General features: G+C 72.6%; 117 protein-coding genes, 1 other RNA gene and 1 pseudogene (1 of these 119 cut by a window edge). 70 read left to right on the forward strand and 49 right to left on the reverse strand.

The features are described from left to right. Positions 1-13 precede the first annotated feature (13 nt). The 3 genes from Q7A36_RS05055 (at position 14) to glyA (ending at position 2,725) form a co-directional block, all read left to right on the forward strand. Entirely contained in the window at positions 14-850 is an 837-nt protein-coding gene (locus tag Q7A36_RS05055) for a dienelactone hydrolase family protein (RefSeq protein ID WP_305102579.1), read from the forward strand. Positions 851-946: 96 nt separating this feature from the next. Beyond that, positions 947-1,399: a ribose 5-phosphate isomerase B gene (rpiB, locus tag Q7A36_RS05060; RefSeq protein ID WP_305102580.1), complete on the forward strand. Its 453-nt coding sequence runs from the start codon at positions 947-949 to the stop codon at positions 1,397-1,399. Positions 1,400-1,426: 27 nt separating this feature from the next. Further along, entirely contained in the window at positions 1,427-2,725 is a 1,299-nt protein-coding gene (gene glyA, locus Q7A36_RS05065) for a serine hydroxymethyltransferase (RefSeq protein WP_305102581.1), read from the forward strand. Between the two features lie 6 nt (positions 2,726-2,731). On the opposite strand, the gene Q7A36_RS05070 is transcribed toward glyA, so the two are convergent. Further along, entirely contained in the window at positions 2,732-3,220 is a 489-nt protein-coding gene (locus Q7A36_RS05070) for a GNAT family N-acetyltransferase (protein ID WP_305102582.1), read from the reverse strand. A gap of 74 nt (positions 3,221-3,294) precedes the next feature. Between Q7A36_RS05070 and nrdR the strand changes: the two genes are divergently transcribed. After that, positions 3,295-3,747 carry a transcriptional regulator NrdR gene (gene nrdR, locus Q7A36_RS05075; RefSeq protein ID WP_305102583.1) on the forward strand — a complete coding sequence of 151 codons (453 nt, stop codon included), beginning with the start codon at positions 3,295-3,297 and terminating at the stop codon, positions 3,745-3,747. Positions 3,748-3,799: 52 nt separating this feature from the next. Continuing rightward, positions 3,800-4,828 carry an alpha/beta fold hydrolase gene (locus tag Q7A36_RS05080; protein ID WP_305102584.1) on the forward strand — a complete coding sequence of 343 codons (1,029 nt, stop codon included), beginning with the start codon at positions 3,800-3,802 and terminating at the stop codon, positions 4,826-4,828. Positions 4,829-5,108: 280 nt separating this feature from the next. On the opposite strand, the gene tnpC is transcribed toward Q7A36_RS05080, so the two are convergent. Next, positions 5,109-6,386 carry an IS66 family transposase gene (gene tnpC / locus Q7A36_RS05085; protein WP_305102585.1) on the reverse strand — a complete coding sequence of 426 codons (1,278 nt, stop codon included), beginning with the start codon at positions 6,384-6,386 and terminating at the stop codon, positions 5,109-5,111. Between the two features lie 76 nt (positions 6,387-6,462). Here tnpC and Q7A36_RS05090 point away from each other — a divergent pair, with 76 nt between their 5' ends. Further along, positions 6,463-6,609, forward strand: coding sequence for a hypothetical protein (locus Q7A36_RS05090; RefSeq protein WP_305102586.1), 147 nt, complete (start codon positions 6,463-6,465; stop codon positions 6,607-6,609). A gap of 163 nt (positions 6,610-6,772) precedes the next feature. Here the strand turns inward: Q7A36_RS05090 and Q7A36_RS05095 are convergent, their stop codons facing one another. Then, on the reverse strand, positions 6,773-7,633 hold the full coding sequence (locus Q7A36_RS05095; protein ID WP_305102587.1) for a hypothetical protein: 861 nt from the start codon (positions 7,631-7,633) through the stop codon (positions 6,773-6,775). 507 nt (positions 7,634-8,140) lie between these two features. Between Q7A36_RS05095 and Q7A36_RS05100 the strand changes: the two genes are divergently transcribed. From Q7A36_RS05100 to thiL, 7 genes are all read left to right on the forward strand, one after another. Continuing rightward, positions 8,141-9,136, forward strand: a complete 996-nt coding sequence (locus tag Q7A36_RS05100; RefSeq protein ID WP_305102588.1) for a Bug family tripartite tricarboxylate transporter substrate binding protein — start codon at positions 8,141-8,143, stop codon at positions 9,134-9,136. Between the two features lie 71 nt (positions 9,137-9,207). Then, the gene (gene ribD / locus Q7A36_RS05105; RefSeq protein WP_305102589.1) at positions 9,208-10,320 is read left to right on the forward strand and encodes a bifunctional diaminohydroxyphosphoribosylaminopyrimidine deaminase/5-amino-6-(5-phosphoribosylamino)uracil reductase RibD; all 1,113 of its coding nucleotides are present in this window, start codon (positions 9,208-9,210) and stop codon (positions 10,318-10,320) included. A 2-nt stretch (positions 10,321-10,322) separates the two neighbouring features. Then, the gene (locus Q7A36_RS05110) at positions 10,323-10,955 is read left to right on the forward strand and encodes a riboflavin synthase (RefSeq protein WP_305102590.1); all 633 of its coding nucleotides are present in this window, start codon (positions 10,323-10,325) and stop codon (positions 10,953-10,955) included. Between the two features lie 15 nt (positions 10,956-10,970). After that, a complete protein-coding gene (gene ribB / locus Q7A36_RS05115) occupies positions 10,971-12,110 on the forward strand; it encodes a 3,4-dihydroxy-2-butanone-4-phosphate synthase (protein ID WP_305102591.1) in 1,140 nt (379 codons plus the stop codon). Next, the gene (ribH, locus tag Q7A36_RS05120) at positions 12,107-12,589 is read left to right on the forward strand and encodes a 6,7-dimethyl-8-ribityllumazine synthase (RefSeq protein ID WP_305102592.1); all 483 of its coding nucleotides are present in this window, start codon (positions 12,107-12,109) and stop codon (positions 12,587-12,589) included. The genes ribB and ribH overlap by 4 nt, the downstream gene beginning before the upstream one ends. Next, positions 12,589-13,233 (forward strand): transcription antitermination factor NusB, encoded by a 645-nt coding sequence (gene nusB / locus Q7A36_RS05125; RefSeq protein ID WP_305102593.1) that lies wholly within the window; start codon positions 12,589-12,591, stop codon positions 13,231-13,233. The genes ribH and nusB overlap by 1 nt, the downstream gene beginning before the upstream one ends. Further along, the gene (thiL, locus tag Q7A36_RS05130; protein WP_305102594.1) at positions 13,169-14,197 is read left to right on the forward strand and encodes a thiamine-phosphate kinase; all 1,029 of its coding nucleotides are present in this window, start codon (positions 13,169-13,171) and stop codon (positions 14,195-14,197) included. Before nusB ends, thiL begins: the two co-directional genes overlap by 65 nt. A 63-nt stretch (positions 14,198-14,260) precedes the next feature. Here the strand turns inward: thiL and Q7A36_RS05135 are convergent, their stop codons facing one another. After that, positions 14,261-14,803 (reverse strand): outer membrane protein assembly factor BamE, encoded by a 543-nt coding sequence (locus Q7A36_RS05135; RefSeq protein WP_305102595.1) that lies wholly within the window; start codon positions 14,801-14,803, stop codon positions 14,261-14,263. A 75-nt stretch (positions 14,804-14,878) separates the two neighbouring features. Here Q7A36_RS05135 and Q7A36_RS05140 point away from each other — a divergent pair, with 75 nt between their 5' ends. From Q7A36_RS05140 to Q7A36_RS05160, 5 genes are all read left to right on the forward strand, one after another. After that, entirely contained in the window at positions 14,879-15,436 is a 558-nt protein-coding gene (locus tag Q7A36_RS05140; protein ID WP_305102596.1) for a ubiquinol-cytochrome C chaperone family protein, read from the forward strand. Then, the gene (locus Q7A36_RS05145; RefSeq protein ID WP_305102597.1) at positions 15,426-15,926 is read left to right on the forward strand and encodes a YceD family protein; all 501 of its coding nucleotides are present in this window, start codon (positions 15,426-15,428) and stop codon (positions 15,924-15,926) included. Before Q7A36_RS05140 ends, Q7A36_RS05145 begins: the two co-directional genes overlap by 11 nt. Before the next feature lie 118 nt (positions 15,927-16,044). Further along, positions 16,045-16,245 carry a 50S ribosomal protein L32 gene (rpmF, locus tag Q7A36_RS05150; RefSeq protein WP_305102598.1) on the forward strand — a complete coding sequence of 67 codons (201 nt, stop codon included), beginning with the start codon at positions 16,045-16,047 and terminating at the stop codon, positions 16,243-16,245. Between the two features lie 68 nt (positions 16,246-16,313). Beyond that, on the forward strand, positions 16,314-17,327 hold the full coding sequence (gene plsX / locus Q7A36_RS05155; RefSeq protein WP_305102841.1) for a phosphate acyltransferase PlsX: 1,014 nt from the start codon (positions 16,314-16,316) through the stop codon (positions 17,325-17,327). A 13-nt stretch (positions 17,328-17,340) separates the two neighbouring features. Beyond that, the gene (locus tag Q7A36_RS05160; RefSeq protein ID WP_305102599.1) at positions 17,341-18,321 is read left to right on the forward strand and encodes a beta-ketoacyl-ACP synthase III; all 981 of its coding nucleotides are present in this window, start codon (positions 17,341-17,343) and stop codon (positions 18,319-18,321) included. 217 nt (positions 18,322-18,538) lie between these two features. Here the strand turns inward: Q7A36_RS05160 and Q7A36_RS05165 are convergent, their stop codons facing one another. Then, complete coding sequence (locus tag Q7A36_RS05165) at positions 18,539-20,437, reverse strand: putative bifunctional diguanylate cyclase/phosphodiesterase (RefSeq protein ID WP_305102600.1); 1,899 nt, start codon at positions 20,435-20,437, stop codon at positions 18,539-18,541. 303 nt (positions 20,438-20,740) lie between these two features. Between Q7A36_RS05165 and Q7A36_RS05170 the strand changes: the two genes are divergently transcribed. The 5 genes and pseudogenes from Q7A36_RS05170 to folE all read left to right on the forward strand — a co-directional run bounded on the left by Q7A36_RS05170 (position 20,741) and on the right by folE (position 22,787). Next, positions 20,741-21,055, forward strand: a complete 315-nt coding sequence (locus Q7A36_RS05170) for an integration host factor subunit alpha (protein WP_305102601.1) — start codon at positions 20,741-20,743, stop codon at positions 21,053-21,055. Between the two features lie 34 nt (positions 21,056-21,089). Further along, positions 21,090-21,366 (forward strand): annotated as a pseudogene (locus Q7A36_RS05175) (MerR family transcriptional regulator); the annotation flags it as partial. Positions 21,367-21,539: 173 nt separating this feature from the next. Beyond that, a complete protein-coding gene (locus Q7A36_RS05180; protein ID WP_305102603.1) occupies positions 21,540-21,791 on the forward strand; it encodes a CopG family ribbon-helix-helix protein in 252 nt (83 codons plus the stop codon). After that, complete coding sequence (locus Q7A36_RS05185; RefSeq protein WP_305102604.1) at positions 21,788-22,114, forward strand: type II toxin-antitoxin system RelE/ParE family toxin; 327 nt, start codon at positions 21,788-21,790, stop codon at positions 22,112-22,114. The genes Q7A36_RS05180 and Q7A36_RS05185 overlap by 4 nt, the downstream gene beginning before the upstream one ends. A gap of 64 nt (positions 22,115-22,178) precedes the next feature. Beyond that, on the forward strand, positions 22,179-22,787 hold the full coding sequence (gene folE, locus Q7A36_RS05190) for a GTP cyclohydrolase I FolE (protein WP_305102605.1): 609 nt from the start codon (positions 22,179-22,181) through the stop codon (positions 22,785-22,787). A 274-nt stretch (positions 22,788-23,061) separates the two neighbouring features. Here folE and Q7A36_RS05195 read toward each other — a convergent pair whose 3' ends face one another. Next, positions 23,062-24,330, reverse strand: a complete 1,269-nt coding sequence (locus tag Q7A36_RS05195; protein ID WP_305102606.1) for a family 1 glycosylhydrolase — start codon at positions 24,328-24,330, stop codon at positions 23,062-23,064. A gap of 163 nt (positions 24,331-24,493) precedes the next feature. Here Q7A36_RS05195 and hpxZ point away from each other — a divergent pair, with 163 nt between their 5' ends. The 3 genes from hpxZ to Q7A36_RS05210 all read left to right on the forward strand — a co-directional run bounded on the left by hpxZ (position 24,494) and on the right by Q7A36_RS05210 (position 27,033). Further along, a complete protein-coding gene (gene hpxZ, locus Q7A36_RS05200; RefSeq protein ID WP_305102607.1) occupies positions 24,494-24,898 on the forward strand; it encodes an oxalurate catabolism protein HpxZ in 405 nt (134 codons plus the stop codon). Further along, the gene (locus Q7A36_RS05205; protein ID WP_305102608.1) at positions 24,895-26,157 is read left to right on the forward strand and encodes an NAD(P)/FAD-dependent oxidoreductase; all 1,263 of its coding nucleotides are present in this window, start codon (positions 24,895-24,897) and stop codon (positions 26,155-26,157) included. The genes hpxZ and Q7A36_RS05205 overlap by 4 nt, the downstream gene beginning before the upstream one ends. A gap of 117 nt (positions 26,158-26,274) precedes the next feature. Beyond that, a complete protein-coding gene (locus tag Q7A36_RS05210; protein WP_305102609.1) occupies positions 26,275-27,033 on the forward strand; it encodes a cold-shock protein in 759 nt (252 codons plus the stop codon). A gap of 95 nt (positions 27,034-27,128) precedes the next feature. Here Q7A36_RS05210 and Q7A36_RS05215 read toward each other — a convergent pair whose 3' ends face one another. Further along, positions 27,129-27,872, reverse strand: coding sequence for an aspartate/glutamate racemase family protein (locus tag Q7A36_RS05215; RefSeq protein WP_305102610.1), 744 nt, complete (start codon positions 27,870-27,872; stop codon positions 27,129-27,131). Between the two features lie 259 nt (positions 27,873-28,131). Here Q7A36_RS05215 and Q7A36_RS05220 point away from each other — a divergent pair, with 259 nt between their 5' ends. From Q7A36_RS05220 to Q7A36_RS05230, 3 genes are all read left to right on the forward strand, one after another. Further along, complete coding sequence (locus Q7A36_RS05220; RefSeq protein ID WP_305102611.1) at positions 28,132-28,524, forward strand: DUF2231 domain-containing protein; 393 nt, start codon at positions 28,132-28,134, stop codon at positions 28,522-28,524. Then, positions 28,524-29,909, forward strand: a complete 1,386-nt coding sequence (locus Q7A36_RS05225) for a PQQ-dependent sugar dehydrogenase (RefSeq protein WP_305102612.1) — start codon at positions 28,524-28,526, stop codon at positions 29,907-29,909. The genes Q7A36_RS05220 and Q7A36_RS05225 overlap by 1 nt, the downstream gene beginning before the upstream one ends. Before the next feature lie 341 nt (positions 29,910-30,250). Beyond that, on the forward strand, positions 30,251-31,237 hold the full coding sequence (locus Q7A36_RS05230) for a Bug family tripartite tricarboxylate transporter substrate binding protein (RefSeq protein ID WP_305102613.1): 987 nt from the start codon (positions 30,251-30,253) through the stop codon (positions 31,235-31,237). Positions 31,238-31,295: 58 nt separating this feature from the next. Here Q7A36_RS05230 and Q7A36_RS05235 read toward each other — a convergent pair whose 3' ends face one another. From Q7A36_RS05235 to hutU, 6 genes are all read right to left on the reverse strand, one after another. Continuing rightward, positions 31,296-31,910, reverse strand: a complete 615-nt coding sequence (locus Q7A36_RS05235) for a TetR/AcrR family transcriptional regulator (protein ID WP_305102614.1) — start codon at positions 31,908-31,910, stop codon at positions 31,296-31,298. 175 nt (positions 31,911-32,085) lie between these two features. Continuing rightward, positions 32,086-32,826, reverse strand: coding sequence for a hypothetical protein (locus Q7A36_RS05240; RefSeq protein ID WP_305102615.1), 741 nt, complete (start codon positions 32,824-32,826; stop codon positions 32,086-32,088). Between the two features lie 46 nt (positions 32,827-32,872). Continuing rightward, positions 32,873-33,298, reverse strand: coding sequence for a PaaI family thioesterase (locus Q7A36_RS05245; RefSeq protein WP_305102616.1), 426 nt, complete (start codon positions 33,296-33,298; stop codon positions 32,873-32,875). Then, positions 33,298-34,488 (reverse strand): imidazolonepropionase, encoded by a 1,191-nt coding sequence (gene hutI, locus Q7A36_RS05250; protein WP_305102617.1) that lies wholly within the window; start codon positions 34,486-34,488, stop codon positions 33,298-33,300. Before hutI ends, Q7A36_RS05245 begins: the two co-directional genes overlap by 1 nt. Then, entirely contained in the window at positions 34,489-35,985 is a 1,497-nt protein-coding gene (hutH, locus tag Q7A36_RS05255; RefSeq protein WP_305102618.1) for a histidine ammonia-lyase, read from the reverse strand. It abuts the gene before it with no gap. Continuing rightward, positions 35,982-37,652, reverse strand: coding sequence for a urocanate hydratase (hutU, locus tag Q7A36_RS05260; RefSeq protein ID WP_305102619.1), 1,671 nt, complete (start codon positions 37,650-37,652; stop codon positions 35,982-35,984). Before hutU ends, hutH begins: the two co-directional genes overlap by 4 nt. Positions 37,653-38,130: 478 nt before the next feature. Between hutU and Q7A36_RS05265 the strand changes: the two genes are divergently transcribed. The 4 genes from Q7A36_RS05265 to Q7A36_RS05280 are packed head-to-tail and all read left to right on the forward strand — an operon-like array spanning position 38,131 to position 40,304. Beyond that, the gene (locus Q7A36_RS05265; protein WP_305102620.1) at positions 38,131-38,673 is read left to right on the forward strand and encodes a metallophosphoesterase family protein; all 543 of its coding nucleotides are present in this window, start codon (positions 38,131-38,133) and stop codon (positions 38,671-38,673) included. A gap of 3 nt (positions 38,674-38,676) precedes the next feature. Next, a complete protein-coding gene (locus Q7A36_RS05270) occupies positions 38,677-38,991 on the forward strand; it encodes a cupredoxin domain-containing protein (RefSeq protein ID WP_305102621.1) in 315 nt (104 codons plus the stop codon). A gap of 3 nt (positions 38,992-38,994) precedes the next feature. Next, positions 38,995-39,543, forward strand: a complete 549-nt coding sequence (locus Q7A36_RS05275) for a sigma-70 family RNA polymerase sigma factor (RefSeq protein WP_305102622.1) — start codon at positions 38,995-38,997, stop codon at positions 39,541-39,543. After that, positions 39,540-40,304, forward strand: a complete 765-nt coding sequence (locus Q7A36_RS05280; protein ID WP_305102623.1) for an anti-sigma factor family protein — start codon at positions 39,540-39,542, stop codon at positions 40,302-40,304. The genes Q7A36_RS05275 and Q7A36_RS05280 overlap by 4 nt, the downstream gene beginning before the upstream one ends. Here the strand turns inward: Q7A36_RS05280 and Q7A36_RS05285 are convergent. Further along, positions 40,286-40,987 (reverse strand): phosphatase PAP2 family protein, encoded by a 702-nt coding sequence (locus Q7A36_RS05285; RefSeq protein WP_305102624.1) that lies wholly within the window; start codon positions 40,985-40,987, stop codon positions 40,286-40,288. The two genes, Q7A36_RS05280 and Q7A36_RS05285, sit on opposite strands and share 19 nt — an antisense overlap. On the opposite strand from Q7A36_RS05285, the gene Q7A36_RS05290 reads away from it, so the two are divergent. Further along, positions 40,986-41,957 carry a lipid kinase gene (locus Q7A36_RS05290; protein ID WP_305102625.1) on the forward strand — a complete coding sequence of 324 codons (972 nt, stop codon included), beginning with the start codon at positions 40,986-40,988 and terminating at the stop codon, positions 41,955-41,957. The genes Q7A36_RS05285 and Q7A36_RS05290 overlap by 2 nt on opposite strands. On the opposite strand, the gene Q7A36_RS05295 is transcribed toward Q7A36_RS05290, so the two are convergent. From Q7A36_RS05295 to Q7A36_RS05305, 3 genes are all read right to left on the reverse strand, one after another. Then, a complete protein-coding gene (locus Q7A36_RS05295; protein WP_305102626.1) occupies positions 41,923-42,828 on the reverse strand; it encodes a sigma-70 family RNA polymerase sigma factor in 906 nt (301 codons plus the stop codon). The genes Q7A36_RS05290 and Q7A36_RS05295 overlap by 35 nt on opposite strands. Continuing rightward, a complete protein-coding gene (locus Q7A36_RS05300) occupies positions 42,828-43,289 on the reverse strand; it encodes a carboxymuconolactone decarboxylase family protein (protein ID WP_305102627.1) in 462 nt (153 codons plus the stop codon). Before Q7A36_RS05300 ends, Q7A36_RS05295 begins: the two co-directional genes overlap by 1 nt. A 79-nt stretch (positions 43,290-43,368) precedes the next feature. Next, positions 43,369-43,869: an MOSC domain-containing protein gene (locus Q7A36_RS05305; protein ID WP_305102628.1), complete on the reverse strand. Its 501-nt coding sequence runs from the start codon at positions 43,867-43,869 to the stop codon at positions 43,369-43,371. Positions 43,870-44,096: 227 nt separating this feature from the next. Here Q7A36_RS05305 and Q7A36_RS05310 point away from each other — a divergent pair, with 227 nt between their 5' ends. Together Q7A36_RS05310 and Q7A36_RS05315 are read left to right on the forward strand one after the other, a co-directional pair. Further along, positions 44,097-45,455, forward strand: coding sequence for a formimidoylglutamate deiminase (locus Q7A36_RS05310; RefSeq protein WP_305102629.1), 1,359 nt, complete (start codon positions 44,097-44,099; stop codon positions 45,453-45,455). Beyond that, on the forward strand, positions 45,452-46,210 hold the full coding sequence (locus tag Q7A36_RS05315) for an SDR family NAD(P)-dependent oxidoreductase (RefSeq protein WP_305102630.1): 759 nt from the start codon (positions 45,452-45,454) through the stop codon (positions 46,208-46,210). Before Q7A36_RS05310 ends, Q7A36_RS05315 begins: the two co-directional genes overlap by 4 nt. Positions 46,211-46,217: 7 nt before the next feature. Here Q7A36_RS05315 and Q7A36_RS05320 read toward each other — a convergent pair whose 3' ends face one another. Continuing rightward, entirely contained in the window at positions 46,218-46,955 is a 738-nt protein-coding gene (locus Q7A36_RS05320; RefSeq protein WP_305102631.1) for a transposase, read from the reverse strand. A 219-nt stretch (positions 46,956-47,174) separates the two neighbouring features. On the opposite strand from Q7A36_RS05320, the gene Q7A36_RS05325 reads away from it, so the two are divergent. From Q7A36_RS05325 to Q7A36_RS05335, 3 genes are all read left to right on the forward strand, one after another. Then, entirely contained in the window at positions 47,175-47,801 is a 627-nt protein-coding gene (locus Q7A36_RS05325) for an MlaA family lipoprotein (RefSeq protein ID WP_305102632.1), read from the forward strand. Positions 47,802-48,143: 342 nt separating this feature from the next. Then, positions 48,144-48,686, forward strand: coding sequence for a response regulator (locus tag Q7A36_RS05330; protein ID WP_305102633.1), 543 nt, complete (start codon positions 48,144-48,146; stop codon positions 48,684-48,686). A 289-nt stretch (positions 48,687-48,975) separates the two neighbouring features. Further along, positions 48,976-49,953: a TRAP transporter substrate-binding protein gene (locus tag Q7A36_RS05335; protein WP_305102634.1), complete on the forward strand. Its 978-nt coding sequence runs from the start codon at positions 48,976-48,978 to the stop codon at positions 49,951-49,953. Positions 49,954-50,049: 96 nt separating this feature from the next. Here Q7A36_RS05335 and Q7A36_RS05340 read toward each other — a convergent pair whose 3' ends face one another. Next, entirely contained in the window at positions 50,050-50,553 is a 504-nt protein-coding gene (locus Q7A36_RS05340; RefSeq protein ID WP_305102635.1) for a hypothetical protein, read from the reverse strand. Next, on the reverse strand, positions 50,553-51,113 hold the full coding sequence (locus Q7A36_RS05345) for a hypothetical protein (RefSeq protein WP_305102636.1): 561 nt from the start codon (positions 51,111-51,113) through the stop codon (positions 50,553-50,555). Before Q7A36_RS05345 ends, Q7A36_RS05340 begins: the two co-directional genes overlap by 1 nt. Positions 51,114-51,471: 358 nt before the next feature. Between Q7A36_RS05345 and Q7A36_RS05350 the strand changes: the two genes are divergently transcribed. Beyond that, positions 51,472-51,942 (forward strand): CHAP domain-containing protein, encoded by a 471-nt coding sequence (locus Q7A36_RS05350; RefSeq protein ID WP_305102637.1) that lies wholly within the window; start codon positions 51,472-51,474, stop codon positions 51,940-51,942. Between the two features lie 166 nt (positions 51,943-52,108). Here the strand turns inward: Q7A36_RS05350 and Q7A36_RS05355 are convergent, their stop codons facing one another. Further along, positions 52,109-54,199 (reverse strand): methyl-accepting chemotaxis protein, encoded by a 2,091-nt coding sequence (locus tag Q7A36_RS05355; protein WP_305102638.1) that lies wholly within the window; start codon positions 54,197-54,199, stop codon positions 52,109-52,111. A 406-nt stretch (positions 54,200-54,605) separates the two neighbouring features. After that, on the reverse strand, positions 54,606-55,190 hold the full coding sequence (locus tag Q7A36_RS05360; protein ID WP_305102639.1) for an OmpA family protein: 585 nt from the start codon (positions 55,188-55,190) through the stop codon (positions 54,606-54,608). Between the two features lie 183 nt (positions 55,191-55,373). Between Q7A36_RS05360 and Q7A36_RS05365 the strand changes: the two genes are divergently transcribed. Then, a complete protein-coding gene (locus Q7A36_RS05365; protein WP_305102640.1) occupies positions 55,374-56,837 on the forward strand; it encodes an NADP-dependent isocitrate dehydrogenase in 1,464 nt (487 codons plus the stop codon). Between the two features lie 427 nt (positions 56,838-57,264). Here Q7A36_RS05365 and Q7A36_RS05370 read toward each other — a convergent pair whose 3' ends face one another. After that, positions 57,265-58,263: a lysine-2,3-aminomutase-like protein gene (locus Q7A36_RS05370; RefSeq protein ID WP_305102641.1), complete on the reverse strand. Its 999-nt coding sequence runs from the start codon at positions 58,261-58,263 to the stop codon at positions 57,265-57,267. Between the two features lie 288 nt (positions 58,264-58,551). Between Q7A36_RS05370 and epmA the strand changes: the two genes are divergently transcribed. Next, positions 58,552-59,607 carry an EF-P lysine aminoacylase EpmA gene (gene epmA / locus Q7A36_RS05375; RefSeq protein WP_305102642.1) on the forward strand — a complete coding sequence of 352 codons (1,056 nt, stop codon included), beginning with the start codon at positions 58,552-58,554 and terminating at the stop codon, positions 59,605-59,607. Between the two features lie 3 nt (positions 59,608-59,610). Here epmA and Q7A36_RS05380 read toward each other — a convergent pair whose 3' ends face one another. From Q7A36_RS05380 to Q7A36_RS05420, 9 genes are all read right to left on the reverse strand, one after another. After that, positions 59,611-60,069 carry a DUF2171 domain-containing protein gene (locus tag Q7A36_RS05380; protein WP_305102643.1) on the reverse strand — a complete coding sequence of 153 codons (459 nt, stop codon included), beginning with the start codon at positions 60,067-60,069 and terminating at the stop codon, positions 59,611-59,613. 47 nt (positions 60,070-60,116) lie between these two features. Further along, complete coding sequence (locus Q7A36_RS05385; RefSeq protein ID WP_305102644.1) at positions 60,117-60,839, reverse strand: FkbM family methyltransferase; 723 nt, start codon at positions 60,837-60,839, stop codon at positions 60,117-60,119. A 119-nt stretch (positions 60,840-60,958) separates the two neighbouring features. Beyond that, positions 60,959-61,843, reverse strand: a complete 885-nt coding sequence (locus Q7A36_RS05390; protein WP_305102645.1) for a PhzF family phenazine biosynthesis protein — start codon at positions 61,841-61,843, stop codon at positions 60,959-60,961. Continuing rightward, a complete protein-coding gene (locus Q7A36_RS05395) occupies positions 61,833-62,255 on the reverse strand; it encodes a bleomycin resistance protein (RefSeq protein ID WP_305102646.1) in 423 nt (140 codons plus the stop codon). The genes Q7A36_RS05390 and Q7A36_RS05395 overlap by 11 nt, the downstream gene beginning before the upstream one ends. Next, on the reverse strand, positions 62,255-62,881 hold the full coding sequence (gene thiE / locus Q7A36_RS05400) for a thiamine phosphate synthase (RefSeq protein ID WP_305102647.1): 627 nt from the start codon (positions 62,879-62,881) through the stop codon (positions 62,255-62,257). Before thiE ends, Q7A36_RS05395 begins: the two co-directional genes overlap by 1 nt. Positions 62,882-63,256: 375 nt before the next feature. Then, complete coding sequence (locus Q7A36_RS05405) at positions 63,257-63,601, reverse strand: HepT-like ribonuclease domain-containing protein (RefSeq protein ID WP_305102648.1); 345 nt, start codon at positions 63,599-63,601, stop codon at positions 63,257-63,259. Next, on the reverse strand, positions 63,591-63,887 hold the full coding sequence (locus tag Q7A36_RS05410) for a nucleotidyltransferase family protein (protein WP_305102649.1): 297 nt from the start codon (positions 63,885-63,887) through the stop codon (positions 63,591-63,593). The genes Q7A36_RS05405 and Q7A36_RS05410 overlap by 11 nt, the downstream gene beginning before the upstream one ends. A 101-nt stretch (positions 63,888-63,988) precedes the next feature. Next, positions 63,989-64,906 carry a class I fructose-bisphosphate aldolase gene (locus tag Q7A36_RS05415; protein WP_305102650.1) on the reverse strand — a complete coding sequence of 306 codons (918 nt, stop codon included), beginning with the start codon at positions 64,904-64,906 and terminating at the stop codon, positions 63,989-63,991. Between the two features lie 61 nt (positions 64,907-64,967). Beyond that, entirely contained in the window at positions 64,968-65,369 is a 402-nt protein-coding gene (locus Q7A36_RS05420; RefSeq protein WP_305102651.1) for a hypothetical protein, read from the reverse strand. 140 nt (positions 65,370-65,509) lie between these two features. Between Q7A36_RS05420 and Q7A36_RS05425 the strand changes: the two genes are divergently transcribed. The 6 genes from Q7A36_RS05425 (at position 65,510) to Q7A36_RS05450 (ending at position 68,243) form a co-directional block, all read left to right on the forward strand. Then, positions 65,510-65,737, forward strand: a complete 228-nt coding sequence (locus Q7A36_RS05425) for a hypothetical protein (protein WP_305102652.1) — start codon at positions 65,510-65,512, stop codon at positions 65,735-65,737. A gap of 3 nt (positions 65,738-65,740) precedes the next feature. Then, a complete protein-coding gene (locus tag Q7A36_RS05430) occupies positions 65,741-66,073 on the forward strand; it encodes a cell division protein ZapA (protein WP_305102653.1) in 333 nt (110 codons plus the stop codon). Positions 66,074-66,173: 100 nt separating this feature from the next. Continuing rightward, a non-coding RNA gene (gene ssrS / locus Q7A36_RS05435) (6S RNA) lies at positions 66,174-66,328 on the forward strand. After that, positions 66,315-66,905, forward strand: a complete 591-nt coding sequence (locus Q7A36_RS05440) for a 5-formyltetrahydrofolate cyclo-ligase (RefSeq protein WP_305102654.1) — start codon at positions 66,315-66,317, stop codon at positions 66,903-66,905. Before ssrS ends, Q7A36_RS05440 begins: the two co-directional genes overlap by 14 nt. A gap of 166 nt (positions 66,906-67,071) precedes the next feature. Continuing rightward, positions 67,072-67,902: a TIGR00282 family metallophosphoesterase gene (locus Q7A36_RS05445; protein ID WP_305102655.1), complete on the forward strand. Its 831-nt coding sequence runs from the start codon at positions 67,072-67,074 to the stop codon at positions 67,900-67,902. Between the two features lie 119 nt (positions 67,903-68,021). Further along, positions 68,022-68,243 carry a hypothetical protein gene (locus Q7A36_RS05450; protein ID WP_305102656.1) on the forward strand — a complete coding sequence of 74 codons (222 nt, stop codon included), beginning with the start codon at positions 68,022-68,024 and terminating at the stop codon, positions 68,241-68,243. 55 nt (positions 68,244-68,298) lie between these two features. Here Q7A36_RS05450 and Q7A36_RS05455 read toward each other — a convergent pair whose 3' ends face one another. After that, positions 68,299-68,928, reverse strand: a complete 630-nt coding sequence (locus tag Q7A36_RS05455; protein ID WP_305102657.1) for a pyridoxamine 5'-phosphate oxidase family protein — start codon at positions 68,926-68,928, stop codon at positions 68,299-68,301. 117 nt (positions 68,929-69,045) lie between these two features. Here Q7A36_RS05455 and Q7A36_RS05460 point away from each other — a divergent pair, with 117 nt between their 5' ends. The 17 genes from Q7A36_RS05460 (at position 69,046) to Q7A36_RS05540 (ending at position 86,210) form a co-directional block, all read left to right on the forward strand. Further along, on the forward strand, positions 69,046-69,795 hold the full coding sequence (locus tag Q7A36_RS05460; RefSeq protein WP_305102658.1) for a YebC/PmpR family DNA-binding transcriptional regulator: 750 nt from the start codon (positions 69,046-69,048) through the stop codon (positions 69,793-69,795). 94 nt (positions 69,796-69,889) lie between these two features. Continuing rightward, complete coding sequence (gene ruvC, locus Q7A36_RS05465; protein ID WP_305102659.1) at positions 69,890-70,417, forward strand: crossover junction endodeoxyribonuclease RuvC; 528 nt, start codon at positions 69,890-69,892, stop codon at positions 70,415-70,417. Between the two features lie 49 nt (positions 70,418-70,466). Further along, positions 70,467-71,081, forward strand: coding sequence for a Holliday junction branch migration protein RuvA (gene ruvA / locus Q7A36_RS05470; protein ID WP_305102660.1), 615 nt, complete (start codon positions 70,467-70,469; stop codon positions 71,079-71,081). A 53-nt stretch (positions 71,082-71,134) separates the two neighbouring features. Beyond that, entirely contained in the window at positions 71,135-72,160 is a 1,026-nt protein-coding gene (gene ruvB / locus Q7A36_RS05475; protein WP_305102842.1) for a Holliday junction branch migration DNA helicase RuvB, read from the forward strand. Further along, positions 72,157-72,663 carry a YbgC/FadM family acyl-CoA thioesterase gene (locus Q7A36_RS05480; RefSeq protein ID WP_305102661.1) on the forward strand — a complete coding sequence of 169 codons (507 nt, stop codon included), beginning with the start codon at positions 72,157-72,159 and terminating at the stop codon, positions 72,661-72,663. Before ruvB ends, Q7A36_RS05480 begins: the two co-directional genes overlap by 4 nt. A gap of 88 nt (positions 72,664-72,751) precedes the next feature. After that, entirely contained in the window at positions 72,752-73,468 is a 717-nt protein-coding gene (tolQ, locus tag Q7A36_RS05485) for a protein TolQ (RefSeq protein ID WP_305102843.1), read from the forward strand. Between the two features lie 4 nt (positions 73,469-73,472). Next, positions 73,473-74,012, forward strand: coding sequence for a protein TolR (gene tolR, locus Q7A36_RS05490; protein WP_305102662.1), 540 nt, complete (start codon positions 73,473-73,475; stop codon positions 74,010-74,012). Positions 74,013-74,135: 123 nt separating this feature from the next. After that, the gene (locus Q7A36_RS05495) at positions 74,136-75,221 is read left to right on the forward strand and encodes a hypothetical protein (RefSeq protein WP_305102663.1); all 1,086 of its coding nucleotides are present in this window, start codon (positions 74,136-74,138) and stop codon (positions 75,219-75,221) included. A 40-nt stretch (positions 75,222-75,261) separates the two neighbouring features. Continuing rightward, positions 75,262-76,665 (forward strand): Tol-Pal system beta propeller repeat protein TolB, encoded by a 1,404-nt coding sequence (gene tolB / locus Q7A36_RS05500; protein WP_456306776.1) that lies wholly within the window; start codon positions 75,262-75,264, stop codon positions 76,663-76,665. Between the two features lie 150 nt (positions 76,666-76,815). Next, positions 76,816-77,295 carry a peptidoglycan-associated lipoprotein Pal gene (gene pal / locus Q7A36_RS05505; RefSeq protein ID WP_305102664.1) on the forward strand — a complete coding sequence of 160 codons (480 nt, stop codon included), beginning with the start codon at positions 76,816-76,818 and terminating at the stop codon, positions 77,293-77,295. A 128-nt stretch (positions 77,296-77,423) separates the two neighbouring features. Further along, positions 77,424-78,308 carry a tol-pal system YbgF family protein gene (locus Q7A36_RS05510; RefSeq protein ID WP_305102665.1) on the forward strand — a complete coding sequence of 295 codons (885 nt, stop codon included), beginning with the start codon at positions 77,424-77,426 and terminating at the stop codon, positions 78,306-78,308. Between the two features lie 317 nt (positions 78,309-78,625). After that, complete coding sequence (tilS, locus tag Q7A36_RS05515) at positions 78,626-79,882, forward strand: tRNA lysidine(34) synthetase TilS (protein WP_305102666.1); 1,257 nt, start codon at positions 78,626-78,628, stop codon at positions 79,880-79,882. A 106-nt stretch (positions 79,883-79,988) separates the two neighbouring features. Continuing rightward, a complete protein-coding gene (gene ftsH / locus Q7A36_RS05520; RefSeq protein WP_305102667.1) occupies positions 79,989-81,911 on the forward strand; it encodes an ATP-dependent zinc metalloprotease FtsH in 1,923 nt (640 codons plus the stop codon). A gap of 64 nt (positions 81,912-81,975) precedes the next feature. Next, positions 81,976-83,040, forward strand: a complete 1,065-nt coding sequence (gene folP / locus Q7A36_RS05525; protein ID WP_305102668.1) for a dihydropteroate synthase — start codon at positions 81,976-81,978, stop codon at positions 83,038-83,040. Between the two features lie 58 nt (positions 83,041-83,098). After that, positions 83,099-84,466, forward strand: coding sequence for a phosphoglucosamine mutase (glmM, locus tag Q7A36_RS05530; protein ID WP_370655632.1), 1,368 nt, complete (start codon positions 83,099-83,101; stop codon positions 84,464-84,466). Between the two features lie 44 nt (positions 84,467-84,510). Further along, positions 84,511-85,320 (forward strand): bifunctional hydroxymethylpyrimidine kinase/phosphomethylpyrimidine kinase, encoded by an 810-nt coding sequence (gene thiD, locus Q7A36_RS05535; RefSeq protein ID WP_305102846.1) that lies wholly within the window; start codon positions 84,511-84,513, stop codon positions 85,318-85,320. Beyond that, entirely contained in the window at positions 85,320-86,210 is an 891-nt protein-coding gene (locus Q7A36_RS05540) for a PhzF family phenazine biosynthesis protein (protein WP_305102669.1), read from the forward strand. The genes thiD and Q7A36_RS05540 overlap by 1 nt, the downstream gene beginning before the upstream one ends. Before the next feature lies 1 nt (position 86,211). Here the strand turns inward: Q7A36_RS05540 and Q7A36_RS05545 are convergent, their stop codons facing one another. Genes Q7A36_RS05545 through atzD form a run of 5 tightly spaced genes read right to left on the reverse strand, consistent with a single transcriptional unit; the run spans position 86,212 to position 91,258 of the window. Then, positions 86,212-87,222, reverse strand: a complete 1,011-nt coding sequence (locus tag Q7A36_RS05545) for an AI-2E family transporter (RefSeq protein ID WP_305102670.1) — start codon at positions 87,220-87,222, stop codon at positions 86,212-86,214. Then, entirely contained in the window at positions 87,219-88,271 is a 1,053-nt protein-coding gene (locus Q7A36_RS05550) for a glutathione S-transferase family protein (protein WP_370655633.1), read from the reverse strand. Before Q7A36_RS05550 ends, Q7A36_RS05545 begins: the two co-directional genes overlap by 4 nt. Before the next feature lie 20 nt (positions 88,272-88,291). Continuing rightward, positions 88,292-89,236: a Bug family tripartite tricarboxylate transporter substrate binding protein gene (locus Q7A36_RS05555; protein WP_305102671.1), complete on the reverse strand. Its 945-nt coding sequence runs from the start codon at positions 89,234-89,236 to the stop codon at positions 88,292-88,294. Position 89,237: 1 nt separating this feature from the next. After that, positions 89,238-90,116 (reverse strand): MBL fold metallo-hydrolase, encoded by an 879-nt coding sequence (locus tag Q7A36_RS05560; protein ID WP_305102672.1) that lies wholly within the window; start codon positions 90,114-90,116, stop codon positions 89,238-89,240. 35 nt (positions 90,117-90,151) lie between these two features. Further along, positions 90,152-91,258 carry a cyanuric acid amidohydrolase gene (gene atzD / locus Q7A36_RS05565; protein WP_305102673.1) on the reverse strand — a complete coding sequence of 369 codons (1,107 nt, stop codon included), beginning with the start codon at positions 91,256-91,258 and terminating at the stop codon, positions 90,152-90,154. A gap of 59 nt (positions 91,259-91,317) precedes the next feature. On the opposite strand from atzD, the gene cnbZ reads away from it, so the two are divergent. Beyond that, positions 91,318-92,073: a 2-amino-5-chloromuconate deaminase CnbZ gene (cnbZ, locus tag Q7A36_RS05570; protein WP_305102674.1), complete on the forward strand. Its 756-nt coding sequence runs from the start codon at positions 91,318-91,320 to the stop codon at positions 92,071-92,073. On the opposite strand, the gene Q7A36_RS05575 is transcribed toward cnbZ, so the two are convergent. The 8 genes from Q7A36_RS05575 to Q7A36_RS05610 form a co-directional block, all read right to left on the reverse strand. Continuing rightward, the gene (locus tag Q7A36_RS05575) at positions 92,070-92,621 is read right to left on the reverse strand and encodes a LemA family protein (RefSeq protein ID WP_305102675.1); all 552 of its coding nucleotides are present in this window, start codon (positions 92,619-92,621) and stop codon (positions 92,070-92,072) included. The genes cnbZ and Q7A36_RS05575 overlap by 4 nt on opposite strands. An 11-nt stretch (positions 92,622-92,632) precedes the next feature. Next, the gene (locus Q7A36_RS05580) at positions 92,633-94,150 is read right to left on the reverse strand and encodes a M48 family metalloprotease (protein WP_305102676.1); all 1,518 of its coding nucleotides are present in this window, start codon (positions 94,148-94,150) and stop codon (positions 92,633-92,635) included. Between the two features lie 61 nt (positions 94,151-94,211). After that, the gene (gene cysG / locus Q7A36_RS05585) at positions 94,212-95,531 is read right to left on the reverse strand and encodes a siroheme synthase CysG (protein ID WP_305102677.1); all 1,320 of its coding nucleotides are present in this window, start codon (positions 95,529-95,531) and stop codon (positions 94,212-94,214) included. A gap of 203 nt (positions 95,532-95,734) precedes the next feature. Then, a complete protein-coding gene (locus Q7A36_RS05590; RefSeq protein WP_305102678.1) occupies positions 95,735-96,529 on the reverse strand; it encodes an ABC transporter ATP-binding protein in 795 nt (264 codons plus the stop codon). 14 nt (positions 96,530-96,543) lie between these two features. Then, positions 96,544-97,407, reverse strand: coding sequence for a nitrate ABC transporter permease (gene ntrB, locus Q7A36_RS05595; RefSeq protein WP_305102679.1), 864 nt, complete (start codon positions 97,405-97,407; stop codon positions 96,544-96,546). Between the two features lies 1 nt (position 97,408). Continuing rightward, a complete protein-coding gene (locus Q7A36_RS05600) occupies positions 97,409-98,680 on the reverse strand; it encodes a CmpA/NrtA family ABC transporter substrate-binding protein (protein ID WP_305102680.1) in 1,272 nt (423 codons plus the stop codon). Beyond that, positions 98,677-99,804: a CmpA/NrtA family ABC transporter substrate-binding protein gene (locus tag Q7A36_RS05605; protein WP_305102681.1), complete on the reverse strand. Its 1,128-nt coding sequence runs from the start codon at positions 99,802-99,804 to the stop codon at positions 98,677-98,679. The genes Q7A36_RS05600 and Q7A36_RS05605 overlap by 4 nt, the downstream gene beginning before the upstream one ends. A 230-nt stretch (positions 99,805-100,034) precedes the next feature. Beyond that, on the reverse strand, positions 100,035-100,580 hold the full coding sequence (locus Q7A36_RS05610; protein WP_305102682.1) for an ANTAR domain-containing response regulator: 546 nt from the start codon (positions 100,578-100,580) through the stop codon (positions 100,035-100,037). A 173-nt stretch (positions 100,581-100,753) separates the two neighbouring features. Between Q7A36_RS05610 and Q7A36_RS05615 the strand changes: the two genes are divergently transcribed. From Q7A36_RS05615 to Q7A36_RS05630, 4 genes are read left to right on the forward strand one after another with little or no spacing between them, the layout of a single operon-like run. Next, positions 100,754-101,728, forward strand: a complete 975-nt coding sequence (locus tag Q7A36_RS05615) for a Bug family tripartite tricarboxylate transporter substrate binding protein (RefSeq protein WP_305102683.1) — start codon at positions 100,754-100,756, stop codon at positions 101,726-101,728. 51 nt (positions 101,729-101,779) lie between these two features. After that, positions 101,780-103,033 (forward strand): flavin-dependent oxidoreductase, encoded by a 1,254-nt coding sequence (locus Q7A36_RS05620; RefSeq protein ID WP_305102684.1) that lies wholly within the window; start codon positions 101,780-101,782, stop codon positions 103,031-103,033. Between the two features lie 14 nt (positions 103,034-103,047). Further along, positions 103,048-104,475 (forward strand): M20 family metallopeptidase, encoded by a 1,428-nt coding sequence (locus Q7A36_RS05625; RefSeq protein ID WP_305102685.1) that lies wholly within the window; start codon positions 103,048-103,050, stop codon positions 104,473-104,475. Further along, a complete protein-coding gene (locus Q7A36_RS05630; RefSeq protein WP_370655634.1) occupies positions 104,475-105,128 on the forward strand; it encodes a DapH/DapD/GlmU-related protein in 654 nt (217 codons plus the stop codon). Before Q7A36_RS05625 ends, Q7A36_RS05630 begins: the two co-directional genes overlap by 1 nt. A gap of 84 nt (positions 105,129-105,212) precedes the next feature. Here the strand turns inward: Q7A36_RS05630 and Q7A36_RS05635 are convergent, their stop codons facing one another. The 3 genes in view from Q7A36_RS05635 to Q7A36_RS05645 are tightly spaced (at most 57 nt apart) and all read right to left on the reverse strand, a layout consistent with a single transcriptional unit that may run on beyond the window. Then, positions 105,213-105,938, reverse strand: coding sequence for an SOS response-associated peptidase (locus Q7A36_RS05635; protein ID WP_305102686.1), 726 nt, complete (start codon positions 105,936-105,938; stop codon positions 105,213-105,215). A gap of 50 nt (positions 105,939-105,988) precedes the next feature. After that, on the reverse strand, positions 105,989-106,576 hold the full coding sequence (locus Q7A36_RS05640; RefSeq protein ID WP_305102687.1) for an HD domain-containing protein: 588 nt from the start codon (positions 106,574-106,576) through the stop codon (positions 105,989-105,991). Between the two features lie 57 nt (positions 106,577-106,633). Beyond that, a protein-coding gene (locus Q7A36_RS05645; protein WP_305102688.1) for a tripartite tricarboxylate transporter substrate-binding protein crosses the window boundary here: on the reverse strand, positions 106,634-107,611 show its 3' portion. The gene runs 9 nt beyond the window's last position; only the last 978 of its 987 coding nucleotides appear in the window; its start codon lies beyond the right edge, outside the window; its stop codon occupies positions 106,634-106,636.

Below are 107,611 nucleotides of genomic sequence, written 5' to 3' on the forward strand. Positions count from 1 at the left end.
CTAGGCTGTGCGCATGCAACGGCTCCTCCTGCCGATCCTCGTGCTGCTCGCGCCCTGCGCCGCGGCGCAGGGCGTGCCTGCACCCTCGCCGGTCGCGGCCGAGCCGGTGACCATCCCGGGCCCGGAGGGCGTGCCGCTGCGCGCCCTTCTGGTCCGTCGCGCGGGCACCGCGCCCGGCATCCCCGTCATCGCGCTGCATGGCTGCAACGGCATGGGCGGGCCGGAGCGGCCGCAGCGCCTGTCCCCGCGGGAGGCCGACTGGGCCGCACGGCTCTCGGCCGCCGGCCATCCCGTGCTCTTCCCCGACAGCTTCGCCAGCCGCGGCCTCGGCGAGGCCTGCGGCGTCAGGGGCTTCCCGGCCGGCCCGCGGGTCCGCCGTGCCGATGCCCATGCCGCCGCCGCCTGGGCGCAAGAGCAGCCCTGGGCCGCGAAGGGCGGGGCGCTGCTGCTGGGCTGGTCGCATGGCGGCTCCACCGTGCTGGCGGCGGTGGCCGAGCCGCTGCCGCCCGGCCTGCTGCGCGCCGCCATCGCCTTCTATCCCGGCTGCGGCGAGAGCCGGCGGGAGGCCGGCTGGACGCCGGGCGCGCCGCTGCTGATGCAACTCGGCGCCAGCGACGACTGGACGCCGCCCGCCTCCTGCCTCGCCCTGGCCGCCGCGCATCCCGGGCGGATCGAGGCGGACCTCTATCCCGGCGCGAACCATGGCTTCGATGCCCCGGCGCTGGTCCTTCGCACGCGCAGCCTGCCGGATGGCCGGGTGGTGACGTTCGGCACCGAGCCTCTGGCGCGCGACGCGGCGCGGTCGCGCGTCGCCGCCTTCCTCGCCGCGCATGGCGGGGCTGCGCCCTGACGGCTGGCCATTCCGCGGGTGGCGCGCCATCTGTCCCGCCACGAACCCTTGGGCTTTGGCATCGCCCGAACCCACAGCGCATGGTAGGTGTCCGCCATGACTTCCGCCCCCCTCATCATCGCCATCGGTGGCGACCATGCCGGCCTGCCGCTGAAGGCCATCCTGCAGGAGGCGCTGGCCGCCGCCGGCCATAGCCTGATCGATGTCGGCACCAATGCCTCCGCCAGCGTCGACTACCCGGACTATGCCCACCAGGTCGCGACCGCGGTGGAGCAGGGCAGGGCGCGCTTCGGCGTGCTGGTCTGCGGTAGCGGCATCGGCATGCAGATCGCGGCCAACCGCCATGCCGGCATCCGCGCCACCGTGCTGCACTCGACCACCGAGGCGCGGCTGTCCCGCCAGCACAACGACGCCAACATCGCCTGCTTCGGCGCCCGGCTGACCGGGCCGGAGGTGGCGCTGGATGCCCTGCAGGTCTTCCTCGCCACGGCCTTCGAGGGCGGGCGCCACCAGCGCCGCATCGACAAGATCAACCCGACTGCCGCCTGACCGCCGCACCTCTCCAGGGCCGAACCGATGAACGAGACGACCGCCTACCGCATCCCCGAGCGCTTCTTCTCCGCCCCGGTGGCGGAGGCCGATCCGGAGCTCGCCGCCGCCATCGGCCAGGAGCTCGGCCGGCAGCAGGACGGCATCGAGCTCATCGCCTCGGAGAACATCGTCTCCCGCGCGGTGCTGGAGGCGCAGGGCTCGGTCCTGACCAACAAGTATGCGGAAGGCTATCCCGGCCGCCGCTACTACGGCGGCTGCGAGTTCGTCGACGTCGCCGAGACCCTGGCGATCGAGCGGGCGACGAAGCTCTTCGGCTGCGGCTTCGCCAATGTGCAGCCGCACAGTGGCGCGCAGGCCAACCAGGCGGTCTTCCTGGCGCTGCTCCAGCCGGGCGATGCCTTCATGGGTCTCGACCTCGCCGCCGGCGGCCACCTGACGCATGGCTCGCCCGCCAATCTCTCGGGCAAGTGGTTCCGGCCCGTGCCCTATACGGTGCGGCGGGAGGACCAGCGGATCGACATGGCGGAGGTCCGCCGGATCGCGCTGGAGAACAAGCCGAAGCTGATCATCGCCGGCGGCTCGGCCTATGCCCGGGTCTGGGATTTCGCGGCGTTCCGCGCCATCGCGGACGAGGTCGGCGCCTATTTCATGGTGGACATGGCGCATTTCGCCGGGCTGGTCGCCGGCGGCGCGCATCCGTCGCCCTTCCCGCATGCGCATGTGGCGACGACGACGACGCACAAGACGCTGCGCGGCCCGCGCGGCGGCATGATCCTGACCAACGACGAGGCGCTGGCCAAGAAGTTCAACAGCGCCGTCTTTCCCGGCCTGCAGGGCGGCCCGCTGATGCATGTGATCGCCGCCAAGGCGGTCGCCTTCGGCGAGGCACTGAAGCCGGAATTCCGCGCCTATGCCCGCGCCGTCGTGGCGAATGCCGCGGCGCTCGCCGAGGAGTTGAAGGGCCAGGGCCTCGACCTCGTCACCGACGGCACCGACAACCACCTGCTGCTGGTGGACCTGCGGCCGAAGAAGTTGACGGGCAAGGCGGCCGAGGGCGCGCTGAACCGCGCCCACCTCACCTGCAACAAGAACGCCATCCCCTTCGATCCGGAGAAGCCGATGGTCACCTCCGGCGTCCGCCTCGGCACGCCGGCCGGCACGACGCGCGGCTTCGGCGAGGCGGAGTTCCGCGAGGTCGGCCGGCTGATCGGCGAGGTGCTGGACGGCCTCGCCCGCGCCAACGACGCCGCGGCGAACTCGGCGGTGGAGGAGAGCGTGAAGCAGCGCGTCCTCGCCCTCTGCCAGCGCTTCCCAATCTACTGACCGGGCCTACTGACCGAGCGGCTTGGCCATCGGGATGCCGGTGGCTCCCATCTGGCGCTGCGGCGGGCCGGTCTCGGCATAGCCGCGCGCCAGGTAGAAGCGGCGGGCGGTCGCCGTGCTCTCCAGCGAGCAATGCGTGAGGCCGCGGGCCCGCGCCCAGGCCTCGAGCGAGGCCAGCAGCGCGCTGCTGACGCCACGGAAGCGTGCCTCCGGCGCCACGTAGTTCAGCCCGATCCGCCCGCCGGGGCCGATCGACCCGACCCCGCAGACCGCGCCGCTGATCTCCGCGACCAGGACACAGCCCTTCGGCGCGGCGATCCAGCCCGCCACCTGCGCCGGCGTCTTGTTGGCGAGCCAGGCAGCCAGCACCGCGGGGTCGTCCCCGTGGTCCTCGCGGCAGAGATCGAGGATCGAGCGGCGCAGCACCGCGCAGGCGGCGGCGGCGTCCTCTGGCCCGGCCGGTCGGACGGTGATGCTCGATTCCGTGTCCCGCATACCCAGCGCTGGCGTTCCGTCAAGCGGCCTGCCACCATATATGGTGGTGCCCGGGCGGAGAAAGGATATCACGCATGCGCTGCCCCTTTTGCGGGAGCGAGGACACGCAGGTGAAGGACAGCCGGCCGGCGGAGGACAATGCCGCCATCCGCCGGCGCCGCTCCTGCCCCGCCTGCGGCAGCCGCTTCACCACCTTCGAGCGGGTGCAGCTCCGCGAGATCACGGTCCTCAAGGCCGATGGCCGCCGGGTGCCCTTCGACCGGGAGAAGCTGGCGCGCTCGATCCGCGTCGCGCTGCGCAAGCGCCCGGTGGACGAGGACCGGATCGAGCGCATCGTCAACGGCATCCAGCGCAAGCTGGAGACGGAGGCGGAGTCCGAGGTCACCTCCCGCCAGATCGGCGAGATCGTTATGGACGCGCTGAAGGAGGTGGACCAGGTCGCCTATGTCCGCTTCGCCAGCGTCTACCGGAATTTCGGCGAGGCGAAGGACTTCCGCGAGTTCCTCGGCAAGATGGACGCGGGCTAGGCTCCACGTGCGGCCGGGCACCAAGGTCCGGCCCGGACCCGGGGAGACGTCCATGACCCTCGAACTGCGGGAGGGGGTGGTGCGCAGTTCGCGCCACACCACCGCCTACCTGGAATGCGGCCCGGCGGACGGCCCGCTGCTGATCTTCCTGCATGGCTGGCCGGAGCTGGCGATCTCCTGGCGCCACCAGTTGCCCTGCTTCGCCGCCACGGGCTTCCGCTGCGTCGCCCCCGACATGCGCGGCTATGGCCGCTCCACCGTCCACCCCTCGCCCGGCGACTATGCGCTGGAGGCGATCACGGCCGACATGCTGGAGCTGCTCGCCGGCCTCGGGCGGGAGAGGGCGGTCTGGATCGGGCATGACTGGGGCAGCCCGGTCGCCTGGAGCCTCGCCGCGCACCATGCCGGGCGGTGCCTCGCCGTCGCCAACCTCTGCGTGCCCTACATCCCGGAGGGTTTCACGCTGCCCAACCTGCTCCCACTGGTGGACCGCCGCACCTATCCCGAGGCTGAGTACCCCGCGGGGCAATGGGACTACCAGTTCTTCTACCTGGAGAAGCCGGAGGCGGCACGGGCAGCCTTCGAGGCGGATGTGGATGCCACCGTCCGCGCCCTGTTCCGCCGCGGCAACCCGGCGGCGCGCGGCAAGCCGGGCCGCACCGCGACCATCCGCCGCGACGGCGGCTGGTTCGGCGGCGCCGGCCGCGCGCCGGATGTCCCGCTGGACGAGGCGGTGCTGACCCCCGCCGACCACAGCCGCTACGTCGCGGCGCTGACCAGAACCGGCTTCGCCGGGCCGGATTCCTGGTACCTGAATCACGAGGCCAATGCCGCCTATGCCGCCCGCGCGCCCGATGGCGGGCGGCTCGCCATGCCGGTGCTGTTCCTGCACGCGGCCCATGACACGACCTGCGAGACGATGGACAGCGCGCTCGCCACGCCCATGCGCAAGGCCTGCGCCGACCTGACGGAGGCAGTGGTCCCCTCGGGCCACTGGATGGCGCAGGAGCGGCCGGCCGAGGTGAACGCGGCCTTGGCGCGCTGGCTGGCCCAGCGGGTGCCGGGGGCCTGGCCTGGCTAGGGCAGCGTCGGGTTGAATAGTGTCGTCATGTCGTATCTACCCTGCTAGGGTCCCGCGAACCGCTTCGGAGACAACCGTCATGGAGTTCCGCGAGGCGCAGCAGCCTTTCGACGACGACCCGCCGCCGATGTCGCTGGAGGAGATCCGCGCCGGCCTGGCGCGGTCCGAGGCCGATGCCCGGGCGGGCCGGACGGTCCCCGGCGAACAGGTCGTCGCGGAGATGCGCGCCCTGCTTGCGGAATACGAAGGTAATTACCCACCCCCGTCTCTGGTGCGGTGGTTACGGTGTAATGGTCTGGAGGATAGTGCCGAAGACGCTGGTGTTCGGCGCGAGGCGAGCGGTGTCGACGACGGTGCGCACGTCCGCCTCGCCCTGAGCGGCCCACATCGCGCGATAGCCGTTGGTGACCTTGCGCTGGATCACGGCGGGGCGGAGGTCGCGCTCGCAGGCGTTGTTCGTCGCCTCGACCTGGCCGGGCCAGTCCACGAAGGTCAGGAGTTGGTCGCGGGCTCGGCGCAGCTTCGCTTGCAGTGCCCGTGTCAGCTCGCACCCGCTGGGGGCTGCGAGGATCGCGTCCAGCCTGCGTTCGAGCGCCCGCCGCTTGGCGGCCAGGGTGGAAGCGGCCAGGCGTGCCGCGGCGTCGGCCAGGTCGAAGGCTGAGCCGAGCCAGAGCTTGAGGCGGTAGGGGATTGGGTCGTCGCTGGCCTCGAGCGCGTAAGCCACATCGCGGGCCAGGTGCGCAAGGCAGGTCTGCTGGGCCAAGCCGTGGCCCTGCTGCGCCGAGTAGCGATCCGAGAGCCAGACCGCGGGACGGTGCCCGTCCATCATCGCGTGCACGACGGAGGCGGCGCGCGTCGGCGCGGCCTGGTGCACCACGGCGTCCTGGCAGCGGAACACCCAGTGGTAGCCGGAGCAGCCCTCGATCCGCACGCCGGTCTCGTCGGAGGCCACCACCTCGGCCCGGCGCAGCGCCGCGACGGCTGCCTCGCGCCCGACCTGGAACCGGCCTTGGGCACGGCGGAGCAGGTTCATCAGCCCGCCCTGGCTGAGGCGCAGCCCGAACAGGTCGGCGAGGGCGGCCTGCAGCCGCTCATAGGAGAGCGCCTGGTAGGTCTTGAGGTAGGTGGCCACCGCGTGCAGGCGCGCGCCGAACGGCGTGCCGCTGACCGGCACGGCCGCCACGGCCCGCGTGCCGCATCCCGGGCAGCGCACCGCCAAGCGATGGTGGTGAACCACCACCGGCCTGACCGCGGGCAACTCGATGTGCTCCCAGATCCCGGCCTGTTCGGCCGCCAGATCGGCTGCGAGCGGCATCCGGCAGCACGGGCAGACCTCGGGGCGGTGGGCAATCCTTTCGGAGACGTCGTCGCTCAAGGGACGGCTGTGTCCCTCGTGGCCCGGTTTGGCGCCTCCAGGCTTGGCCCGCTCGCGCCTCTCCTTCCGGTCCGTGGACGGCGGCTTGGAGGATGTGCGCGAGGTCTTCTTCGGCCGCTGCAGCCGCAGCACCAGCTCGATCAGCTCCGACTTGCTCAGCCGCTCAAGCTCGTCCCGCTGCATGCCAGGATCGAATCAGCCAACCCACCCTCGCGCAAGGGGGGGGGGTGGGTAATTACATACGAAGCGCGATACCGGCATGGGACGGCTGACGACCGAGGCTGAGCGGCAGTTCCTGGACCTTCAGGCGCATCACATGCGCCTGGGCCGTTTCGAGGCGACGCGCTGCCTGATCGAGATGCTCGACCTTGTCCTTCGGAAGGTAGACGAGCCCGTCACACGGTAGCGGCCCGCGCCGGTTCTGTCAGAACTCGTGCCAGACCCGGCGATAGAACCTCACGTCCTTCCTGTTCAGCGCGCCGGTCGTGCGAACCTTCGGCGGGCTGATTCCAAGCGGCAGGTCCAGTCGGCCAGCTTCGCGGTGCCACTTCGCCAACAGGACATTCACATCAGAGCATATGTTCGTTATGTTTTGTAAATAAAAAGCGACGGCGCTTGGCGTCGGGCGTATTTAAGGCCTGCATACCGCTTAGCCCCCAGTTTACTTGATGGTATTTCTCGGGAAGTCCTGGGGCGCCTGGCAGGCCACTGTCCGCACGACCCCATATAGGACCTCGCATCCAGCAGTAATCTGCCGTCCAATCATTGTCTTTTGGCCGCTTTATATCGACAAGTCTTACATGTCGGTTGAACTCGACGAACTCAATCCATGTTGAATTTTGTCCGTGGAACAGCTTCGGAGCGTTCCCAGGTCGAGTTTTGTACTTATCAGGGAAAAACAGTGCCTTGCCCAGGATGGTATTATACTCTTTGGAGGTGAGGCTGAAGCGTACCACGCCCCATTCATGATTTCTTCGCTTGGCCCATTCGATGGCTTTGCGCTTGCCTTCTTCTGGGTGGGTGTAGAAGCCTTTGCCAAAATCAGTATATTCGTTGACGTCGAGAAGGAGCGCCTCTGGCACGGTCATAGGGGTCAAATCAATGCACATCAACTTCTTCGCCGATGCTAGGTTTGTGCCATGATAGAATTTATGAAAGGAAACTGGTGGGTTGGTATAGGTGGATACGCCGCCGACTGAAGCGGTGATCGGCATTGCATAAGAAGCGCCGGTGCGTGGCACCTTTGCCAGTATTTCTGTCTGCCCTGCGCCTGTCCCAATGAACTCGAAGACCCGCAAATTCGAAACAGGAAAACCTGCCAGTTCCCCAGGAAACTGAACCCGCCCAACTTTCGGGTCCGCCACTACGATGTCGAGATCCTCACCCGAAGGCCCGCCGCCCCACAGTGCAAGTTGGACAATGTCGGGCAAGCCGATGCTGATCCAACATACAGGTTGGTCCACACTGACAAGCCGAAAGTGCGCCATCGTGCGTCTTCCCACTCGGCAAGGCTGGCGGTTGGCGGCAAACGGATGGTACCGCCCCGCTGCGGTTCGGAATGCCCGGTCAGGCGATGCTCGGGGGTGTTGCATAGTCCATTGGCCCGAAAAATTCACGAGGCCTGCGGCGGACCGCTTTCCACCTGACTGGCTTCGCCTGCTGGTTGGGATGGTCGCGCGTCGCCTGCCTCATGCCGTCATGTTTGGCGCGGGCGCTGACAGAACCGTCGCGCCGACCCCGTATCCCGGGCTTGGGGGATTGGGATATCGCTGGATCCGGCAGCACCGCTACTGGATCGGCTACCGCGTCCAGCCGGATGGGGAAGGCGTGATCCGCTGGGTCCTGTTCGACGGCGCCGACATACCCTCCCGTCTGCGATAGGACGCCTGGACGCCACCCGCCCGCTCTGGTCCACTCCCGCGAAACGGGAGGGACCCATGGCCATGCCGCCGCTCCGCCGGCGCGCCCTGCTGGGCGCGCTCGCCGCCAGCCCTGCCGCGCTGACCGCCCCCGGCCGCGCGGCGGAGGCCTGGCCGAGCCGCCCGGTCCGCCTCGTCGTCGGCTATCCCGCCGGTGCCTCCACCGATATCTGCGCGCGCATCCTCGCCGAGGACATGCGGACCCGCCTGCCGCAGCCGGTGGTGGTGGAGAACCGGCCGGGCGCCAATGGCTCCCTCGGCGCCGCCTTCGTCGCGGCGGCGGAGCCGGACGGCCATACCCTGCTGGTCAGCAATACCAGCACCATGACCGCCAACCACCTGCTCTACCGCGACATCCGCTACCAGCCGCTTCGGGACCTGCTGCCGCTCGCCAGCATCACCATCAGCCCCTTCATCCTCGCCGCCTCCCCGAAGAGCCCGCGCAGCCGCGGCTTCCGCAGCGTCGCCGACCTGGTCGCGGCGGCGAAGGCGAGCCCGGGCGGTCTGACCTATGGCTCGGCCGGCAACGGCAACCTGCAGCACCTGAACATGGAGCTGTTCTGCACGGCCGCCGGCATCCGCCTGCTGCACGTCCCCTTCCGCGGCGCCGCCCCGGCGCAGAACGCCCTCGTCGCGGGGGAGGTGGACCTGGTGCTGGAGACGCCCTCCACCACGCCGCTGCTGAAGTCGGGCCTGCTGATTCCGCTGGCCTGCACGGGCGCCACCCGTTGGCGCGACCTGCCCGACGTGCCGACTTTGGCCGAGAGCGGCTGGCCGGACTTCGTCGCCACCTTCTGGAACGGCCTGGTCGCCCCGGCCGGGCTGCCGCTGCCGATCCTCGAGCGGCTGGTCTGGCTGATGGAGGCCGCCGCCGCGGCGCCGGCCACGCGCCAGCTCCTGCTCGCCCAGGGGGAGGTGATGGTGCTGCGGCCGGAGGCCTTCCGCGACCGCATCGCCGCCGATATCGAGCGCAATGCACAGGTGATCCGCAGCGCCGGCATAGAGCTGCAATAGGCCGCCTCTTCCACCCCGGCCCGGCCCACGCCACCTTGGCGTGATGACCGAACCCTCCGCGCCCTGAACCGATGACCGACCCCGACGCGGACCGGGCCCATATGGCGGCGGCGCTGGCCATCGCCCGCCGCGGCCTGGGCAATACCTGGCCCAACCCCGCGGTCGGCTGCGTCCTGGTGCGCGACGGCCGGGTGGTCGGCCGCGGCTGGACCCAGCCCGGCGGCCGCCCGCATGCCGAGACGGAAGCCTTGGCCCGCGCCGGCGAGCTGGCCCGCGGCGCGACCGCCTATGTCACGCTCGAGCCCTGCTCGCACTGGGGCCGCACGCCGCCCTGCTGCGACGCGCTGATCAAGGCCGGCATCGCCCGGGTGGTGGTGGCGACCGGCGATCCCGACCCGCGGGTGGACGGGCGCGGGCTGCAGCGGCTGCGCGAGGCCGGCGTGATCGTCGAGCTCGGCCTGGGCGGGGCGGAGGCGCGGGCGATCAATGCCGGCTTCGCCCGCCGCATCACGCGCGGCCTGCCGCTGGTCACGCTGAAGCTCGCGACGACGCTCGATGGCCGCATCGCCACCGCATCGGGCGAGAGCCAGTGGATCACCGGGCCGGAGGCGCGGCGGGAGGCGCATGCGATCCGCGCTCGGCACGACGCCATCCTGGTCGGCAGCGGCACGGTGCTGGCCGACGACCCGGAACTGACCCCCCGCCTCCCCGGCACGGCCAAGGTGGCGCTCGCCCGGGTGGTCGCCGACAGCCGCCTCCGCACGCCCCTCGACAGCCGGCTGGTCCGGACGGCGCGGGAGGTCCCGACCTGGATCGCCACCCGCACCAACCAGCGGCCGGGGGTGCTGGCGCCCTATCTGGAGGCCGGGGTGCAGATCCTGCCGGTGCCGCGGGCGAAGCCGGGCCTCGACCTCGGCGCGCTGCTCGGCGCGCTCGCCCAGCGCGGCGTCACGCGGGTGATGGCGGAGGGCGGGGCCGGGCTGGCGGCGGCGCTGCTGCGCGGCGGCTTCGTCGACCGCATCGCCTGGTTCCACGCCCCCGGCATCATGGGCGGGGACGGGCTGCCCGCCGTCCAACCCTTGCCCCTGGCCGCGCTTTCCGCCATGCCGAGATTCCGCCGCGTGGCGAGCCGCCCGGCCGGGGCGGACTGGCTGACCGAGCTCGAGCGCGAGGAGAACCCATAGCCATGTTCACCGGGATCGTGACGGACCTCGGCACGGTGCGGGAGGTGCAGCCGCTCGGGGCCGGGCACGACATGCGCCTCGTCATCGGCACCTCGCCGGCCTTCCTGGGGCAGCCGGCGCCGGCCGCGATCGGTGCCTCCATCGCCTGTTCCGGCTGCTGCCTGACCGCGGTGCAACTGGGCGGCGACTGGTTCGCGGTCGATGCCTCGGCCGAGACCCTGTCGAAGACCACGCTCGGGCTGCTCCGGCCGGGCAGCCGGATCAACCTGGAACGCTCGCTCCGCCTCGGCGACGAGCTCGGCGGGCACCTCGTCTCCGGCCATGTGGACGGCGTCGCCGAGGTGCTCTCGGCGGTGCCGGAAAATGCCTCCGTCCGCTGGCGCTTCCGCCTGCCGCCGCAACTCGCGCGGTTCGTGGCGGAGAAGGGCTCGATCGCCATCGACGGCGTGTCGCTGACGGTCAACGAGGTTGACGGGGACGTGTTCGGGGTCAACATCATCCCGCATACGGCCGCCGTGACCACCTTCGGCACGCTCCAGCCGGGCAGCCGCGTGAACATCGAGATCGACACGCTCGCGCGCTATGTCGCGCGGCTGGTGTCGGCAGACCAGGGCGCCGTCGCCGGCGCGCGCTAGAGGAACCCGTCGCCCATGACCGCCGTCGTGCCGCAACGCGTCAATTTCGCCGATTTCGTCAGCCCGACCGAGGAGCTGATCGAGGAGGCGCGGCGCGGCCGCATGTTCATCCTGGTCGATGACGAGGACCGCGAGAACGAGGGCGACCTGGTCATCCCCGGGCAGTTCGCCACCCCCGACGCGATCAACTTCATGGCGAAGTATGCCCGCGGCCTGATCTGCCTGGCGATGACGCGCCATCGCGTCGAGCAGCTCGGCCTGCCGCTGATGGCCGCCGCCAACGGCACCCGGCACAGCACCGCCTTCACCGTCTCCATCGAGGCGAAGGACGGCGTGACGACCGGCATCTCGGCCGCCGACCGGGCGCATACCATCGCCACCGCCATCAACCCGGAGATGGGCCGCGAGCACATCGTCACCCCCGGCCATGTCTTCCCGCTGCTGGCCCGCGACGGCGGCACCCTGGTCCGCGCCGGGCACACGGAAGCCTCGGTGGACATCGCCCGCCTCGCCGGGCTGAACCCCTCGGGCGTGATCTGCGAGATCATGAACGACGACGGCAGCATGGCCCGCATGCCGGACCTGGTCGCCTTCGCGCAGCACCATGGCCTCAAGCTCGGCACCATCGCCGACCTCATCGCCCATCGCCGGCGCACCGAGCGGCTGGTGCGGCGGGTCACGGAAGGGCAGATCGAGCATTCCATCGGCGGCGATTGGCGGCTGGTGGTCTATACCAACACGCTCGAATACGCCGAGCACTTGGCGCTGGTCAGGGGCGATGTCTCCGCGCCCGGGCCGGTGCATGTGCGCATGCATGCCGCGAACCTGCTGCACGACATCGTCGCCGGCGCCGGCACGCGCGACCTGCACGACGCCATGCGCATGATCGAGGCGGCGGGCCGCGGCGTCGTCGTCGTCATCCGCGACTGGCGGCTGACCAACATGAGCGAGCAGATCCGCCACAGCAAGGACCGCCGGGTCGCGCCGCCCGAGATCCGCGACTACGGCATCGGCGCGCAGATCCTGGCGGATCTCGGCGTCCGCGACATGGTGCGGTTGTCCAACAACCCGCGGCCGATCGTCGGCCTCGAGGGTTATGGCCTCAGGGTCGTCGAGACCCGGCCGCTGATCCGAACGCAACAGGACCATTCATGAGCACGATCGACGCGCCGGAGCGCGCGGCGCAGCCCATCCCGGGGCCGGCGCCGCGCCTGCTGGTGATCCAGGCGCCCTATTACGAGCAGGTGGTGAGCGGCATGCGCCGCGGGGCGGAGAAGGTCTTCGCCGAGGCCGGTGCCTTCCACCAGACCGTGGATGTCGCGGGTGGCTACGAGCTGCCGGCGGCGCTGCGCATGGCGCTGACCCAGACGCAGGAGCGCTATGACGGCTACCTGCTGCTCGGCTGCGTGGTGAAGGGCGAGACCGACCATTACACCTTCATCTGCGACGCCATCTGTCACGGCGTCATGCGCATCGCCGACGAGACCGGCGCCGCCATCGGCTTGGGCCTGCTGACGGTCGATACGCTGCAGCAGGCGATCGCCCGCGCGGCGGAGGACCGGCACAACAAGGGGGTCGAGGCGGCGCATGCGCTGCTCGGCCAGGTGGCGCTGCGCCGCCGCTGGGGCCTCTGATGGCGGGTTCCAAGTCGGAGACGGGGGAGCTCGACCGGCTGCGCGCGGAGTACGAGGCCGAGCAGCGCGCCGCGGGCCAGCCCGCGCCGGCGCCGCGGCCGGCCGCGGCGAAGCCCGGCGCATCCGCCGCGAGGAAGCCTGCCGCGCAGCGCGCCCGCGGCCGCCCGCGCACCGGCGCGCGCGTCGCCGCCGTGCAGGCGCTGTTCCAGGGGGAGCAGACCGGCGAGCCGGCCGAGGTCGTCATCAGCCAGTTCCAGCGCCACCGCCTGGGCACCCGGCCCGGCGATGGCGGCTTCGAGGAAGGCCGGGTGCCCGAGGCCGATGTCCCGCTCTTCTCCGCCATCGTCATGCAGGTGACGCGGAATGCCGGCGAGATCGATGCCACCCTGTCGAGCCATCTCGACAAGGACTGGCCGCTCGTGAAGCTCGACCCCGTCCTGCGGGCGCTGCTGCGGGCCGCATGCGGCGAGTTGCTCAGCGGGAAGGAGCCGCCGGCCAAGGTGGTGATCAACGAGTATCTCGACATCGCGCATGGCTTCTTCGGCGGCGACGAGCCGCGCTTCGCCAATGGCGTGCTGGATGCCATGGCCCGCACGCTCCGGGCCGAGGAGTTCAGCGGCGCGCCGCGCCGCCGCGGTGGCTGATCTCCCGGGAGAGTTCGCGCTCATCGCCCGGCATTTCCGTCGGCTGGCCGGGCCGGGCGCGCTGGACCTCTCGGACGATGCGGCGCTGCTGGACCCGCCCCCCGGGCGGCAATTGGTGCTGGCGGCGGATGCCATGGTCGCGGGCGTGCACTTCCTGCCCGAGGATCCGCCGGAGAGCATCGGGCGGAAGCTGCTGCGGGTGAACCTCTCGGACCTCGCCGCCATGGGGGCGGCGCCGCTCGGCTATCTCATGACCACGGCGCTGCCGAAGGACCTGCCGGGGGACTGGCTCGCCCGCTTCGTCGATGGGCTGGCGGCAGACCAGGCGGAGTTCGGGCTCTCGGTCCTCGGCGGCGACACGGTCTCCACCCCGGGGCCGGTCTCGCTCTCGCTGACCATCCTCGGCACGGTCGCGCCGGGGGCCGCGCTGCGGCGGGACGGGGCGCGGCCGGGCGATGCGCTCTGGGTCTCCGGGACGATCGGCGACGGGGCGCTCGGGCTGCGGGCGCTGCAGGGCCGGCTGCCGGCGGACGGGGAGGGACATCTGGCGCAACGCTACCGGCTGCCGCGACCGCGGCTGGCGCTGGGCCAGGCGCTGACCGGTCTCGCCCGCGCGGCGATGGATGTCTCGGACGGGCTGGTGCAGGACCTCGGCCATCTCTGCCGCGGCGGGGGCTGCGGGGCGGTGCTGCGGGCCGGGGCGGTGCCGCTCTCGCCCGCCGCACGGGCGCTGGTCGCGGCTGATCCGGCGCTGCTGGCGCTCTGCCTGACGGGCGGGGACGACTACGAACTGCTCTTCGCCGCGCCGGCGGGTGCCGAGGCCGAGGTCCTGGCGCGCGCGGCCTCGGGCGGCGTGCCGGTCGCGCGCATCGGCGACTTCGTGGCCGGCGCGCCTGACGTGACGGTGCTGGACGCCGCCGGCACGACGATGGCGCTGCCGCGCACCGGCTGGAGCCACTTCTAGAGGGGGGTCTCGAAGGGGGGCTCCGCCCCCTTCGCGGGGCCCGGGGCAGCGCCCCGGACACGGCTACCGCCCGGACGCGCTCGGCGCCTGCGCCCCCGGCTGCGTGCCGCCGATCGGCGAGCCCATGGGCCCGATCCGGCCGACATTGCCGAAGAGCGCCTGCATCAGCGTGCGGTCGTTGCCCGGGGTCGGCGTCTCGCGGGTGACCATGTCGACGGGCTGGGCCTCGTCCTCGCCGACCCGCCTGATCTCGCGGACCACGCCGCGCTGGTCGAAATTGATGACCACCGTCTCCTGGTCCGTCACCGCCAGGGCCCGGCCCGGCCGCTGCCGGGTCTTGCTGCTGATGTAGAACCAGGTGCCGTCGCCGAAGGTGCTGGTCTGGGTCGGCGAGCCGAGCAGGGCCTGGACGTCCTGCCGGGTCTGCACACCCGGGGTGATCTCGCGCAACTGGTCCTCGGTGACGCGGTTGCCGCGCTGGATCACCGGCGCCTCGAAGAAGCTGCAGGCGGGCAGGGCGAGCAGGGCGGCGAGGGCCAGCACGGCGCCGCGCGCCGCGGTTGGGCGGTGGGCCGGCGCGTTGACCGGGCGAAGGGGGCGATCCATGTCTGCGGCCGAATGCCACCACGCCGCGGCAGGGTCAACCGTTCCGCGACGCCCAACCCGAAGGACCCCGCCCCGATGGGCCTCTCTGCCCTGTTCCGCCGCAAGCCGCACGAGAGGGCCGGGTTCGAGCTCTATGGCGCGGCCGTCGCGGCGGCCCGCGATCCCTGGTTCTTCGGCGCCCTCGGCGTGCCGGACACGCTCGATGGCCGCTTCGACCTGGTCGGGCTGCATGCGGCGCTGCTCATCCGCCGGCTCCGCCGGGACCCCGACCCGCGCGGCGCGGCGCTGGCCCAGGCGGTGTTCGACGCCATGTTCGCCGACATGGACATCAACTTGCGGGAGATGGGGGTGAGCGACCTGACGGTGGGCAAGCGGGTCAAGCGGATGTGGGAGGCCTTCCACGGCCGCGCCCAGGCCTATGAGGCCGCGCTGGAGTCGGCCGATGCCGCGGCGCTGGCCGCGGCGCTGCACCGCAATGTCTGGCGGGCGGAGGGCGAGCCCGGCGAGGCGGCGCGACGCCTGGCCGCGCAGGCGCTCCGCGCCGCCGATGCCCTCGCTGCGCAGCCCTTCGATGCCCTGCTCAAGGGCCAGGCGCGCTTTCCCGCGCCGGAGGAGGCCGCCGATGCCGGCTGACAGCCCGGAATTCTCCCGCCCCCTCGCTCTCGGCCGGGTCGGGCCGGAGGGGCGGACCGAGGTGCTGGAGGCGAGCGAGGCGGAGCGCGCCGCGCTCGCCCGCCGCTTCGGCATCCTCGGCATCGAGGCGCTGCACGCGACGCTGCGGCTCTCTCCCGAGCCCGATGGCGCGGTGCGCGTCGAGGGGCGGCTGGAGGCGGCGGTCACGCAGGAATGCGTCGTCACACTCGACCCCGTGGCGCAGCAGGTGGCGGAGGCGTTCGCGCTCCGCCTGCTGCCGGCGGGGCGGGAGCCGGCGGATGGCCCGGACGACCTCGACGAGATCCCGACCGAGGACGACACCGCCGATCTCGGGGAGGTGGTGGCGGAGCAGCTCGCGCTCGCGCTCGACCCCTATCCGCGCGCCTCGGGCGCCGAGCTGCCGCCCGAGGCGCAGGCGGAGGCGGCGGGCGCCTTCGCCGCGCTGGCCGCCCTGCGGCGCAAGGGATAGCGCCGGTCATTCCGGTGCGGCTGCCCGCACCGCTGCTTGCACCGTGGGGGGTGGGGTGCTACAGCCGCGCGCTCCCGCAGAATCCTGCTGATTTCGTTGTGAAGAGAGGCTCGGCGCCATGGCCGTTCCGAAGAAGAAGGTTTCGCCCTCCCGCCGCGGTATGCGGCGGAGCCATGAGGCGCTGTCCACCCAGGCGCATAACGAGTGCCCGAACTGCGGTGAGCTCAAGCGCCCGCACCATGTCTGCGGCCAGTGCGGCCATTACGACGGCCGCGAGGTCATCGCGGCCGAGGCCGTGAAGGGCGTGGTCCGCACCTGAGCCGCCGCAATCCGGCCGGCAGGGAACCGAAGATCGTGTCGAAGCCCTTCTCCCTGGCGATCGACGCCATGGGGGGTGACAACGCACCCGACATCGTGCTGGACGGGCTGGAGATCGCCGCCGAGCGGCATCCGCAGGCCCGCTTCCTGCTCGTCGGCGACGAGGCCCGGATCGGAGCCATGCTGGCGCGGCGCCCGCGCGCGGCGAAGGTCTGCATGATCCGCCACGCGCCGGACGTCATCTCCTCGGAGATGAAGCCGACGGCGGCGCTGCGGCAGGGCCGGCACAGCTCCATGCGCGTGGCGATCGATTCCGTCGCGGCGCGGGAGGCGGCGGGCGTGGTCTCGGCCGGCAATACCGGCGCGCTGATGGCGCTGGCGAAGATCGTGGTGAAGACGCTGCCGGAGATCAACCGGCCGGCGCTCGCCGCCATCATGCCCTCGGCCCGCGGCGACGTGGTCATGCTCGACCTCGGCGCCAATGTGCAGTGCGACGCGCGCAACCTGGTGGAGTTCGCCGTCATGGGCGACACCTTCGCCCGCGCCGTGCTCGGCCTCACCGCGCCCTCCTTCGGGCTGCTGAACGTGGGGTCTGAGGAATTGAAGGGCGACGACCGCGTGCGCGCCGCCGCTGAGGTGCTGAAGGACAGCCATATCGGCGGCAATTTCCACGGCTTCGTGGAAGGCCACGACATCACCGCCGGCACGGTGGACGTGGTGGTCACGGATGGCTTCACCGGCAATGTCGCGCTGAAGACCGGCGAGGGCGCGCTGAAGCTGATGCGCGACCTGCTGAAGCAGGTCTTCACCAGCAGCGTGCCGGCGCGCATGGGCTACCTGCTGGCCCGGCCCGCGCTCGACCGCCTGCGCGAGTGGATGGACCCGCGCCGCTACAACGGCGCCATCCTGCTCGGCCTGAACGGCGTTGTCGTGAAGAGCCATGGCGGCACCGATGCGCTGGGCTTCGCCCATGCGGTCGACGTCGCCATGGACATGGTGACCCACCACTTCAACGACCGCATCCGGGAGGGCCTCTCCCGGCTATCCTCCGTACCGGCCCAGCCGGTGCCCTCCGTCCCTTGAGGATTCGAGCGTCATGGTGACCCGCGCCATCATCGCCGGCTGCGGCGGCTACCTGCCGGACCGCGTGGTCACCAACGACGCGCTCGCCGAGGCCTTCGGCATCGAGACCTCGGATGCCTGGATCGTGGAGCGGACCGGCATCCGCCAGCGCCATATCGCGGCGCCGGGGGAGACCGCGTCCTCGATGGGCGCGGCGGCGGCGCGGCAGGCGTTGGAGCGCGCCGGCGTCCCGGGCGCGGAGGTGGACTGCATCATCGTCGCGACCGCGACGCCGAACAGCGCCTTCCCCGCGACCGCGGTGCGCATCCAGGCGGCGATCGGCTCGACCCGCGGCTTCGCCTTCGACGTCTCGGCCGCCTGCACCGGCTTCGTCTATGCCCTCGGCGTCGCGGACGCGATGATCCGCTGCGGCCAGGCGCGCTGCGCCCTGGTGATCGGGACCGAGGTCTTCTCCCGCATCCTCGACTGGACCGACCGCGGCACCTGCGTGCTGTTCGGCGACGGCGCCGGCGCGGTGCTGCTGATGGCGGGGGAGGGGCGCGGCGACGCGACGGATCGCGGCATCCTCTCGACCCACCTGCATTCCGACGGCCGGCACGGCGACATCCTGCTGGTCGATGGCGGGCCCGGCTCGAACGGCGAATGCGGCAAACTGCGCATGGCGGGCAAGGAGGTCTTCCGCCACGCCGTCTCCAAGCTCGCCGCCGTGGTGGACGAGGCGCTGGCCGCCAATGGCCTCGCCCAGTCCGACGTCCGCTGGCTGATCCCGCACCAGGCCAATGCCCGCATCATCGATGCCATGGGCAAGAAGCTCGGCCTGCCGAAGGAGCGGGTGGTGGTGACGGTGGACCGCCACGCCAATACTTCGGCCGCCTCCATCCCGCTGGCCCTGGCCGAGGCCGCCGGCCGCGGCTGGATCGAGCGCGGCGACCTGATGGTGCTGGAAGGCATCGGCGGCGGCCTGACCTGGGGCGCGACGCTGGCGCGCTTCTGAGGCGTGGCGATGACCGAAGGGCCGGATGGCCCGGAGGTCTGAATCGGCCCGCCCGACATACAAGGCGTGCCGATGACCGAAGGGCCGGATGGCCCGGAGGTCTGAATCGGCCCGCCCGACATACAAGGCGTGCCGATGACCGCAGGGCCGGATGGCCCGGAGGTCTGAATCGGCTCGCCCAACATACAAGGCGCCTCGCCCCCTGGCGCGCCGCCGCTCAGGCGGCCGCGGTGGCCTGCGCCGCTGCCGAGGCGGCCGTCCGGAGCATCTCCCGCGCCGCCTCGCCCGGGACCGGCCGGCCGAAGAGATAGCCCTGCGCCTCGGTGCAGCCATCGGCGCGCAGCCGCTCGAACTGCTCGCGCGTCTCCACCCCCTCCGCCGTGGTCCGCATGCCGAGGCTGCCGCCGAGGCCCGAGATCGCCCGCACGATCGCCCGCGCATCGCCCCGCTTGCCGATGTCCCGCACGAAGGACTGGTCGATCTTGATCTTGTCGAAGGGGAAGCTGCGGAGATAGCCGAGCGAGGAATAGCCGGTCCCGAAATCATCCATCGAGATCCGCACGCCGAGGCCGCGCAGGCGGTGCAGGATGGCCATAGTGGTGATGTTGTCCTGCAGCATGATGGACTCCGTCACCTCGATCTCGAGCCGCGTCGCGGGCAGGCCGGCCGCGGCCAGCGCCTCCGCCACCGCGTCGACCAGGCGCGGCGTGCCGAACTGCACGGCCGAGACGTTCACCGCGACGGACACCCCGCCGGGCCAGGACGCCGCCTCCCGGCAGGCCTCCCGCAGCACCCATTCGCCGAGCGGGAGGATGAGCCCCGTCTCCTCGGCGAGCGGGATGAACTCGCCCGGCGGGATCAGGCCGCGCTCGGGGTGCTGCCAGCGCAGCAGCGCCTCGAAGCCGGTGATGCGGCCGGAGGCGACCTCGACCAGCGGCTGATAATGCAGGCTGAACTGCCCGGCCGCCAGCGCCTGGCGCAGGTCGAGCTCGAGCCGCCGGCGTTGCTGCATGCGCGCGTCCATCTCCGCCTCGAAGAAGCGCCAGGTGCCGCGCCCCTCCGCCTTGGCGCGATGCAGCGCGAGGTCGGCCGCCTTCAGCAGGATGTCGGGCGCGCCGCCATCGGCCGGGGCGAGGGCGATGCCGATGCTGGTGCCGACGACGACCTGATGGCCCTCGATCTCGTAGGGCTCGCTCAGCGTGGCGATCAGCCGGCGGGCGAGCGCCGTGGCCGCGGAGGGCTGCGCCGCCATGGTCTGGATGACGGCGAACTCGTCGCCGCCGAGGCGCACGACCGTGTCCGTCTCCCGCAACTGGGCGCGCAGGCGGGCGGTGACGGCCCGCAGCAGCCCGTCGCCGACGGGGTGGCCGAGCGTGTCGTTCACCGCCTTGAACCGGTCGAGGTCGAGGACGAGCACGGCGAACTCCTCCCCGCGCTGGCAGCGGGCGAGCGCCTCCTCCATCCGGCCATGGAGCTGGGCGCGGTTCGGCAGGCCGGTCAGCGCGTCGTGCCGCGCCATGTGCTCGATCCGCGCCTCGGCCTCGCGCCGCTCGGTCACGTCCTGGAAGGTGAGGATGCAGCCGCCGCCCTCCAGCCCCCGGCCGGAGACGGCGAGGATGCGGCCGCCGCGCACCTCCTCGACATCGAGGCTGGCGCCCGGGGCGAAGATCCGCCGGCGCGCGGCATAGACCCGGTCGGCGCTCCGCTCCGGGAAATGGCCGGCGGCGATGCAGGCCGCGACCGCCTCGCGATAGGTCATGCCGACCCGCAGCGTGCCGGGCGCCAGGCCGAGCACGGCGTTCAGCCGCTCGTTCGCCACGACCAGCCGCTCCTCGGCGTCGTACATGGCGAGGCCGAGGGCCATGTTGTCCATCGCCGCCACGAAGCGGGCATTCTGCGTCCGGAGCTCGCGCACCAGCGCCTCCTGCCGGCCATTGGCCGCCTCCAGCGCCTCGGCCATCAGGGCCATGGCGCGCTCGGCGCGGCGGCGGTCGCGCTCGGCCGCCTCATAGGCGGCGCCGACCAGCAGGCCGAGCCGGGCGATGTCCACGACTCCATCGGGACCGGTCGCCCGGGCGAGCTGGCGGGCGAATTGGCGGTGCGGCGAGCCCGGCATCAGCCCCGCACCTGCCGCGCCCTGGCATGGCGGACGAGCCCGACCGTGCCGCCCGCAGGCGGCCCCTGCCAGCCGCCGGCCGGGGCCCAGATCGATTCCTCGCACCGCATGCGCCATCTCCACCCGGTCGCGGATGCAACCGGGAGGTCAGGATCACCCGAATCCTATAAGCAGCGGTTAGCACCGTCGCCCGGATGCCACGGTGTGGCAGGCCTGCGGGCCACTCCGGCAGGCCGTGCTTGACCGCCCGAACCGATGCGGGTTTCCTTGGCGCGAGAAGGGTTTGCGGGAACCAGTTACGGCATGAACACGCTGACGCGTGCCGGCCTCGCCGAGGCGATCTACAGCCAGGTCGGGCTGTCGCGGAACGAATCCGCGGCGCTGCTCGAGGCTGTGCTGGAACGCATGGCCGCGTCGCTCGAAGCCGGGCAGGCGGTGAAGATCTCCGCCTTCGGCACCTTCCTGGTGCGGCAGAAGGGCCAGCGCGTGGGGCGCAATCCCAAGACGGGGGTGGAGGTGCCGATCCTGCCCCGCAAGGTGCTGTCCTTCCGCCCTTCCCAGGTGCTCAAGGCCCGCATCAACGGCCAGGCGGTGCCGCATGGGGATGAGGAGGCGTGAGGCGGCCTGACCGCCTGCCACGACCGGGCCGGGCATGAGCGACGATCCCGCCGATCCCGGGCCGCCGCGCCCCCGCAAGGCGCCGACGGCCTTCCGCACCATCTCCGAGGTGGCGGACGACCTGCACATCCCGCAGCACGTGCTGCGGTTCTGGGAAACCAAGTTTCCCCAACTCAAGCCGCTCAAGCGGGGCGGCGGCCGGCGCTACTACCGGCCGGAGGACATCGCGCTGCTCCGGCGCATCTCCGATCTCCTCTATACCCAGGGCTATACCATCAAGGGCGTGCAGCGCCTGCTGCGGGAAGGCGGGCTGGCCGAGGGTGAGCATGCCGAGCTGCCGCTGGGCGAGCCGGAGCATCCGCCGGGCAGCGTGCGGGCGGTGCTGGAGGAGCTCGAGGACCTGGCCGAGGAGCTGCACGCGCTGGCCGGGCGCTGAGGTGGCGACGTCGATCCCGGCGCGGTAGCATTGCTGCAGGAGGTGCCCATGGCCGAAATCGGGACCGTCCCTGTGACCATCCGCATGTCGCCGGAGCGGCGTGACGCTCTGGACGACTTGGCGCGGCGGCTCGAGCGCGACCGGAGCGAGTTGGTGGACGAGGCCGTGGCCGAGTTCATCGACGCCCGTCTCGGTTGGGCCGCGCATCTGCAGGCCGGGCTGCAGGAGGCCGAGGCCGGTGACATCGCGACCGAGGTGGAGGTTGCGGCCGCCTTCGCACCGCGTGCCAAGCGGGATTGATCACGGTCGCATTCGCCCGGCGCGCGCTCGCCGACCTCAGGCTGTTGCGGGCGTTCATTATCGCGGGCCACCCGGACGGGCAGGCGGCGGGCGAGCGGCTGGCCGATGCGATGGCGGCGCGGCTGGCGCGGGCGATCGAGGCGCTGCGCGAGTTCCCGCGCATGGGGCAGCCGGGCGATATTCCCGATACGCGGGAGATCACGGTCCCTGGTCCCACCCGCCGGCTGACCTGCCGGGTGGGCTATCGGCCGGACGGTGACCGTGTGACCGTGCTCGGCATCACCTGGGGCGGCCGGCATTTCACCGCTGCCGACGGCGAATAGGCGACGGGCGGCATACGCGCGCGCCCGCCATGCGTTGCCACCAGGACAGCCAGGGGAGGACCCGATGCCCGCCAAGCCGCTCGCCGAACAGCCGGTGCCGCCCGACCGCCCGTCCCGCGCCGAAGCCGAGGCCGCCGTCCGCACCCTGCTCCGCTGGGCCGGCGACGACCCGCACCGCGAGGGGCTGCTGGACACGCCCAAGCGGGTGGTGAAGGCCTATGAGGAATTCTTCGCCGGCTACGGCATCGACCCGGTCGCGGTGCTGGAGCGCACCTTCGCCGAGACCGAAGGCTATGACGAGATCGTCCTGCTGAAGGACATCCGGCTCGAGAGCTATTGCGAGCACCACATGGTGCCGATCATCGGCGTCGCGCATGTCGCCTACCTGCCGGCGCAGCGCGTGGTCGGCATCAGCAAGCTGGCGCGGGTGGTGCACGCCTATGCCAAGCGGCTGCAGATCCAGGAGAAGCTGACGGCGCAGATCGCCAATACCATCGAGGCGGTGCTGCAGCCGCGCGGCGTCGCCGTGGTGATCGAGAGCGAGCACCAGTGCATGACGACGCGCGGCGTGCACCAGCACGGCGCCAGCATGGTCACCAGCCGCATGCTCGGCGTCTTCCGCGACGATGCCAATACGCGGCGGGAGCTGATGGCGCTGATCGGGAAGGGGTGAGGCGTGCCGATGACCGAAGGGCCGGAGGGGTCCCCACGAAGCGGCGCTTTTTGGGGTACCCCGGATGGCCCGGAGGTCTGAATCGGCTCGCCCAACATACAAGGCGTGCCGATGACCGAAGGGCCGGAGGGGTCCCCACGAAGCGGCGCTTCGTGGGGCGCCCCGGATGGCCCGGAGGTCTGAACCGGCCCGCCCGACATACAAGGCGGCCCGGCCCGGCCCGCCCGGACGCCGGGGGAATCCCTCCCCCGCCGGAGCGGGGGAGGGGAGGCCGTCACGCCGAGGCGCGCAGTCCCGTCAGGTGGCCCTCGGACTGCAGCACCGGCGTCCAGGCCTCGATCAGCCGCTTGTAGGCGCGGCCGACGTTGCGGATGTTGCGGTCGAGGTCGTAGAGGCCGCGCGGGTGGACGTCGCCCCGCTTCTCCCGCAGCGCGCTGTGCCAGTCGATCTGGTCGTTCAGCGAATACCAGGTGAAGCCCAGCATCGGCAGGCCTTCCTGCCGCAGGCGCATGATCCCGGACCACTGCTTCCACAGCCAGCGCTCGGCCTCGTCGCCGCGCGGGCCCTCGTCCATGTTGGTCTCGGTATGCATGATCGGCAGACCGTAGCGGGCGTAGTAGTCGCGCGTGACGGTGTCGTAGCCGAAGACCTCGTCGGCGCGGCGGCAATGGCCCTCGCCGTTGATGAGGTGCTCGTTGGTGATGTACCAGTCGTTGCCCATCACGCAGTGCCGGCGCAGCTCCCGGCCGCGCATGAAGAAGGCGTATTCCTCCCGCGGCATGCCGTTGTCCATGAGGTACTCGTACATTGAGGAGCAGACGCGCCGGCCGTAGTTGAGGTCCAGCGTGAGGAAGCGCTCGGCGTTGCGGTGCTCGGCATGCGGCAGGGCGCGCGGGCATTCGGGGTGGAAATGCTCGGTCGATTCCGACTGGATGAAGACGGCGTCCGGCCGGACCTCGAGGATCGCGCGCATCGCCAGCACATTGGCGCGGACGACGTTGCGGATGGCGGTGACATAGCTGCGGTCGTCGGTCCGACGCTCGTTCCACCAGCCGTACTTGGCGCTGAAGACCGCGGTGATGAACATCTCGTTCACCGGGGTATAGAGCTGCACCCAGGGGAAGCGGGCCGCGAATTCCCGGGCATAGTCGGCGAAGAGCGCGGGGAAGTCGGGGTTCTGGAAGTCGCCGATGAAGTCCGGCACGCCGAAATGGCAGAGATCGACGATCGGCAGGATGCCGAGGCGGCGGAGCTCGGGGAAGCTCTCGTCGGCGAAGGACCAGTCGTGCCGGCCGGATTCGCGCATGGTGGAGTAGAGCTGCGGCCCGTAGCGGAGCGCGTTGCAGCCGATCTCCCGGGTCAGCAGCAGGTCGTCCCGCCAGCGGTCGTAATGCCGGCACTCGATCATCTGGTCGCGCCGGATGCGGCTCCCGTCCGGGCCCAGGATGGTGGGCGCGCTGTTCTCGATGCCGGTGGCGAAGAGGAAGCCGTGGTCGGCGAGGGCGGGCAGCAGCACGGGCGCGGGCGAGAGGGCGTCCAGCATCAAATCGGGTCCCAGGGAAATGTGACGCCAAATTGTATTCAGTATTTTGTGAGCGAAGGCATGTGAACTCGCTGTCATCTTTTGCCCGCCGCTCCCGCCCGGGCCGGCTTTGCGGCCCGTCGCTGCCGCGGCATCCTCGGCCCGATCCCAGGAGTCTTGCCGCATGCAGATCGACGACCCGGCGGTGATCGCCGAGGCGCGCGCCGTCTTCGACCGCTACGAGCGCGCCATCGCCGAGAACGACACCGCTGTGCTGGACGACAGCTTCTGGGCGGATCCGCGCACGGTGCGCTTCGGCACCACCGAGATCCTCTACGGCATCGACGCCATCCGCGCCTTCCGCGCCGGCGTCGCCCGCTACGCCCCGCGCGCCATCCGCCGCGTCCACATCACCAGCTTCGGCCGGGACTTCGCCTGCACCCACCTGGAATACCAGCGCACCGACAGCGGCCTCATCGGGCGGGAGACCAAGATCATGGTCCGCCTGCCCGATATCGGCTGGAAGGTCGTCTCGGCGCATGTCTCGCTGCTGGCCGGGGCCGATCCCGGCCGGGTGCAGAAGGCGTGACCACCCACAGCGTCGTCATCGGCGCCGGCATCGTCGGCGCCTGCACCGCCCTCGCCCTGCTGAAGGAGGGGCACCGCGTCACCATCCTCGAGCCCGGCCCGCCGGGTGGCGAGCAGGCGGCGAGCTACGGCAATGGCTGCTGGCTCAGCCCCATGTCGGTCATCCCGCCGGCGGTGCCGGGGCTGTGGCGGAAGGTGCCGGGCTTCATCGCCGACCCGCTCGGGCCGCTCGCCATCCGCTGGACCTACCTGCCGCGCGCCCTGCCGTGGCTGGCGCGCTACCTGCTCTCGGGCTGGACGGAGGGGCGCGTCGCGCGCACCGCGGTGGCGCTGCGCGCCATCCTGCGCGACGCCCCGGCGCTGCACGCGGCGCTGGCCGAAGAGGCCGGCGTTGGCTCGCTGATCGAGCGCACCGGCCTGATGTATGTCTATCCCTCCCGCGCCGAGTTCGCGCAGGAGGCGATGGCTTGGCGCATCCGCCGCCAGGTCGGGATCGAGTGGCTCGAACTCTCGGCCGAGGAATTGCGCCAGCGCGAGCCGGCGCTCGACCGGCGCTATGGCTTCGCCGCGCTGGTCGAGGAGGGCGGGCATTGCCGCGATCCCGGCGCCTATGTCGCGGCGCTGGTCGCGCTCGCCGAATCGCAGGGCGCGCAACGGGTCGCCGCGCGCGCCACCGGCTTCCGCCTCGAAGGCGGCCGGCTGCGCGCGGTGCGGACGGCAGAGGGCGAGATCGCCGCCGACCGCGCCGTCATCAGCGCCGGCGCGCATTCGAAGGCGCTCGCCGCCGCCGCCGGCGACCGCGTTCCGCTCGAGACCGAGCGGGGCTACCACGCCATGATCGAGGATCCCGGCACCGGCCCGCGCACGCCGCTGATGCCCTCCGACGGCAAGATGTCGATCACCTGGACGAATCGCGGGCTGCGCTGCGCCGGTCAGGTGGAGATCGCCGGCCTCGCCGCCGCGCCGAACTGGAAGCGGGCCGAAATTCTTCGCGACCACCTGCTGCGCAGCTTCCCCGGCCTGCCGCGCGACCTGCCGGCGGAGCGGGTGAAGCTCTGGATGGGGCACCGTCCCAGCATGCCGGACGGGCTGCCCTGCATCGGGCCGTCGCGCGCCACCTCCGACATCGTCCATGCCTTCGGCCATGGTCATGTCGGACTTGTGGCGGGGCCGCGGACGGCGCGGCTGGTCGCGCAGATGCTCTGCGGCCGCGCGCCGGAGGTCGATCCGCGCCCCTTCGATCCCCGTCGTTTCGCTTGATTTCGCGCTCGCTTTAGGGCCGGTGCGGTGTCATGCTCTCAGTTGGCGGCCCTGCATTCCCGTCGGGTCGTGCCACACGAGCTACGGAACTATCATCAAGTGCCTTCCGATACTGACATGCCGGGCGACGCCGGGCCGATCGAGGCCCAGGTCAAGTGGTACAACGCCCGCAAGGGCTTCGGCTTCGTGCTGGGGCCTGACGGACAGGACGTGTTCTTCCATGCCTCGGCGTTGACCGAGGCGGGGATCGAGCCGCCCGATACGGGCGACACGCTTGTCTGCGAGATCGGCACGGACCGCCAGGGCCGGCGGCTGGTCACCCGCATCACCGAGCTTCGGCGCGGCGAGGGCGGGGCGGCGGCGGCCGGGGCGGCACGGCGTCCGTATCGGGAAGGCGGCTTCGGCGACCGGCCGCCGCGGCGCGACTTCGGCGGCGGCGGCGGTTTCGGCGACCGACCGCCGCGGCGTGACTTCGGCGGCGGTGGCGGCTTCGGCGACCGTCCCCCGCGGCGCGATTTCGGTGGCGGTGGCGGCTTCGGCGATCGCCCGCCGCGGCGCGACTTCGGCGGCCCGGGTGGCGGCTTCGGCGGCCCGCGGTCCGGCGGTCCGGGGGGCGGCTTCGGCGACCGTCCGCCGCGGCGCGACTTCGGCGACCGCGATGCCGGCGGCCCGACCTATTCGATCACCGGCACGGTGAAGTGGTTCGACCAGGTCCGCGGCTTCGGCTTCGTGACGCCCGAGGATGGCGGCCAGGACGTCTTCCTGCACTCCTCCGTCCTCCAGCGCGCGGGGCGCCAGGATGTGCAGCAGGGCGAGAAGGTCGACCTCGATGTCCGCGACGGCCAGCGCGGCCGCCAGGCGGTGAACCTGAAATAGCCCGGCGGGGCGGATCGCCGCCTTCGTCATCCCAGGGGCCATGGCGGCGACGCCATGGCCCTTTGCGCATCCGGGCCTCGGCCGCGATCCGCGCCTCAGCCCGCGAAGCGGCGCGGGCGCAGCCCCGCATGGAACCAGGTGATCAGGGAGTAGATGTCGAAGACCGGGCGGCCGAGCGCGTCCTGCAGCGCCGCCGCATAGGGCGGCATGTTGGTGCATTCGAGCACGATCGCCCCGACCTCGGGATGCGCCGCGACCAGGGCACGGCCGGCCTCGAGCAGGTCCTGCTCGGCGAGCGCGACATCCATGTCCTCCTTCTCCGCCAGGATCAGCACGCGGAAGAACTCGCGTCCTCCTTCCGTGCCCATGACCGGCGTATCCGCCGGCACGCCGGCGGCGGCGAGATGCGCCGGCGTCAGCGAGCCCCGGCTCACCGTCAGCACGCCGACCCGCTGCCCCGGCGGCAGCGTCGCCTGCACCCAGGGCACCTGCAGCAGGGAGGAGGTGGCGACTGGCACGCCGACCGCCGCCTGCAGCTCCTGCTGGAAGAGCGAGAGGAAGCCGCAGTTGGTGGTGATCGCCTCGGCGCCCTGCGCGACGAGGTCCTGTGCCGCGGCGACAAAATCGGGCAGCAGGCCGCGCGCGCCCTGCAGCACCACCCGCTCGGGCGAGGCGCCGCGCACCACGCGGTAGAGCACCGGGAAGGGCCAGGTCGTGGCGTTGCCCATGTCGCCCGGGATGCGCGGGAAGCGCGCCTCCAGCATCAGGATGCCGAGCGGCGCGCCATAGATGGCCTTGCCGCCGCGCGCCAGGCGCGGCGCTGTCGCATGCAGGTTCATGCCGGAAGCCTAGGGCGGATCGCCGCGGCATGGAAACGTCCGGCGGCGCGGATCAGCCCTGCAGGTCGTCCCCCGGGGCCGTCGCGGACGCCCCGCATCACAGGGGTGTTCCGGACCGCAGGCCGCCCCGGCGGAACCTCCGCGCGGCGGGACCGTAGAGGGGGCGAGGGCGGCCGGTTGCCGCCCGGCGAGGTCCCTCATGGCCAATGACACTCCCCCCGTTTCGCGTGCCCGGATCGCCGGCCACCCGATCCATTCGATGCTCGTGCCATTTCCGATCGTCTGCTTCACCGGCGCGCTCCTCACCGACATCGCCTATGCCCGCTCGGCGGACATGATGTGGGCGGACTTCTCCGCCTGGCTGCTGGCGGTCGGCGGCGTCATGGGCGCGCTCGCCGCCATCGCCGGCCTGGTGGACTTCCTCGGCAACCGCCAGGTGCGGGCGCAACGGCCGGCCTGGCCGCACATGCTCGGCAATGTCGTCGTGCTCGTGCTGGCGCTGTTCAACAACTTCGTCCATAGCCGCGATGCCTGGACCTCGGTCGTGCCGACCGGGCTGATCCTCTCGGCGCTGACGGTGGCGGTGATGCTGGTCACTGCCTGGCTCGGCGCCTCCATGGTGTACCGGCACCGCGTGGGGGTCGCGGCGTGATGCGGCGCGACCGTCTGGCCCTGGCGGGCCTGGCCGTCCTGGCGCTCGCAGGCGCGGTGGCGGCGGCGCAGGAGAAGGCGCCCGCCTTCGACCGCGAGGCGCAGGTCGGCCCCGACCCGGTCCTGCCCGAGCCGCAGAACTACCTGCTGCCGCCGATGAACATTGCCCGCGCCGTCGGCTGGAAGCAGGGCGAATCCCCCTCCGTGCCCGACGACATGCGCATCCGGCTCTACGCCAATGGCCTCGCGCATCCCCGCATGGTCCATGCGCTGCCGAACGGCGACGTGCTGGTGGTGGAATCCAAGGCGCCGGGCACGGAGCCCATCCAGCGTCCGAAGGATGTCATCCAGGGCTACATCAAGTCCTTCGCCAGCACCAGCCAGGGCTCCACCCCGGCCCAGGCCGGCGGCGGGGAGGGCAACCGCATCACCCTGCTGCGCGATGCCGACGGGGACGGCACGCCCGAGGTCAGGTCCGTCTTCCTCGACCACCTGCACTCGCCCTTCGGCGTGGCGCTGGTCGGCAACGACCTCTACGTCGCCAATACCGATGCGCTGGTCCGCTACCCCTATACCCCCGGCGAGACGCGCATGACCGCGCCCGGCACCGTGCTGACCGAACTGCCCGGCGGCCCGATCGACCACCACTGGACGAAGGCCCTGACCGCGAGCCCGGACGGGACGAAGCTCTATGTCGGCGTCGGCTCGAACAGCAACATCACCGAGCACGGGCTGGACGTGGAGCGCGAGCGCGCCGCGGTCTGGGAAATCGACCGCTCGAGCGGCGCCCACCGCCTCTTCGCCGAGGGCGTCCGCAACCCGACCGGCCTCGCCTTCGAGCCGCAATCGGGCAGGCTCTGGGCGATCGCCAACGAGCGCGACGAGATCGGCCCGCATCTGGTGCCGGACTACCTGACCTCGTTGCAGGACGGCGGCTTCTACGGCTGGCCCTACAGCTATTACGGCCAGCACCTGGACCCGCGGGTGCGGCCGCAGCGCCCGGACCTGGTGGCGCGCGCCATTCCGCCCGACTATGCGCTCGGCTCGCATGTCGCGCCGCTCGGACTGGTCTTCAGCCCCGGCGGCGGCGGTGGCGCACTGCCGGCGCGCTATGCCGGCGGCGCCTTCATCGGCGAGCATGGCAGTTGGGACCGGCCCGACCTCAGCGGCTACAAGGTCGTCTTCGTGCCCTTCGAGAACGGGCGGCCGAGCGGCAAGGCGCAGGACGTGGTGACGAACTTCCTGAACGGGCAGGGCGAGTCCCGGGGACGGCCGGTCGGCGTGACGCTGGACCGCACCGGCGCGCTGCTGATCGCCGACGACACGGGCGATACCGTCTGGCGGGTGACCTCGGCGCAGACCAATACGGCGGCGACGGGGCGCTAGAGCAGACCGCCGCCGGGCGACGCCCGGCGGCGAGCCTCTGCTCGGCGCGAGAAGGCTCCGGGCGGCCCCGACAAGCAGGGCCGCCTCTCCCGCCGCAGCGCCACCGCGGCGGGCTCCGACCAGGGACGGGCGAGGCCGCGCTCCGGCCACGCGGCGGACCAGGCCGCAAGGTGCAACGAGGCCCTGTTCGCCTCTCCGCGACGATTCTAGAACCGTCTTCAGTGCAACGCCGCCCGGTCCCGGTGCGCCTGGCGCGGCGGGGATCGTCCACGCCCTGGCTGCCCCGGGACATCTCGAGCCGACAGGCCCGGGCGAGCCCGACAGGCGAAGGACCGACCGGCATGCTCCGAGGTGCGACGATCCTGCTGGCCCTGCTGCTCGCCGGGCCTGCCCCGGCGCAGGAACGGGCGCAGGAGGCCTGGCCCAACCGTCCCGTCACCATCCTCGGCGGCTTCCCGAACGGCGCGGGCACCGACATCTATGCCCGCAAGCTCGCCGAGCCGCTGACCCGCGCTCTCGGCCAGCCGGTGGTGGTGGACAACCGCTCCGGCGCCGGCGGCAACATCGCCAGCGATGCGGTGGCGAAGGCGCGGCCGGACGGCACCCTCTTCCTGCTCGGCACCGCCGGCACGCATGCGATCAATGCCGCGCTCTACCGCAGCCTGCCCTTCGATCCGCTGCGGGACGTGACGCATGTGATCCTGCTCGGCGACGTGCCGAACGTGCTGCTGGTGAACCCGGAGAAGCGGCCCTGGCGGCATTGCGCCGACCTCCTCGCCGCGGCCCGCGCCCGGCCGGGCGCGCTGACCTATGCCTCCACCGGCAACGGCGCCTCGACGCATCTCGCCGCCGCGCAATTCGCTGCGGCCGCCGGGCTCGACCTGCTGCACGTGCCCTATCGCGGCCAGCCCGGAGCGATCCAGGCGCTGCTCTCCGGCGATGCCGACCTCTTCTTCAACCAGGTCGGACCCTCGATCGGGCCGGTGACGCAGGGGCAGGCACTCGCGCTCGGCGTGACGGTGGCGCGGCCGGTGGCGGCGCTGCCGGGCGTGCCGACGGTGGCCGAGGCCTGCGGCCTGCCGGGCTTCGAGAGCAGCACCTGGTACGGGTTGTTCGGCCCGCCCGGCCTGCCGGCGGCGATCACGCGCCGGATGAATGCGGAGGTGGCGAGGATCCTGGCGTCACCGGAATTCCGCACCTGGCTGGTGGAGAGCCAGGGCATCACGCCGCCGGCGGACACCTCGCCCGAGGGGTTCCGGCGGGTGCACGAGGCCGACCTCGCGCGCTGGGCGGAGATCGTCCGGCGGTCCGGGGCACGGGTGGACTGAGGCCCGGCTGCCTTCTTGCGGCGCAGCCCCGCTGATCGGTGCCGGCCCCGGCCGAGGGCTACTTCCGGCCCAGCAGCGCCGCCACGCCGCTGTCCAGCACCGCCTCGGCCGGCGGCGCATCGCTGTCGGGCGGCGGCACGCCGGCCCGCTCCAGCATCGCCACGCCATGCGACAGAGCCCAGACCTGCAGCGCCACCAGGCGCCGGTCGCGCCCGTCCTGCGGCAGCAACCCGTCGAGGGCGCTGGCCAGGGTGTCGAAGGGCCCATCCTTCGCGGTCGGCTCGCATTCCTCGCCCGACTGGGTCGGCTGGAAGGTGAACATGGCGGCGTAATAGCCGGGCTCCTCACGGGCAAAGGCGAGATAGGCCGGGCCCATGCGGCGCAGCGCCTCGGCCGGGCTGGCGGCACCCGCCGCCGTGGCGCGCAGGCGTTCGCCGAACAGCGTGAAGCCGCGCCGGCACAGTTCCGCCAGCACCTCCTCGCGGTCCTTGAAGTGGCGATAGGGCGCGCTCGGGGAGACGCCGGCGCGGCGCGCCGCCTCGGTCAGGGTGAAGCCTTGCGGGCCGCGTTCGGCGACCAATTGGCGCGTGGCTTCCAGCAGTGCTTCCCGCAGGTTGCCGTGATGATAGCCCCGCCGCGCAGCGAGATCGGGGATGCGTTGGGCCTGTGCCATGGCGCGAGAAATCCAGAAATGTAGGAAGCCCGCGGGCCGAGTTCCGCCGCAGGCAAGGCCGGCGCGCTGCGCTTGCGCCCACGCCGCCGCCGGAAGGCTACACCGGATTCGCGGGTAACGGCAGCGCTATCGTTTGTAGCTGCGCATTTCCCAGTTTTTCGACGGTTACAACGCCTCAGAAATCGACCGACAGGATGACCTTGCCGAGCCAGCGGTCGCTGGCATGCGTCAGCCCATGCCCGAGGCCGAACTGCAGCGCGAAACGCTCGCTGATCTTGTAGTCCGTGGTGACGAAGAGCTGATGCGCCTGGCCCGCCGGCTTCGCGGGCCGGTCGATGCGCTCGAAATCCATGTAGTGCTCGAGGCCGAGCCAGGCGCGCTCCGACACCTGCAGCACGCCGCGCACCGCCGGCGCGAAGATCGGTCCCTCGCGTCCCAGCGGGAATTCCACGCCGGGGTTGAGGATGAGTTGCCAGGGCCCGCGGCGCAGGTCGATGATCGGCCGCAGGGTGACGCCCCAATCCGCCGAGGTGAAGCGGTAGGACTGGTTCCGCAACTCGACGTCGAAGCCGAGGGCGAGCGGCCGGTCGCCGGCGCCCGGCACGACGAAGCTGTTGCGCAGCTTGAAGCCGCCGCCGAAGACGTCGCCGGAGAACTCCTTCGCCACCGGCAGGTAGAGCGCGACCTCGTGCCAAGGGGCGGTCACGTAGCCGATCTCGGCGGTGAAGAGCGCGCCGTTGCGGGGCGCGCCCTCGCCCGGCTCGTGGATTCCCTTGCGGCCGAAATTCAGGTGGAAGTTCAGGTCGAAGCCGCGCGGCTCGGTGATGCGGCCGTCGAAGACCTGGAATTCGTCGAAGACGGCGGCCCGGGCAGGCAGGGCGGCGAGGCAGAGGAGGAGCAGGGCGAGGCGGCGCATGCCGGCGGCAACGCCAGCGGCAGCGCCGCGTTCCGTCCCCGCGATGTCACCGCGCCGCGGGTGCGATGACCGTCCAGGTCGTGGTGATATGCGTCGCCAGCTCCTCCGATCCCTCGGCGCGGATCAGGATCTCGCCGAAGACCTGCCGGCGGCCGCGCTTGACGATGCGCGCCTCCGCCAGCACCGGGCCGTCGCCGGCGGGGCGGAGGAAGTTCACCGTCATGCTGCTCGTCACGCTCTCGTCCTTGCCCCCCGTCACGCTGAGCAGCGCGGCCCACATCGCGACATCGGCGAGGCCCATGATGGCGGGGCCGGAGACGGTATTGCCCGGCCGCAGCAGCACGGGCCGGAAGGGCAGGCGGACCAGCGCGGTCCCGGCCTCGGCGGCCAGCACCTCGATGCCCCATTCGGCCGCGAGCGGCACACCCGCGCGCATGATGGCCTGGATCTCGGCAACGGTCGGTGCGGTCATCAGCGTCCTTCGACCACGCGGCCGATGCAGGGGTTGCGGCCCATCCAGTAGCAGAGCTCGGCCGGGCGGGCGATGCGGTAGAGGGCGAGGTCGCAGCGCAGCCCGGGCGCGAGGCGGCCGCGATCCGCAAGCCCGAGGGCCGCGGCGGCATGGACCGTGACGCCGCGCAGCGCCTCGGCGACCGTCAGGCGGTAGAGGGTGCAGGCCATGTTCAGCATCAGCAGCAGCGAGAGGGCAGGGGAGGAGCCGGGGTTGCAGTCCGTCGCGACCGCCATGCGCAGCCCCGCCGCGCGCATGGCGGCGATGTCCGGCCGCGCCGCCTCCCGCAGGAAATAGGTCGCGCTCGGCAGCAGCACCGCGACGCTGCCCGCCGCCGCCATGGCGGCGAGGCCCGCGGCATTCGCATGCTCGAGGTGATCGACCGAGAGCACGCCGTGCCGCGCGCCGAGCGCCGCGCTGCCGGCATCGGCGTGCTGGTCGCCATGCAGCTTTACGGGCCGGCCGGCGCGGCGCGCGGCCTCCAGCACCAGGGCGGTCTCCGCGTCGTCGAAGGCGATGACGTCATGGAAGACATCCACCGCATCGGCGAGGCCGGCTTCGGCGGCGGCCGGGACGATGTGCTCCGCCACGTGGCGCGCATAGTCGGCGCGGCGGCCGCTGTATTCCGGCGGCACGGCATGCGCCGCCAGCAGCGTGGTGACGACCGAGACCGGCAATGCCGCGCCCAGCCGCCGCGCGGCGCGCAATTGCCGCAGCTCCGTCTCCAGGTCGAGGCCATAGCCCGACTTGATCTCGATGGTCGTCACCCCCTCTGCCATCAGCGCCTCGGCGCGCGGCAGGGCGGCGGCGAGCAGTGCGTCCTCGTCCGCGGCGCGAGTCGCCCGCATGGTGGAGAGGATGCCTCCGCCGGATTTCAGGATCGCGGCATAGTCCTCGCCCGCCAGCCGCCGCTCGAACTCCTCCGCGCGGTCGCCGCCGAAGACGAGATGGGTGTGGCAGTCGATGAGCCCGGGCAGGATCCAGGCGCCGCCGCAGTCCACCGTCTCGGCGGCGGGGCCGGGCAGGGCGGCGCGCGGCCCGACCCAGGCGATGCGGCCGTCCTTCGCCGCGACCGCGCCGTCCTCCAGCAGGCCCAGTCCCTCGCCCTCCATCGTGGCGAGATTCGCATGCAGCCAGACCCGGTCGAACATCTAGGAAAAATCCACCAACCCGGAAAAACGGCCGCGCTCGACCAGCGCCTTCACCGCGGCGATGTCGGGCGCCATGGCGCGGTCGGCATCCCAGGCGGCGGCGCCGCCGCGCACCAGGCCATGCGCGCGCTCGAGCACCTCGGAGGATTGCAGCGGGCGGTGGAACTCGATGCCCTGCGCCGCCGCCAGCAACTCGATCGAGAGGATCCCCGCCAGGTTGTCCGCCATGTCGTGCAGCCGCAGCGCCGCGCCGGTCGCCATGCTGACATGATCCTCCTGGTTCGCGCTGGTCGGCAGGCTGTCGACGCTGCGCGGCGTGGCCAGCGCGCGGTTCTCCGCGACCAGCGCGGCCGCCGTCACCTGCGCCAGCATGAAGCCCGAATTGAGCCCGCCGTCCCGCACCAGGAAGGCCGGCAGGCCCGAAAGCGCCGGGTCGGTCAGCAGGGCGGTCCGTCGCTCGCTGATCGATCCCAGCTCGGCCAGCGCCAGGGCGATGGCATCGGCGGCGAAGGCCACCGGCTCGGCGTGGAAATTGCCGCCCGACAGCACCTCGCCGTCTACCACCAGCGGGTTGTCGGTGACGGCATTCGCCTCCCGCGCCAGCACCTGCGCGGCATGCCCGAGCAGGTCGAGGCAGGCGCCGACGACCTGCGGCTGGCAGCGCAGCGAATAAGGGTCCTGCACCCGCGGGTCGCCGATGCGGTGGCTCTCGCGGATGGCGCTGCCGGCCAGCAGCCCGCGCAGCGCTGTCGCGGTGCGGATCTGGCCGGGCTGGCCGCGCAGCGCATGGATGCGCTCATCGAAGGGCGTGTCGCTGCCGCGCGCCGCATCGACGCTCATCGCGCCGGCGACGAGGGCGGTGCGCAGCAGGTCCTCCGCGGCGAAGAGGGCTGCCAGCGCCAGCGCGGTGCTGACCTGCGTGCCGTTCAGCAGCGCGAGGCCCTCCTTCGGGCCGAGGGCGAGCGGCGCCAGGCCGGCGCGCGCCAGCGCCTCGGCGCCGGGCAGGACCGCGCCCTCGAGGATCGCCTCGCCCTCGCCGATCAGCACCAGCGAGCAATGCGCGAGCGGCGCCAGGTCACCCGAGGCGCCGACCGAGCCGCGTGCCGGGATGGCCGGCACGATGCCGTGGTCGAGCAGGGCGAGCAGCGCCTCCACCACCGCCGGCCGCACCGCGGAGGCGCCGCGGGCGAGCGAGAGGGCCTTCAGCGCCAGGATCAGCCGCACCACGGGCGGCGGCAGCAGCGGCCCGGTGCCGGCGGCATGGCTGCGCACCAGGTTGAGCTGGAGCTGCGCGAGCTGCCCGGCGGGGATGCGCGTGCTCGCCAGCTTGCCGAAGCCGGTATTGACGCCATAGAGCGCCTCGCCGCCCGCCATGCGCGCGGCGAGCGCAGCGGCCGAGGCCTCGACCGGTGCGCGCCAGTCCTCGGGCAGCGCGAGCGGCGCGCCCTCCATGACGGCGCGGAGGTCGGAGAGGCCGGCGGCACCGGGCGCGATCACGCGCCACCCAGCATGGGCAGGTCCAGCCCATGCTCCCGCGCGCAGTCGATGGCGATGTCGTAGCCCGCATCGGCATGGCGCATGACGCCCGTCGCGGGATCGTTCCAGAGCACGCGCTTCAGGCGGCGCGCCGCGTCCTCCGTGCCGTCGCAGACGATGACCATGCCGGCATGCTGCGAGAAGCCCATGCCGACGCCGCCGCCATGGTGCAGCGAGACCCAGGTGGCGCCGGAGGCGGTGTTCAGCAGCGCGTTCAGCAGCGGCCAGTCGGAGACGGCATCCGAGCCGTCGCGCATCGCCTCCGTCTCCCGGTTCGGGCTGGCGACCGAACCGCTGTCCAGGTGGTCGCGGCCGATGACGATGGGCCCGATCTCGCCGCGCGCCACCATCTCGTTGAAGGCGAGGCCGAGGCGGTCCCGCTGCCCGAGCCCGACCCAGCAGATGCGCGCCGGCAATCCCTGGAAGCTGATCCGGGCGCGGGCCATGTCGAGCCATTGGTGCAGGTGCGGGTCGTCCGGGATCAGCTCCCGCACCTTCGCATCCGTCCGGTAGATATCCTCCGGGTCGCCCGAGAGGGCCGCCCAGCGGAAGGGGCCGATGCCGCGGCAGAAGAGCGGGCGGATATAGGCCGGCACGAAGCCCGGGAAGCCGAAAGCGCCTTCCAGCCCTTCCTCCTTGGCCATCTGCCGGATGTTGTTGCCATAGTCTAGCACCTTGGCGCCGCGCGCCTGGAAGTCCAGCATCGCCTGCACGTGCTGCACCATGCTGCGCTTCGCCGCCGCGGCGACCGCGGCCGGGTCGCTCTCCCGCTTCGCCTCCCACTCCGCCAGCGTCCAGCCGGCGGGCAGGTAGCCGTTGGCCGGGTCATGCGCGCTGGTCTGGTCGGTGACGATGTCGGGCACCACGCCGCGGCGGACCAGCTCAGGAAACACCTCGGCGGCATTGCCGAGCAGGCCGACGCTGATGGCGCGCCCGGCGCCGCAGGCCTGGCGGATCATGGCGAGCGCCATGTCGAGGTCGTCGGCGCGGTGGTCGAGGTACTTGGTCTCCAGCCGCTTCTCGATGCGGGAGGGCTGGCATTCCACCGCCAGCACGCAGGCCCCGGCGAAGACGCCGGCCAGCGGCTGCGCCCCGCCCATGCCGCCGAGCCCGCCCGTCAGGATCCACCGGCCGCGCAGGTTCCCGCCGAAATGTTGCCGCCCGGCCTCGGCGAAGGTCTCGTAGGTGCCCTGCACGATCCCCTGGGAGCCGATATAGATCCAGGACCCCGCGGTCATCTGGCCGTACATCATGAGCCCGCGGCGATCGAGCTCGGAGAAATGCTCCCAACTCGCCCAGCGCGGAACGAGGTTCGAGTTGGCGATCAGCACGCGCGGCGCGTCCCGGTGGGTCTCGAAGACGCCGATCGGCTTGCCGGACTGCACCAGCAGGGTCTGCGTCTCCTCGAGCCGTCGCAGGACCGAGACGATGGTCTCGTAACTCCGCCAGTCCCGTGCGGCGCGGCCGATGCCGCCATAGACCACCAGCTCGCCCGGGCGCTCCGCCACCTCCTCGTCGAGGTTGTTCATGAGCATCCGGAGCGGCGCCTCGGTCGTCCAGTGCTTCGCGGACTTCTCCAGGCCGCGCGGGGCCCGGATGGCGGGTGCGTTGCGGAATCGATCGCTCATGGCGGCCATCCTAGCAGGAGAAATTCCGCCCGCCCGCCCCGAATAAATCGCCCTGCCGGCCGGTCTACCCCGCGGAACCTGACCAGGAGGGGACCGCCATGGACCACCACCCGCAATCCCGCCGCCGCGCGCTCACCTGCATGCTCTGGGGCGGCAGCGGCCTGCTCTGGACCGTCAGCGGTGGCGTGCCGCGCTCTGCCCTGCTCGGCAGCGCCGCGGCGCAGGCGCAGGCCGCCGCCGGCGGCTTCGGCTTCGTCCAGATCAGCGACACGCATCTCGGCTTCAATGCCGCGCCCAACCCGGACCCGATGGCGACCCTGCAGGAGAGCCTGGCCGCCGCGCGCGCCGCGCAGCCCGCCCTCATGCTGCATACCGGCGATGTCACGCATCTGTCGCGCCCGGGTGAATTCGACCGTGCCGTGCAGGCGATCGGACGGCCGGGATCGAGACCCGCTACATCCCCGGCGAGCACGACGTCGTGGAGGACGACGGCAAGTCCTTCTACGAACGCTTCCCGGCCGGGCGCGACCAGGGCGGCGCCTATAGCTTCGACGCCGGCGGGGTGCATTTCATCGCCCTCAACAATGTCATGGACGTGAAGCCCGGCCGGCTCGGCAGCCTCGGCGCGGCGCAGCTTCGCTTCCTCGAGCAGGACCTCGCCGGCCGTTCCGCCAGCACGCCGATCGTCGTCTTCAGCCACATGCCGCTCTACGTGGTCCACGAGGCCTGGGGCTGGGGTACCGAGGATGGGCAGCAGGCCCTGGCGCTGCTGCGCCGCTTCGGCTCGGTCACCGTGCTGAACGGCCATATCCACCAGACATTGCAGAAGATCGAAGGCAATCTCGCCTTCCACAGCGGCCGGTCCACCGCCTTCCCGCAATCGGCGCCGGGCGTCGGCCGGCCGGGGCCGCTGCGCGAGGTGCCGGACGGCAATGTCCGCCGGCTGCTCGGCATCAACCGCGTGACCCTGGTGCGCGGCGATGCGCCGCTCGCCGTCGTCACCCAGCCGCTGGGCGCCTGAGCCATGCTGCCGCGCCGCGCCTGGCTTGCCGCCCTGCTGCTGCCGCTGCGCCCGGCCCGGGCGGCGGCCGCGGAGGTGGTGATCGACGATTTCGCGTTCCAACCGGCGGAGCTGCGCGTCGCGCCGGGCACCACCGTCCGCTGGACGAACCGGGAGGACAGCCCGCACAACGTGGTCAGCCAGGAGACGCCGCGGCTGTTCCGCTCCCGCCTCATGGAGGCGGGCGAGAGCTTCGCCTTCACCTTCGACCAGCCGGGCGAGCACGCCTATTATTGCGCGCTGCATCCGCACATGACGGGCAGGGTGGTGGTGGCATGACCCATGGCGGTACGTGACGGGGCGGCGCGTGACGGGGGCGCGGGGTGGCCGGCGGTGCCGCCGGCGCTCGCCGCCGCCATCCTCGAGCACCTCGATTCCGCCCACAACCTGGCGCGCTGGCTGCTGCGCGACCCGGTGGCGGCGGAGGACGTGGTGCAGGAGGCGGTGCTGCGCGCGCTGACCTATGGCGGCGGCTGGCGCGGCGGCGATGCGCGCGCCTGGCTGCTGAGCATCACGCGTCATGCCGCGCTCGACTGGCTGGCGGCCCGCGGCCGGCGGCGGGAGGAGACGCTCGATCCCGCCGAGGAGGCCGCGCGGCCCGATCCGCTGCCGGACCCGGAGGCGGCGCTCGCCGCGCGCCAGGCCAGCAGCGGCCTCGCCGCCGCGGTCGCCGCGCTGCCGCTCGAATTGCGGGAATGCCTGATGCTGCGCACGGTGGAGGAGATGTCGTATCGCGACATCGCCCGGGTCACCGGCGTGCCGATCGGTACGGTGATGTCGCGGCTCTGGCGCGCCCGCTGCGCCCTGCTGCGCGTGAGGGTGGAGGCATGACGGAGGACTGCACCGGTCGCCGGCTGCTGCTGCAAGCCGAGCTGGATGGCGAGCTGGATGCCGGCCGCGCCGCGGAGCTCGCCGCGCATGTCGATGGCTGCGCCGCCTGCGCCGGGATGCGGGAGGCGCTGCTGGCGCTGGCTGCCCGGGCGCGGGAGGAACTGCCGCGCTATGCGGCGCCGGTCGCGCTGCGGGCGGAGATCGCCGCCCGGCTCGCGCCCGCCGCGCCGCCCGTCGTGCCACCCGTCGTAGCGTCGCCGCGCCGCTGGCGCCGCGACCTGGCGGGCTTCGGCCTGGGCGCCGCCATGGCGGCCGGCCTCGCGCTGGTCCTGCTGCCGCGCACCGCCCCGTCCGATCCGGCGCGCGAGGTGCTGGCGAGCCATCTGCGCGCGCTGCAGCCCGGGCATCTGCTGGATGTCGTCTCCTCCGACCGCCATACGGTGAAGCCCTGGTTCGAGGGCCGCATCGACGTCGCCCCGCCGGTGCGCGACCTCGCGGCCGAGGGCTTTCCGCTGGAAGGCGGGCGGCTGGACTACCTCGAGGGCCGCCCGGTCGCGGCGCTGGTCTATCGCCGCGCGCGGCATGCCGTGCAGCTCTATGTCCGGCCCGATCCTGGCGCGCCGCGGCCGCCGACCCTCCAGGGCGAGGGCGGCTATGCCCTGGCGACCTGGAGGGAGGACGGGCTGCGCTTCTGGGCGGTGTCCGACATCGCGCCGGGCGAGCTGATGGCCTTCGTCGACCGCTACCGGGCCGCACGCTGACGCAGCAGGAGCCAGCATCCCATCGCCCAGGCGGCGCCGAGGCACCAGCCCGCCAGCACGTCGGTCGGCCAGTGCACGCCCAGCCAGACCCGGCTGCCGCCGACCAGCAGTGTCAGCAGCACGGCGGTGGTCAGGATATAGGCCTGGTGCCGCCGCCGTGCGCCGGCCGCGAGCAGCGTGCCGAGGGTGAGGAAGCCGATGGCCGAGAGCATGGCATGGCCGGAGGGGAAGCTCGGCGTCTGCACCTCCATCAGCCGCGCCACCAGGTCCGGCCGCGGCCGGTCGAAGACGCCCTTCAGCAGTGTGTTCAGCAGCAGCCCGCCCGGCAGCGAGAGGGCGAGCAGCGCCACCGCCCGCCAGCGCCCGTCGAGCGCCAGATAGCCGAAGGCGATCAGCGTCAGCAGCCCGAGCACCGGGATGGAGCCGAGCGCCGTCACCTCCCGCAAGGCGAGGCTCAGCCAGGGAGGCCCGACCGGCTGGTCCGGCATCCCGGGCCGCCGCAGCGCCAGCATCACGGCCTCGTCGAAGCGGTGCGGCCCGTTCTCCGTCATCTGCAGCACGGCGGCGAAGCCGAGCAGCCCGGCGGCCGCGACCGCGAGCGCCGCCAGCGCCGCACCCCGTCCCAGCGCGAGGCGGCCCAGCCGGGCGAGCAGGCCCGCCGATGGAGCAACGAAATCCGTCATGCCGCTGCAACCCGCGGCGTCCTCGGCGGTTGCATGCCCGCAACAGGCGGGAGCGGCAGCCATCGCCACCGGGAGCGGAGCGGGCGCGCGCGCCCTGCTGATCATCAACCAGAAGGCGCGCAGCGGCGCGGAGCAGGCGGAGGCGGCGGCAGCGGCGCTGCGCGCGGCCGGCCTCGCCGTCCAGGCCTTCGACCCGCCGGAGGGGATGTCCTGCGGCGATGCGGTGACGGAAGGCCTGGCGCAGGGCGGCTTCGACCGGGTCGTGATCGGCGGCGGCGACGGCACGCTGAACGCGGCGATCCCCGGGCTGCTGAAGGCGGGGCTGCCCTTCGGCATCCTGCCGCTCGGCACCGCCAACGACCTCGCGCGCAGCCTCGGCATCCCGCTCGACCTGGAGGGGGCGGCGCGGGTCATCGCGACCGCGGCGCCGCGGCCGGTCGATCTCGGCGAGGTCAATGGCCATTGCTACTTCAACGTCGCCAGCATCGGCTTCAGCGCCGAACTCGCGGCCGAGCTGAAATCCGAGGCGAAGAAGCGCTTCGGCAAGCTCGGCTATGCCGTCGCCGCGCTCGGCCTGGTGCGGCGCGCGCGGCCCTTCACCGTGGTGCTGATGCATGACGGCGCGGTGGAGCGGGTGCGGACGATCCAGGTCTCGGTCGGCAACGGAAAGCATTACGGCGGCGGCATGACGGTGGCCGAGGACGCGCGGCCCGATGACGGGCTGTTCGACGTCTACAGCCTGGAGGTGCGGCACTGGTGGCGCCTCCTCATGCTGCTGCCCTGGCTGCGGCGCGGCACCCAGGGGAGCTGGCGCGACGTGCGCGCCTTCCGCACCACGGCGCTGGAGCTGCGCACGCGGCGGCCGCGGCCGGTGAACACCGATGGCGAGCTGACCACGCGGACGCCCGCCGTCTTCCGGCTGCGGCCGGCGGCGCTCATGGTCCATGCCCCGCCGCCGGACGCAGGCTGAGCCGCGCCAGCTTCTCCGGGTTGCGCATGACGTAGATGGCGACGATGCGGCCCTCCACGACCTCGAGCGCCGTGCTCTGCGGGATGCCGTCCGGCTCCAGCGTCACATAGCCCGGCAGGCCGTTGATGCGGCCGAGATGCAGCAGCGGCGGCGGCGCCGCCGGGCGCTTGCGGGCGAGGCCGAGGAAGAGCCGCACCACCCGGTCGGCGCCGAGGATCGGCTTCAGCGCCGCGTGGCGCAGGCCGCCGCCATCGCTCTGCAGCACCACGTCGCGCGCCAGCAGGTCGCGCAGCGCCGCCTCCTCGCCGCGGCGGGAGGCCGCGAGGAAGGCGCGGGCGATCCGCCGCGCCTCGGCATCGGAGACGGCCCGGCGCGGCGTCGCATCGCCGAGGCGGGCGCGGGCGCGGCTCGCCAGCTTGCGGCAGGCCTCCTCGCTGCGACCGAGCAGGCCGGCGATCTCGGCGAAGGGCGTCTCGAAGAGGTCGTGCAGGATGAAGACCGCGCGCTCCGCCGGGCCGAGGCGCTGCAGCGCGAGGAGGAAGGCGACCGAGAGGTCCTGCGCCTTCTCGTGCGCCGCCTGCTGCGGCGGGTCCTCCGAATCGAGGACCGGCTCGGGCAGCCAGGGGCCGACATAGTGTTCCCGCCGCACCCGCGCCGATTTCAGGTGGTCGAGGCAGAGCCGCGCCGCCGCCTTCAGCATCCAGGCGCGCGGCACGGCGACGCTCGCGCGGTCCGTGCCGTGCCAGCGCAGGAAGACCTCCTGCGCGATGTCCTCGGCCGTCGCCACCGAGCCGGTCATGCGGTAGGCGAGGCCGATCAGCTCCCCCCGCAGAGGCAGGTAGTGCGCGACGGGGTCGGCCTCGCCCGGCATCACGCGGCCGCCGGCGCGGCGGCGAGCGGCGGGACGGCGCGGAAGCCGATGGCCAGCCGGTTCCAGCCGTTGATGGCGACGATGGCGAAGCTGAGCCTGACGATCTCCTCCTCGGAGAAATGCGCCTTCAGCGCCTCGTAGTCCGCATCCGGGGCATGGGTGTCGGCGACGCGGGTCAGCGCCTCGGTCCAGGCGAGCGCCGCGCGCTCGCGCGGGGTATAGTGCGGCGCCTCCCGCCAGGCGTTCAGCAGGTAGAGCCGCGCCTCCGTCTCGCCCGCCTTGCGCGCGTCGCGCGCGTGCATGTCGAGGCAATAGGCGCAGCCATTGATCTGCGACGCGCGCATCTTCACCAGTTCCAGCAGGGGGCGCTCGAGCCCGCTGGAGGCGACGGCCTTCTCCAGGCCGAGCATGGCCTGCAGCAGCTTCGGCGAGACGGCGGCGTAGTCGATCCGGGGATGCATGGCGGTTCTCCTCATCCAGGGTTGGCCGAGGACAGGACGAGGCGGCGGGGCGCGGCGTGACAGGCCGGCGCCGGGAATCTCACGCGCGCCGGACGGCATCGCCGCGGCGGATGGTCCCGCCCTCGATCACCCGCGCGGTGATGCCGCCATGGCCGCGCACGGCGTTGTAGCCGCCGGGGCCGAACTCCTCCTCCATGCGGGAGCAGGGGTGGCACTCGCCGCTGTGCTCCAGCAGCGCGTCGCCGATGGCGAAGCGGCGTCCCTTCAAGGCCAGCAGGTTGAGGCCGGCGATGACCAGGTTGCGCCGCAGGCGTTCCGGCGCGACGGCCTCCAGCCCGAGATAGGCGGCGATCGCCGCCAGGTGCTCGGCCGCGACCAGCGTCACCTGCCGCCCGCCCGTCACGGCGCCGCGCCAGCGGTCGCCCGCGAGGCCCTCGCCCGGGACCAGCACCGCCGCCTCCGCCGCCAGCACCGGCGCGCGCCGGGCGGGGCGGAGGCCGATCCAGGCCAGCCGCCCCGGCGCCATGGGCGCATCCAGCAGGCGGGCGAGGGGGGAGCCGGGCGGCGGGCCATTCGTCATGGCCGCACCATAGGGCGTGTCTGCAAAGGGCTGCGGCTTGTCTCGACGGGTCTTTTTCGGTCCGGCGGCGTCCGCGGCCTTGCCGATGCCGCCAGCATCGGCTGCGCCGTCGATCGCCTTCGGCGCTCGACCCTGGCCAGGCCGAAAAATCCCTCGCCGATCCTTCGCCGGTCCCTTTGCAGGCACGCCCTAGCCGGCCGGGCGCCGCCGCGGGCATCATGGCCGCCATGCCGGAATTCCACGCAAGCGCCGCGCTGCTGCCCCAGGGCTGGGCCGAGGATGTCCTGATCACCGCCGATGCCGCGGGCTGGATCACCACCGTCGCCCCCGGCGCGCCGCCCGGCGCCGCCGACCGGCTGCGCGGCGCCGTCATCCCCGGCCTGCCGAACCTCCATTCCCACGCCTTCCAGCGCGCCATGGCCGGGGCTACGGAGCGGCGCAGCCCCGCGGGGCAGGACAGCTTCTGGTCCTGGCGGGAGACCATGTACCGCTTCGTCGGCCTCCTCTCGCCGGAGGATGCCGAGGCGGTCGCCGCGCAGCTCTATGTCGAGCTCCTGGAATGGGGATTCACGGGCGTCGCCGAGTTCCACTACCTGCACCACCAGCCCGACGGCACGCCCTACGCCGAGCCCGCCGAGATGGCGCTGCGGCACCTCGCCGCCGCGCGTCGCGCCGGCATCGGCATCACGCTGCTGCCCGTGCTCTACCGTCACGGCGGCATCTTCGGCCGCGAGCCCGCGCCGGGGCAGCGGCGCTTCCTGAACGACCTCGACCCCTGGCGGCGCATTCTCGAGGGCTGCCGCGCCGCGACCGCCGGCGACCCGCAGGCGGCGACGGGCATGGCGCCGCACAGCCTGCGCGCGGTGACGCCCGCCATGCTGCAGGCGGTCGCGGCGGAGGCCGGGCCGATCCACATCCACGCCGCCGAGCAGATGAAGGAGGTGGAGGAATGCCTCGCCGCGACAGGCGCCCGGCCGGTGCAGTGGCTGCTGGACAACGCGCCGGTCGATGACCGCTGGTGCCTGATCCATGCGACGCACATGACGGCGGCGGAGACCGCCGCGCTCGCCGGGCGCGGCGCCGTGGCGGGGCTCTGCCCGACCACCGAGGCCTCGCTCGGCGACGGCACCTTCCCGCTCAGGCCATATCTCGCGGCCGGCGGGCGCTTCGGCATCGGCACCGACAGCCATGTCGGCACCTCGCCGCGCGACGAACTGCGGCAGCTCGAGCTGAGCCAGCGCCTGGCGCTGCGCGAACGCGCCGTCGCCACCACCGAGGCCGCCCCGCATCCCGGCCGCCTGCTGCTCGAGGCCGCGCTGGCCGGCGGCGCGCAGGCCAGCGCGCGGCCCATCGGCGCCATCGCGCCGGGGCGGCGCTGCGACCTGGTGGAGCTCGACGACACCCACCCCTCGCTGCTCGGCCGTTCCGGGGATAGCCTGCTGGATGCCTGGGTCTTCGCCGGCCAGGCCAATCCCGTCCGCACCGTCGTCGCCGGCGGCAGGCGGGTGGTGGAGGGGGGGCGCCATGTCGCCGGCCTGGCGGTGCGCGAGTCCTTCGCCGCCGCGATGCGGAGATTGCTGGGATGAGCACCGAAGGCCCGTTGCACGGGAAGATCGCCTATATCACCGGGGGCAGCCGCGGCATCGGCCGCGCCATCGCCCTCTGCTTCGCCGAGGCCGGCGCCGACATCGCCATCTGCCACCTGGATGACACGGCGCAGGCGACGACGCTGGTGCAGGCCGTGACGGCGCGTGGCCGGCGCGGCTTCCAGATGGAGGCCGACGTCGCCTCGGTGTCCGCCACGCGCGCCTTCGCCGCGGCCGCCGAGGCGGCGCTCGGCCCCTGCGACATCCTGGTGAACAATGCGGGGATCAATATCCGCGGGCCCTTCGAGGGCATCACCGAGGAGGTCTTCGACCGCGTCATGGACGTGCACGTGAAGGGCATGGTCTTCATGGCGCAGGCGGTCTGGCCCGGCATGGTCGCGCGCGGGCAGGGGCGGATCATCAACATCGCCTCCCAGCTTGCCTTCAAGGGCGGGCCGGAGATCGTGCCGTATGTCACCGCCAAGGCGGCGATCGTCGGCTTCACCCGCAGCCTCGCCTGGGAGGCGGCGCCGAAGGGCATCCAGGTGAACGCCATCGCGCCCGGGCCGGTCGAGACCGACCTGACCCGCGCCCGCGGGCCGGCCTGGAAGCAGCGGATGGAGGAGACGATCCTCGCCGGGCGGCTCGGCCGGCCGGAGGAGATCGCGGCCACCGCCCTGCTGCTGGCAGGTCCCGGCGGCGCCTTCTATGTCGGCGCGACGCTCTCGCCGAACGGCGGCGACGTCATGCATTAGGGGGGCCTCAGGCCGGCTCCCAGCTTCGGCTGATGCGCGTCCGGCCGCCGGCGAAGCGGTGCAATTCCCGCATCAGCCGGAAGACGTAGCGCGGCGGGCGCCAGTCCGGATGCGCCCGCATGTACTCCGCGAGCCTGATGCACAGCGGGGTGTAGATTGCGGACAGATCGGGGTCCGGCAGCCATTGCGACGGGGCGGGCAGGGCGCTGTGCAGCTTCAGCCGCCGCGCCAGCACGATCGCCTTCAGCCCCATGATCCGCAGGCCGCGGCGGACGCAGCAGCAGACGCGGTAGGTGAGCGCGCGCAGCGCCGCCGGCGCCGCCGGGTCGGCGACCGCCTCCAGCAGGCGGAGCCAGAGGCCGCGATGCGCCCAGCGCCGCCAAGTCCGCGCCACCGTGTCGTGCTTGCCGAAGGCCTCCGGCAGGGCGGACCAGGGCGCCCGGCCGCCGCCCTGGGTGTTGGAGCGCTTGAGCATGACGGCGCGGAAGATGGCGTCCAGCCGTCCCCGCGGGTCTTCCATCCGCTCCCCGGCGCGGCCCGGGGCGGCGAGGCCGCAGCCGAGGGCGGCGAGATGCGGGGCGAGCGCCGCCCATTCGGCATCGGTCATCGGCGCCCAGGCGTGGCGGGGGGTGAGGCCGAAGAGCGGCTCGACATAGAGGCGCTGCCAGAGGCCGTGCCGGGCGAGGAAATCCGGCTCGATCAGGCCGGGGGGCAGGGGCGGGTCGGGGCGGCGGCGACGGGGCATGGGAGGGGTCCTCGGCGGCGGGCAGGACCCGGAATGGAAGCAGGAAATAGGAAAATAGTCAATATTGGCGTGGGGTGTGGGCGGAGGCAGGGGGCGCTGCCCCCTGCACCCCCGCCGGGGGGTCAAGCGACCCCCCGGACCCCGGCCGGAGTTTGAAGGCGGCGATGCGATCCTTCATCGGCGCCAAAGCGTTTGTGCACTACTAACGGCGGCCTCGGGATGACCAAGCCGGTGGCCGTGGGGTACCGCGACTTCATTCCCCGCCCGGTGCGCCGGCCCTGCCGCGACCTGCTGAACAATCCGCGCAGCCCGGCGGCGCTGGTGAACGACATGCTGCAGGGCCAGCCGCGCCGGGCCGGGGACACGCTCGGCCGCTTCCTGCTGAACACAACTGTGGGGCTGGCCGGCATCTTCGACCCGGCCGAGGCCTGGTTCGGCGTGCCGCGCCACAGCGAGGATTTCGGCCAGACCCTCGCGGCCTGGCGAGTGGGGGAGGGACCCTACCTCTTCCTGCCGCTCGCCGGGCCGACCACGCTGCGCGACCTCGCCGGCTCGGGCGCCGATGGCGCGGCCGGCATCGCCACGCTGCTCGGGCCGGGTGAGGCGGCGAGCGGCCTGCGCTATGCCCGCACCGGCATGGGGCTGGTGGATTCGCGGGAGGCGCTGATCGACCCGGTGGACGAGATGCGGCGCAGCTCGCTCGACCCATACACCACCTATCGCAGCGCCTACCGGCAGCGGCAGCAGGCGGATATCGAGAACCGGCTGGGGCCGCCGATGACGAGCAGCACCGGGGCGTTTCTGCCGAGCCAGGCGGCGAGGAAAGGAGCGGACGGATCGCAGTAGGGCCAGGGTTGGGATTGGCTGGCAAGGGGCATGGCCGCGAGAGCTGACTTCCTTACCTGCGCAGCAGCGACTCAGTTTCGAGCCGACCCGCTTTGCCCGATGCGGGAAGGGCCTGCATTCATCGGTCCATCGCGCACATGTGGTATGCCACTTACGTTTGCTTTCGTATGCTGGCGATGGATTTAAACCAGACCATCATCAGACGTAAAAATTCATCTTTTCGGGAATGAATTAAAAATGGAGATTATTAAGATTACGGTTTGGCCTTCTCTCATTCTGATTTTGTGTCTTGTATTCAAGAACTCAATAGAAACTTTGATACGACCAGATGCAACTCAGAGCATGTCCGTAAAGATCGGCACAAATGGTGTCGAAATCAGCCGGGTTGCAGCTGCGGCCGCGGCAGTAGCGGCTGGTGCTGCTACACGTGCGGATCGTGATAATCCAATCAACCAGTCAGAGTTGGCTGCGAATTTGGCCCAAGGTATCGAGGTCTCTCTGAGCCGCCCTCAAAATATCAAGAAAACAAAGCGTCTACTCTGGGTCGATGATACACCATCAAACAATGACTATCTTGTTCGCGCATTTCGTGATCTCGGTGTCGACGTCGTGTTGGCCAAATCCACACAAGAAGGGGAGAACGCTTTAGCAAGCGAGAGCTTCGACGTTGTCATAACGGATATGTCAAGACCACCAGAAGGCGAAGCGGGATTAGCTTTTGCAAAGAAGATTAGAGAAATGGGAATTAAAATTCCGATTATAATATATGCGTCTTATTGGGCATCACAGCACAAAGGCCAAGAAAGCAATTTTGGTGTCAGTCTCATTACGAATGATCCTAGTGCAGTGTATTCAGAAGTTTTAAAACGAATGCTGGGATCATAACCTTCAGGGACGACTGTTTTCTGCCCGTCTTCAAAGTTGGTGCGGCCATGGAGCGGCACCAGTTCCTTCACAGCGGCCGACAGCGCGGGCAAGCTGCCAAACCGGATAAAGACCTGCCGGGCTATGACATTACGTGCTCGCCCTGCTCCCAAAGCCATGGGTGCAACCGCAGCCAGCGCCACCCGCTCGGCCTCCTCCAGCCCCGGATGGCCTCCCGCCCCGCCCCCTGCCATACTCCGCCCAGGGAAGGACGCCGCCCTCCACGGCCCATCGAGATCGGAGGCGCGGTATGCACCGCTTGATGACGCTTGCCCTGGCCGCGCTGCTGGCGCTGGCGACGCGCGCAGAGGCCCAGACGAAATGGGTCATGGCCACGCCCTATCCCGAGGGCAATTACCACACCCAGACCATCCGCTTCTTCCTGGCCGAGGTCGAGAAGGCCGCGCCCGGAAAGCTGCAGGTCCAGCTCCACACCAACGGCTCCCTGCTGCCGCAACTGCAGATCAAGCGCGCGGTGCAGACCGGCCAGGTGCAGCTCGGCGAGATCCTGCTCGGCGCCTATGGCAACGAGGATCCGGTCTTCGAGGTGGACTTCATCCCCTTCCTCGCCAGCACCTATCCGCAGGCCCGCGCGCTGCAGGCGGCGAGCGAGCCGGCGCTGCGCGCGCGCCTCGAGAAGCAGGGCGTCACGCCGCTCTACTTCGTGCCCTGGCCGAGCCAGGCGCTCTACGGCAAGGGCGAGATCCGCAGCCTCGAGGACCTGAAGGGCGCGCGCTTCCGGGCGCAGACGCCGATCATCGCCCGCATGGCGGAGCTGCTGGGCGCGACGCCGGTGCTGGTGCAGGCCGCCGACGTGCCGCAGGCCTTCGCCACCGGCATCGTCAATGCGATGCTGACCAGCGCCCAGACCGGCGCCGACAGCGCCGCCTGGGATTTCTCGAAGTATGTCTACGATATCGGCTTCACGCTGACGCGCAATGCGGTGCTGGTGAACACCCGCGCTTTCATGGCGTTGGACGAGGCGACGCGCGCCGCGATGCGCGACGCCGCGGCGAAGGCGATGGAGCAGGGCTGGGCGGAGGCGAAGGCCTCGGAGGCGGTGCAGATGGAGAAGCTGCGCAGCCACGGCATGCAGGTGGGCGAGCCCACGCCCGAGCTTCTCGCCGGGTTGCGCGCGATCGGCGCGAAGCAGGAGGAGGAATGGGCCACCAAGGCCGGCCCCGACGGCCGCGCCCTGCTGGAGAAGTACCGCGCGCTCCTGAAGTAGCCGGACTCAGGCCGGTCCAGGCCCGGCTCCGGGCCTGGCGGGGTCGGCGGCACTGCCGCCGACGTCCGGGGAAGGGCAGGGCCCTTCCCCGGGATGTCACCGACGCCGCTGCGGCGCCCGGTGCTGCTGCGGCGGGGGTGCCGGCGGCGCGGGCGGGGCCGGCGGCGGCGTGTACTGCACCGTCACCATGACGCGCAGCGCCGGATTTCCCGGCAGCATCCGCACGGTGAAGCGGTCGTCGCCGCCATAGGCCGCGTCCGGGATGTAGTCGATGCGCGTGGCGTCGCCGACCTTGCGGACATGGACGCGGCCGTGCTCCGGCCGGCCGACCAGCAGGCCGGCATCGTAGGGCTTGCCGCCATTGGCCACGGTGATGCCGCACCAGCCGCCGTCGTTCTTGACGACCATGGTCGCCTCGGCCTGCTGGCCGGGCGTCAGCTTCACGTCCTGCGGCACCTGGCAGAGGGCGGCGGCGCCCTGGGTGTCCTCGTAATAGACCCGCGCGCCGGGCGGGGCGCGGCGCTGCTCCTGCGCCGCGCAGCCGGCGAGGGCGGTGAGCGCCGCGGCGGCGAGCAGGACGCGGGTGGCGTGGCTGGTCATCAACGGGCGCTCCGGCGGGCGGGGGCTTTGGTGGCGCGGGCCGACGCGGCGGCCGGGGTGCCGCCGGGGCAGGCGGTGACGCCGGAGGCGAGCAGGTCCTTGGTCGCGGCATAGGCCGGCAGGTCGGTCACGCCCTGCAGCGCCATCACCTCGTCGAAGAGGCCGCTGTTGCGCGGGCAGAAGTCGCTGCCGAGCCGGCGGGCATTGTTGGAGCGGGCATTGGCCAGCTCGGTGATGAAGATGTCCTGCGCGCGCTGGCCGCCGCGGCCGTGCAGCTTGGTGAAGTACTGGCCGATCTCGCGGTTGGAGACGACGAGCGCCTGCTGGTAGCGGCGGACGAAGTCGTTGTAGCGGTCCTCGGTATTGCCCTTGCAGGTGGTGGCGACGACCATGAGCTCGGTCTTCAGCGCCTCCACCTCGAAGACCGCCTGGTCCGTCTCGTTGCTGCAGCGCGGCACGGCGAGGGCCGGCTGGGCGAGCAGCGCGGCGGCGGCGGCGAGCGCCAGGAGGCGCCGCGCCCGACCCGGGACCCGCCGGGACTGCGGGGTGATACTCGTCATTCCGATAACCCTTCGTGGCAGCGGCAGGATGCCCTGGTCGTCTCCGGTCCGGGCCGGTGGCGGTGCCGCTCCGTGCTCCGGGGGCGCTCTTTCAGCACAGCCCGGGCGCGGCGGCGATAGGCTTCCGCGGGCGGGCGGGGCGGATGCCGGGGCGGTGTGGCAGGGCGGTGACCCGGGCGCCAGGGCCATCGGACGGAATCGGCCTGGACCAGGCACTTGCGCGAAGGGGCTGCGAGGCGCCGCGAAGCCCGTGCCGGCCGGCTTCGGGTCGCGCCTCGGCGCGACTCGGGCCGGATCGTGCCAGGATGGCGGCGGCCCCGGGGGGCGGGGCCAGGCGGGTCCCATGGGGGAGTTCGGGATGCGACGGCTGGTCCTGCTGGCGCCGCTGCTGCTCGCGGCCTGCGGCACCGCGCGCGGGCCGCGGCCGGAGGACGGGGCGGGCGGCTGGTCCTGCGTGCCCTATGCGCGGGCGCGCACCGGCCTGGCGCTGCGGGGCGATGCCTGGGAGTGGTGGGAGGCGGCGGCGGGCCGGCATGCCCGTGGCCGCGCGCCGCGGCCGGGCAGCGTGCTGGTGCTGATGCGCACCTCCCGCCTGCCGCAGGGGCATGTGGCGGTGGTCTCGCGCGTCGTCTCGGCGCGGGAGATCCGGGTGGACCATGCCAATTGGGCCTCGGGCCGCGCCAAGGGGCGGGAGGCGCGGGACCAGCCGGTGCTGGATGTCTCGCCGGGCAATGACTGGTCGCTGGTGCGGGTCTGGTATCCGCGGATCAACGACTACGGGGCGACGGCCTGGCCGGCCTATGGGTTCATCCACCAGGCGGTGGCCTGAGCGGAGCCACCGGGGCTCCGGCCGCACGACCTGCGGCCCGAGCCTGCCTGGGCGGGCGTCGGGGTGTGCGCGGAACGCGCGGCGCGGACCATGCCCGCCCCCCGACCCGGCCTCGCCCGAGCGGTCGGGCTCGCGCCGCCCGCGGCCTGCGCCGATGCGCGCCCGGTCAGGCGGCGCGGAGGCGGGTGAGGAAGCTGTCGACCTGGCCGCCCATCTCCTCGGCCTGCCGCGCCAACTCGCTCGAGGCGCGGCGGAGATCGGCGGCGGAGACGCCGGTGCGCCCGGCGCCCTCGCGGACGCCGGCGGCGTGCCGGGCCGCGTCGCGGGTGCCGCTGGCGGCCTGCGCGACGGCGCGGCCGATCTCCTGCGTGACGCCCGCCTGCTCCTGCGCGGCGACGGCGACGGCGGCGCTGTTGCCGTCCATCTCCTCGATGGTGCGGGCGATCGCCTGGATGGCCGCGACGGTGCGCGCGGTCTCGGCCTGCATGGCGGCGATCTGGGCGGTGATCTCCTCGGTCGCCCTGGCCGTCTGCGTGGCGAGGGTCTTCACCTCGGAGGCGACAACGGCGAAGCCCTTGCCGGATTCGCCGGCCCGCGCCGCCTCGATGGTGGCGTTGAGGGCGAGCAGGTTGGTCTGCCGGGCGATGCCGCCGATGAGTTCGACGATCTCGCCGATGCGGCCGGCGGAATCCGCCAGGCCGCGCACGGTGCCGTCGGTCTCGCGCGCGCTGGCGGCGGCGCGGCGGGCGACGGCGGCGCCGTTCACCACCTGGCGCGACACCTCGGCGATGGAGGCGGCCAGTTCCTCCACCGAGGCGGCGACGGCCTGGACGCTGTCGCTGGCCTGCTCGGAGGAGGTGGCGACGGCCACGGCGAGCGCATTGCCGTCGCGCGCGGTGCCGGACATGTCGCCTGCCGTGGCGTCGAGCTGGGTGGCGGCCTTGGCGACGGCCCGCAGCATCTCGCCCGCCTCGGCCTCGAAATTGCGGACCAGGAGGCTCATCCGCTCGGCCTGCTCGGCCTTCTCCCGCTGCTCGGCCTCGCGGGCGGCGGTCATGCGCTCGCGCTCGAGCGAGGCGACGCGCAGGGTCTCGATCGCGGCGGCCATCTGGCCCAGCTCGTCGCGCCGGCTGCTGCCGGCGATGGCAAGCTGCAGCTCGCCGGCGGCGATGCGCTGGACCGAGCTGGTCAGGTGATGCAGCGGCCATACGACGCGGCGCAGCAGCATCACCATGGCAGCGGCGGAGAGGAGGAGGGCCACCGCGGCCAGGGCGAGGGCAGTGAGGAAGTGCAGGCGGGCGAGGCTCGCGCTGGCCTCGCTTTCGGCCACCGCCTGGTCGAGCGCGGCGTCGCGCAGTTCGACGATGCTCGCCGCCGCCGGCAGGGCCCAGGCGCGATAGGTGGCCGAATCGGCGGCCAGGTCCTGCGGCCAGGGCGGCGGCGTCGTGCCCTCGGCGGCCATGGACCGGGCCCGGGCGGCCTCGACCAGCCGGCGCGACTTCGGCTCGTCCCGGCCTTCGACATCCTCCTGGCGGCGGGCGAATTCCTGCTGCAGGCGGGGCGCATGGCCGAGCGCCGCGGTCATCCGCCTGGCGCCCTCCCAGGAGAGCGCGACCTGCCCGCTCAGGGCGACCGCCGTGTCCACCTGCTCGGCGGGGATGGCCGGCAGGGGGAACCAGCTCTGCAACAGCAGGCTGCGCCGGCCGAAGGCGTCGCGCATCTGCATCAACTGGGTGGCGACCTCGGTGATCGCCGCGATGGCCGGGGCCTCCTGGCCGATGCGCCTGGCGGCCTCGGTCGTGAGCGCCACGAGCCCCTTGGCGATGAGGTCGCGCTGCGCCAGCAGGTCGCGGGCGAAGGCGGGGCCGCGCTCCGCCGGCGGCTTCGTCGCCAACTGCGACAACTGCGCGCGGAAGGTGGCGAGCATCGCCTTGGCATCGCGCAGCATCGCGCCATCGATGCCGGCGGCCTGCGTGCTCTCGAGCGCGGCGTCGAGAAGCTGGTCGCTGAGGGCCGCGGCCCGCTGCAGGCCAGCCGCATCGGGCGTCGGCAGCCGCGCCGTGGACAGCAGCAGGCCCACCTCCAGCCCATAGGCGGTCTGCGCGCGCTGCACCTGGCTGATGACCTTGGTCACGGATTCGGCCGCGACCGTGTGGCCGAGCCGGCTCCACTCGCCGAGCGCCAGCCAGCCGGCGGCGAGGAAGCCGGGGATGGCGACGGTCGTGAAGCCGAGGAGGAGCAGGGTTCGGATACGCACGGCAGGACTCCGAGGCTCTGGCGGCGACCCGTCGCCCTCCTGCCTGCTCCGCCACCGGGCCGCGGCTTCGCGCGTCCTCAGGCGATGGGGCAGTGGGGCCGCCGCCGGCAACGGAGAAGATTGCATGGAGGGCCGAAACGGAGCGCCGAAGGCGTGCCTCAATCCCCGATCCCCGCCGTCCGGGACCGCAGCCTTTCCGGGGCTGCGGCGCCTCGCGCTCCCGCAACGCGGTTGCCGCGCCGACCCGTGGCCGGGCGTCGGCAGTGCCTGGCGGGGACGCAACCGCCCGGGCCGGGCGATGCGAGGCGCCTCGCGCTGCGCCAGGACCGGCCTGGCGCCATGACCCGGACGGCGCGCGCGCGAACTCCGAAAGCCGCGTCCGGGCAGGCTGCGCCCCGGGCTGCCCCTACCGGTCCAGCAGCACCTCCACCCGCCGGTTCTGCGCCCGGCCCGCGGGGTTGTCCTTGCCGTCGAGGGTATCGGGCGCGACCGGCTCGCGCTCGCCTTTGCCCTCGACCCGCAGCGGCGGCAGGCCGCCGCCGCCCTCGGTCGCCAGCCAGCGCTGCACGGCCTCGGCCCGCTGCAGCGAGAGGCGGTCGTTGTAGGCGTCGGACCCCACGGCATCGGTATGGCCGACCACCGTCACCGCGCGCGGGTGGCGCTGGCGGATGATGTCGACGACGCGGCCGAGCGCCTCGGCTGCCGCCGGCTTGAGTTCGGTCTTGTCGAAGTCGAAGAGCACGTCGTTCTGCAGGGTCAGCGTGGTGCCGCGGGGCGTCTCGTGCTCCACCACCACATTGGCGCCGTCGACCTGCAGGGCGGCGCCGCGCGGCACCTCCACCACCCGCCCGTCCGGCAGGGTGGCGGTGGCGCCGCGGGCCTCGGGCGGCGGCTGCTCCACGGTGACGGCGCCGGTCGCGCGCTCCTCTGCCCGGGCCGCGGGCGGCAGCAGCAGGGCGCCGGCGATCAGGACGAGGGCGGGGCGGCGCATGGGGATCCTCCGTGCTGGCATTCTGCCGCCGCAACGCCGGACCGTTGCGCCGGACGCACGGCATCCCCCAAGCGTGAAGGCGGCCGCGGTTTCAGGCACCGCCATGAAGCAGATCAAAAGTCTTGCTTGTAGACTGGCCTAAATGCCGCAATGCAGCATCACACCCCGAGGACGGCTCGCCCCATGGACTCCCTGCCCGTAGCGCTTCCCACCCGGACCAAGGTGAAGGTCACCGCCATGCCCGGCGACGGCATCGGGCCGGAGGTCATGAAGGCCACCCAGACGGTGCTGGCCGCCGCCGGCGCGCAGGTGGAGTGGGAGGAGGCGCTGGCCGGCGCCGAGGCCTTCCGCCGCGGCATCTCGACCGGCGCGCCGCAGGAGACGCTGGATTCCATCGCGCGCAATGGCGTGGCGCTGAAGGGACCGCTGGAGACCCCGGTCGGCCATGGCGAGAAGAGCGCGAATGTCGCGCTGCGCAAGACCTTCGAGATGTACGGCAATGTCCGCCCCGTCAGGGAACTGCCGGGCATCCGCACGCCCTTCTCCGGCCGGGGGATCGACTTCGTCGTCGTCCGCGAGAATGTCGAGGACGTCTATGCCGGTATCGAGCACATGCAGACGCCGGGCGTCGCGCAGTGCCTGAAGATCATCACCGAGGTGGGCTGCGAGCGCATCGTCCGCCTCGCGGCGGCGGTGGCCGAGGCGGAGGGGCGGAAGAAGGTCACCGTCGCCACCAAGGCCAATATCATGAAGCTGACCGAGGGGATGCTGAAGCGGGTCGGCGAGGCCGTGCTGAAGGACCACCCCTCGCTCGCGCATGAGCACATGATCGTCGACAACTGCGCCCATCAGATGGTCATCCGGCCCGAGCAGTTCGACGTCACCGTCATGACCAACATGAATGGCGACATCCTCTCCGACCTGGCGGCGGGCCTGGTCGGCGGGCTCGGCGTCGCGCCCTCGGCCAATCTCGGCGACGAGGCGGCGATGTTCGAGGCGGTGCACGGCTCCGCGCCGCAGATCGCGGGCAAGGGCATCGCCAACCCGACGGCGCTGCTGCTCTCGGCGCTGATGATGCTACGGCATATCGGCGACTTCGCGACGGCGCGGCGGATCGAGCACGCGCTTTACGTGACGCTCGAAGAGGGCCGCGACCTGACGGGCGACATCGCCCGCGACGGCGAGGGCGTGCCGACCGCGCAATACGTGGACCGCATCATCGCCAATCTCGGCCGCGAGAGCGAGAAGGTGCCGGAGCGCGAGTACCGCCCGATGGCGCTGAAGCGCTGGCCGCAGATCACCTGGTACCGCGCGGCCTCCACGCGGGAACTGGTCGGCGTCGACGTCTTCGTCGAGAGCGAGCGCGACCCGCGCGCCATCAGCATCACGCTGCAGGCGGCGGCCGAGGGCAGCGCCTTCGACCTGACCATGATCGGGTCGCGCGGCGCGCAGGTCTGGCCGGAGGTCGGCGGCCACACCTTCCTGGTGGACCATTTCCGCGCCCGCTTCATGTTCAAGGAGCCGCCGAAGGGCAACGGCATCGCCGAGATCACCGACCTGCTGCAGCGGATCGGCCGGCAGCACAACTGGATGCATATCGAGAAGCTGCAGCGCTTCGACGGCGCGGACGCCTATAGCAAGGCCTGAGAGTTGTGGGTTGATCGAAACGGTATGGAAGCCTACCGCTAGGCATTGAGGGCGCACCCGCCTGACCGGACCGGTTCCGGGCAGGCGGGTGCGGCGCACATGCCCGACAAGGTTTTATGTCAAGCCTGTCGGATCGATATCCGCTCTGCCCGATGCCTTGACAGCGTTTGCGGCCCAGTAGTCATCCCGACTTCGTCTCCGAGCTTTCAAGCCTGTTCGACAGGCTTCGTGGTGTATCGTCCGGTCCGAATACCGCGCCGCAGAAGCGCATTCACCTGCCGAAAGCCTCGAACGATCAGGCTTGCTGGCCGATCGCTGGTCAGCAGCGCTGCTCGCGCGCGACGAGATCGGGTATGCGTCCGCCCCGAGGTGATGTCTGGACCATAATGGCAATCACGGCTGTGGCTCCGCGCTCCTGGCTCGCGGCTCAGCCCTCGTTCGGGCTGTATTCCGGCCCCAGCGGCACCTTGCCGCCGCCCGCCGGCCGCTCCTGCACATAGGTCGGCCAGGCGAGTCCCGTCACCCGCCCGCGCAGCACCCGCAACAGGGCGCGGCCTTCCGCCACCGGCACGGCGAAGCGCGCGGTGCCGGGGGCGGGGTCGAGCTGGTGGAGATAGTAGGGTTTCACCCGCGCCCGCAGCATGGCGCGGAACAGCGCTTCCAGGGCATCGGCCGAATCGTTCACCCCGCGCAGCAGCACGCTCTGCCCGAGCAGCACCACGCCCGCCCGCGTCAGCCGATCCAGCGCCGCCATGGCCTCCGCGGTGAACTCCCGCGCGTGGTTGGCATGGACGCAGAGGTAGAGCGGCTTGTCCGTCGCCAGCGCCGCGGCCAGCGCTTCCGTCACCAGCCCCGGTGCGGCGACGGGCACGCGGGAATGCACCCGGAGGATCTCGATCTGCGGCAGCGCCGCCAGCCGCCGCAGGATCTCCCCCAGCCGCCGCGGCGAGAGCATCAGCGGGTCGCCGCCGGTCAGGATCGCCTCCCGCACCTCGGGCGTGCGGGCGAACCAGGCGAGCGCCGCCTCGAGCTCCGCCTCCGTCAGCAGCCCGCCATCGGGCCCGACGGCCTCCCGCCGGAAGCAGAAGCGGCAATAGACCGGGCAGGCCAGCAGCGGCTTCAGCAGGGCACGGTCGGGGTAGCGGTGCACCACGCCCTTGACCGGCGTGAAGGGGGCATCGGCGGTCGGGTCCGCCAGCTCGTGCGGCGCGGTGACCAGCTCCGCCGGGTCGGGCAGGTATTGCCGGGCGATCGGGTCGGCCGGGTCGGCGGGGTCGATCAGGGCGGCGACGGCCGGCGTGACGGAGATGCTGTAGCGCTGCGCCACCGCCTCCGCGCCCGGCACGGCCGTCTCCGGCAGCAGGCCGGCGGCCTGCAGCGCGCGGGCGGTCTTCAGGGTGCGGGTGGGCGGGGTGCCGTCGGGCATGGTGGCCGTCCTATAGGGCAGGGGGCGGGGGCCTGGAACCAGCCGGGGCGGCCCGATGGCCGGAGCGGCGGCGACGGAGGGCTGAAGCGGCCCGCCCGAGCCAAGACCGCCCGATGGCCGGAGCGCCGATAGGCGCGGAGGGGTGAAGCCGGCCCGCCCGAGACAAGATCGCCCGATGGCCGGAGGGCCGGCAGGTGCCGAGGGCTGAACCGGCCCGCCCGGCATCCCGGGCCGCGCGGCCCCCATCCCGGGGTGACGCGGCGGGGCGCCGCATGCGAAAGCCCCGGCATGGCCCCGACCCCGACCTGGCACCCCGAGAGCCTCGCCGCCCGCCTGCCCTTCCTCCGCCGCCGGGCGGCGCTGACCGCCGCCACCCGCGCATTCTTCACGGCCCGCGGCTACCAGGAGGTGGAGACGCCCTGCCTGGTCCCGGTGCCGGGCATGGAGGTCCACCTGCATGCCTTCCGCAGCGAATACGTGCCGCATCTCGGCGCCGGGACGCGCCGGACGCTCTGGCTGCGGACCTCGCCCGAACTCGCGCTCAAGCGCCTGCTGGTCGCCGGCGCCGGCCCGGTCTTCGAGCTGGCCCGGGTCTGGCGCAACGGGGAGGCGAGCCCGCGCCACGCGCCGGAGTTCACCATGCTGGAATGGTACCGGCCCGGCCTCGGCCTCGCGGGGATGATGGAGGAGACGGAGGACTTCGTCCGCGCCGTCTGCCCGCCCGTGGTGGCGCATGCCGGCGTCGCCACCGACCTGTCGCAGCCCTTCGAGCGCATCACCATGGCCGAGGCCTTTGCCCGGTGGTGCGGCGGCCTCGACCTGCTGGCCACCGTGACGCCGGAAGGGCAGGGGGATGCCGCCGCGCTCCGCGCCGCCGCGGCCGCCATCGGCATCCCGCCGCGCGACGGGGAGGGCTGGGAGGACCTGTTCTTCCGCCTGCTGCTCGAGCGGGTGGAGCCGGAGATCGGCCGCGGCCGCGCCACCTTCCTCACCCATTGGCCGGCGCCGCAGGCCGCGCTCGCCCGCCGCGACCCGGCCGACCCGCGCGCCGCGCTGCGTTTCGAGCTCTTCGCCGGCGGGATCGAGCTGGCGAATGCCTTCGACGAGCTGACCGACCCGGCCGAGCAGCGCGCCCGCTTCGCCGCCGACGTCGCCGAGCGCCGCGCCCGCTACGGCGCGGATGGCTGGCCAGGACATTGGGACGTGGACGAGGAGTTCCTCGCCGCGCTGGAGCACGGGATGCCGGAGGGCAGCGGCATCGCCCTCGGCTTCGACCGGCTGGCGATGCTCGCCGCCGGCGCCCGAAGCATCGGCGACGTGCTCTGGCTGCCCTTCGTGCCCTAGGCTCTACTTCAGCCGCTGCGTGTTCACGCCGAAGCTGGTCTGGCCCGGCGGCTCCGACTGGTTGCCGCTGACCGAGCCGCTCTGGCCGTGCTGCCGCTGGCCCTTGCCGCCGCCATGCGCATGCGCCCGGCTGCCATGCGGCCCGCCGCCGTCGTCGGGCTGGCCGAACTCGTGGCGCCCGTCGGGATCGAGGGTCATGCGCCGCTGCGCCTCGTCCTCGTCGAGCGCCGCCTCCTGGGCCTGCGCCGCGGGGACGGAGAGGCGCACCTGGCCGCCATCCAGCCCCGCGACCAATGTCAGCGGCAGCCAGCGATGCCGCCCGCCCGAGGCGTCGTCGCTGCGGGTGAGCTTGATGAACTCGCCGTCGAGATGGTCCACCGTGCCGACCGGGCGGCCGTCGCTGCCCACCACCGGCATCTGGCCCTGGATCTCCGCGTGTTCGCTATGGACGTTGCTGACCATGCCGTGCCTCCGTTCGTCGGGGGCAAACGGCGGGGCAGGGGCGGGGTTCAGCGGCCCTCGGCGGCGCGGAGCGCGGCCAGCATCGCCGGCGCTTCCTCCCGCGGCAGGAAGTAGAAGACGAAGACATAGGGGTCGGAGGCCTCGAAGACCGCCGGATTCGGGCTCGCGCGCTGCATCGCCCCGCGGTCGAAGCCCGCCATCGGCCGCCACTCCCCCCAGAACTCCCAGAAGGCCTCGTAGCCGAGCGCGTCGAGATAGGCCGGCACCGCCCAGGTCGAGCCCTCCCGGTGCCGCTCCTCGATCTCGATCGAGAGGATCGGGCGGCAGCGCAGCAGGGTCTCCCGCGCGCCGCGCAGCACCTCGTACTCCGCGCCCTCGGCATCGAGCTTCACGGCCGTCAGGTCCTTGAGGCCGAAGCCGTCCAGCCGGCGGAGCGGCACGCTATGGCGCTGCTCCGCCACGCGGGCATCGAGCCCGGCATAGCCCTTGGCGGTGCTCGCCCATTGCTCCTGCGGCACGCCGTCCAGCACCGGGAGCGTCAGCGTCACCTCGCCGTCCTGATCGCCGAGCGCCTCGGCGCGCAGTTCGACATTGGGCAGCGCGCCGGCCGCGGCGCGCAGGCGGGCGAAGGCGGCCGGCAGCGGCTCGAAGGCCAGCACCCGGCTGCCGGGCAGGGCGGCGAAGGGCAGGGTGAAGAGCCCGTCATGCGCGCCGACATCGAGCAGCGTGCCCGGCCGGTGCAGCACCCGGTGGAAGCCGAGTTCGTCCATCCCTTGTCCTTTCGCCCTCGCGCCGCCGTTGCCTCCAGGACGTGATGCCCGGCGGGGGCGCTGCCCCCGCGCCCCCGCCGGGGGGTCGAGCGACCCCCCGGACCCCGGCCTGAGTCCGTCTAGGTCACCGTGATCCGGCCTTCGGAGACGGCAACGACTCCGCCGCCGACCGCGGCGCGGATCGCGCCCGAACCATCGCGCCAGGCGCGGAGCGCGAGGCGGGAGGGACGGCCCATCTCGATGCCCTGCTCCACCTCGAAGGCCAGGCGCTCGCCGCCGGAGGCGTGCAGCAGCAGCCCGGCCAGGCCGACATTGGCGCTGCCGGTCGCCGGGTCCTCCGGCACCCCGACCAGCGGCCCGAACATCCGGGCGCGCCGGCGGCCATCCGGCAGCGCGACATGAAGATGGATGCCGACGCAGGCGGAGGCCGGCAGGTGCCGGCGGAAACCCGCGATATCGGGCGTCGCCGCCGCCAGTGCCGAAAGGTCCGCCAGTTCGGCGAAGGCCATGCTGTTGCCGCAGCCGCCGATCACCGGCGCATGGGTCGTGGTCAGCACCGCCGAGGCCGGCAGCCCGAGGCACTCGGCCACCGCCTCCGCGGCCGGATGGGCCGTGGTGGCGAAGGGCAGTGGCGCCTCGATCTCCGCCGTGACCACCAGCCCTGCCGCGTCCCGCGACAGCCGCGCCACCACGCGCCCCGCCGCCTGGTCCAGCGCCAGGCTGTCCCCCGTCACGCCGAACCGCCGCGCCAGCATGACAGCCGTGCCGACATTCGGGTGCCCGGCGAAGGGGATCTCCGCGCCCGGCGTGAAGATGCGGATGCGCGCTACCGCGCCCGCGGCCTCGGCCGGCAGCACGAAGACCGTCTCGGAGAGGTTGAACTCCCGCGCCACGCGCTGCATGGCGGCGCCGTCCAGCCCCTCCCCGCCATGCACGACGGCCAGCGGGTTGCCGCCGAAGCGTGCCTCGGTGAAGACGTCGCAGGTCTCGAATTCAAGCTGCATCGGGTCCCTCCAGCGCCTGCGAGAACCGCAGCAGGTAGCCGTCCGGATCCTGCACCAGGAATTGCCGGACGGTGACGCTGGAATCGCCGACCCGGTATGCCTTCGTCTCGGGCCCGAGGAAGAGCGGCCAGCCCGCCTCGGCCAGCGCCGCCAGGATCGGGGCGATGTCGGTGACCGCGATCTCGAGGTTGATCCCCCGCCCGAGCGGTGGCTCGAGCGGCGCGGTGACCCAGTCCCGGTCGGTGCCGAGCTGGTCCAGCATCACCCGCGCGCCGCCCTCGCGCTCCAGGCAGGCGAAGCCCTGCTCCGGCCGGTCGTAGAGCACCGCGAAGCCGCACGGTCCGCACCAGAAGCGAAGGCTGGCGGCGAGGTCCCGCACCGCAAGCTCCGGCACCAGGGCGGGGGAGCGCATCAGCCGGCCGCCGCGATTGCCGCGTTCATCGCCCGCAGGCCGGCCGCCGGCCCCTCCGGATGGTTCCAGACCGCGCCGACCACGGCCAGGAAATCCGCGCCGGCCTGCACCAGCGGCGCGCAATTGGCCGCGGTGATCCCGCCGATGGCGACGCAGGGGATCTCGAACATCTCCGACCACCATTCCAACAGGTCCGTGGTGGCGCGGTGCTTCGCCTCCTTGGTGCTGGTCGGGAAGAAGGCGCCGAAGGCGACGTAGTCGGCCCCCATCTCGCCCGCCACCATCGCCAGGTGCCGGCTGTCATGGCAGGTAATGCCGAGGATGCGGCCCGGGAGCAGCATCCGCGCCCCGGCATGGTCGCCGTCCTGCTGGCCGAGATGCGCGCCGTCGCAGCCGAGCTCGGCCGCCAGGATGGCGTCGTCGTTCAGCAGGAAGGCGACGCCGCGCGCCTGGGCGATGGGCATGAGCTGCTCGACGGCGCGCTTCACCTCGTCCCGCGGCGCGTCCTTCAGCCGGAGCTGCAGGCAGGCGACGTCGCCAGCATCCAGCGCCGCGGCAAGCGACTCGGAAAAACCGGGCGGGAGGACGGGCGGGGTGATGAGGTAGAGGCGGCAAGGGTCGTCCATGCCGGCTCAGATGACGCGGCGCGGGCGGTTTGGGAAGCGCCCCGCTCGGACTGCCGACCCGGCCGGCGCCAGGCGCCGGTCGGTCTCGGCCATGGGGCAGGCCCTTCAGCCGCTCAGCCGGCGCAGGCGGCGGTCCCTGGGTGACGTCCGGCGAGACGGAGGCCGCTGCGATGGCGCGCTGCACCGGGCATCGCCGGTGTCGTCGCTCCGCTAGGTCCAGGCCTGGCGGATATGCCGGATCTGGCGGCCGACGCCGGCGCGAGAGGCCTCGGCAATGAGGACCGCGGTGAGCAAGGTGCGCTCCCAGTGATTCGGGTGGCGCAGCCGGGCGGTCGGCAGGCCGAGGATCGGTTGTGACGCGGCCGGCTCCAGCGTTCAGGCCAGCCGGCTCAGTTCCACCTCGACGGCCTCCAGCAGCCGGGGCAGGGCCCTGTGCACGGTGTCGAGTACCAGGTCATCGCGTATCGACTTGTATTCATGCCTGTAAACGTTGCCCGCCGCCGCGATCCGCGACCAGGGAATGCCGGGATGCCGGTCGCGGATGTCGGCCGCGACCCGCCGCGAGGCCTCCGAGATGATCTCCAGGCAACGCATTACCGCGTAGCGGGTGCGGGTGTCGGCTGCGAAGCCCTCGGGGGTCAGGTTGCCGAGGAAGCCCTGCGCCAGGAGGATGTTCTCCCGTATGTCGAGCAGGGCGTCGCGCGCACGATCAGAAGGCATGGATCAGATCGGCCAGGACATGCCCGCGCAACCTTGGCCGGAGCGATCCCCGGTCCACGACATCCACCCGGCCAGGGAAGAGGCTCGCCACCTGCTCCTGCACGCCGACATAGGCATAGATGTCGCCAGGCTGTCCCGGCGCGAACTCCACCAGGATGTCGATATCGCTCCCCGGCCCGGCCTCGCCCCGCGCGACCGAGCCGAACACGCCGGCATGCGCGATGCCCATCGCCTCCAGCTCGGGGCGATGCGCGCGCAGGGTGGCGATGACGGCCGCGACGTCCATGTCGGCCGTATACGCCAGCCGGCCCCGGAACGGTAGCGCCGGAGACGAGAATGGCCGGCACGAAGGCCGGCCATCCCGCAACCCGGGTCCGATCGGGCCGATCAGGCCGGCGTCTTGTAGATCTCGATGATCGAGGAGAGGAGCTGCAGCGCCTCCTGCTTCGGCCGCTGGAAGGCGTTGCGGCCCATGATGGAGCCGTTGCCGCCGCCGGCATGGATCGCCTTCACCTCGTTGAGGATGTCGTCCATCCCCTTGGCCTCGCCGCCCGAGAAGACCACCAGGCGACGGCCGCCGAAGCAGGCATTGACGATGTGCTTGAAGCGGGCCGCGGCGTCGTTCTCGACCGGGTTCTTCTCGTAGGTCTTCTTCGCCGCATCCAGCGAGATGGCGGCCGTCGGCGGCTTCACCTTGATGATGTGGGCGCCGATCAGCGCCGCCATGTGCGCGGCATAGGCGCAGATGTCGAGCGCGGTCTCGCCCACCTTGTCCAGCATCGGGCCGCGCGGGTAGCTCCAGACCACCACGGCGAGGCCGACCGCCTTCGCCTCGGCGGCCAGCTCGCGCAGCTCCTCCATCATCTCGAACTGGTACTCGGAGCCCGGATAGATGGTGAAGCCGATGGCCGAGCAGCCGAGCCGCAGCGCATCCTGCACGGTCGCCGTCACCGCCTGGTCCTTGGTGGTGGACAGGCTGTTCGAGGAGTTGACCTTCAGGATGGTCGGGATGCAGCCGGCATAGGTCGCGGCCGCGGCCTCGATCATGCCGAGCGGCGCGGCATAGGCATTCAGCCCGGCCTCGAGCGCCAGCTCGAACATGTAGCGCGGGTCGTAGCCGGCCGGGTTCGGCGCGAAGCTGCGGGCCGGGCCGTGCTCGAAGCCCTGGTCCACCGGCAGGATCACCATGCGGCCCGTCCCGCCCAGCTTCCCTTCCATCAGGATGCGGGCGAGGTTCGCCTTGGTGCCGGGATTGTCGCTCTCGTACCAGGAGAGGATCTCTTTCACCTTCGGCGTGAGCTGCATGGCGTGTGCCCTTTCCTTGGCGCGTCTGGTCGGCGCGATGTAGCGCGGGGTTGCGGGGCTGTCACCCGGCGGCGGCCAGCCAGGCCACAACCTTTGCGCGCGCACCGGGCTTGGCAAGGTCAAGTGGCCCGAGGTCGAGCGAGGGCGGGCGCGCCGGCCGGACGCGCGCGCCGATCTCCGCCGCGGCGCCGGCGACCTGGCCGAATCCGGGGCAGGCGGGGTCGAGCACGACCTCCCGCAGCCCGGCCCGGAGCGCCGCCAGGGCCTGCCCCGGCGCATCGACGCAATCGAGCACGGCAATGTGCAGGATCCCCGGATGCGCGGTCCGCGCCGAGGCGACGACGGCAAGGAACCAGGCCGGGCCGAGATAACCGGCGGCACCGGGCGCGGACAGCAGCAGCACGCCGCGCGGCCCGGCCAGCGAGAGCGCGACCCGCGCCCCCGCTGCGTCATGCACCGTCACCGCCGGCGGATCCTCTGCCGCCGGCGTGTCCGCTGTCGCTGCGCGCTGGCGTTGACCCGTCCTGATGGCCATGCCAAGGCTTGCAGCACACCGGGAATCCCGCGTCCAGCGCGGCCGGCGGCGGCAATTTCAGGATCGGCATGAGCGACGCGGCGAAGGACCCGGTGGCGTTGGCGGCGGCTCGGCTGGAGAGCGCCGTCGAGATGCTGGTGACCGTGCTGAGCCGCCCGCGCCCGGCACCGGCGGAGGCCGACATGGTCCCGCGGGCCGAGGTCGCCGCCATGGCGGAGCGCCTGGACGCCACCATCGCCCGCCTGCGCGTGGCGCTGGCCGAGGAATTGCGGTCCGGCGAGCGGGAAGGGGAGTAGGGCGTGGGTCAGGTCACCGTCCGGGTCAATGGCTATCAGCACACCATCGGTTGCAAGGATGGCGAGGAGCAGCACGTCCTCGACCTGGTCCAGCAGATCGAGGAGAAGGTGCGGCTGATCCGCGCCATGGGCGGCCAGTTCTCCGAATCGCGCATGCTGCTGCACGTGGCCCTGCTGCTGGCCGACGAGGGCGGCGACCTGCGGACGGAGTTGCAGCGGGCGCGCGCCGGGGTCGCGCCGCCGCCGGCGGCCCAGCCCGATCCGCAACTCGCCGACCGCCTGGCCCGCATCGCCGAGCGGATCGAGGGGCTCGCCCAATCGCTCGACAAGAGCTGAGCGGCGGGTCCGGCCCGGGCGCCCATGCACCGCCGGAAAACTGCGGGTCTTTCCGGCGGCGCGGGTGGTCTTGGTCCGCCCAGGCGCCTATATCCTCGGGGCGGGGCTGCCCGGTGCGTCAGGTAATTCATCCCCGGGGCCAATAAGCATCCTCCGGGAGCTGGCTCTGTCCGGATCGTGGTCCGGGTATCTGGTGCCCACCTGCTCTAGCAGGCCTTGGGAGGGTGAGACGCCAACGGCCATGGTGGCTCCGCACAATTCCTCTTCCCCCTATTGCGACGTCCTCCTGCGGGAGATGAAGGCCGAGGCGCGCCGCGCCGCCCTCGCCCGGCGGGAGGGCTGCGACCCCGCGCTCGGCGCGCGCCTCGCGGAGCATGTCCTGCGGGACGCGCCGCCGCCCGAAGGCGCGGCGGTCGCCGGCTTCTGGCCCATGGGGCAGGAGATCGACATCCGCCCGCTGCTGCTGGCCCTGGCCGACCGCGGCCATCCCATCCTCCTGCCGGTCACGCCGAAGCGGGGCCTGCCGCTCCTCTTCCGCCGCTGGCGGCCGGGGGAGGAGCTGGCGCGCGGGCCGATGGGCACGCGCCACCCGGCTGCCGGCGAGGCGCTTCGGCCGGACTGGCTGCTGGTGCCGCTGCTCGCCTTCGACCGGGCGGGCCGCCGCCTGGGCTATGGCGCCGGCTATTACGACCGGACCCTCGCCGGCCTGCCCGGTGCCGCCACGATCGGCTGCGCCTATGCCTGCCAGGAGGTGCCGGAGGTCCCGGCCGGGCCGGATGACCGGAGCCTCGACGCGATCGCCACCGAGGCGGGCATCATCCGCACGGGCTGAGCCGCCGCGGCGCGGCGGCGGCATGGACCTGGCGGGACCGCCCCTCTACAACCCTAGGGCCGGGGCGTTCGACGCCTGCCGCATTGCGGAGCGCGCCGCGCGCGGGCGCCGCGGCATCCCGAAGGGCGAGCCCCGCTGACCCTCGGCGGGCGGTGGAGCGAGCGGATTGCGGATTCTCTTTCTGGGCGATGTGGTGGGCCGTGCCGGGCGCGATGCGGTCACCGGGCGGCTCCCGGGGCTGAAATCGGCGCTGCAGGCCGACCTGGTGGTGGTGAACGGCGAGAATGCCAGCCACGGCTTCGGCCTCGCCCCCGACATGGCGCGCGCCTTCCTCGCCGCCGGGGCGGATGTGATCACCCTCGGCAACCATGCCTGGGACCGCAAGGAGATCATCCCCTTCCTCGAGCAGGAGCCGCGGGTCATCCGCCCGGCCAATTTCCCGCCCGGCACGCCCGGCCGCGGCGCCGCGGTGGTCGAGGTCGCGGGCGGCCGCCGGGCGCTGGTCATGAACGTCATGGGCCGGCTCTTCATGGACCCGCTGGACGATCCCTTCCGCGCCGTCCAGGCGGAGGTGCAGAAGCACCGCATGGGCACGGGCGGCACCATCCAGGCGGCGGTGATCGACGTGCATGCCGAGGCGAGTTCCGAGAAGGCCGCCTTCGGCCACAGCTTCGACGGCCTGGTCAGCCTGGTGGTCGGCACCCATACCCATGCGCCGACGGCCGACCACCAGATCCTGGCCGGCGGCACGGCCTATATGACCGATGCCGGCATGTGCGGCGACTATGACAGCGTGATCGGCATGCAGAAGGGCGCCGCGGCGCTGCGCTTCTGGCGCAAGATGCCGGGCGAGAAGCTGGCGCCGGCCGAGGGGCAGGCGACGCTCTGCGGCATCTTCGTCGAGACCGACGACGCGACCGGCCTCGCCACGCGGGTCGAGCCGGTGCGGCAGGGCGGGCGGCTGTCGCAGGCGCTGCCTGTCGTGCCGGCGGCATGACGGTTCGCTCGCACAACCAATGAGCAATCCTTGACAGTTTCCTGCAATCAAGCGTTTTTCATCGCACCTGGGCCGCGTTCTTCGGCACACTCCCATCTCGCAGAGCGGGGAGAAGGCCCATGGATCGCCTTGGTCACCGGCCTTTCGTGCCGGGTGCCTCCGTGCTGGGTGGCGCGGCCTGCGGGCTGAGCTACGAGGGCCTCCTCCGCGACGCGATGGCCGAGGAGGAGCGCGACCGCCGCCGGGAGGCCGGGCGCAGCCGGGCGCTTCCCCGCCCGCCCGTGGCGGCGCAGCGGCCGGAGGCGGACCGGTCCGAGCAGTCGCGGGTCGCCGGGCGCTGAAGGCCGCGCCGGTGCGGCCCGCGCGTCAGTACCCCGCGTGTCAGTACCCCGGGCGTCAGTACATCGTGTCGCGCAGCCGCTGCGGCGCCTCGGCGTCGTAGCTCGCCGGCTCGACCAAGCCACCGGTATGGGCGGCCAGCAGCTCGCCCATGCTCGGCGCGGCGGCCGGCCGCGCCCGCTCGCCCCAGAGCTTCGAGCGCATGATGGACTTGGCGCATTGCATGTAGATCTCGCCGACCGTCACCAGCACGACCGTCGCCGGCTCCTTGCCCTGCACCGCGAAGCGGGCGCGGAGGGCGGGGTCGGCGGTGATCCGGGCGGTGCCGTTCACCCGCAGCGCCTCCCCCACGCCGGGCACCAGGAAGAGCAGCGCGACGGCCGGGTTGGCGATGATGTCGCGCAGCGCGTCCAGGCGGTTGTTGCCGCGCCGGTCCGGCAGGGCGAGGGTCGCCTCGTCCAGCGCGGCGACGAAGCCGGGCGCGTCGCCGCGCGGGGTGGCATGGACGCCCTGCGGCCCGACGGTCGCCAGGATGGCGAAGGGGGAAGCGGCGATGAAGGCGAGCGTCCTCGGCTCCAGCCGGTGCGTCACCTTCTTCAGCACCAGCTCCCGTGGCGGGTCGTAGATCCCGGCGAGCTGGTCCAGGGTGGTGACGGCGAAGGGATCGGCGGGGCTGAGGCTGTCCATGGAACCGAAGCCTGGACCGGCCCGGCCCGGCCCCGCAAGCCCCATGGTGGCGCCCGTCGCCCCGCGCCGCTATAAGCCCTTCCTCAACCGCAATCTGAAGACTCCGGAGCGCAGGCGATGGCGGGCCACTCGCACGCCAAGAACATCATGCACCGCAAGGCGGCTCAGGGCGCGAAGAAGGCCCAGGCCTTCGCCAAGCTGATCCGCGAGATCACGGTCTCCGCCAAGTCGGGCATGCCCGACCCGGCCATGAACCCGCGCCTTCGCGCGGCGATCAAGGCGGCGCTGACCGCCAACATGACCCGCGACACCATCGACCGCGCCATCAAGCGCGCGGCGCAGGGCGCCCAGGGCGAGGACTACCAGGAGGTCCGCTACGAGGGCTACGGGCCCTTTGGCGTCGCCATCATCGTCGAGGCGCTGACCGACAACCGCAACCGCACCGCGGGCGACATCCGCAGCGCCTTCGCCAAGGCCGGGGGCGCGCTCGGCGAGACCAACAGCGTCTCCTTCCAGTTCGAGCGGAAGGGCGTGATCTGGTTCCCCGGCCTCGCCGACAAGGCGGACGAGATGCTGGAGGCGGCGATCGAGGCCGGCGCGCTGGACGTCGAATCGGACGAGGACGGCCACGAGGTCACCTGCGCGCCGGAGGACTTCTTCGCCGTCCGCGACGCGATGGAGGCGAAGTTCGGCAGCCCCGAGAGCGCCAGGATCGAATGGGTGCCGAATGTCCGCATCGACCTCGACGAGGAGAAGGCGCGCGACATCCTGAAGCTGCTCGACCGGCTGGACGAGAGCGACGACGTGCAGAACGTCTATGCCAATTTCGAGGTCTCGGAGGCCGTGTCGCAGCGGCTCTCCGCCTGACGCAGCCGGTCCGGCCGCGGGGCATTGCGGCGGCGCGGCGCGCGGCCGGGGTCGCCTGGCCGGCACCTGCGTCGCGCGGGACGGGGCTCGGGGCGTGACCCGGACCGGCACGCAGGGCGTCCGGCTGTTGGGCCTGGACCCGGGCCTGCAGCACACTGGCTGGGGCCTGGTGGAGAGCGCGGGCAGCCGGCTGCGGCATCTCGGCGACGGCGTGATCTCGACGGATGCGGACATGCCGCTGGCCGCGCGGCTCTGCGCCCTGCACCGCGGGCTGATGGCGCTGCTGGAGCAGTGGCGGCCGGAGGAGGCCGCGGTCGAGCATACCTATGTCAACAAGAACCCCGGCGCGGCGCTGAAGCTCGGCCAGGCCCGCGGCGTGGTGCTGCTCGCCCCGGCGCTCGCCGGCATCCCGGTCGCCGAGTATCAGGCGATGGAGGTCAAGCGCGCCGTGGTCGGCACCGGCCATGCCGAGAAGCCGCAGGTCGAGGCCATGGTGCGGCGCCTGCTGCCGGGTGCCACCATCCGGCGCGCCGATGCGGCGGATGCGCTGGCGGTGGCGATCTGCCACGCGCATCACCGCGGCACGCGGCTGGCCTTCGCCAAAGGCTATGTGTCGGCATGAGCGGCGCGCCGATCCGGACATCCGGGCATTCCGGCCGGCGGGGCGCCGCATGATCGGCAAGCTCACCGGCCGGCTCGACGGCGTCCATGAGGGCGGCTGCATCCTCGACGTGAACGGCGTGGGCTACCTGTTGTCCTGCTCGACCAAGACGCTCGACCGGCTGCGCGACGCGCCCGCCGCCGCGCGGGTGCTGGTGGAGACGCATGTGCGGCAGGACGCCATTGTCCTCTTCGGCTTCGCCACCCCGCAGGAGCGGGACACCTTCGTCAAGCTGACCTCGGTGCAGGGCGTCGGGCCCAAGGTCGCGCTCGACATCCTCTCGGCCTTCGGGCCGGAGGACCTGGCCGCCGCCGTGCGCGCCGCGGACCGCACCGGGCTGCGGCAGGCGAATGGCGTCGGCGCCCGGCTGGCCGACCGGCTGGTGACCGAGCTGCGGGACTGGGCCGGCGGCATCCAGCCCGCCTCAGGCATCGCGGTCGCGGGCGCCCCGGCCGCCGCGGCCGCGCCGGCCGGCGCCGATGCCGATGCGGTCTCGGCGCTGGTCAATCTCGGCTGGAAGCGGCCGGAGGCGCAGGCGGCGGTGAACCGCGCCAAGGCGCGCCTCGGCGACGGCGCCGGGCTCGAGAGCCTGATCCGCGACAGCCTGAAGGAGCTGGCCCGGTGAGCGGCCGCAGGGGCAAGGCCGCGCCGCCGCCCGAGCCGGCGGCCGACGACCGCATCACGACGCCCGCCCGCACGGAGGAGGACGCCGCCGAGGCGACGCTCCGGCCGCAGACGCTCGCCGACTTCACGGGGCAGCAGGCGCTGCGGGAGAACCTCGCGGTCTTCATCCAGGCCGCGCGCGCCCGGGGGGAGGCGCTGGACCATGTCCTGCTGCACGGCCCGCCCGGCCTCGGCAAGACGACGCTGGCGCAGATCGTGGCGCGCGAGCTCGGCGTCGGCTTCCGCGCGACCAGCGGCCCGATCCTGCAGCGCGCCGGCGACCTCGCGGCGATCCTGACCAACCTGCAGCCGCGCGATGTCCTGTTTGTCGATGAAATCCATCGGCTGCAGCCGGCACTCGAAGAAACCCTCTATCCCGCCATGGAGGACTTCCAGCTCGACCTCATCATCGGGGAGGGGCCGGCGGCGCGCACCGTGCGCATCGACCTGCCGCCCTTCACCCTGGTCGGCGCCACCACGCGTTCCGGCCTGCTGGCCCAGCCGCTACGCGACCGCTTCGGCATCCCGCTGCGGCTGCAATTCTACACGCCGGAGGAACTGCTCCGCATCGTCACCCGCGGCGCCTTCAAGCTCGGCTTCGACCTGTCGGAGGACGGCGCCTGGGAGATCGCCCGCCGCTCCCGCGGCACGCCGCGCATCGCCGGGCGGCTGCTGCGCCGGGTCCGGGACTTCGCCGTCGTCGCCGCGGTCGAGGCCGACCGCGCCATGGTGGACGGCGCGCTGAACCGGCTGGAGGTGGATGCCAAGGGGCTGGATGCCATGGACCGCCGCTACCTCCGCCGCATCGCCGTGCACCACAATGGCGGGCCGGTCGGCGTCGAGACCCTGGCCGCGGCGCTGGCCGAGTCGCGCGACACGATCGAGGACGTGATCGAGCCCTACCTGATCCAGGAAGGCCTGGTGCTGCGCACGCCGCGCGGCCGGGTGCTCGGCGTCCCCGGCTGGCAGCATCTCGGCCTCAGCCCGCCGGCCGGCTTCGCCATCCAGCCCGACCTGCTGTCGGGCGGCGGGGACCCATGAGGGCGCCCGGCGACCGCGGGGCGCCCGCCGGCCCGGCCCGGCCGCTGCGGGTCCCGCCCGCGGCCCCGGCGCATCGCTACCCCCTCCGGGTCTATTTCGAGGACACCGATGCCGGGGGCATGGCCTATCACGCCAACTACCTCCGTTGGGCCGAACGCGCCCGGACGGAATCCTTGCGTGCCATCGGTTTGCCGCATCATTCTCTTATGGAAGGTCACCATTCGATACTCGTGGTGCGCCGCATCGAAGTGGAGTATTGGCGCCCCGCCCGGCTCGATGACGCGGTTGTGGTCGAAACCCGAGTCGTTGCCGTCCGTGGGGTGACCATCCTGCTCGACCAGCGGATGGTACCGGAGGGCGAAGGTGGGGGCGGGGAGCCGCTGGCGGCGCTGCGGGTGGAGCTTGCCTGCATCGACCGCGACAGCCTGCGGCCGAAGCGGATCCCGGAGCCCTGGCGCTCGGCGCTCGAGGCGAGGTCCGCCGGGGCCGGGGCGACAGTCTAGACAGGCAGCCGGCGGGGGCCGGCCGCCGCAGGGAAGATGGAGCAGTGCGGTGGGTGGCAGCGTGACGACGGAGAGCCTGGGCGGGGCCATGCACGACCTGTCGCTCTGGGGACTCTTCCTGCAGGCCGACTGGGTCGTGAAGCTCGTGATGCTCGGCCTGCTCCTCGCCAGCGTCTGGGTCTGGGCGATCGTCTTCGAGAAAGTGACCAGCCTCCGCCGCGTCAACCGGGCGGCCGACGCTTTCGAGGACGCCTTCTGGTCCGGCGGCAGCCTCGACGAGCTCTACCGGAAGGAGGGCGACACGCCCTCCCACCCCATGGCGGCCATCTTCGTCTCCGCCATGCGGGAATGGCGCCGCGGCGCGCAGCGCCTCGCCGGCTCCGAGCTCGCCGCGACCGGCCTGAAGGAGCGGATCGACCGCACCATGGCCGTCACCCTGCAGCGGGAGATGGAGCGGCTGGAGCGCTGGATGGTCTTCCTCGCCTCGGTCGGCTCGGTCGGCCCCTTCGTCGGGCTGTTCGGCACGGTCTGGGGCATCATGAACTCCTTCGCCGCCATCGCCGGCATGCAGAACACCAACCTCGCCGTCGTCGCGCCCGGCATCGCGGAGGCGCTCTTCGCCACCGCCATCGGCCTCGTTGCCGCCATCCCGGCGGTGCTGGCCTACAACAAGATCACCACCGACCTCGCCCGCTTCGCCGCGCGGCTCGAGGGCTTCGCGGCCGAGTTCGGCGGCATCCTCGCCCGCCAGACCGAGAGCGTGGTGGCCGACCCGGCCCGCACCGCAGCACCGGTCGCGGAGTAGCGCCGTGGCCGTCTCCCTCAATGCCGGCAAGGGGCGCGGCCGCTACCGGCCGCTCGCCGAGATCAACGTCACCCCGCTGGTCGACGTCATGCTGGTGCTGCTGATCATCTTCATGGTCGCGGCGCCGCTGATGACGGTGGGCGTGCCGGTCGACCTGCCGAAGACCCAGGCCAGCGCGCTGAACCAGGACAACGAGCCGATCACCATCACGGTGAACCCGGAGGGCAAGATCTTCCTGCAGGAGACCGAGGTGCCGCTGGAGGGCCTGGTCGAGCAGCTCCAGGCCATCGCCCGCAGCCAGCCGGCCGGCGCGCCGGAGCGGCGCATCTTCGTCCGCGGCGACAAGGCCATCTCCTATGGCCGCGTCATGGAGGTGATGGGCACGATCAGCGCCGGCGGCTTCAGCAAGGTGGCCCTGCTGGCCGAGCAGCCCGGCGGCCGCCCGGCCGCCGCGCGCCCCGGCGCCGCCCCGGCGCGCGGCCCGGCCGGCACGCCGGTTCCCGTCCAGCCCGCCCCGCAGCGCCCCCAGGCGCCTCGGGGCTGAGGCGGCGCCGGCAGCGCGGGGGGCGCGAGGCGCATGCCTGACGACGGGGGCTATCGGCCGGCCTCGGCCGGTCAGAGCGGGTTCGAGGATGGCGTCGGGGGGCGCCGGATGCGACCGAAGGGGATGCGGTTCTGGGGCCTGGTCTCGGCCGGGCTGCATGTCGCGCTGCTCGTGCTCGGCCTGCTCTTCGGCCTGCCGAAGCGGCTGGAGGAGCCGGAGGAGGCGATCGCCGTCGAGATCGTGGCCGCGCCGCAGGTCGCGCAGGGCGAGCGCCCGGCGCCGGTCGTCGGTCCGCCGAGCGTGAAGGAGCCGCCGCGGCCCGAGCCGCCGGCGCCCGAGCGGGTGACGGAGAGCATCCCGAGCCCGCCGCCGCCCCCGCCACCGCCACCTCCGGCCGCGGCGCCGCCGCCCTCGCCGCAGGTGGCGACGCCGCGGCTGACCCCGCCGCCGCCCGAGCCGACGCCGGTGCCGCCGCGCCCGCCGCAGGTCGCGGAGGCGAAGCCGCGGCCGGAGCCGCCGCCCGAACCCGCGCCGACGCCGCTGCCCCTGCCGCCACCGCCGCCTCCCGCGCCGGCCCCGCCCGCGCCGCGCCAGCCGCCGCAGCCGCCGCAGCAGCAGGCCCAGGCGAAGCCGGAGCCGCCGGCGCCGCCGCCCGCGCCGCCGCGCCCCGACCCGGTGCCGCAGAAGACGCCCGCGCCGCCCGCGCCGGAGCCGGCGAAGGAGGCCGGCACGGGCCGGACGCCGCCGGTGCAGAAGCCGCAGGCGGACAGCCGCAGCGTGCTGAACACGCTCGAGCGGCTGCAGGCCAGCCGGCCGTCGAACGAGGCGCCGCGCGGCCGGCCGAGCCCGGCAACCGGCAGCCCGCAGCAGGGCGGCGGCGCGCCGACCGGCACTGCGGCGCTGAATGCCGGGGAGAAGGCCGGCCTCGCCGACAAGATCAGCGAATGCTGGTCGGTGGACGGCGGCGGCCTCGGCATCCGCGACGTCGTGGTCGAGTTGCGCGTCGACGTGGATGCCGGCGGCACGGTGCGGAACGTCAGGCCGAACGGCTCGCCGCCCGCCGATCCGCGCGCGCGGTCCGTCTACGAGGCGGCGCGGCGGGCGCTGCTCGACCCGAAATGCAACCCGCTGCCGCTGCCGAAGGAACGGCTCGCGGCGTTGCGCGACACCGTGTTCCGCTTCAACCCGCGCGACCTCGGCCTGCGATGACGATGATGGCGGCGGGCTTGACCCGCCGCGGCGTCCCGCCATGGTGCGCGCCGTCCGCCCCAGGAGATTCTGCATGACCCCGAAGGACCAGGCGCTGGCTGGCTTCGTCTCGCGCCGCGCCACGCTGTTCGGCGGGATGGCCTTCGCATTGCCGGCGGTCGCCGGGCTGCCGGCCGCGGCGCTGGCGCAGAGCTCGGTCGTCGACATCACCAAGGCCCGCACCGACCCGATCCCGATCGCGATCCCGGATTTCGCCGGGCAGGGCGAAGGCTCGCGCGTCGGCCGCGACATCGCCCGCGTGGTCATCAACAACCTGAAGAATTCCGGCCTGTTCCGCCCGGTCGAGCGCGCCGCCTTCATCCAGACGGCGGAGGCCGCCGCCGCCATGCCGCGCTTCCAGGACTGGCGGGTGATCGGCGCGCAGGCGCTGGTGACCGGCAGGGTCGAGGCCGCGAGCGACCGCGTGCGGGTCGAGTTCCGGCTCTGGGACGTGCTGCCGGAGCAGCAGATCCAGGGCACCGCCTTCACCGCGCCGGCGGCCAATTGGCGCCGCATCGCGCATCTGATCTCGGACGTGATCTACGAGCGGCTGCTGGGCGAGAAGGGCTATTTCGACACCAAGGTCGTCTACATCGCCGAGAGCGGGCCGCGCGACCGGCGCACCCGGCGCCTCGCCATCATGGACCAGGACGGCGAGAACAACCGCTTCCTGACCGACGGGCAGTTCGCCGCGCTGACGCCGCGCTACCACCCGAACGGCCAGCAGATCGCCTTCATGTCCTATGCCCGCGGCGAGCCGAAGGTCTATCTCTACAATCTCGAGGGCGGGCGGCCGGAGCCGCTGGGCAATTTCCCGGGCATGACCCTCTCGCCGCGCTTCAGCCCGGACGGGCGCAGCGTGGTGCTCTCGGCGACCCGCGGCAACGACGCCAATATCTACGTCGTCGATCTCGGCTCGCGGCAGGAGCGGCAGCTCACCTCGGGCGGCGGGCTCGACGTCTCGCCCTGCTTCTCGCCCGATGGGACGCAGATCGTCTTCAACTCCGACCGCGGCGGCGACCAGCAGCTCTATGTCATGGATGCGGGCGGCGGCGGCATCCGCCGCATCTCCTTCGGCAAGGGGCGCTACGCGACGCCGGTCTGGTCGCCGCGCGGCGACCTGATCGCCTTCACCCGCCTCGCGGGCGGGCAGTTCGCCATCGGCGTCATGCGCCCCGACGGCTCCGGCGAGCGCATCCTGACGGAGGGCTGGGGCATGGAGGGGCCGACCTTCGCGCCGAACGGCCGTGTCATGATGTATTTCCGCGAGACCCCGGCGCGCGACGCGCGCGGCGGCGGCTATTCCTCCCGCCTCGCCTCGATCGACATCGCCGGCTTCAACGAGCGGCAGATCGTCACCCCGACCGATGCCTCCGATCCGGCCTGGTCGCCGCTGCTCTCCTGATCCGCGTCCGTCAGGGTTGCAGCGGTGCATGGCACGGCCGCCACATTGACAGAGAATTGTTCGATTGCCTTGACCCTCTAGATCATGGGTTGTAACGGCGGCGAAGGAGTTCCAGCGGCTCCGCGCTGCTTCTGCGAAAGGATCAGAGGGATGAAGACCACCCGGGTGCTTGGCGCCTTTGCGGCGCTCGCGCTGCTCGCCGCCTGCGAGTCCTCCACCGACACCGCCGCCACCGGCACCGGCGCCGCCACCACCGGCAGCACCATCCGCCCCGGCAGCCAGGAGGACCTGATCGCCCAGGCCGGCAGCGACCGCGTGTTCTTCGACTACGACAGCAGCGCCATCCGTGCCGACCAGCGCCCGACGCTGCAGCGCCAGGCGAGCTGGATGGGCGCCAACCCCGCGGTGACCGTGCAGGTCGAGGGCCATGCCGACGAGCGCGGCACGCGCGAGTACAACCTCGCGCTCGGCCAGCGCCGCGCCAATGCGGCGCGCGACGCGCTGGCCGCGGGCGGCGTCGCCGGCGGCCGGATCTCCACCATCTCCTACGGCAAGGACCGCCCGGCGGCGCTCGGCTCGAACGAGGATGCCTGGGCGCAGAACCGCCGCGCCGTGACGGTGGTGCGCTAATACGCTTGTGTATCGCGGCGGGCTTCGGCCCGCCGCGGCCAGCCGATAGATAGCCGGGGCTTCCGCTCCCCGGCGGCTGCGGCCGGGGCGGGCCCGTCCGCCCCGCGATGAGCCCGACCGGAGTCCCGATGCGACGCGCGCTCGCCGTCCTGCTCCTCGCCACCCCGCTCTCCCTGGCCGAGGCCGGGCCGGCCCATGCCCAGGCCGAGAGCCGCGAGGGGATCTACCTGCAGAACCAGATCCTCCAGCTCCGGCAGGAGCTCGACCAGTTGCGTCGCGGCGGCGCGGCCGCCGTGCCGGCGCCGGTGCCGCGCGGCAATGCGCCGGCCGGGCCGCAGGGCGAGCTGGTCGGGGCGCTGCTCGACCGCGTCTCGACGCTGGAGGAGGAGACGCGCCGGCTGCGCGGCCGGCTGGAGCAGGCCGAGTTCCAGAACCGCACCCTCGGCCAGCAGCTCGAGAAGCTGCAGGGCGACATGGATTACCGGCTGCAGCAGGTGGAGGGCACGGGCGGCGGCGCGCCGCGCCCGGCGACGCCCGCGCCCGCACCCCCGCCGCCGGCGGCGCGGCCGTCCGGCCCGGCGCAGTCCCTGCCGCCCGTCGCCGGCCCGGCGCCCGCGCCGGCCGCCGCCCGCACGCCGGAGAAGTCGCTCTCGGACGGTCAGGCCGCGCTCGCGCGGCGCGACTTCGCCACCGCCGAGGCCGCGGCGCGCGAGGTGCTCGGCAATCGCGGCAGCCCGCGCGCCTATGACGCGCGCTTCCTGCTGGCCGATGCGGAGTTCGGCCAGCGCAACTGGCAGGACGCCGCGGTCGCCTATGGCGAGGCCTATCGGGCCAACCAGAAGGGCAGCCGCGCGGCGGAGGCGCTGATCGGCTTCGGCACCTCGCTGGCCAACCTCAACCAGAAGCGCGAGGCCTGCGACGCCTTCGGCCTGGTGCAGAGCGAGTACCCGCAGTTGCGCGGCGCGCTGAAGGAGCGGCTGGATGCCGGCCGCCAGCGGGCGGGCTGCCGCTAGGCGCGCCTGCCCGGCCTGGACCGCATCCGGTGCGGACCGGGCTTCCGTCCGGCGCGCCTGCCCGGACCTCTCCTGGAAGGCCCCCCGGGGTGTGCCGCGGCCCGGCCCCCGCGCGGTCGCGGCGCGCTCGGCCCCGTCGCGCGCAGCCCCAGCCCGGGCCATCGGGTCGGCGGGACCTCGAGGCGGCTCCGCCGCATCGCACGCGGTGCGGCCTTTTCCATGACCACGCGCCGGCCTCCTCGCCCGTGACGCCGCCACTGGCGCAAGGCGGTGCCGTCGGTCCGTCCGACGCCGGCATGGCGGCGGATCTGGCGGCCGTGTCCGAGGCGGGGTTCGCCGCCCTGATGGCGCCGCTCGGCCCCTTCGGCCCGGCGCCGCGGCTCGCCGCCGGCGTCTCGGGCGGGCCGCACAGCCTCGCCCTCGCCCTGCTGGCGGATCGCTGGGTCCGGGCGCGCGGCGGCAGCCTGCTCGCGCTCATCGTCGATCACGGGCTGCGGCCCGAGAGCGCCGCGGAGGCGGCGGGCGTCGCCGCCATGCTCGCGGCGCGCGGCATCGCGGCCCGCATCCTCGCCCTCGGTCTCCCGGCCGGGCCGCGGCTGCAGGAACGCGCCCGCGCCGCCCGCCATGCCGCCCTGCTGGAGGCCTGCCAAGCCGCCGGCGCACCCTGGCTGCTGCTCGGCCACCACCGCGCCGACCAGGCGGAGACGCTGCTCTTCCGCGCGCTGCGCGGGAGCGGGGAGGGCGGCCTCGCCGCCATGGCGGTGCTGCGGGCTGAGGCGGCGGCGCTGGTGCTGCGGCCGCTCCTCGGCGTCCCGCCCGCGCGGCTGGAGGCGGTGGTCGCCGATGCCGGCCTCGCGCCGGTGCGCGACCCGAGCAACCGCGACCCGCGCTTCGCCCGCATCGCCCTCCGCGCGGCGCTGGACGACCCGGCGGGCACCGGCCTGCCGGTGGCGGCCCTGGCCGAGGCGGCATCCGCCTTCGGTCTGCGGCGCGCCCAGGCGGAGGCGGCGCTGGCCACCCGCCTCGCCGAGGCGGCCCGGCTGTTTCCGACCGGCCATGCGGAGATCGACCCGGCGGCGCTGGGCGCGGATGCGGTGGCGGTCGCGGCGCTCGGCGCGCTGCTCCGCGCGGTGGGCGGCGGGGGCTTCCCGCCGGCCGCCGCGGCGGTGGCGGCGCTGCTGCGACGCGGCGCGGGGACCCTGGCCGGCGCCTGGCTGCGGCCGCGCGGTGCTCGCTGGCTTTTGTTGCGGGAGCCGTCCGGCCTTGCGCCGCCCGTGCCGGCCGTCGCCGGCGCCCGCTGGGACGGCCGGTTCCGCCTGCTCCGGGCCGGCGCTCCCGGCCATGACCTCGGGGCGCTCGGGCCGGAGGGCGCGGCCTTCCGCCACCTGGCGCCCGGTCTTCCGGCCGCGGTGCTCGCCGCCCTTCCGGCCATCCGCCAGCACGCCGTGCTGGCCGCGGTGCCTCTGCTCGGCTATCCTGATGGGCAACGCTGTGCGGAATTCCCGCTCGTCTTTTCCCCGGCTGGTGGTGCCGTGACCGGGGCGGAGGATCGGAGGAGCCGCATGGCCCATTAACTGCCGGGCATGGCTCCCTATCTACCGGAGGACGGCAGGATCGCGGGCATGGCGCCCAAGGGTTCGTGGCCTCGTCACGGCCACGGCGGGAACGGGATATGAATCGGTGAACAACTTCGGCCGCAATCTGGCGCTCTGGGTCATCGTGGCGCTGCTGCTGGTGGCGCTCTTCAACCTGTTCCAGCCCAGCGGCTCGGGCCAGCGGGGGGCCCAGCAGGTCGCCTATTCCGACTTCCTGAACGAAGTCGGCTCGGGCCATGTTCGCGATGTTGTGATCCAAGGCCGGACGGTCACCGGCCAGCTCTCGGATGGCCGCACCTTCCAGACCTATACGCCGGAGGATCCGGCGCTGGTCGGCAAGCTGACGGAGAAGGGGGTGCGGGTTGTGGCCCGGCCGGAGGAGAGCGACGTCAACCCGCTCTTCCACTATCTCCTCTCCTGGTTCCCGATGCTGTTGCTGATCGGCGTCTGGGTCTTCTTCATGCGCCAGATGCAGAGCGGCGGTGGACGTGCGATGGGCTTCGGCAAGTCCCGCGCCCGGCTGCTGACGGAGAAGCAGGGCCGCGTCACCTTCGAGGACGTTGCCGGCATCGACGAGGCCAAGGGCGAGCTCGAGGAGATCGTCGAGTTCCTGCGCGACCCGCAGAAGTTCCAGCGCCTCGGCGGCAAGATCCCGAAGGGCTGCTTGCTCGTCGGCCCGCCCGGCACCGGCAAGACGCTGCTCGCCCGCGCCATCGCCGGCGAGGCGAACGTGCCCTTCTTCACCATCTCGGGCTCCGACTTCGTCGAGATGTTCGTCGGCGTCGGCGCTTCCCGTGTCCGCGACATGTTCGAGCAGGGCAAGAAGAACGCCCCCTGCATCATCTTCATCGACGAGATCGACGCGGTCGGCCGGCATCGCGGCGCCGGCCTCGGCGGCGGCAACGATGAGCGCGAGCAGACGCTGAACCAGATGCTCGTCGAGATGGACGGCTTCGAGTCGAACGAGGGCGTGATCCTGATCGCCGCCACCAACCGGCCGGACGTGCTCGACCCCGCGCTGCTGCGCCCGGGCCGCTTCGACCGGCAGGTGGTGGTGCCGAACCCGGACGTGATGGGCCGCGAGAAGATCCTCCGCGTCCACATGCGCAAGGTGCCGCTGGCCTCCGACGTCGATCCGAAGGTGATCGCCCGCGGCACGCCGGGCTTCTCGGGCGCGGATCTTGCGAACCTGGTGAACGAGGCGGCGCTGCTCGCCGCGCGCACCGGCCGCCGCACCGTCGGCATGCACGAGTTCGAGCAGGCCAAGGACAAGGTGCTGATGGGCGCCGAGCGCCGGTCGCTGGTGATGTCCGAGGACGAGAAGCGCATGACCGCCTATCACGAGGCGGGGCATGCCCTTTGCGCCCTCAAGCTCCCGGAATGCGACCCGGTCCACAAGGCCACCATCATCCCGCGCGGCCGGGCGCTGGGCCTGGTGATGTCCCTGCCGGAGGGCGACCGCTACTCCAAGCACAAGTCGAAGCTCCTGCAGGAGCTGGCCATGGCCATGGGCGGCCGCGTCGCGGAGGAGCTGATCTTCGGCTCGGACAAGGTCTCGAACGGCGCCTCCGGCGACATCAAGATGGCGACCGACCAGGCCCGCCGGATGATCACCGAATGGGGCATGAGCGAGAAGCTCGGCATGATCGCCTATGGCGAGAACAGCCAGGAGGTCTTCCTCGGCCACTCCGTGACCCAGTCGAAGAACCTCTCGGAGGAGACCGCCCGGCAGATCGACGGCGAGATCCGCCGGATCATCGACGAGGCCTATGCCAAGGCGCGGTCGCTGCTGTCGGAGAACATCGACGAGCTGCACCTGCTGGCCAAGGGCCTGCTGGAGCACGAGACGCTCTCGGGCGACGAGATCCGGCAGGTGATCCGCGGCGAGCCGATCATCCGCAACCGGCCTGACGAGCCGGTGCCGCAGGGCCGCGGCAGCGTGCCCAGCAGCAGCCGGTCGCCGCGCCCGAGCGGCGGGCTGAACCCCGGGCCGGCGCCGGCCACCTGATCCTTCTTCCCGGGCCCGGGGGCGCCAGCCTCCGGGCCCTTTCGCGAGCGCCCGGGCCTGTCCCATGACCGAGAGATGGATCGAGCCGCTGGGCCTGCTGGAGGGTCCCGCGGCCTTCGTCGCGCTGCGCGACGGCCTGGCCCTGCCGCTGCAGGGCGGGCATCTCGCCTTCCCCCTGGCGCGGCTGATCGAGGACGGGACGGCGCGCGGCGTGGTGCCGGCCGCCGCCATCCCCGAGGACTGGCAGGACCTGCTGCCGCCGCTCATCCGGCCGCTGCCGCCCTTCGCCGGCCTCGCGCCGCGCCTGCCCGGCTGCCCCCTGGTCATGGGCATCGTCAACGTCACCCCGGACAGCTTCTCGGACGGCGGCGAGACGGCGGAGGCCGCGGCGGCCATCGCCCGCGGCCATGCCATGCTGGAGGCGGGGGCCGACATCCTCGACATCGGCGGGGAGAGCACGCGGCCGGGCGCCGATCCCGTGAGCCCCGGGGAGGAGATCCGCCGCATCCTGCCGGTGGTGCGCGACCTGGCCCGCGCCGCGCCCGTCTCGGTCGATACAAGGCATGCCGCGACCATGGCGGCGGCGCTGGAGGCCGGGGCGGAGATCGTCAACGACATAACCGCGCTCCGGCATGACGGCGGGGCGCTGCGCGTGGTCCAGGCCGCCGCCGCGCCCCTCGTCATCATGCACATGCCCGGCACCGATCCGCGCAGCATGCAGGCCGAGGCGCGCTACGGCGACGTGGTGCTGGAGGTCGCCCGCTTCCTGCGCGACCGGGTGGCGACGCTGCAACGCCTCGGCATCCCCCGCGCCCGGATCGCCATCGATCCCGGGATCGGCTTCGGCAAGACCATGGAACACAACCTCGCGCTGCTGGAGCGGCTGCCGCTGCTCGCCGGCATCGGCTGCCCGGTGCTGGTCGGCCTGTCGCGCAAGCGCTTCCTCGGCCGCCTCACGGGCATCGAGGCGGCCGGCGAGCGCCTGGTGCCGAGCCTGGCCGGCGCGCTCTTCGCCGCCAGCCGCGGGGCCGCCATCCTGCGGGTGCATGACGTGGCGGAAACCTTTCAGGCCCTCGCGATGTGGCGGGCCGCCGCTGCCGGCGCGGCACCGGCCTCAAGGACAGGCTAATCGACGGCGACCGCGGCCTCGGCTATTCCATTCCCTGGCCGCATCTTACATCGGGTCCATGATGACAACACCAGCACGCCGCTACTTCGGCACCGACGGCATCCGTGGCACTGCCAACAAGGCGCCGATGGATGCGGCGACCGCTCTCCGCCTCGGCCAGGCGGCCGGGCGCTACTTCAACCGCGGCGCGCATCGCCACCGTGTCGTCATCGGCAAGGACACGCGCCTCTCGGGCTATATGCTGGAGCCGGCGCTCACCGCCGGCTTCATCGGGGCCGGCATGGACGTGGTGCTGGTCGGCCCGCTGCCGACGCCGGCCATCGCCCTGCTCACGCGCAGCCTCCGCGCCGATCTCGGCGTCATGATCAGCGCCTCCCACAACCTCTATCAGGACAACGGCATCAAGCTGTTCGGTCCGGACGGCCTGAAGCTGTCGGACGCGCAGGAAGCCGCGATTGAGGGGCTGATGGATGGCGACCTCGAATGCGGCCTGGTCGCGCCGGCGAAGCTCGGCCGCGCCAGCCGCATGGAGGACGCGCCCGGCCGCTACATCGAAGCGGCGAAGGCCAGCTTCCCGCGCGGCCTGACGCTCGAGACGCTGCGCATCGTCATCGATTGCGCACATGGCGCCGCCTACAAGGTCGCGCCCACCGTGCTCTGGGAACTGGGCGCGGAGGTGGTGCCCGTCGGCGTCTCGCCGGACGGCTTCAACATCAATGACGGCGTCGGCTCCACCGCGCCGGGCCGGCTGGCGGAGATCGTGCGGGAGCGGCGGGCGGATCTCGGCATCGCGCTCGACGGCGATGCCGACCGGCTGGTGCTGGTGGACGAGAAGGGCAGCATCATCGATGGCGACCAGATCCTCGCCCTGATCGCCGGCTTCTGGCACAAGCAGGAGCGGCTGCGCGGCGGCAACGTGGTCGCCACCGTCATGTCGAACATGGGGCTGGAGCGCTACCTGCGGGAGCGCGGCCTCGGCCTGCTGCGCACCGCGGTCGGTGACCGCTATGTCGGGGAGCGGATGCGCGAGACCGGCTGCAACCTCGGCGGCGAGCAGTCCGGCCACATGATCATGAGCGACTTCGGCACGACGGGCGACGGGCTGATCGCCGCGCTGCAGGTGCTCGCGGTGCTGGTGGAGGAGCAGCGGGCGGCGAGCGAGGTCTGCCGCCGCTTCCGGCCGCTGCCGCAGAAGCTGGTCAATATCCGCTACGCCGGCGCCTCGCCGCTGCAGCAGGAGGCCGTGCAGCGCGAGATCGCCGCGCATGAGGAACGGCTCGGCGAGCGCGGCCGCGTGCTGATCCGCGCGAGCGGGACGGAGCCGGTCATCCGCGTGATGGCCGAGGCCGAGGACGAGGCGCTGGTGGAGGAGACGGTCGCGGCGCTGGCGGAGGTCATCCGCTCCCGCGCCAAGGTGGCGGCGTGACGGCGCCCGAAGGTGGCGGCGGCCAGGACCGGCCGCGTGGCAGGATGGGCCGGGTCCTGATCGTCGCGGGCTCGGATTCCGGCGGCGGCGCCGGCATCCAGGCCGACCTGAAGGCGGTGACGGCGCTCGGCGCCTTCGCCGCGACCGCGATCACCGCGCTGACCGCGCAGAACACCGAGGGGGTGCATGGCGTCCTGCCGGTCCCGACCGAGTTCCTCCGCCAGCAGATCCGGGTGGTGCTGCGCGACATCGGCGCCGATGCGCTGAAGACGGGCATGCTGCACGACGTGCCGACCATCGAGGCGGTCGCCGAGGAGATCGCCGCCGAGGCGCCGGGGCTGCCGCTGGTCGCCGATCCCGTGATGGTGGCGAAGGGCGGGCATCCGCTGCTGCAGCCGGAGGCGGTGGAGACGCTGAAGCGCCGCCTGCTGCCGCTCGCCGCCGTCATCACGCCCAACCTGCCGGAGGCCGAGGTGCTGCTCGGCCGGCCCATCCCGGATGCCGCGGCGATGCCGGCGGCGGCCGAGGCGCTGCTCGCGCTCGGCCCGCGCGCGGTGCTGCTGAAGGGCGGCCACCTCTCGGGCGGGCAGGTGGTGGATGTTCTGGCGACGCCCGGGGGCCTGGCCCGCTTCGAGGATGCGCGGATCGAGACGCGCCATACCCACGGCACCGGCTGCACCCTGGCCTCGGCGATCGCCGCCGGCCTGGCGCAGGGCATGGCGCTGCGGGACGCCGTGGCGCGCGCCCGCGCCTATGTCCGCGCCGCCATCCTGGCCGCGCCCGGCCTCGGCCGCGGGCATGGCCCGCTGGACCATGGGGTGACCTTCGACCCTTCGCGGATTGCTTGGGCCTGATGCGCAGCCATCCCTTCGTCACGCTCGACGTCTTCACCGCTCGGCGCTTCGGCGGCAACCAGCTCGCGGTCTTCCCCGATGCGCAGGGCATCGGCGATGCCGAGATGCAGGCGCTGGCGACCGAGTTCAACCTGTCCGAGACGACCTTCGTCCTGCCGCCCGCCGATCCCGCCAATACGGCGCGGGTGCGCATCTTCAACCGCGTCGCCGAGATGCCCTTCGCCGGCCATCCCAGCGTCGGCACCGCCGTCGTATTGGCGCAGCGCGGCCATGGCGCCGAGGGCCGGCTGCGGCTCGAGATGATCGCCGGCATCGTCGAGGTCGAGCTCTGGCGCGATGCCGATGGCCGGCCAGCCGGGGCCGCGATCGGCGCGCCGCAGCCGCTCTCGGTCGGCGCGGCGCTGCCGGTGGCGCCGATCGCCGCCTGTGCCGGGCTCGCCCCGGAGGGCATTGTCACCGTGCGGCACGCCCCGACGCTCGCCGCCGATGGCGGCAACCCGCGGGTGCTGGTGGAGGTGACGGAGGCGGCGCTGGCCGCGGCCCGCCCCGAATTCGGCGCCTTCCGGCAGGCGGTGGAGGCGCTGCCGGAGTTGGGCGGCAGGCTCTCGCTCTACCTCTATCGCCGCGACGGCGCGGGCCTGCGGGCGCGCATGTTCTCGCCGCTCACCGGCACCTGGGAGGACCCGGCGACCGGCAGCGCGGCGACGCCGCTGGCCGGCTTCCTGCTGCACCTCTCCGGCGCGGAGAGCGCCAGCCTCGACATCCTCCAGGGCGTCGAGATGGGCCGGCCGAGCCTGCTCCGCACCACCGCGCGCCGGACGCCCGAGGGCATCCGCGCCACGGTCGGCGGCTTCTGCGTGCCGGTTCTGCGGGGCGAGGCGCTGCTGTAGCTCAGGGCGGCTCGCGCTCGAGCCAGCCCTCCACATAGGCCTTCTTCGCCAGCACGAGGCCGAGCGCCGAGAGCGGCGCCGCCAGGGCGACGCCGAGCAGCCCGAAGAGCGCGCCGGCCAGCACCTGCACCAGCAGCAGCAGCGCGGGCGGCAGGTCCGCGGTGCGGGCCTGCACCATGGGCGTCAGGAAATTGCCCTCCACCGTCTGCACCGCGACGATCAGCCCGACGACCCAGAGGCCGAGCATCGGATCCTGCGTCGCCGCCAGCAGCACGGCCGGCACACCGCCGATCACCGGCCCCAGCACCGGGATGAAGTTGAGCAGGCCGATGATCGCCGCCAGCAGCCCCGGCAGCGGCACGCCGAGCGCCCAGAGGCCGAGCCAGGTCAGCGTGCCCGCCACCACCATGGCGAAGGCCTGGCCGAGCAGCCAGCCGCGGAGCGTATGGCCGGCCTCGGCCAGCGTCTCCTGCACCCGCCCGTCCAGCCGCGGGTCGAAGAGGCTGCGCAGCCCGCTGAGATAGCCCCGCGGCCGGACCGCCAGGTAGAGCGCCAGCAGCACCACCAGCACGAGGTTGCCGAGGCCGCCGAGCGTGCTGCCGGCGGCGCGCGCCGCCGCCTGGGCCGCGCCCTCCGCGCCGCCGCTGCTGAGCAGGCGTCCCGGCTCCGCCTGGCGGAGCAGCCAGTCGCCCCAGGCCGTGCCGGCGATGCGGCCGCGCAGCGTTTCGAGGCTCTTCGGCAGGCTGTCGGCAAGTTGCGTCGCCTGGTCCGCCAGCGGGCCGGCGGCCGCCCAGGCGGCCAGCGCGACCGCCGCGGCGACCATCAGCGCGACCAGCAGCACCGCGGCGGCCTCCGGCAGGCCGGTGCGGCGCGCCAGCGGGTCGGCGCCGGCATGCAGGGCGAGCGCCAGCAGGACCGCGGCGAAGCCGAGCAGCGGCACCTCCGGCACCAGCCAGAGCAGCAGAAGCACCAGCCCCAGCAGGACCAGCACGGAGCCTTGCGCACGCGTCATGATGGGCCAACGGCGGTTGCCGCCGGCGGTTCCGACGCGGCGGCGTGCCGGGCGATGTCGGCCCGTTGCCGGGGGGCAGGCGCCGTCAGGCCAGCGGCGCGACCCGGCGGCTGCCGGGCCGGTCCAGATCCAGCACCGGGCCGAGGGGCACCACGCCGCTCGGGTTCACCCAGGCGTGGCTGCCATAGTAGTGCCGCTTGATATGGCCGAGATCGACCGTCTCCGCGATGCCCGGGTGCTGGTAGAGCGACCGGGTGAAGTCCCACAGCGCCGGGTAGTCCAGGATCCGCCGCAGGTTGCACTTGATAGTGGCCGTGGTAGACGGCGTCGAAGCGGATCAGCGTGGTGAAGAGCCGCCAGTCCGCCTCGGTCGCCGCCTCGCCGCAGAGGAAGGGCTGGCGCGACAGCCGCTCCTCCAGCCAGTCGAGCGTGGCGAAGAGCGGGACGACGGCTTCCTCGTAGGCTTCCTGCGTCCGGGCGAAGCCGGCGCGGTAGACGCCGTTGTTGAGCGTCGCATAGACGCGCTCGTTTACCGCGTCGATCTCGGCACGCAGCGGCGCAGGGTACCAGTCGCCCGGCGCGGCGCCGATGCCATCGAAGGCGCTGTTGAGGATGCGGATGATCTCCGCGCTCTCGTTGTTCACGATGCTGCCGGTCGCCTTGTCCCAGAGCACCGGCACCGTGACGCGGCCGGAGAAGTGCGGATCGGCCTTCGCATAGACCTGGTGCAGGACCTCGGCGCCGTTCACCGTATCGGGCAGCACGCCCTCGCCGGGCGCGAAATTCCAGCCCTGCGCGCCCATGTGCCAGTGGGTGACGGAGAGCGAGATCACCTCCTCCAGCCCCTTCAGGTGGCGGAAGATCAGCGTGCGGTGTGCCCAGGGGCAGGCGAGGGAGACATAGAGGTGATAGCGCCCGGCCTCCGGCGCGAAGCGGGTGCCGGGGGCGATCGTGTCGCGGAAGCGCGTCTCCGGCCGCTGGAACCGCCCGCCCGCATTCGGCGTGCCGGCCTCCTCCACCTGCCACGTGCCGTCCACCATGCGTCCCATGCGCCACTCCTGCCGGAAGGTCAGTCAACGCGGATCTTGGCATCCCGCACCACGCGGGCATGCAGGGCGAATTGCTCCTCGAGGAAGGCCGCGAATTCCTCGGGGGTATTGGGCCGGGCGATGGCGCCGAGCGCGGCGAGCGTCTCCGCCACCGGCGGATCGGCCGCGGCCTCGTTCAGGGCGGCGTTGAGGCTGCGGTTGATCGTCTCCGGCGTGCCGGCCGGCAGGAAGACGCCGTTCCACTCGTAGGTCTCGAAGCCGGGCAGCGTCGCCGCGATCGCCTCCACCCCCGGCAGCACCGGCACCGGTTCCCGGCCGGAATGGGCGATGACGCGGGCCGTGCCGGCGCGGAGATGCGGCACCGTGCCGGGGGTATTGCTGAATTGCAGTTGGATGCGGCCGGTGACGAGGTCGTTCCGCGCCGCCGGCGAGTCGCGGTAGACGACGTGGTTGATCTGCACGCCGGCCATTTCGTTGAAAAGCGCGAGGGTGATGTGCTGGGCCGAGCCGATGCCGGTTGTGCCGGCATCGATGGTCCCGGGCGCGGCCCTGGCCGCCGCGATCAGGTCCCGCACCGTCGCCGGCGCGAAGTGGTGGGAGCCGAGGATGGTGTTCGGCGTGACGAGCGAGAGATAGACCGGCAGGAAATCCCGCCGCGTGTCGTAGGGCAGCTTCGGCCCGAACAGCGCCGGGTTCACCGAATGCGCCGTGGCGTCGTAGAGCAGCGTGCTGCCGTCCGGCGGGGCGCGCGCCACCAGGCTGGCGGCGATGCTGCCGGCGGCGCCCGGCCGGTTCTCCACGACATAGGTCTGCCCGGTGCGCTCCGAGAGCCGGCCGAAGAGCAGGCGGCAGACCACGTCGGCCGTGCCGCCGGCGCCATAGGCATTGACCACGCGCACCGGCTTCGCCTGGGCGCGCGCGGCCGGCGCGGCAAGCAGGCCGGCCAGCAGCACGCGCCGGCGCATGTCAGGCCGTGGTCGGCATGAAGCGGAAGCCCTCGCCCCACCGCGTCACATGGCCGGTGGAGGGGGAGGGGAAATGCGCTGTGCAGAGCAGCCGCCCGGTGTCGCAATGGCATTCCAGGAATTTGCGGCGCGTCACGGCCGATTGCCCCTGGTCGGTGTCGGCGCGCATCGAGAGCTCCGGGTAGCGCGCCTGCAGCGGCGAGTGGATGAGGTCGCCGGTCAGCACCGCGATGGTCTCGCCCTTGCCAAGCTCGACCGCATAGTGGTCCGGCGTATGGCCCGGCGTCGGCGTCAGGCGGACATGGTCGTTCAGCGCAGCGTCGGTCCGGACCAGTTGCGCCTGGCCGGCGGCGACCACGGGCAGGACGCTGTCCTCGAGGATCGGGTTCGGCGTCCTCTCATGCTCCGCCTGCCAATAGGCAAGCTCCTTCTCGCCGAAGACGTATTTCGCCTTGGGGAAGGTCGGCACCCAGCGGCCGTTCTCCAGCCGGGTGTTCCAGCCGACATGGTCCACATGCAGGTGGGTGCACATGACGTAGTCGATATCGTTCACCGACAGGCCGGTCGCGGCCAGGTTCCGCTCCCAGGTGTCGGAGGACTTCATGTGCCAGAAGGGGCGGTTCGGCCGGGGCTTGTGGTTGCCGACGCAGGTGTCCACCAGGATGGTGTGGTGCGGCGTGCGCACGACATAGGACTGGATGCAGAGGTTGAGCTTGCCGGTCGCCCTGTCGATGGCCCGGCCCTCCTCCAGCCAGGGGCGGTTCTCCGCCAGCACCTCCTTCGAGAGGGATGGGAAGAATTCCAGCGGGTCGAAGAGCGGGCTTTCCTCCTCGATCACGCGGTGGATCTCGAGGTCGCCCAGCCGGAAGCTCGTGCCCATGCTCGTCTCCTTCCCTACCCGGGAAGTCTACCCCGTCAGCCGCGGCGCGCCACCACCGCCACCGGGCCGCCGCCGTCCGGCCCCTGGTGCTCGGCGCCGCCGCTGACGAAGATGTCGGTACGGCCGACCGCGCCGGCGATGACGCCGCCGACCAGGGCGCGGGCATGGCGCGTCGCGTTGATGTCGCTGTCGTCCCACATGATGTGCCGTCGGCCGCGGATCAGGCCGGTGGAGGAGGGCTCGGCCTTCGCCAGCACCGCGACCAGGCGGTCCTGCCGGTCCGGGGGAAGCTGGCCGTCCTCCGTCCGCAGGCCCGCGCCGCGGAGCGCGGCGTGGACGGCCGGCAGGTCGATGGCATCGCGCATGACCGCATGGGCGATGCAGAGGTCGCCGGCCCAGTCCGGGCTGTTGCCCAGCACGATCACCTCGTTCCGCAACAGCTCGACGCCGGCCGAGGTGCTGGCGACGCCCGAGAACAGCGACCAGTCCGCGCCGATCGCCGCCTCCGGCACATCAGCCACTTCGCCGAGCGCCAGCGCTACGCCGATCGCCGATGCGCCGCGCGAGAGGCCCATGGAGTGGTAGGTGTCCTCGGTCGCGACCGTCCGGCCGCGCGCCTTCGCGGCCGCGATGCGCTCGCTGGTCAGCAGCGGGCATTTCACCTGGACGTAGTGGACCTGGGCGGGGTCGGCGATCCCGGCCCCGGCCATGGCGGCGCGGACCGCTGTCGCGGTCGCCTGCACCTGCGGGGTGCGGCCCAGCTCCTCCGGCGCGAAGTCCGGGGTGAAACCGATGCCGATGGCGAGCGCGCCGGCCGGGTCCGGCGCCGCGTCCTCGCCGACGGCCAGCACCAGGAAATGCGGGGAGAGCCCGCCCTCCGTGCCGCCCGACATCACCATGGCGACGCGGGCCGCGACCGCCTCCGGCGCCTCGCCCAGGCGGCGGCCGAGCATCAGCGACAGCGCCTGGACCGCATAGGCGCGGGTGAAATCGTTGACGCAGCCATTGCCCTCTGTCTTGCCGAGCACCGCGACGACCTGGCGCGGGTCGAGCGCGCCGGCGTCGAACAGCGCCTCGATGGCGGCGGTGTCGCCGGGGTGGCGCATGGGGACGCGGTGGAGCAGGGCGCGGCGTGCGGGCATGGGGCTTCCGTCCTCGGGATTCGCTGGCATCCTAGCGGCCGCATCCGAGGAGGCGAGGCATGTACGAAACGCGCGAACGTCCGGCCGATGGCTACAGGGCGATCCCGGCGGTGTTCCAGTATTCGGCCGGCGTCTCCGCGCTGCCCGGCTTCCGCATCGAGCGCGTGCGGTTCGCCGACCCCGTGCCACTGGCCGCCGGCTTCGCCCGGATCGCCGACTACCTGAAGGGCATCGGCCGGCCGCTGACCGCCTTCTGCCAGTGCGAGCTGCGCTCCCCCGGGCAGTTCTCCGAGGAGGGGTTCCGCCAGTTCAACCTGCACTACGTGAAGACGCTGGAGGAATGGGGCATCCTGGCCGAGGGCTGGAATCCCGTCGCCCGCAGCAATGTCTGCCCGGAGCTGACGCCGCCGCCCGAGCCCTCCTTCCACGCCTTCAGCTTTACCCTGCCCGATGCGGGCGCGGCGCCGAGCTTCGTCACCGCCGGCAGCGGCGAGAGCACGGAAGGCAAGGGGAACTACGCGGAGAAGACCATCGCGCTCGGCGACACCTCGCCGGCCGGGCTGCTGCGCAAGGCGCAGTTCGTGCTGGACGAGATGGAACGCAGGATGGTGGCGCTGGGCGGGTCCTGGGCCATGGCGACGGCGGCGCAGGTCTATACCATCCACGACATCCATCCCTTCCTGGGGGATGAGCTCGTCCGCCGCGGTGCCGCGCGCCATGGCGTGACCTGGCACCATTGCCGGCCGCCGGTGGTGAACCTGGAATACGAGATGGACGTGCGCGGGGTGGCGCTGGAACGCGTCCTTCCCGCCTAGAACGACACCTTCGGCTTCGCCCGCGCCTCCGCCGGAGCCTCGAAATAGGGCTCCGGCGCGAAGCCGAAGGGGCCGGCGAGCAGGCTGGAGGGCACCGTCTGGATGCGGGTATTGTAGTCCAGCACGGCGTCGTTGAAGAATTGCCGGGCGAAGGCGATGCGGTTCTCCGTCGTCGCCAGCTCCTCCTGCAGCGCCTTCATATTGTCGCTGGCGCGCAGCTCGGGCACTGCCTCGGCCAGCGCCATCAGCCCCTGCACTTCGCGGCCCAGCGTCCCCTCCGCCGCCGCGCGCGCCGCCACGTTCCCGCCCGCGCCCACCGCCTGCCTGCGTGCCTCCAGGATGCGGTCGAAGATGGCGGCCTCGTGCCGCATGTAGCCCTTCACACTCTCGACCAGGTCGGGGATCAGGTCGCTGCGGCGCAGCAGTTGCACGTCGATCTGCGCCCAGGCGTTGCGCACCCGGTTCCGCGCCGCGACCAGCCCGTTGTAGAGCCAGGCGAGCAGCACCAGCAGCAGCACGAGACAGCCGAGGATCCACCAGCCCGACATGCAGGGTCCCTTCAGAGCGACAGGATGAGCGCGGCGAGGCTGGCCCCGCCGGCGAGCGAGAAGAGGGAGGCGCCGACCATCAGCGTCCCGACGCAGAGGACGAGGAGGGCGAGCAGCGGCACCAGCAGGGCGAGCAGGAAGACCAGCAGCCATCGCTTCCAGCCCGGCACCCGCATCAGGCCCTGCCACGTCGCCCGCCAGCCCTGCGGCGGCGCCGCGCCCGCGCCAAGTGCCGAGAGGCGCCAGAGCCGCTTGCCGATCGGCGGCGTGACCGAGGTGACGATGCTCGCCTGCGCCCGGAAGCCGGCCTTCTCCGCCTGCTGCGGCGCATGGAAGAAGCCGAGTTCCTGCGACGCGCCGCCGGGCGGCAGTCCGTCCGCGTCGATCCGCCGCAGCGCGCCCGCCAGCGCCTCCGGATCGCGCAGCAGCCGCACCGCGCCGGCATCGGCGAGGTAGCGCCGCGTCCGCCAGAGCAGGCCGAGCGGCCAGCCGAAGACGAAGAGCGTCCAGAGCCAGACCAGCATCTTCTGCGCCAGCGTGATGAAGGTCCAGGGCAGCAGCGGCATGACCAGCAGCGCGCCGAGGGGCGGCCAGCGCTCGCCGAGGCTCAGGGCGCGTGTCATGCCCTCCAGCGATTCCGGCGCGGTGCAGGCGGCGAGGCCGGCTTTCAGCCGCTCGGCCCGCTCCGGCGGCAGCAGCCCGGCGATGGCCAGCAGCAGGTCCCGCAGCGCCGCCCAGGCGCCGCGGCGGAAGGGCAGGTCGAAGACCAGCACCATGGCGCCGAGCGTGCCGAAGACCGCCTGCACCGAGGCGGCGAGCCGCAGGTCGCCGTCGCCGATGGCGGCGACCAGATGCGCCACCACGCCCTGGGTTTCCCGCCGGTCCAGCCGATCCAGCAGGCCGCGGGTGGCCATGACCGCGGCCTCCCGATGGGAGGCGCCGAAGGCCGCGGCATTGGGCTGCGGCGCGTCCAGCAGCAGCAGCCGCGGCGTGGCCAGCCCGGCGGCGAGCGAGACCTCGGCCAGGATGTTGCCGAGCTGGCGTTCCTCCGGGTCCTGCGGCCGCGGCTCCCGGGCGCCGAGATCGGCGGTCGCGGCGAGGATGGCGCTCCGCCGGTAGGTGCGGGCGAGGGAGGCCCAGACCAGCACCGCCGCCGCCATGCCCGGCAGCAGCAGCGCCGCGCCCGTCGCCATGGTCCCAAGCGCCGCCAGCAGCCCGGCCGGGCCATGCACCGCATCGAGCAGGTCGAGGCCGCGGAACACCTCCCGCAGGTTGCCGGCGACCCAGCCCTCGAGCCCATGCAGGGCCCGCAGCATCGCCCCCGGCGCCAAGCCGAGCCAGGCGAGGGCCTTGAGCGCGAGGGCGAGCAGCAGCAGCAGGAGCGGCCCGGTGATGGTGCTCAGCACCGCGCCGATGCCGGCGGCGAGGGCGAGGCAGAGCAGGCCCCAGAGCCAGGCGCCGCGGCGCCGCCGGGCCTGCTCGGCATGGAAGGTGGTGCGTTCCGCGGCGGCCGCGGCCGTGATCGACATCGTTTCGGACTACACGGGAATCGCGCCCCGTGGCGGGATATGGCGTGGTTTTGACGGCGGCTCAGGCCGCCAGCCGTGCCCCCGCCCAGGCCGGCGCGCCGCGGCCGACCGCCTCGCCCACCAGCAGCAGGGCCGGGCCGGTCTCGACCCAGGCCTGGGCCCGGGCGGCGACCTCCTCCAGCGTCCCGCGCAGCACGCGCTGGCGGGAGGTGCCGCCGCGCTCCACCACCGCGGCCGGGGTCGCGGGGTCGAGGCCCTCGGCCACCAGTCCGTCGCGGATCTGCGGCAACATGGTGATGCCCATGTAGATCGCCAGCGTCTGGCCGGGCCGCACCAGGCCGGAGACGTCCACCCGCCCGTCGCGGCGGTGGCCGGTGACGAAGGTGACGGCGCGCGCGGCCTCCCGGTGCGTCAGGGGGATGCCGGCGCCGGCGGCGCAGGCCAGCGCCGCGGTGACGCCGGGGACGACCTCGCAGGGGATGCCGGCCTCGGCCAGCGCTTCCGCCTCCTCCCCGCCGCGGCCGAAGACCAGCGGGTCGCCGCCCTTGAGGCGCACCACCCGCTTGCCCTCCTTCGCCAGGCGGACCAGCAGGGCGTTGATCTCCTCCTGCCTCATGCAGTGGTTGGCGCGGGCCTTGCCGACGAAGATGCGCTCCGCGTCGCGGCGGGCGAGGTCCAGCACCTCCTCCGTGCCCAGCCGGTCATGCACGATGACATCGGCCTCGCCGAGCAGGCGAAGGGCCCGCAGCGTCAGCAAATCCCCCGCACCCGGGCCGGCGCCGACCAGGTGGACGATGCCGGGCGGCGCCGCATCGGCACCGTCGAGGGCGCGCCGGAAGGCAGCATCGGCCTCGGCCTCCCGGCCGGCCATGGCGAGGTCGGCGGCGGGGCCCGAGAGCGCCGCATCCAGGAAGCGCCGGCGGGCGACGAGGTCGGGCAGGCGGCGGCGGACGGCCGACTTGAAGCGTTCCGCCATGGCGGCGACGCGGCCGAGGCCCATGGGCAGCACCGCCTCGATCCGCTGGCGCACCTGCCGCGCCAGGACCGGCGCGGCGCCACCGGTCGAGATGGCGATCGTCATGGGGTCGCGGTCGATGATCGCCGGCATCAGCGCGGTGCAGAGCTCCGGTTTGTCCACGACGTTGACCGGGAGGCCCCGCGCGCGGCAGGCCGCGGCCAGCGCCTCCAGCTCCGGCTGCGGGGCATCGGCGCCGATGGCGATGGCGCAGCCCTCCAGCAGGTCGGGCGCGAAGGCCTCGGCGAAGCGGATCTCCGCCCCGGCTTGGCGGAGGATGGCCGCCTTCCGCTCCGCCACCTCGCCGGTGCCGAGGACAAGTGCGGTCCGGCCCTTCAGGTCGAGGAAGACGGGGAAATGCAGCATTCACGGGTCTCCGGCTTGAAGGGGATAGATGGCCGGCCGGGGCAGGCATCGCAACACGTGGCCGAGGAAAGGTTGGGGAGGAAAGCATTTCCTCCCCAAACCCCACCTTTGTTTTCTGCGAGTCGGGACCCGACGCGCGGCGAGCGCGGACTCCCAGAAATAGAAGAGGGGCTCGGGGAGAATACCTTCTCCCCGATCTTCCTCTACGCCGCCGCCAGCGCCGGATTGGCATGGCGGTGATGCAGGAATTCCAGCACCGCCGTGCGCGCCGCGACGAAGACCGGGTCGGCCGCCAGCGCCAGCCGGTCGCGCGGCCGCGGGAGGTCCACCTTCAGCACCTCGCCGATGGTGGCATTCGGGCCATTGGTCAGCATGACGATGCGGTCCGAGAGCAGCACGGCCTCGTCCACGTCATGGGTGATCATGACCACCGTCGTGCCGCGGCTGGCATGGATCTCCATGACCTGGTCCTGCAGGTGGGCGCGGGTCAGCGCGTCGAGCGCGCCGAAGGGCTCGTCCAGCAGCAGGACCTTGGGCTTCATCGCCAACGCCCGGGCGATGCCGATGCGCTGCTTCATGCCGCCGGAGATCTCGGCGGGGCGCTTGTCCTTGGCGTGCGACATGTGCACCAGCGCCAGCGTCTCCAGCACCCAGTCGTGCCGCTCGGCCCGGCTCATCTTCCGCCCGACGGTCTGGTCCACCGCCAGCTTGATGTTCTCGTAGCAGGTCAGCCAGGGCAGCAGGCTGTGGTTCTGGAAGACCACGGCGCGGTCGGGGCCGGGGCCGTCGATCTCCTTGCCCTCGAGCACCACGCCGCCGGCGGTCGCCGGCAGCAGGCCGGCAATGACGTTCAGCAGGGTCGACTTGCCGCAGCCGGAATGGCCGATGACGGAGACGTATTCGCCGCGGGCGATCTGCAGGTCCACCTGCCGCAGCACCGGCACGGGGCTGCGGGGGAACTGGATCGAGAGCTGGGAGATGTCGAGATAGCGTTCCATGGTCGGGTTCCCCTTCACGCCGCCGCCGTGCCACGGGTGACGATGCGCCCGGCCAGCGCCACGATCCGGTCGAGCGCGAAGCCGACCAGGCCGACATAGACCAGCGCGACGATGATGTCGGAGAGGTTGGAGCTGTTCCAGGCATCCCAGACGAAGAAGCCGATGCCGACGCCGCCGATCAGCATCTCCGCTGCCACGATCGCCAGCCAGGACAGGCCGATGCCGATGCGGAGCCCGGTGAAGATGTAGGGCGCGGCCGAGGGCAGCACGATCTTCCAGAAATAGGCCGGCCCTCGGAGCCGGATCACGGCGGCGACGTTGCGGTAGTCCTGCGGCACGTTGCGCACGCCGACCGCGGTGTTGATGATCACCGGCCAGACCGAGGTGATGAAGATCACGAAGATGGCGCTGGGCTGCGCCTCGCGGAAGGCGGCGAGCGACAGCGGCAGCCAGGCCAGCGGCGGCACGGTGCGCAGGACCTGGAAGATCGGGTCCAGTCCCCGCATCGCGAAGGCCGAGGTGCCGATCAGCATTCCGGTCAGCACGCCGGCCACGCCGGCGAGCGCGAAGCCGAGCGCCACCCGCTGCAGGCTGGCCGCCAGATGCCAGAACAGCCCCTTGTCCAGCCCGCCGCGGTCGAAGAAGGGATCGGTGATGAGGTCGTAGCTGTCCGCCCAGACCTTGGAGGGCGGCGGCAGGGTCGCGCCCGGGCCGCTGCCGAGATACTCCCAGACCGCCAGGAAGGCCGCCAGGATCATCAGCGGCGGGACGATGTTGGCCAGCACCGGCGCGAGGCGGGAGGGCTTCGGCAGCGCCGCCAGCAGGGGCCGGGACATCTGCGCCGGCGCCGGCGCCGGCTTGGTGGACACGGCGGTCATCTCAGGCTCCGGCGGTCTTCTTGATGGCGAGGGAGGCGAGATAGGCGGCGGGATCCTCGGGATCGAAGACCTTGCCGTCGAAGAAGGTCTCGCGGCCGCGGCTGGTGCCGGAGGGGGTCTCGCCCGGCTTCACCCCGGCGCGCTCGGCCGCCTGCCGCCAGACCTGCTCGCGGTTCACCTGCGCGATCAGCGCCTTGGTATCCGTGCCCTCCGGCAGCACGCCCCAGCGGATGTCCTCGGTCAGGAACCACAGCTCGTGCGACTGGAAGGGGTAGCTCGCATGATCCCGGAAGAACTTCATCAGCAGCGGGCTGCCCTCGACCTTGCGGCCGTCGCCGTAGTCGATGTTGCCGAGGCTGCGCTGCAGGATGTCGGCGACCGGCACGTTGAACCAGGCGCGCTTGCCGATGATGCTGCACATCTCCTGCTTGTTCGCGGGCTCGTCGCACCAGCGGGCGGCCTCGATCACCGCGGCGGTCAGCGCGACGGCGGCATTCGGGTTCTTCTCCACCCAGTCGGCGCGCAGTCCGAGCGACTTCTCCGGATGGTCCTGCCACAGCTCGCCGGTGACGGCGGCGGAGAAGCCGATCTTCTGGTTCACCAACTGGTCGTTCCAGGGCTCGCCGACGCAGAAGGCGTCCATGGTGCCGACCTTCATGTTCGCCACCATCTGCGGCGGCGGCACGACGATGGTCTGCACGTCCTTGTCCGGGTCGATGCCGGCGGCGGCCAGCCAGTAGCGGATCCAGAGGTCGTGGGTGCCGCCGCGGAAGGTCATGGCGACCTTGCTCTCGGCATTCAGCGCCCGCTTGAGGCCGCTCGCATCGATGGTCGGCTTCAGCGCCTTGTGCTTCTCGGCGACCGAGAGCGCCTGACCGTTGGTGTTCAGCCGCGCCGTGATCACCATCGGCACGGGCTGGTTGTTCTGCGTCACCCGGCCTGCGGTCATCAGATAGGGCAGCGGGGTCAGGATATGCGCGCCGTCGATGCCGCCGCGCTCGCCGCCGAGGACCAGGTTGTCGCGCGTCGCGCCCCAGCTCGCCTGCTTCGAGACCTCGACCTCCGGCAGGCCATACTTGGCAAACAGGCCCTTCTCCCTGGCGATGATCAGCGGCGCGCTGTCGGTCAGCGCGATGTAGCCGAGCACCGCCTTCTTCACCTCCGTCGCCGTCGAGCCTTGCGCGAAGGCGCCGCGCGGCGTCGCGGCGCGGGCGGCGGCGAGCAGCGCGGCGCTCGCCGCGATGGCCCTGCGGCGGGTCAAACTCGTCGTCATGCTTGGGTCTCCGGCAGATCGGCTGGGGGTGGGCTGGGCGCGGGCGGTTCGACCTCCCGCAGGCGGGCGGCGGCGGCCCGCCAGATGTCCTGGCGCCAGGGGGCGAGGGCGGTGGCCTCGGCGAGGCCCGCGGGCACATGGCCCCAGCGGCGCATCTGCCGCAGCCACCAGGCGGCCTGCTCGCGCCGCGGCAGCGTCGCCGTGCGGAAGCGGAGCGGCGCCGCCTGCGGCAGGCCTTCGGCCGTGCCGTCGAAGGCGGCGCCGATGGCGGCGGCGGAGAGGCCGGGAAAGGCCCGGCGCTGCAGGATATGCACCGCCTCGGCCTTGTTCTCCGGCTCGTCCAGCCAGCGCGCCGCGGCGATCACGGCGGCGGTGCAGGCGATGGCGCTCTCCGGGTCGCGCAGCGCATAGCCCGCGGCGAAGGCCAGCAGCTTCTCCGGATGGTTCGGCCAGAGATCGCCGGTCGAGAGGGCGATGGTGCCGACGCCGAGTTCCGCCGCATGGCTGCCCCAGGGCTCGCCGGCGCAGAAGCCGTCGATGGCGCCATCGGCGAGCCGTCCGGCGCATTGCGCCGGCGGCACCACGACGAGGCGCAGGTCGCGGTCCGGGTCGAGCCCGGCCGAGGCCAGCCACCAGCGCAGCAGGTAGTTATGCGAGGAATAGGCGTAGACGACGCCGAGCGTCACCGGCCGGCCGGCGGCGGCGCGGCGGCGCGCCGCCGTGGCGAAGGCTGCGGCCGGAAGCGGGCGGGGAAAGCGGCCGATCTCCTCGGCAAGCGCGCGGGAGAGGGTGAGGGTATTGCCGTTGGCGCCGAGCCCGGCGCCGATGGTCACCTGCGCCTTGACCCCGTCCAGCCCGGCGGCGAGGGCGATCGGCAAGGGGCTGAGGAGATGCGCCGCATCCAGCGCGCCATAGGCCAGCTTGTCCCGCACCGCGGCCCAGGCGCCCTCGATGGAGAGGCTGACACGCAGCCCGACCGCATCGAAGAGGCCAAGTTCCTCCGCCACCAGCAGCGGCGCGCCGTCCGTGAGCTGCATGAAGCCGAGACGCAGCGTCCGCAGGGCCGGGCGTCGCGATGCGGGATGGCCGAGCGGCGATTGGGGAGCCACGGTGACGGATGGCACGCGGGCGGACCTCCGGCCTGAAGGGCCAGGTGCGGGCCGCCATTGGACCGCGGGCTATCGCTGCCGAGCCCTGCCGGGCGTGCCGCCCCGGACAGGCCGGCCCACGCCGTTGCGGGCCCGCTCGCTCGCGCAAGAAAGCGGCAATGACCAGGGTGGTCAAGAGATTTGCGCTCTAACTGTGCAATTTTCTTCAGTGATGCGAAATGAAGCAAGAACTTCGTGCTGATTGACTAGTTTTTGGTCAGAACCGAAGCGGCGACTACCCCCAGTTTCTGGCCCTTGTCCATCGCCATCCGGCGGAGGCGCCGATAGGCCTCCGGCTCGGTCAGCTTGTGCTTCTGCATCAGCACGGCCTTCGCACGGTCGACCAGGCGGCGCTCCTCCACCTCCTGCTTCGCCGCCGCCAGTTCCTCCCGCAGCGCCTGGTGGGCACGGAAGCGGCGGATCGCCACCTCGATCACCGGCCGCACGCGGGCCGGCGCCAAGCCTTCCACGATATAGGCGGCGACGCCGGCCTCGAGCGCGGCCTCGATCTGCTCGGGCTCGGCCTTCTCGGCGAAGAGCACGACGGGGCGGGGCTCGTCGCGGTGCAGGGCGCGCATGCCCTCGAGCTCGTCGCGCGAGGGATCGTCCAGGCCGCAGACGATGACGTCCGCCCCGCTGTCGCGCACCGCCCGGGTCAGGTCCGCGGTGCCGGCGACGATCCCCACCACCTGATAGCCGGCCGCGGCCAGCCCGGCCTCGACAGCCGTGGCCCGGTCGCCGTCGCTGTCCACAAGCAAGACTCGCAGTGTCGCCGCCCCCTGAAACCGTCCGGCCAGACTGCGCCCGACCCCTTGCCGGGATGCTGCCGCGCGCGGCCGTGATCGCTGCAAGGCACGGATCGTGCCGCGTTACGGAGGTGGACGGGGTGCCGCCGGCGGCGCAGCATCGCGGCGGAGGAAACGCGATGCCGCAATGCCTTGGTCGCCGCGCTCTGCTGGCCGCGGCGGGTGCATCCGGCCTGTCCCGCCGGGCGCTTGCCCAGCCGGAGGGCTGGCCTGCCCGCCCCGTGCGCATCGTGGTGCCCTTCACCCCCGGCGGCTCGAACGACGCCATCGCCCGGCCGCTGGCGGAGCGGCTGCAGGCGCGCTTCGGCCAGCCCTTCGTCATCGAGAACCGGCCCGGGGCCGGCAGCGCGGTGGGCGTCGCGGCGGTGGCGCAGGGCGCCCCGGACGGCCATACCCTGCTGCTGACCACCTCCTCCATCGCCGCCATCGGGCCGGTGCAGGGCACGGGCTTCGATCCGACGAAGGAGCTGGACGGCGTCGCGCTGCTGGCCAAGGCGCCGCTGATCGTGCTGACGCCGCCCGGCTCGCCCATCGCCTCCATCCGCGACCTGGTGGCCGCCGACCGCGCGAGGCCGGGCACGCTGCACTACGCCAGCAGCGGGCCGGGCAGCACGACCCATATCGCCTCCGAGCTGTTCAACCTCCGGGCCGGCACCCGGCTGCAGCACGTGCCCTACCGGGGCACGGCGGGCGCGCTGACCGACCTCGTCGCCGGGCGGGTGGAGGTGATGTTCACCACCATCGCCAGCGCCGCCGGGCAGATCCGCGGCGGGCTCCTGCGCATCATCGCCTATACCGGCGACGAGCGCCCGGCGGGGACGCCGCCGGCGCCGACGGTGCGCGATGCCGGCATCGGCTACGAGTCGGGGATCTGGTGGGGGCTCTTCGCCCCGCATGGCCTGCCGCCGGGGCTGCGCCGGACGCTGAACGAGGCGGCGAATGGCGCGCTCGCCGAGCCCGGCTTCGCCCGTTTCCTGGAGGGCGAGGGGGCGATGCCGGCGCCGCTGCCGCCCGAGCGGTTCGACGAGTTCCTCGCGGCCGAGGTCCGCTCGATGCGCGAGGTCGTGGCCGCCGCCCGCATCCGGGCGGATTGACGGCCCGCATGGCCCGGCCACCATAAGGGGGCGGGGCATGAGGAGCGGGCGATGTCGGGCATCCTGGTCATCGGCGGCGGGATCGGCGGGCTCGCGCTCGCGCTTTGCCTGCACCGCAACGGCCTGCCCTGCACGGTGCTGGAGGCGGCGGCGGAGATCCGGCCGCTCGGCGTCGGGGTGAATATCCTGCCGCATGCGGCGGCGGAGCTTGCGCGCCTCGGCCTGGAGGCGCCACTGCAACGCCTCTGCGTACAGCCGACCGAGGCGAATTTCTTCAACCGCTTCGGCCAGCACGTCCATGCCGAGCCGCTGGGCCGCGCCGCCGGCTACGACCATCCGCAGATGTCGCTGCATCGCGCCGACCTGCACGGCGTGCTGCTGGCCGCGGCGCGGGAGCGGCTGGGCGAGGGCGCCGTGCTGCTCGACCGCCGCGTGGCGCGGGTGGAGCAGGACGAGGACGGCGTGACGGTGTCCTTCACGCCCGGCCGCAGCGGCGCGGTGCCGCCGCCGCTCCGCGGCAGTGTGGCGATCGGCGCGGACGGCATCCATTCGGCGCTGCGCCGGCAGCTCTATCCGAACGAGGGCGAGCCGAAATACACCGGCTACAACATGTGGCGCGGCGTGACGCGCTGGCCGCCGGTGCTGAACGGCGCTTCCATGACCCGCGTGGGCTGGCTGAAGAACGGCAAGATGGTGCTCTACCCGATCCGCGACCATGCGGACGGGACGCAATTGCTGAACTGGGTCTTCGAGGTCGAGACGGAGACCTACCGCGCCCGGCGCGACTGGAACCGGCCGGGCGATGTCGAGGACTTCATGCCCTGGATCCGCGACTGGGTCTTCGACTGGCTGGACGTGCCGGCGATGGTGCGGGCGAGCGAGGCGGTGCTGGAATTCCCCATGGTGGACCAGGACCCGCTGCCGCGCTGGACCTTCGGCCGCCTGACGCTGCTGGGCGATGCCGCGCATCCCATGGTGCCGCGCGGCTCGAACGGCGCGGGCCAGTCCATCCTGGATGCGCGCTGCCTGGCCGACCTGCTGATGCGGCACGGTGACGACCCGGAGGCGGCGCTGAAGGCCTATGAGGCTGTGCGGCTGCCGGCGACGACGGAGGTCGTGCTGACGAACCGGAAGAACCCGCCGGACGTGATCCTGCGGGAGGTCTTCCTCCGCACCAACGACCGCCCCTTCGCGCGCATCGAGGAGGTGATGTCGAAGGAGGAGATGCTGGCCATCACCGGCGGCTACAAGCGCGTCGCGGGCTACGACCTGGCGACGCTGAAGGCAAAGGCCGGTCCGGCCTGAACGGGGATATCGCAATGCAGAATACCGAGGAGATCTGGCGCCTGGTCGAGGCGAAGCGGGAGCCCTTCCAGGACCTCTCCGACCGCGTCTGGGGCATGCCGGAATTGGCCTATACCGAGCAGCGCTCCTGCGCCGAGCACGCCGCCATGCTGCGCGAGCAGGGCTTCCGGGTGACGGAGAAGGTCGCCGGCATCCCGACCGCGGTCATGGGCGAGGCGGGGGAGGGCGGCCCGGTCATCGCCATCCTCGGCGAGTACGACGCGCTGCCCGGCCTGAGCCAGGAGGCCGGGGTCGCCGAGCCGAAGCCGCTGCCCGGCCCCGGCTTCGGCCATGGCTGCGGCCACAACCTGCTCGGCGCGGCCGCGCTGCTCGCGGCGACCGCGGTGAAGGACTGGCTGGCGGCGAACAACCTGCCGGGACGCGTGCGCTACTACGGCTGCCCGGCCGAGGAAGGCGGCGCCGCCAAAGGCTTCATGGTGCGCGACGGCGCCTTCAAGGACGTCGACATCGCCATTTCCTGGCACCCCGCGGCCTTCTGCGCGGTGAACGAGCCGATCAGCCTCGCCAATACCCGGATCGACTTCAGCTTCACCGGCCGCGCCAGCCATGCCGCGGCCGCCCCGCATCTCGGCCGCAGCGCGCTGGATGCTGTCGAGCTGATGAATGTCGGCGTGAACTACATGCGCGAGCACATGCCGAGCGACGCGCGCATCCACTACGCGTACCTGGATGCCGGCGGCGTCGCGCCGAACGTGGTGCAGCCGACCGCCAAGGTGCGCTACCTCATCCGGGCGCGGGACCTGGTGGAGCTGCGCGCCCTGATCGCGCGGGTGAGGAAGATCGCCGAGGGCGCGGCGCTGATGACCGAGACGAAGGTCGAGGCCAAGGTGGTCTCCGGCGTCTCCAACCTGCTGGGCAATACGCCGCTCGAGCGCGCGATGCAGAACAACCTGGATCGGCTGGGCCCGCCGCCCTTCGACGACCTCGACCGCGCCCGCGCCGCCGAGTTCCAGGCGACGCTGAGCGATGAGGACATCGCCTCCGCCTGGCGGAAGATGGGCCTGCCGGTGCGGAAGGGCGTCAGCCTCTGCGACGTCATCGTGCCGCTGGAGCTGAAGGGCGCGCCCATGGTGGGCAGCACCGATGTGGGCGACGTGTCCTGGGTGGTGCCGACCGTGCAGGCGCGGGGCGCGACCTATGCCATCGGCACGCCCGGCCATTCCTGGCAGCTCACGGCGCAGGGCAAGCTGCCGGCGGCGCACAAGGGCATGGTGCATGTGGCGAAGGTGATGGCCGGCACGGCGGTGGACTGCCTGCTGGACCCCGGCCTGGTCGAGGCGGCGAAGGCCGACCTCGCGGAGCGGACCAGGGACAACCCCTATGAGCCGGTGCTGTCGCCGGAGGTGCAGCCGCCCTTCGACATGTCGAAGACCGCCGCCTGATGCCGGACGCCCCGCGGCCGGCGCCGAAGCTGGCACAGACCTTCATCGACCCCTCGGTCCGGCTGCGGGACGTCCAGGTCGGCCGGTGCTGCGAGGTGCTGGCCGACACCGCCATGGAATATGCGACGCTCGGCGACTACAGCTATCTCGGCCGCGGCTGCACCGTGGCGGATGCGAGCATCGGGAAGTTCTGCGCCATCGCCGCCGATGTGCGGATCGGCCCGCCGGACCACCCGATGGAGCGGCCGGCGCAGCACCGCTTCACCTATTGCCCGGAATACTACGACGCCTCGGCCGAGCGGGACCATGCGTTCTTCCGCCGCCGCCGCGCGGCCCGCGTGACCATCGGCCATGACGTCTGGATCGGCCATGGCGTGACGGTGCTGGCCGGCGTCACGGTGGGCAGCGGCGCGGTGCTGGCGGCGGGTGCCGTCGTCTCCCGCGACGTCGCGCCCTATGCGGTGGTGGGCGGCGTGCCGGCCCGGCCGATCCGCGATCGCTTCCCGCCGGAGATCGCGGCACGGCTGCTGCGCATCGCCTGGTGGGACTGGCCCTTCGAGGCGATCATGGAACGGCTGGCCGAGTTCCAGTCGGACGACGTCGCCGCCTTCTGCGACCGCTGGGACCCGGCGCCTGGAGCATTCTCACACTGACCGTGCAGCGTGAGAATGCTCCAGGCTTTTGATGTGCAGAGCAGATTCACGCCTCCGAGCGCTGCCACTCTGCGGCGATCTGCTCTAGTCGCTGAAGTCGGGCGGCCTGTCGTCCAGCCCCGGCGGCACCACCGCCAGCGGGTCGCGTTCGATCAGGGCGCCGTCGTTTTCCGCCACCTTGTTCACCCGCGGGCTGACCGGCCAGGCCGCGACCATGTCCGGCGGGCAGGGGCGGAGCAGGCCGAGCAGGTCCTCCTCCTCGGCCGGGTCCTCGCCCAGCCAGCGGCCCCAGGCCTCCCGCGGCAGGATCACCGGCATGCGGTGGTGCATGGCGGCCAGCTTGTCGTTGGCCTCCGTCGTCACGATGGTGCAGGTGCGGAGGATGCTGCCGTCCGGCGCCCGCCAGCCCTCCCAGAGCCCGGCCAGGGCCATGGGCGCGCCATCCGCCAGCGCCACGGCGAAGGGCTGCTTCGACCGGCCCTCCACCTTCCACTCGTAGAAGCCGTCGGCGGTGACGATGCAGCGGCGCTTGCGGAAGGCCTCCCGGAAAGCCGGCTTCTCCGCGATGCTCTCCGAGCGCGCATTGATCATCTTCGCCGCGCCGGAGAGGTCCTTGGCCCAGCGCGGCACCAGGCCCCAGCGCAGCGGGTCGAGGTGCCTGAGCCCCGTCTCCGGATGCCGTCGCACCACCAGGGCGTCCTGGGTCGGCGCGCGGTTCCAGCTCGCCGCGAAATTGGGCAGCGGATTCACCGTCTCGAAGTAGCGGGCGACCGAGGCCGGTCCCCGCTGCTGGAAATAGCGTCCGCACATGCCGACATGATGGGGATGGTCGGGGCCGGTGTCGATCCAGCCCGATCGGCTCAGCGCCTGCGGAGATAGAGCGGCGTCTCCCCCATCGCGCGGAAGGCGTGGTCGGCCGCGAAGAGGTCGGCATAGTGCAGCACATGCGCCTCCAGATTCCGGCCATGGAAGGGAGCATTGGTCGCGTGGGTTGCCACGGTGCTGACGATGGCATGGGCGAAGCCCAGCTCCTTCAGCATCATGGCACCGATCACGCCGTGCGGCAGCTCGTGGTACAGGTCGGTATGGACGGCGCCCGCGCCCTGCCGCCGATAGAGCAGCGGCTTGTCCAGGTCATGCAGGATCAGGATGGGCACCAGCACCTCCGGATCGAGCTCCGTCCCCCAATCCGCCGCGGCACGCTTGCCGAGATCGACGCCCGCGCGCGTCACCTCGTTCACGTGCTGCATCAGCGGGAAGACGTTGCCGCCGGGAGAGAAGGGCATGTCCTCCAGCCGTTCATGGCTGGAGGAGGCCCAGGAACTGACCCAGGCGGTCACGATCCGCTCCTGCAACTCCGCGGTGACGAGGTCGAGGCCGAAGAGCCAGTCGCGCACCGCCTGGCGCCGCCAGTTGCTGCCGCGGTCGATGGTATAGGCCTGGGTCATGCATCGAACCCCTTCATGCGGCGATCGGATCCGGACCGCTGCGGTCATCGGCTGACGTCAGTCGATCCGGATATCCGCCTTGCGCACCATGTCGGCGAAGAAGGCGATCTGCTGCTCGCGGAAGGCGGCGAATTCCTCGATGTCGTTGGCCCGCACCAGCGCCCCCAGGCCCTGCAGCTTGGCCACCACGGCCGGGTCGCGGATCACCGCATTCAGCTCCGTATTGAGCTGCTGCAGGATCTCCGGCGGCGTGCCAGCCGGGGCGAAGATGCCGTTCCACTCCCAGGTCTCGAAGCCCGGCAGGAATTCCGCCATGGCCGGGACGCCCGGCAGCGCCTCGAGCGGCTGCGGCCCGCAATGCGCCATGCAGACCGCCTGGTTCGCCTGCGTGAGCGGCAGCGTGCTGGGCACGTTGCTGAACTGCAGCGGCACCCGCCCCGTCGTCAGGTCGTTCCTGGAGGCCGCGATCTCCCGGTAGACGATGTGATTGATCCGCACGCCGGCCAGCATGTTGAAGAGTTCGAGCGAGACGTGCTGCACCGTGCCGATGCCGGTCGAGGAGCAGTCGAGCCTGCCGGGGTTCCGCTTCGCCAGGGCGATCAGCTCCGGCACCGTCCGCGCCTCGAAGCCTGGCCAGCGCATCAGCGTGTTCGGTGTCTGCATGGCCAGGAAGACCGGCAGCAGGTCCCGCCGCGTGTCGTAGGGCAGGCGGCTGCCGAAGAGCGACGGGTTCACCGAATGCGCCGTCGCGTCGTAGAGCAGGGTATAGCCGTCGGCAGGCGCCCGCGCGACCGCCTGGGCCGCGATGGTGCCGGCCGCGCCCGGCCGGTTCTCCACCACGAAGCCCTGGCCCATCCGGTCGGCCAGCGCGCCGAACAGGATGCGGCAGACGACATCGGCGGTGCCGCCGGGGCTATAGGCGTTCACCACGCGGACCGAACGATTGGGGTAGCGGCCCTCCGCCCGCGGCAGCCCGGGCGCGGCGAGCCCCGCCCCGGCCAGGGCGAGCAGGGTGCGGCGGCGCGGCCGCGGCGG

It is taken from the genome of Paracraurococcus lichenis (assembly GCF_030657435.1).
GTDB classification, from domain to species: Bacteria; Pseudomonadota; Alphaproteobacteria; order Acetobacterales; family Acetobacteraceae; genus Paracraurococcus; species Paracraurococcus lichenis.

Coding starts and splice junctions, on each gene's coding strand:
- folP (WP_305102668.1), top strand. CDS start 81,976: ATGACCGAGAGATGGATCGAGCCGCTGGGCCTGCTGGAGGGTCCCGCG.
- Q7A36_RS05450 (WP_305102656.1), top strand. CDS start 68,022: ATGGATCGCCTTGGTCACCGGCCTTTCGTGCCGGGTGCCTCCGTGCTG.
- Q7A36_RS05180 (WP_305102603.1), top strand. CDS start 21,540: ATGGCCGAAATCGGGACCGTCCCTGTGACCATCCGCATGTCGCCGGAG.
- Q7A36_RS05165 (WP_305102600.1), bottom strand. CDS start 20,437: ATGCCGGGCTCGCCGCACCGCCAATTCGCCCGCCAGCTCGCCCGGGCG.
- epmA (WP_305102642.1), top strand. CDS start 58,552: ATGGCCCCGACCCCGACCTGGCACCCCGAGAGCCTCGCCGCCCGCCTG.
- Q7A36_RS05240 (WP_305102615.1), bottom strand. CDS start 32,826: ATGCGCCGCCTCGCCCTGCTCCTCCTCTGCCTCGCCGCCCTGCCTGCC.
- Q7A36_RS05225 (WP_305102612.1), top strand. CDS start 28,524: ATGCGGCGCGACCGTCTGGCCCTGGCGGGCCTGGCCGTCCTGGCGCTC.
- Q7A36_RS05455 (WP_305102657.1), bottom strand. CDS start 68,928: ATGGACAGCCTCAGCCCCGCCGATCCCTTCGCCGTCACCACCCTGGAC.
- Q7A36_RS05580 (WP_305102676.1), bottom strand. CDS start 94,150: ATGTCGATCACGGCCGCGGCCGCCGCGGAACGCACCACCTTCCATGCC.
- Q7A36_RS05545 (WP_305102670.1), bottom strand. CDS start 87,222: ATGACGCGTGCGCAAGGCTCCGTGCTGGTCCTGCTGGGGCTGGTGCTT.
- Q7A36_RS05070 (WP_305102582.1), bottom strand. CDS start 3,220: ATGCGGGACACGGAATCGAGCATCACCGTCCGACCGGCCGGGCCAGAG.
- Q7A36_RS05425 (WP_305102652.1), top strand. CDS start 65,510: ATGAGCGACGCGGCGAAGGACCCGGTGGCGTTGGCGGCGGCTCGGCTG.
- Q7A36_RS05510 (WP_305102665.1), top strand. CDS start 77,424: ATGCGACGCGCGCTCGCCGTCCTGCTCCTCGCCACCCCGCTCTCCCTG.
- ruvA (WP_305102660.1), top strand. CDS start 70,467: ATGATCGGCAAGCTCACCGGCCGGCTCGACGGCGTCCATGAGGGCGGC.
- hutU (WP_305102619.1), bottom strand. CDS start 37,652: ATGAGCGATCGATTCCGCAACGCACCCGCCATCCGGGCCCCGCGCGGC.
- glyA (WP_305102581.1), top strand. CDS start 1,427: ATGAACGAGACGACCGCCTACCGCATCCCCGAGCGCTTCTTCTCCGCC.
- Q7A36_RS05245 (WP_305102616.1), bottom strand. CDS start 33,298: ATGACCGCACCGACCGTTGCCGAGATCCAGGCCATCATGCGCGCGGGT.
- Q7A36_RS05395 (WP_305102646.1), bottom strand. CDS start 62,255: ATGCGCTCCCCCGCCCTGGTGCCGGAGCTTGCGGTGCGGGACCTCGCC.
- Q7A36_RS05635 (WP_305102686.1), bottom strand. CDS start 105,938: ATGTGCGGACGCTATTTCCAGCAGCGGGGACCGGCCTCGGTCGCCCGC.
- Q7A36_RS05220 (WP_305102611.1), top strand. CDS start 28,132: ATGCTCGTGCCATTTCCGATCGTCTGCTTCACCGGCGCGCTCCTCACC.
- pal (WP_305102664.1), top strand. CDS start 76,816: ATGAAGACCACCCGGGTGCTTGGCGCCTTTGCGGCGCTCGCGCTGCTC.
- plsX (WP_305102841.1), top strand. CDS start 16,314: ATGGGGGGTGACAACGCACCCGACATCGTGCTGGACGGGCTGGAGATC.
- Q7A36_RS05140 (WP_305102596.1), top strand. CDS start 14,879: ATGGGCCTCTCTGCCCTGTTCCGCCGCAAGCCGCACGAGAGGGCCGGG.
- ribD (WP_305102589.1), top strand. CDS start 9,208: ATGACCGACCCCGACGCGGACCGGGCCCATATGGCGGCGGCGCTGGCC.
- Q7A36_RS05295 (WP_305102626.1), bottom strand. CDS start 42,828: ATGCCGGGCGAGGCCGACCCCGTCGCGCACTACCTGCCTCTGCGGGGG.
- ntrB (WP_305102679.1), bottom strand. CDS start 97,407: ATGACCGCCGTGTCCACCAAGCCGGCGCCGGCGCCGGCGCAGATGTCC.
- Q7A36_RS05415 (WP_305102650.1), bottom strand. CDS start 64,906: ATGCAGCTCACGCCGAAGGTGAAAGAGATCCTCTCCTGGTACGAGAGC.
- Q7A36_RS05270 (WP_305102621.1), top strand. CDS start 38,677: ATGCTGCCGCGCCGCGCCTGGCTTGCCGCCCTGCTGCTGCCGCTGCGC.
- Q7A36_RS05630 (WP_370655634.1), top strand. CDS start 104,475: ATGCCGGACGCCCCGCGGCCGGCGCCGAAGCTGGCACAGACCTTCATC.
- Q7A36_RS05390 (WP_305102645.1), bottom strand. CDS start 61,843: ATGCAGCTTGAATTCGAGACCTGCGACGTCTTCACCGAGGCACGCTTC.
- tolQ (WP_305102843.1), top strand. CDS start 72,752: ATGCACGACCTGTCGCTCTGGGGACTCTTCCTGCAGGCCGACTGGGTC.
- Q7A36_RS05625 (WP_305102685.1), top strand. CDS start 103,048: ATGCAGAATACCGAGGAGATCTGGCGCCTGGTCGAGGCGAAGCGGGAG.
- Q7A36_RS05215 (WP_305102610.1), bottom strand. CDS start 27,872: ATGAACCTGCATGCGACAGCGCCGCGCCTGGCGCGCGGCGGCAAGGCC.
- Q7A36_RS05370 (WP_305102641.1), bottom strand. CDS start 58,263: ATGCCCGACGGCACCCCGCCCACCCGCACCCTGAAGACCGCCCGCGCG.
- cnbZ (WP_305102674.1), top strand. CDS start 91,318: ATGTACGAAACGCGCGAACGTCCGGCCGATGGCTACAGGGCGATCCCG.
- Q7A36_RS05620 (WP_305102684.1), top strand. CDS start 101,780: ATGTCGGGCATCCTGGTCATCGGCGGCGGGATCGGCGGGCTCGCGCTC.
- Q7A36_RS05325 (WP_305102632.1), top strand. CDS start 47,175: ATGACCAAGCCGGTGGCCGTGGGGTACCGCGACTTCATTCCCCGCCCG.
- Q7A36_RS05615 (WP_305102683.1), top strand. CDS start 100,754: ATGCCGCAATGCCTTGGTCGCCGCGCTCTGCTGGCCGCGGCGGGTGCA.
- Q7A36_RS05300 (WP_305102627.1), bottom strand. CDS start 43,289: ATGCATCCCCGGATCGACTACGCCGCCGTCTCGCCGAAGCTGCTGCAG.
- Q7A36_RS05540 (WP_305102669.1), top strand. CDS start 85,320: ATGCGCAGCCATCCCTTCGTCACGCTCGACGTCTTCACCGCTCGGCGC.
- ribB (WP_305102591.1), top strand. CDS start 10,971: ATGACCGCCGTCGTGCCGCAACGCGTCAATTTCGCCGATTTCGTCAGC.
- nrdR (WP_305102583.1), top strand. CDS start 3,295: ATGCGCTGCCCCTTTTGCGGGAGCGAGGACACGCAGGTGAAGGACAGC.
- Q7A36_RS05360 (WP_305102639.1), bottom strand. CDS start 55,190: ATGCGCCGCCCCGCCCTCGTCCTGATCGCCGGCGCCCTGCTGCTGCCG.
- Q7A36_RS05380 (WP_305102643.1), bottom strand. CDS start 60,069: ATGGTCAGCAACGTCCATAGCGAACACGCGGAGATCCAGGGCCAGATG.
- Q7A36_RS05315 (WP_305102630.1), top strand. CDS start 45,452: ATGAGCACCGAAGGCCCGTTGCACGGGAAGATCGCCTATATCACCGGG.
- Q7A36_RS05410 (WP_305102649.1), bottom strand. CDS start 63,887: ATGGACGTCGCGGCCGTCATCGCCACCCTGCGCGCGCATCGCCCCGAG.
- Q7A36_RS05280 (WP_305102623.1), top strand. CDS start 39,540: ATGACGGAGGACTGCACCGGTCGCCGGCTGCTGCTGCAAGCCGAGCTG.
- Q7A36_RS05600 (WP_305102680.1), bottom strand. CDS start 98,680: ATGACGACGAGTTTGACCCGCCGCAGGGCCATCGCGGCGAGCGCCGCG.
- thiE (WP_305102647.1), bottom strand. CDS start 62,881: ATGGACGACCCTTGCCGCCTCTACCTCATCACCCCGCCCGTCCTCCCG.
- Q7A36_RS05550 (WP_370655633.1), bottom strand. CDS start 88,271: ATGGGACGCATGGTGGACGGCACGTGGCAGGTGGAGGAGGCCGGCACG.
- Q7A36_RS05195 (WP_305102606.1), bottom strand. CDS start 24,330: ATGCTGGACGCCCTCTCGCCCGCGCCCGTGCTGCTGCCCGCCCTCGCC.
- thiD (WP_305102846.1), top strand. CDS start 84,511: ATGGGCCGGGTCCTGATCGTCGCGGGCTCGGATTCCGGCGGCGGCGCC.
- Q7A36_RS05385 (WP_305102644.1), bottom strand. CDS start 60,839: ATGGACGAACTCGGCTTCCACCGGGTGCTGCACCGGCCGGGCACGCTG.
- Q7A36_RS05440 (WP_305102654.1), top strand. CDS start 66,315: ATGGTGGCTCCGCACAATTCCTCTTCCCCCTATTGCGACGTCCTCCTG.
- glmM (WP_370655632.1), top strand. CDS start 83,099: ATGATGACAACACCAGCACGCCGCTACTTCGGCACCGACGGCATCCGT.
- Q7A36_RS05275 (WP_305102622.1), top strand. CDS start 38,995: ATGGCGGTACGTGACGGGGCGGCGCGTGACGGGGGCGCGGGGTGGCCG.
- folE (WP_305102605.1), top strand. CDS start 22,179: ATGCCCGCCAAGCCGCTCGCCGAACAGCCGGTGCCGCCCGACCGCCCG.
- Q7A36_RS05590 (WP_305102678.1), bottom strand. CDS start 96,529: ATGGAACGCTATCTCGACATCTCCCAGCTCTCGATCCAGTTCCCCCGC.
- Q7A36_RS05340 (WP_305102635.1), bottom strand. CDS start 50,553: ATGACCAGCCACGCCACCCGCGTCCTGCTCGCCGCCGCGGCGCTCACC.
- Q7A36_RS05305 (WP_305102628.1), bottom strand. CDS start 43,869: ATGACGAATGGCCCGCCGCCCGGCTCCCCCCTCGCCCGCCTGCTGGAT.
- Q7A36_RS05350 (WP_305102637.1), top strand. CDS start 51,472: ATGCGACGGCTGGTCCTGCTGGCGCCGCTGCTGCTCGCGGCCTGCGGC.
- hutI (WP_305102617.1), bottom strand. CDS start 34,488: ATGTTCGACCGGGTCTGGCTGCATGCGAATCTCGCCACGATGGAGGGC.
- Q7A36_RS05345 (WP_305102636.1), bottom strand. CDS start 51,113: ATGACGAGTATCACCCCGCAGTCCCGGCGGGTCCCGGGTCGGGCGCGG.
- Q7A36_RS05170 (WP_305102601.1), top strand. CDS start 20,741: ATGAACACGCTGACGCGTGCCGGCCTCGCCGAGGCGATCTACAGCCAG.
- Q7A36_RS05575 (WP_305102675.1), bottom strand. CDS start 92,621: ATGTCGGGCTGGTGGATCCTCGGCTGTCTCGTGCTGCTGCTGGTGCTG.
- thiL (WP_305102594.1), top strand. CDS start 13,169: ATGCCATGGCCCGCACGCTCCGGGCCGAGGAGTTCAGCGGCGCGCCGC.
- Q7A36_RS05405 (WP_305102648.1), bottom strand. CDS start 63,601: ATGCCTTCTGATCGTGCGCGCGACGCCCTGCTCGACATACGGGAGAAC.
- cysG (WP_305102677.1), bottom strand. CDS start 95,531: ATGCTGCATTTCCCCGTCTTCCTCGACCTGAAGGGCCGGACCGCACTT.
- Q7A36_RS05285 (WP_305102624.1), bottom strand. CDS start 40,987: ATGACGGATTTCGTTGCTCCATCGGCGGGCCTGCTCGCCCGGCTGGGC.
- Q7A36_RS05145 (WP_305102597.1), top strand. CDS start 15,426: ATGCCGGCTGACAGCCCGGAATTCTCCCGCCCCCTCGCTCTCGGCCGG.
- Q7A36_RS05480 (WP_305102661.1), top strand. CDS start 72,157: ATGAGGGCGCCCGGCGACCGCGGGGCGCCCGCCGGCCCGGCCCGGCCG.
- Q7A36_RS05210 (WP_305102609.1), top strand. CDS start 26,275: ATGCCGGGCGACGCCGGGCCGATCGAGGCCCAGGTCAAGTGGTACAAC.
- Q7A36_RS05330 (WP_305102633.1), top strand. CDS start 48,144: ATGTCCGTAAAGATCGGCACAAATGGTGTCGAAATCAGCCGGGTTGCA.
- Q7A36_RS05290 (WP_305102625.1), top strand. CDS start 40,986: ATGCCGCTGCAACCCGCGGCGTCCTCGGCGGTTGCATGCCCGCAACAG.
- Q7A36_RS05640 (WP_305102687.1), bottom strand. CDS start 106,576: ATGACCCAGGCCTATACCATCGACCGCGGCAGCAACTGGCGGCGCCAG.
- Q7A36_RS05495 (WP_305102663.1), top strand. CDS start 74,136: ATGCGGTTCTGGGGCCTGGTCTCGGCCGGGCTGCATGTCGCGCTGCTC.
- rpmF (WP_305102598.1), top strand. CDS start 16,045: ATGGCCGTTCCGAAGAAGAAGGTTTCGCCCTCCCGCCGCGGTATGCGG.
- Q7A36_RS05160 (WP_305102599.1), top strand. CDS start 17,341: ATGGTGACCCGCGCCATCATCGCCGGCTGCGGCGGCTACCTGCCGGAC.
- tnpC (WP_305102585.1), bottom strand. CDS start 6,386: ATGCAGCGGGACGAGCTTGAGCGGCTGAGCAAGTCGGAGCTGATCGAG.
- Q7A36_RS05230 (WP_305102613.1), top strand. CDS start 30,251: ATGCTCCGAGGTGCGACGATCCTGCTGGCCCTGCTGCTCGCCGGGCCT.
- Q7A36_RS05320 (WP_305102631.1), bottom strand. CDS start 46,955: ATGCCCCGTCGCCGCCGCCCCGACCCGCCCCTGCCCCCCGGCCTGATC.
- Q7A36_RS05100 (WP_305102588.1), top strand. CDS start 8,141: ATGGCCATGCCGCCGCTCCGCCGGCGCGCCCTGCTGGGCGCGCTCGCC.
- hpxZ (WP_305102607.1), top strand. CDS start 24,494: ATGCAGATCGACGACCCGGCGGTGATCGCCGAGGCGCGCGCCGTCTTC.
- Q7A36_RS05555 (WP_305102671.1), bottom strand. CDS start 89,236: ATGCGCCGGCGCGTGCTGCTGGCCGGCCTGCTTGCCGCGCCGGCCGCG.
- Q7A36_RS05235 (WP_305102614.1), bottom strand. CDS start 31,910: ATGGCACAGGCCCAACGCATCCCCGATCTCGCTGCGCGGCGGGGCTAT.
- Q7A36_RS05055 (WP_305102579.1), top strand. CDS start 14: ATGCAACGGCTCCTCCTGCCGATCCTCGTGCTGCTCGCGCCCTGCGCC.
- Q7A36_RS05310 (WP_305102629.1), top strand. CDS start 44,097: ATGCCGGAATTCCACGCAAGCGCCGCGCTGCTGCCCCAGGGCTGGGCC.
- Q7A36_RS05080 (WP_305102584.1), top strand. CDS start 3,800: ATGACCCTCGAACTGCGGGAGGGGGTGGTGCGCAGTTCGCGCCACACC.
- Q7A36_RS05560 (WP_305102672.1), bottom strand. CDS start 90,116: ATGGGCACGAGCTTCCGGCTGGGCGACCTCGAGATCCACCGCGTGATC.
- Q7A36_RS05110 (WP_305102590.1), top strand. CDS start 10,323: ATGTTCACCGGGATCGTGACGGACCTCGGCACGGTGCGGGAGGTGCAG.
- atzD (WP_305102673.1), bottom strand. CDS start 91,258: ATGCCCGCACGCCGCGCCCTGCTCCACCGCGTCCCCATGCGCCACCCC.
- Q7A36_RS05135 (WP_305102595.1), bottom strand. CDS start 14,803: ATGGATCGCCCCCTTCGCCCGGTCAACGCGCCGGCCCACCGCCCAACC.
- Q7A36_RS05460 (WP_305102658.1), top strand. CDS start 69,046: ATGGCGGGCCACTCGCACGCCAAGAACATCATGCACCGCAAGGCGGCT.
- ribH (WP_305102592.1), top strand. CDS start 12,107: ATGAGCACGATCGACGCGCCGGAGCGCGCGGCGCAGCCCATCCCGGGG.
- tolB (WP_456306776.1), top strand. CDS start 75,262: ATGGTGCGCGCCGTCCGCCCCAGGAGATTCTGCATGACCCCGAAGGAC.
- rpiB (WP_305102580.1), top strand. CDS start 947: ATGACTTCCGCCCCCCTCATCATCGCCATCGGTGGCGACCATGCCGGC.
- Q7A36_RS05090 (WP_305102586.1), top strand. CDS start 6,463: ATGGGACGGCTGACGACCGAGGCTGAGCGGCAGTTCCTGGACCTTCAG.
- Q7A36_RS05335 (WP_305102634.1), top strand. CDS start 48,976: ATGCACCGCTTGATGACGCTTGCCCTGGCCGCGCTGCTGGCGCTGGCG.
- Q7A36_RS05365 (WP_305102640.1), top strand. CDS start 55,374: ATGGACTCCCTGCCCGTAGCGCTTCCCACCCGGACCAAGGTGAAGGTC.
- nusB (WP_305102593.1), top strand. CDS start 12,589: ATGGCGGGTTCCAAGTCGGAGACGGGGGAGCTCGACCGGCTGCGCGCG.